The organism is Brachybacterium sp. P6-10-X1 (assembly GCF_001969445.1).
Lineage (GTDB): Bacteria > Actinomycetota > Actinomycetes > Actinomycetales > Dermabacteraceae > Brachybacterium.
The window spans coordinates 2,974,905-3,087,869 of sequence record NZ_CP017297.1 but is presented as its reverse complement, the minus strand read 5'-3'; the positions used below and the strand labels follow the sequence as shown (position 1 = coordinate 3,087,869).

Annotated in this window: 106 protein-coding genes and 2 tRNA genes (2 of these 108 running past the window's edge); 54 read left to right on the top strand and 54 right to left on the bottom strand. The window is 71.3% G+C overall.

Translation table 11 applies throughout. The annotated features are described in order from the left end of the window. The 3 genes in view from BH708_RS13950 to BH708_RS13940 are tightly spaced (at most 16 nt apart) and all read left to right on the top strand, a layout consistent with a single transcriptional unit that may run on beyond the window. On the top strand, window positions 1-858 hold the 3' portion of the coding sequence (locus BH708_RS13950) for a TIM barrel protein (protein WP_172805761.1). 75 nt of this gene lie to the left of the window's left edge; the window shows 858 of its 933 coding nt (coding positions 76-933); the start codon falls outside the window, past its left edge; it ends in the stop codon at window positions 856-858. A gap of 16 nt (window positions 859-874) precedes the next feature. Beyond that, a complete protein-coding gene (locus tag BH708_RS13945) occupies window positions 875-1,744 on the top strand; it encodes a sugar phosphate isomerase/epimerase (protein WP_076809582.1) in 870 nt (289 codons plus the stop codon). Window positions 1,745-1,746: 2 nt separating this feature from the next. Further along, window positions 1,747-2,907: a Gfo/Idh/MocA family protein gene (locus BH708_RS13940; RefSeq protein WP_076809580.1), complete on the top strand. Its 1,161-nt coding sequence runs from the start codon at window positions 1,747-1,749 to the stop codon at window positions 2,905-2,907. A gap of 102 nt (window positions 2,908-3,009) precedes the next feature. Here BH708_RS13940 and BH708_RS13935 read toward each other — a convergent pair whose 3' ends face one another. Continuing rightward, entirely contained in the window at window positions 3,010-6,093 is a 3,084-nt protein-coding gene (locus BH708_RS13935) for an alpha-mannosidase (protein WP_076809579.1), read from the bottom strand. 24 nt (window positions 6,094-6,117) lie between these two features. Beyond that, window positions 6,118-7,398 (bottom strand): glycosyl hydrolase, encoded by a 1,281-nt coding sequence (locus BH708_RS13930; protein ID WP_216639472.1) that lies wholly within the window; start codon window positions 7,396-7,398, stop codon window positions 6,118-6,120. A gap of 360 nt (window positions 7,399-7,758) precedes the next feature. Here BH708_RS13930 and BH708_RS13925 point away from each other — a divergent pair, with 360 nt between their 5' ends. From BH708_RS13925 to BH708_RS13915, 3 genes are read left to right on the top strand one after another with little or no spacing between them, the layout of a single operon-like run. Continuing rightward, window positions 7,759-9,063 carry an extracellular solute-binding protein gene (locus BH708_RS13925; protein WP_076809575.1) on the top strand — a complete coding sequence of 435 codons (1,305 nt, stop codon included), beginning with the start codon at window positions 7,759-7,761 and terminating at the stop codon, window positions 9,061-9,063. After that, window positions 9,060-10,025 (top strand): carbohydrate ABC transporter permease, encoded by a 966-nt coding sequence (locus BH708_RS13920; RefSeq protein WP_076809573.1) that lies wholly within the window; start codon window positions 9,060-9,062, stop codon window positions 10,023-10,025. The genes BH708_RS13925 and BH708_RS13920 overlap by 4 nt, the downstream gene beginning before the upstream one ends. A 1-nt stretch (window position 10,026) precedes the next feature. Further along, window positions 10,027-10,944: a carbohydrate ABC transporter permease gene (locus BH708_RS13915; protein WP_076809571.1), complete on the top strand. Its 918-nt coding sequence runs from the start codon at window positions 10,027-10,029 to the stop codon at window positions 10,942-10,944. A gap of 31 nt (window positions 10,945-10,975) precedes the next feature. Here the strand turns inward: BH708_RS13915 and BH708_RS13910 are convergent, their stop codons facing one another. The 4 genes from BH708_RS13910 to BH708_RS13895 form a co-directional block, all read right to left on the bottom strand. Next, entirely contained in the window at window positions 10,976-11,881 is a 906-nt protein-coding gene (locus tag BH708_RS13910; RefSeq protein ID WP_076809569.1) for an NAD(P)-dependent oxidoreductase, read from the bottom strand. Between the two features lie 49 nt (window positions 11,882-11,930). Further along, window positions 11,931-13,286: a four-carbon acid sugar kinase family protein gene (locus BH708_RS13905; RefSeq protein ID WP_076809568.1), complete on the bottom strand. Its 1,356-nt coding sequence runs from the start codon at window positions 13,284-13,286 to the stop codon at window positions 11,931-11,933. Window positions 13,287-13,422: 136 nt separating this feature from the next. Continuing rightward, window positions 13,423-14,823 carry a GntP family permease gene (locus BH708_RS13900; RefSeq protein WP_076809565.1) on the bottom strand — a complete coding sequence of 467 codons (1,401 nt, stop codon included), beginning with the start codon at window positions 14,821-14,823 and terminating at the stop codon, window positions 13,423-13,425. 151 nt (window positions 14,824-14,974) lie between these two features. Next, window positions 14,975-15,946, bottom strand: a complete 972-nt coding sequence (locus BH708_RS13895; protein ID WP_076809563.1) for a 3-hydroxyacyl-CoA dehydrogenase family protein — start codon at window positions 15,944-15,946, stop codon at window positions 14,975-14,977. A 605-nt stretch (window positions 15,947-16,551) separates the two neighbouring features. Here BH708_RS13895 and BH708_RS13890 point away from each other — a divergent pair. Together BH708_RS13890 and BH708_RS13885 are read left to right on the top strand one after the other, a co-directional pair. Beyond that, a complete protein-coding gene (locus BH708_RS13890; protein WP_076809561.1) occupies window positions 16,552-18,036 on the top strand; it encodes an Nramp family divalent metal transporter in 1,485 nt (494 codons plus the stop codon). Between the two features lie 41 nt (window positions 18,037-18,077). Continuing rightward, complete coding sequence (locus tag BH708_RS13885; RefSeq protein ID WP_076809560.1) at window positions 18,078-18,512, top strand: hypothetical protein; 435 nt, start codon at window positions 18,078-18,080, stop codon at window positions 18,510-18,512. A 101-nt stretch (window positions 18,513-18,613) separates the two neighbouring features. Here BH708_RS13885 and BH708_RS13880 read toward each other — a convergent pair whose 3' ends face one another. The 3 genes from BH708_RS13880 to BH708_RS13870 all read right to left on the bottom strand — a co-directional run bounded on the left by BH708_RS13880 (window position 18,614) and on the right by BH708_RS13870 (window position 21,866). Further along, window positions 18,614-19,465 carry a fumarylacetoacetate hydrolase family protein gene (locus tag BH708_RS13880; protein ID WP_076809558.1) on the bottom strand — a complete coding sequence of 284 codons (852 nt, stop codon included), beginning with the start codon at window positions 19,463-19,465 and terminating at the stop codon, window positions 18,614-18,616. A gap of 146 nt (window positions 19,466-19,611) precedes the next feature. Then, entirely contained in the window at window positions 19,612-20,796 is a 1,185-nt protein-coding gene (rhmD, locus tag BH708_RS13875) for an L-rhamnonate dehydratase (protein WP_076809556.1), read from the bottom strand. Next, window positions 20,793-21,866 carry a zinc-binding dehydrogenase gene (locus BH708_RS13870; RefSeq protein ID WP_076809554.1) on the bottom strand — a complete coding sequence of 358 codons (1,074 nt, stop codon included), beginning with the start codon at window positions 21,864-21,866 and terminating at the stop codon, window positions 20,793-20,795. The genes rhmD and BH708_RS13870 overlap by 4 nt, the downstream gene beginning before the upstream one ends. A 413-nt stretch (window positions 21,867-22,279) precedes the next feature. Here BH708_RS13870 and BH708_RS13865 point away from each other — a divergent pair, with 413 nt between their 5' ends. Further along, window positions 22,280-23,041 (top strand): SDR family NAD(P)-dependent oxidoreductase, encoded by a 762-nt coding sequence (locus BH708_RS13865; protein ID WP_076809552.1) that lies wholly within the window; start codon window positions 22,280-22,282, stop codon window positions 23,039-23,041. A gap of 86 nt (window positions 23,042-23,127) precedes the next feature. Here BH708_RS13865 and BH708_RS13860 read toward each other — a convergent pair whose 3' ends face one another. From BH708_RS13860 to BH708_RS13850, 3 genes are read right to left on the bottom strand one after another with little or no spacing between them, the layout of a single operon-like run. Then, entirely contained in the window at window positions 23,128-24,678 is a 1,551-nt protein-coding gene (locus BH708_RS13860; protein WP_076809550.1) for a tripartite tricarboxylate transporter permease, read from the bottom strand. A 1-nt stretch (window position 24,679) separates the two neighbouring features. Continuing rightward, window positions 24,680-25,291, bottom strand: coding sequence for a tripartite tricarboxylate transporter TctB family protein (locus BH708_RS13855; protein ID WP_076809548.1), 612 nt, complete (start codon window positions 25,289-25,291; stop codon window positions 24,680-24,682). After that, a complete protein-coding gene (locus BH708_RS13850; RefSeq protein ID WP_076809546.1) occupies window positions 25,288-26,334 on the bottom strand; it encodes a tripartite tricarboxylate transporter substrate binding protein in 1,047 nt (348 codons plus the stop codon). The genes BH708_RS13855 and BH708_RS13850 overlap by 4 nt, the downstream gene beginning before the upstream one ends. A gap of 303 nt (window positions 26,335-26,637) precedes the next feature. Between BH708_RS13850 and BH708_RS13845 the strand changes: the two genes are divergently transcribed. The 3 genes from BH708_RS13845 to BH708_RS13835 all read left to right on the top strand — a co-directional run bounded on the left by BH708_RS13845 (window position 26,638) and on the right by BH708_RS13835 (window position 30,090). After that, window positions 26,638-27,624 carry a LysR family transcriptional regulator gene (locus BH708_RS13845; protein ID WP_076809544.1) on the top strand — a complete coding sequence of 329 codons (987 nt, stop codon included), beginning with the start codon at window positions 26,638-26,640 and terminating at the stop codon, window positions 27,622-27,624. Between the two features lie 139 nt (window positions 27,625-27,763). Then, a complete protein-coding gene (locus tag BH708_RS13840; RefSeq protein ID WP_076809542.1) occupies window positions 27,764-28,831 on the top strand; it encodes a 2-keto-3-deoxygluconate permease in 1,068 nt (355 codons plus the stop codon). 11 nt (window positions 28,832-28,842) lie between these two features. Next, window positions 28,843-30,090: a nitrate/nitrite transporter gene (locus tag BH708_RS13835; RefSeq protein WP_076811317.1), complete on the top strand. Its 1,248-nt coding sequence runs from the start codon at window positions 28,843-28,845 to the stop codon at window positions 30,088-30,090. A 20-nt stretch (window positions 30,091-30,110) separates the two neighbouring features. Here BH708_RS13835 and BH708_RS13830 read toward each other — a convergent pair whose 3' ends face one another. From BH708_RS13830 to BH708_RS13800, 7 genes are all read right to left on the bottom strand, one after another. Then, window positions 30,111-30,941: an SDR family NAD(P)-dependent oxidoreductase gene (locus tag BH708_RS13830; RefSeq protein ID WP_253705335.1), complete on the bottom strand. Its 831-nt coding sequence runs from the start codon at window positions 30,939-30,941 to the stop codon at window positions 30,111-30,113. After that, a complete protein-coding gene (locus BH708_RS13825) occupies window positions 30,938-31,942 on the bottom strand; it encodes a D-isomer specific 2-hydroxyacid dehydrogenase family protein (RefSeq protein WP_076809540.1) in 1,005 nt (334 codons plus the stop codon). The genes BH708_RS13830 and BH708_RS13825 overlap by 4 nt, the downstream gene beginning before the upstream one ends. Further along, a complete protein-coding gene (locus BH708_RS13820) occupies window positions 31,939-33,252 on the bottom strand; it encodes an alpha-hydroxy acid oxidase (protein ID WP_076809538.1) in 1,314 nt (437 codons plus the stop codon). The genes BH708_RS13825 and BH708_RS13820 overlap by 4 nt, the downstream gene beginning before the upstream one ends. Window positions 33,253-33,342: 90 nt before the next feature. Further along, a complete protein-coding gene (locus tag BH708_RS13815) occupies window positions 33,343-34,146 on the bottom strand; it encodes an SDR family NAD(P)-dependent oxidoreductase (protein WP_076809536.1) in 804 nt (267 codons plus the stop codon). Window positions 34,147-34,227: 81 nt separating this feature from the next. Further along, the gene (locus BH708_RS13810; protein ID WP_076809534.1) at window positions 34,228-35,712 is read right to left on the bottom strand and encodes a GntP family permease; all 1,485 of its coding nucleotides are present in this window, start codon (window positions 35,710-35,712) and stop codon (window positions 34,228-34,230) included. A gap of 49 nt (window positions 35,713-35,761) precedes the next feature. Continuing rightward, entirely contained in the window at window positions 35,762-36,682 is a 921-nt protein-coding gene (locus tag BH708_RS13805; RefSeq protein WP_076809531.1) for a sugar phosphate isomerase/epimerase, read from the bottom strand. Between the two features lie 94 nt (window positions 36,683-36,776). Next, window positions 36,777-37,541 (bottom strand): FadR/GntR family transcriptional regulator, encoded by a 765-nt coding sequence (locus BH708_RS13800; RefSeq protein WP_083713601.1) that lies wholly within the window; start codon window positions 37,539-37,541, stop codon window positions 36,777-36,779. Window positions 37,542-37,721: 180 nt separating this feature from the next. On the opposite strand from BH708_RS13800, the gene BH708_RS13795 reads away from it, so the two are divergent. The 6 genes from BH708_RS13795 to BH708_RS13770 all read left to right on the top strand — a co-directional run bounded on the left by BH708_RS13795 (window position 37,722) and on the right by BH708_RS13770 (window position 45,232). Further along, window positions 37,722-38,609: a sugar phosphate isomerase/epimerase gene (locus BH708_RS13795; protein WP_076809529.1), complete on the top strand. Its 888-nt coding sequence runs from the start codon at window positions 37,722-37,724 to the stop codon at window positions 38,607-38,609. A 135-nt stretch (window positions 38,610-38,744) separates the two neighbouring features. Next, window positions 38,745-39,647, top strand: a complete 903-nt coding sequence (locus BH708_RS13790) for a phosphogluconate dehydrogenase C-terminal domain-containing protein (RefSeq protein ID WP_083713599.1) — start codon at window positions 38,745-38,747, stop codon at window positions 39,645-39,647. A 65-nt stretch (window positions 39,648-39,712) separates the two neighbouring features. Next, on the top strand, window positions 39,713-41,140 hold the full coding sequence (locus BH708_RS13785) for a gluconate:H+ symporter (RefSeq protein WP_076809527.1): 1,428 nt from the start codon (window positions 39,713-39,715) through the stop codon (window positions 41,138-41,140). A 194-nt stretch (window positions 41,141-41,334) separates the two neighbouring features. Further along, on the top strand, window positions 41,335-43,050 hold the full coding sequence (locus BH708_RS13780) for a dihydroxyacetone kinase family protein (RefSeq protein WP_076809525.1): 1,716 nt from the start codon (window positions 41,335-41,337) through the stop codon (window positions 43,048-43,050). A 224-nt stretch (window positions 43,051-43,274) separates the two neighbouring features. Further along, window positions 43,275-44,111 (top strand): triose-phosphate isomerase, encoded by an 837-nt coding sequence (locus tag BH708_RS13775; RefSeq protein ID WP_076809524.1) that lies wholly within the window; start codon window positions 43,275-43,277, stop codon window positions 44,109-44,111. A gap of 401 nt (window positions 44,112-44,512) precedes the next feature. Continuing rightward, entirely contained in the window at window positions 44,513-45,232 is a 720-nt protein-coding gene (locus BH708_RS13770; RefSeq protein ID WP_076809522.1) for a hypothetical protein, read from the top strand. Window positions 45,233-45,247: 15 nt separating this feature from the next. Here BH708_RS13770 and BH708_RS13765 read toward each other — a convergent pair whose 3' ends face one another. The 9 genes from BH708_RS13765 to BH708_RS13725 all read right to left on the bottom strand — a co-directional run bounded on the left by BH708_RS13765 (window position 45,248) and on the right by BH708_RS13725 (window position 55,854). Further along, window positions 45,248-45,958: a GntR family transcriptional regulator gene (locus BH708_RS13765; RefSeq protein WP_076809520.1), complete on the bottom strand. Its 711-nt coding sequence runs from the start codon at window positions 45,956-45,958 to the stop codon at window positions 45,248-45,250. A gap of 131 nt (window positions 45,959-46,089) precedes the next feature. Continuing rightward, window positions 46,090-47,295: an acyl-CoA dehydrogenase family protein gene (locus BH708_RS13760; RefSeq protein ID WP_076809518.1), complete on the bottom strand. Its 1,206-nt coding sequence runs from the start codon at window positions 47,293-47,295 to the stop codon at window positions 46,090-46,092. Window positions 47,296-47,388: 93 nt separating this feature from the next. Further along, window positions 47,389-48,279, bottom strand: coding sequence for a CoA ester lyase (locus tag BH708_RS13755; protein ID WP_076809516.1), 891 nt, complete (start codon window positions 48,277-48,279; stop codon window positions 47,389-47,391). After that, window positions 48,276-48,773 (bottom strand): MaoC family dehydratase, encoded by a 498-nt coding sequence (locus BH708_RS13750; protein ID WP_076809514.1) that lies wholly within the window; start codon window positions 48,771-48,773, stop codon window positions 48,276-48,278. Before BH708_RS13750 ends, BH708_RS13755 begins: the two co-directional genes overlap by 4 nt. Further along, complete coding sequence (locus BH708_RS13745; protein ID WP_076809512.1) at window positions 48,763-50,778, bottom strand: biotin carboxylase N-terminal domain-containing protein; 2,016 nt, start codon at window positions 50,776-50,778, stop codon at window positions 48,763-48,765. Before BH708_RS13745 ends, BH708_RS13750 begins: the two co-directional genes overlap by 11 nt. A gap of 8 nt (window positions 50,779-50,786) precedes the next feature. Then, entirely contained in the window at window positions 50,787-52,385 is a 1,599-nt protein-coding gene (locus BH708_RS13740; RefSeq protein ID WP_076809510.1) for a carboxyl transferase domain-containing protein, read from the bottom strand. Window positions 52,386-52,388: 3 nt separating this feature from the next. Then, a complete protein-coding gene (locus tag BH708_RS13735) occupies window positions 52,389-53,711 on the bottom strand; it encodes a dihydrolipoamide acetyltransferase family protein (protein ID WP_076809508.1) in 1,323 nt (440 codons plus the stop codon). Then, complete coding sequence (locus tag BH708_RS13730) at window positions 53,711-54,706, bottom strand: alpha-ketoacid dehydrogenase subunit beta (protein WP_076809506.1); 996 nt, start codon at window positions 54,704-54,706, stop codon at window positions 53,711-53,713. Before BH708_RS13730 ends, BH708_RS13735 begins: the two co-directional genes overlap by 1 nt. After that, window positions 54,703-55,854, bottom strand: a complete 1,152-nt coding sequence (locus tag BH708_RS13725; RefSeq protein ID WP_076809504.1) for a thiamine pyrophosphate-dependent enzyme — start codon at window positions 55,852-55,854, stop codon at window positions 54,703-54,705. The genes BH708_RS13730 and BH708_RS13725 overlap by 4 nt, the downstream gene beginning before the upstream one ends. 179 nt (window positions 55,855-56,033) lie before the next feature. Here BH708_RS13725 and BH708_RS13720 point away from each other — a divergent pair, with 179 nt between their 5' ends. Beyond that, window positions 56,034-56,504 (top strand): Lrp/AsnC family transcriptional regulator, encoded by a 471-nt coding sequence (locus BH708_RS13720; protein WP_076809501.1) that lies wholly within the window; start codon window positions 56,034-56,036, stop codon window positions 56,502-56,504. A 2-nt stretch (window positions 56,505-56,506) separates the two neighbouring features. On the opposite strand, the gene BH708_RS13715 is transcribed toward BH708_RS13720, so the two are convergent. Together BH708_RS13715 and BH708_RS13710 are read right to left on the bottom strand one after the other, a co-directional pair. Then, complete coding sequence (locus tag BH708_RS13715; RefSeq protein WP_076811312.1) at window positions 56,507-57,463, bottom strand: Gfo/Idh/MocA family protein; 957 nt, start codon at window positions 57,461-57,463, stop codon at window positions 56,507-56,509. Window positions 57,464-57,498: 35 nt separating this feature from the next. Beyond that, a complete protein-coding gene (locus tag BH708_RS13710) occupies window positions 57,499-58,494 on the bottom strand; it encodes a Gfo/Idh/MocA family protein (RefSeq protein WP_076809499.1) in 996 nt (331 codons plus the stop codon). A 216-nt stretch (window positions 58,495-58,710) separates the two neighbouring features. On the opposite strand from BH708_RS13710, the gene BH708_RS13705 reads away from it, so the two are divergent. Beyond that, window positions 58,711-59,022 carry a monooxygenase gene (locus BH708_RS13705; protein WP_076809497.1) on the top strand — a complete coding sequence of 104 codons (312 nt, stop codon included), beginning with the start codon at window positions 58,711-58,713 and terminating at the stop codon, window positions 59,020-59,022. 7 nt (window positions 59,023-59,029) lie between these two features. Here the strand turns inward: BH708_RS13705 and BH708_RS13700 are convergent, their stop codons facing one another. Beyond that, window positions 59,030-60,091 carry a LacI family DNA-binding transcriptional regulator gene (locus BH708_RS13700; protein WP_076809495.1) on the bottom strand — a complete coding sequence of 354 codons (1,062 nt, stop codon included), beginning with the start codon at window positions 60,089-60,091 and terminating at the stop codon, window positions 59,030-59,032. A 237-nt stretch (window positions 60,092-60,328) separates the two neighbouring features. On the opposite strand from BH708_RS13700, the gene BH708_RS19870 reads away from it, so the two are divergent. Both BH708_RS19870 and BH708_RS13695 read left to right on the top strand, forming a co-directional pair. Continuing rightward, window positions 60,329-60,478: a hypothetical protein gene (locus BH708_RS19870; protein WP_157235971.1), complete on the top strand. Its 150-nt coding sequence runs from the start codon at window positions 60,329-60,331 to the stop codon at window positions 60,476-60,478. Next, the gene (locus BH708_RS13695; RefSeq protein ID WP_076809493.1) at window positions 60,475-61,674 is read left to right on the top strand and encodes a sialidase family protein; all 1,200 of its coding nucleotides are present in this window, start codon (window positions 60,475-60,477) and stop codon (window positions 61,672-61,674) included. The genes BH708_RS19870 and BH708_RS13695 overlap by 4 nt, the downstream gene beginning before the upstream one ends. A 20-nt stretch (window positions 61,675-61,694) precedes the next feature. On the opposite strand, the gene BH708_RS13690 is transcribed toward BH708_RS13695, so the two are convergent. Both BH708_RS13690 and BH708_RS13685 read right to left on the bottom strand, forming a co-directional pair. Then, entirely contained in the window at window positions 61,695-62,456 is a 762-nt protein-coding gene (locus BH708_RS13690) for a sulfite exporter TauE/SafE family protein (RefSeq protein ID WP_076809491.1), read from the bottom strand. Beyond that, entirely contained in the window at window positions 62,456-63,691 is a 1,236-nt protein-coding gene (locus BH708_RS13685) for an MFS transporter (protein WP_253705333.1), read from the bottom strand. The genes BH708_RS13690 and BH708_RS13685 overlap by 1 nt, the downstream gene beginning before the upstream one ends. A 66-nt stretch (window positions 63,692-63,757) precedes the next feature. Here BH708_RS13685 and BH708_RS13680 point away from each other — a divergent pair, with 66 nt between their 5' ends. Continuing rightward, complete coding sequence (locus tag BH708_RS13680; protein ID WP_076809487.1) at window positions 63,758-64,336, top strand: sugar O-acetyltransferase; 579 nt, start codon at window positions 63,758-63,760, stop codon at window positions 64,334-64,336. 37 nt (window positions 64,337-64,373) lie between these two features. On the opposite strand, the gene BH708_RS13675 is transcribed toward BH708_RS13680, so the two are convergent. Then, complete coding sequence (locus tag BH708_RS13675) at window positions 64,374-65,708, bottom strand: aminotransferase class I/II-fold pyridoxal phosphate-dependent enzyme (protein WP_172805810.1); 1,335 nt, start codon at window positions 65,706-65,708, stop codon at window positions 64,374-64,376. Window positions 65,709-65,905: 197 nt separating this feature from the next. On the opposite strand from BH708_RS13675, the gene pdxS reads away from it, so the two are divergent. Continuing rightward, window positions 65,906-66,796: a pyridoxal 5'-phosphate synthase lyase subunit PdxS gene (gene pdxS, locus BH708_RS13670; protein WP_076809485.1), complete on the top strand. Its 891-nt coding sequence runs from the start codon at window positions 65,906-65,908 to the stop codon at window positions 66,794-66,796. Beyond that, complete coding sequence (pdxT, locus tag BH708_RS13665) at window positions 66,793-67,419, top strand: pyridoxal 5'-phosphate synthase glutaminase subunit PdxT (RefSeq protein ID WP_076809483.1); 627 nt, start codon at window positions 66,793-66,795, stop codon at window positions 67,417-67,419. Before pdxS ends, pdxT begins: the two co-directional genes overlap by 4 nt. On the opposite strand, the gene BH708_RS13660 is transcribed toward pdxT, so the two are convergent. Continuing rightward, window positions 67,420-67,914 (bottom strand): flavodoxin domain-containing protein, encoded by a 495-nt coding sequence (locus BH708_RS13660; RefSeq protein ID WP_076809481.1) that lies wholly within the window; start codon window positions 67,912-67,914, stop codon window positions 67,420-67,422. An 821-nt stretch (window positions 67,915-68,735) separates the two neighbouring features. Here BH708_RS13660 and BH708_RS20515 point away from each other — a divergent pair. Further along, complete coding sequence (locus tag BH708_RS20515; protein ID WP_157235968.1) at window positions 68,736-70,610, top strand: DUF222 domain-containing protein; 1,875 nt, start codon at window positions 68,736-68,738, stop codon at window positions 70,608-70,610. A gap of 106 nt (window positions 70,611-70,716) precedes the next feature. Here BH708_RS20515 and BH708_RS13650 read toward each other — a convergent pair whose 3' ends face one another. The 4 genes from BH708_RS13650 to soxR all read right to left on the bottom strand — a co-directional run bounded on the left by BH708_RS13650 (window position 70,717) and on the right by soxR (window position 73,701). Then, entirely contained in the window at window positions 70,717-71,607 is an 891-nt protein-coding gene (locus tag BH708_RS13650) for an SRPBCC family protein (RefSeq protein WP_076809477.1), read from the bottom strand. Next, a complete protein-coding gene (locus BH708_RS13645; protein ID WP_076811310.1) occupies window positions 71,604-71,924 on the bottom strand; it encodes a helix-turn-helix transcriptional regulator in 321 nt (106 codons plus the stop codon). Before BH708_RS13645 ends, BH708_RS13650 begins: the two co-directional genes overlap by 4 nt. Before the next feature lie 576 nt (window positions 71,925-72,500). Then, the gene (locus tag BH708_RS13640; RefSeq protein ID WP_076807342.1) at window positions 72,501-73,130 is read right to left on the bottom strand and encodes a superoxide dismutase; all 630 of its coding nucleotides are present in this window, start codon (window positions 73,128-73,130) and stop codon (window positions 72,501-72,503) included. 79 nt (window positions 73,131-73,209) lie between these two features. Further along, window positions 73,210-73,701, bottom strand: a complete 492-nt coding sequence (gene soxR, locus BH708_RS13635) for a redox-sensitive transcriptional activator SoxR (protein ID WP_256386287.1) — start codon at window positions 73,699-73,701, stop codon at window positions 73,210-73,212. Window positions 73,702-73,772: 71 nt separating this feature from the next. On the opposite strand from soxR, the gene fdxA reads away from it, so the two are divergent. Continuing rightward, window positions 73,773-74,102 (top strand): ferredoxin, encoded by a 330-nt coding sequence (gene fdxA / locus BH708_RS13630; RefSeq protein WP_076809475.1) that lies wholly within the window; start codon window positions 73,773-73,775, stop codon window positions 74,100-74,102. Window positions 74,103-74,106: 4 nt separating this feature from the next. On the opposite strand, the gene BH708_RS13625 is transcribed toward fdxA, so the two are convergent. After that, window positions 74,107-75,591 (bottom strand): FAD-binding oxidoreductase, encoded by a 1,485-nt coding sequence (locus tag BH708_RS13625; protein ID WP_076809473.1) that lies wholly within the window; start codon window positions 75,589-75,591, stop codon window positions 74,107-74,109. 316 nt (window positions 75,592-75,907) lie between these two features. On the opposite strand from BH708_RS13625, the gene BH708_RS13620 reads away from it, so the two are divergent. Genes BH708_RS13620 through BH708_RS13610 form a run of 3 tightly spaced genes read left to right on the top strand, consistent with a single transcriptional unit; the run spans window position 75,908 to window position 77,548 of the window. After that, window positions 75,908-76,297: a MerR family transcriptional regulator gene (locus BH708_RS13620; protein WP_083713598.1), complete on the top strand. Its 390-nt coding sequence runs from the start codon at window positions 75,908-75,910 to the stop codon at window positions 76,295-76,297. A gap of 7 nt (window positions 76,298-76,304) precedes the next feature. Then, window positions 76,305-76,571 (top strand): hypothetical protein, encoded by a 267-nt coding sequence (locus tag BH708_RS13615; protein ID WP_083713596.1) that lies wholly within the window; start codon window positions 76,305-76,307, stop codon window positions 76,569-76,571. 59 nt (window positions 76,572-76,630) lie between these two features. Further along, a complete protein-coding gene (locus tag BH708_RS13610; protein WP_076809469.1) occupies window positions 76,631-77,548 on the top strand; it encodes a PD40 domain-containing protein in 918 nt (305 codons plus the stop codon). Here the strand turns inward: BH708_RS13610 and BH708_RS13605 are convergent. Continuing rightward, the gene (locus BH708_RS13605) at window positions 77,509-78,666 is read right to left on the bottom strand and encodes a sensor histidine kinase (protein ID WP_157235965.1); all 1,158 of its coding nucleotides are present in this window, start codon (window positions 78,664-78,666) and stop codon (window positions 77,509-77,511) included. The two genes, BH708_RS13610 and BH708_RS13605, sit on opposite strands and share 40 nt — an antisense overlap. Beyond that, complete coding sequence (locus BH708_RS13600) at window positions 78,654-79,343, bottom strand: response regulator transcription factor (RefSeq protein WP_076809465.1); 690 nt, start codon at window positions 79,341-79,343, stop codon at window positions 78,654-78,656. Before BH708_RS13600 ends, BH708_RS13605 begins: the two co-directional genes overlap by 13 nt. A 156-nt stretch (window positions 79,344-79,499) precedes the next feature. Here BH708_RS13600 and BH708_RS13595 point away from each other — a divergent pair, with 156 nt between their 5' ends. The 7 genes from BH708_RS13595 to BH708_RS13565 all read left to right on the top strand — a co-directional run bounded on the left by BH708_RS13595 (window position 79,500) and on the right by BH708_RS13565 (window position 84,215). Continuing rightward, window positions 79,500-80,123 (top strand): SipW-dependent-type signal peptide-containing protein, encoded by a 624-nt coding sequence (locus BH708_RS13595; RefSeq protein WP_076809463.1) that lies wholly within the window; start codon window positions 79,500-79,502, stop codon window positions 80,121-80,123. Further along, entirely contained in the window at window positions 80,123-80,788 is a 666-nt protein-coding gene (locus BH708_RS13590; RefSeq protein ID WP_076809461.1) for a SipW-dependent-type signal peptide-containing protein, read from the top strand. The genes BH708_RS13595 and BH708_RS13590 overlap by 1 nt, the downstream gene beginning before the upstream one ends. Window positions 80,789-80,832: 44 nt before the next feature. Beyond that, window positions 80,833-81,408 carry a signal peptidase I gene (locus tag BH708_RS13585; protein ID WP_076809459.1) on the top strand — a complete coding sequence of 192 codons (576 nt, stop codon included), beginning with the start codon at window positions 80,833-80,835 and terminating at the stop codon, window positions 81,406-81,408. Continuing rightward, window positions 81,405-82,238, top strand: coding sequence for a hypothetical protein (locus tag BH708_RS13580; protein WP_157235962.1), 834 nt, complete (start codon window positions 81,405-81,407; stop codon window positions 82,236-82,238). The genes BH708_RS13585 and BH708_RS13580 overlap by 4 nt, the downstream gene beginning before the upstream one ends. Next, window positions 82,235-82,789: a hypothetical protein gene (locus tag BH708_RS13575; protein WP_076809455.1), complete on the top strand. Its 555-nt coding sequence runs from the start codon at window positions 82,235-82,237 to the stop codon at window positions 82,787-82,789. The genes BH708_RS13580 and BH708_RS13575 overlap by 4 nt, the downstream gene beginning before the upstream one ends. A gap of 78 nt (window positions 82,790-82,867) precedes the next feature. Then, the gene (locus BH708_RS13570) at window positions 82,868-83,197 is read left to right on the top strand and encodes a nuclear transport factor 2 family protein (protein WP_076809453.1); all 330 of its coding nucleotides are present in this window, start codon (window positions 82,868-82,870) and stop codon (window positions 83,195-83,197) included. Window positions 83,198-83,336: 139 nt separating this feature from the next. Further along, window positions 83,337-84,215: a trans-aconitate 2-methyltransferase gene (locus BH708_RS13565; RefSeq protein ID WP_076809451.1), complete on the top strand. Its 879-nt coding sequence runs from the start codon at window positions 83,337-83,339 to the stop codon at window positions 84,213-84,215. A gap of 27 nt (window positions 84,216-84,242) precedes the next feature. Here the strand turns inward: BH708_RS13565 and BH708_RS13560 are convergent, their stop codons facing one another. From BH708_RS13560 to BH708_RS13540, 5 genes are all read right to left on the bottom strand, one after another. After that, window positions 84,243-84,776 (bottom strand): HAD family hydrolase, encoded by a 534-nt coding sequence (locus BH708_RS13560; RefSeq protein ID WP_076809449.1) that lies wholly within the window; start codon window positions 84,774-84,776, stop codon window positions 84,243-84,245. A gap of 65 nt (window positions 84,777-84,841) precedes the next feature. Next, window positions 84,842-86,290, bottom strand: coding sequence for a PepSY domain-containing protein (locus BH708_RS13555; RefSeq protein WP_076809447.1), 1,449 nt, complete (start codon window positions 86,288-86,290; stop codon window positions 84,842-84,844). A 10-nt stretch (window positions 86,291-86,300) separates the two neighbouring features. After that, entirely contained in the window at window positions 86,301-87,053 is a 753-nt protein-coding gene (locus tag BH708_RS13550) for a class F sortase (RefSeq protein WP_076809445.1), read from the bottom strand. Window position 87,054: 1 nt separating this feature from the next. Continuing rightward, on the bottom strand, window positions 87,055-87,825 hold the full coding sequence (locus BH708_RS13545; RefSeq protein ID WP_083713595.1) for a CHRD domain-containing protein: 771 nt from the start codon (window positions 87,823-87,825) through the stop codon (window positions 87,055-87,057). 175 nt (window positions 87,826-88,000) lie between these two features. Beyond that, a complete protein-coding gene (locus BH708_RS13540) occupies window positions 88,001-88,537 on the bottom strand; it encodes a MarR family winged helix-turn-helix transcriptional regulator (RefSeq protein ID WP_253705331.1) in 537 nt (178 codons plus the stop codon). Between the two features lie 75 nt (window positions 88,538-88,612). Between BH708_RS13540 and BH708_RS13535 the strand changes: the two genes are divergently transcribed. The 12 genes from BH708_RS13535 (at window position 88,613) to BH708_RS13480 (ending at window position 102,538) form a co-directional block, all read left to right on the top strand. Beyond that, window positions 88,613-89,704 carry a polyprenyl synthetase family protein gene (locus BH708_RS13535; protein ID WP_253705330.1) on the top strand — a complete coding sequence of 364 codons (1,092 nt, stop codon included), beginning with the start codon at window positions 88,613-88,615 and terminating at the stop codon, window positions 89,702-89,704. Continuing rightward, window positions 89,701-90,510, top strand: a complete 810-nt coding sequence (locus BH708_RS13530; RefSeq protein WP_076809442.1) for a tryptophan-rich sensory protein — start codon at window positions 89,701-89,703, stop codon at window positions 90,508-90,510. The genes BH708_RS13535 and BH708_RS13530 overlap by 4 nt, the downstream gene beginning before the upstream one ends. Continuing rightward, on the top strand, window positions 90,507-91,373 hold the full coding sequence (locus tag BH708_RS13525) for a squalene/phytoene synthase family protein (protein WP_076809440.1): 867 nt from the start codon (window positions 90,507-90,509) through the stop codon (window positions 91,371-91,373). Before BH708_RS13530 ends, BH708_RS13525 begins: the two co-directional genes overlap by 4 nt. Further along, complete coding sequence (gene crtI, locus BH708_RS13520) at window positions 91,370-92,995, top strand: phytoene desaturase family protein (RefSeq protein ID WP_076809438.1); 1,626 nt, start codon at window positions 91,370-91,372, stop codon at window positions 92,993-92,995. The genes BH708_RS13525 and crtI overlap by 4 nt, the downstream gene beginning before the upstream one ends. Further along, complete coding sequence (locus BH708_RS13515) at window positions 92,992-93,336, top strand: lycopene cyclase domain-containing protein (RefSeq protein WP_076809436.1); 345 nt, start codon at window positions 92,992-92,994, stop codon at window positions 93,334-93,336. The genes crtI and BH708_RS13515 overlap by 4 nt, the downstream gene beginning before the upstream one ends. Continuing rightward, window positions 93,336-93,668, top strand: a complete 333-nt coding sequence (locus BH708_RS13510) for a lycopene cyclase domain-containing protein (protein ID WP_076809434.1) — start codon at window positions 93,336-93,338, stop codon at window positions 93,666-93,668. Before BH708_RS13515 ends, BH708_RS13510 begins: the two co-directional genes overlap by 1 nt. Further along, on the top strand, window positions 93,655-94,401 hold the full coding sequence (locus BH708_RS13505; RefSeq protein ID WP_076809432.1) for a methyltransferase domain-containing protein: 747 nt from the start codon (window positions 93,655-93,657) through the stop codon (window positions 94,399-94,401). The genes BH708_RS13510 and BH708_RS13505 overlap by 14 nt, the downstream gene beginning before the upstream one ends. Beyond that, the gene (locus BH708_RS13500) at window positions 94,391-96,202 is read left to right on the top strand and encodes an FAD-dependent oxidoreductase (protein WP_253705329.1); all 1,812 of its coding nucleotides are present in this window, start codon (window positions 94,391-94,393) and stop codon (window positions 96,200-96,202) included. The genes BH708_RS13505 and BH708_RS13500 overlap by 11 nt, the downstream gene beginning before the upstream one ends. 67 nt (window positions 96,203-96,269) lie before the next feature. Next, a complete protein-coding gene (locus BH708_RS13495) occupies window positions 96,270-97,181 on the top strand; it encodes a cytochrome P450 (RefSeq protein ID WP_253705328.1) in 912 nt (303 codons plus the stop codon). A gap of 109 nt (window positions 97,182-97,290) precedes the next feature. Further along, window positions 97,291-98,565, top strand: coding sequence for a ferrochelatase (locus tag BH708_RS13490; protein WP_076809428.1), 1,275 nt, complete (start codon window positions 97,291-97,293; stop codon window positions 98,563-98,565). After that, window positions 98,562-100,103, top strand: coding sequence for an SDR family oxidoreductase (locus tag BH708_RS13485; protein WP_076809426.1), 1,542 nt, complete (start codon window positions 98,562-98,564; stop codon window positions 100,101-100,103). The genes BH708_RS13490 and BH708_RS13485 overlap by 4 nt, the downstream gene beginning before the upstream one ends. A 239-nt stretch (window positions 100,104-100,342) precedes the next feature. After that, on the top strand, window positions 100,343-102,538 hold the full coding sequence (locus tag BH708_RS13480) for a GMC oxidoreductase (RefSeq protein ID WP_076809424.1): 2,196 nt from the start codon (window positions 100,343-100,345) through the stop codon (window positions 102,536-102,538). A gap of 76 nt (window positions 102,539-102,614) precedes the next feature. Here the strand turns inward: BH708_RS13480 and BH708_RS13475 are convergent. From BH708_RS13475 to BH708_RS13470, 3 genes are all read right to left on the bottom strand, one after another. After that, window positions 102,615-102,687 (bottom strand) — tRNA-Ala (locus BH708_RS13475). A gap of 34 nt (window positions 102,688-102,721) precedes the next feature. Next, window positions 102,722-102,880: a DLW-39 family protein gene (locus BH708_RS19865; RefSeq protein ID WP_157235959.1), complete on the bottom strand. Its 159-nt coding sequence runs from the start codon at window positions 102,878-102,880 to the stop codon at window positions 102,722-102,724. Window positions 102,881-102,900: 20 nt separating this feature from the next. Beyond that, a tRNA-Ile gene (locus BH708_RS13470) sits at window positions 102,901-102,974 on the bottom strand. Window positions 102,975-103,181: 207 nt separating this feature from the next. On the opposite strand from BH708_RS13470, the gene BH708_RS13465 reads away from it, so the two are divergent. From BH708_RS13465 to BH708_RS13450, 4 genes are all read left to right on the top strand, one after another. Beyond that, window positions 103,182-103,865, top strand: a complete 684-nt coding sequence (locus tag BH708_RS13465) for a fasciclin domain-containing protein (protein ID WP_076809422.1) — start codon at window positions 103,182-103,184, stop codon at window positions 103,863-103,865. A 92-nt stretch (window positions 103,866-103,957) separates the two neighbouring features. Further along, a complete protein-coding gene (gene sigK, locus BH708_RS13460; protein WP_083713590.1) occupies window positions 103,958-104,590 on the top strand; it encodes an ECF RNA polymerase sigma factor SigK in 633 nt (210 codons plus the stop codon). A gap of 17 nt (window positions 104,591-104,607) precedes the next feature. Then, window positions 104,608-105,453, top strand: coding sequence for an anti-sigma factor domain-containing protein (locus BH708_RS13455; RefSeq protein ID WP_157235957.1), 846 nt, complete (start codon window positions 104,608-104,610; stop codon window positions 105,451-105,453). Beyond that, complete coding sequence (locus tag BH708_RS13450; RefSeq protein ID WP_076809418.1) at window positions 105,453-106,988, top strand: molybdopterin-dependent oxidoreductase; 1,536 nt, start codon at window positions 105,453-105,455, stop codon at window positions 106,986-106,988. The genes BH708_RS13455 and BH708_RS13450 overlap by 1 nt, the downstream gene beginning before the upstream one ends. A 31-nt stretch (window positions 106,989-107,019) precedes the next feature. Here BH708_RS13450 and BH708_RS13445 read toward each other — a convergent pair whose 3' ends face one another. Then, the gene (locus BH708_RS13445) at window positions 107,020-107,835 is read right to left on the bottom strand and encodes a hypothetical protein (RefSeq protein WP_076809416.1); all 816 of its coding nucleotides are present in this window, start codon (window positions 107,833-107,835) and stop codon (window positions 107,020-107,022) included. A gap of 97 nt (window positions 107,836-107,932) precedes the next feature. On the opposite strand from BH708_RS13445, the gene BH708_RS13440 reads away from it, so the two are divergent. Next, window positions 107,933-108,409: an aminoacyl-tRNA deacylase gene (locus BH708_RS13440; protein WP_076809414.1), complete on the top strand. Its 477-nt coding sequence runs from the start codon at window positions 107,933-107,935 to the stop codon at window positions 108,407-108,409. Window positions 108,410-108,604: 195 nt separating this feature from the next. On the opposite strand, the gene BH708_RS13435 is transcribed toward BH708_RS13440, so the two are convergent. The 3 genes from BH708_RS13435 to gyrB all read right to left on the bottom strand — a co-directional run. Continuing rightward, window positions 108,605-109,168: a DUF3566 domain-containing protein gene (locus BH708_RS13435; RefSeq protein WP_076809412.1), complete on the bottom strand. Its 564-nt coding sequence runs from the start codon at window positions 109,166-109,168 to the stop codon at window positions 108,605-108,607. A 3-nt stretch (window positions 109,169-109,171) separates the two neighbouring features. Further along, window positions 109,172-111,982 (bottom strand): DNA gyrase subunit A, encoded by a 2,811-nt coding sequence (gene gyrA / locus BH708_RS13430; RefSeq protein ID WP_076809410.1) that lies wholly within the window; start codon window positions 111,980-111,982, stop codon window positions 109,172-109,174. A gap of 90 nt (window positions 111,983-112,072) precedes the next feature. Further along, window positions 112,073-112,965, bottom strand: partial view of a DNA topoisomerase (ATP-hydrolyzing) subunit B gene (gene gyrB, locus BH708_RS13425; RefSeq protein WP_076809407.1) — the final stretch only. Its footprint extends 1,225 nt past the window's final position; the window shows 893 of its 2,118 coding nt (coding positions 1,226-2,118); its start codon lies beyond the right edge, outside the window; it ends in the stop codon at window positions 112,073-112,075.

Sequence of the window (112,965 nt, the reverse complement as noted above, 5' to 3'; positions counted from 1 at the left end):
GGCGTGTGGTTCCCCGAGGACGAGAAGCAGATCCCGTGGCGCACGGCGCTCGGGGAGATGGCCGAGGCCGGCTTCTCCGTCATGGAGACCGGGCCCTGGGGCTACTTCCCCCAGGACGCGAAGCAGCTGCAGTCCGTGATGGACGAGCACGGCTTCCAGGTGGTCGCCGGCACCGGCTGGGGGATCCTGCACCAGGAGGAGGCCTGGGCGGAGACGGAGCGGACCTTCCGGGCGATCGCCGAGACCCATGCGGCCGTCGGCGCGGAGTACATGGTCCACCTCCCCCCGCTGTACCGCGACGACAAGACCTGGGAGTTCACCGACGATCGGAAGCTCACCGGCGAGGCCTGGAAGCGGTACGTCACCAACGCCAACCGCCTGGGCAAGCTGCTCACGGAGGACTACGGGCTGACGATGGTGCTGCACCCCCACGGGGACAGCCACATCGAGACCCCGGAGGAGATCGCCGCGATCTTCGAGGCCACCGATCCGGAGCTGGTGAGCTTCTGCCTGGACACCGGGCACATCGTCTACGGCGGAGGGGATCCGATCGCGATGATCGACGAGTACCCCGAGCGCATCGGCTACGTGCACATCAAGGCCTTCGACCCAGATCTGACCCGGGAGGCCCACGAGAAGGACTGGCCCTTCGGAGAGGCCGTCGCCAAGGGCGCCTCGGTATGCCCGCCGAAGGGCCTGCCGGACATGAAGGACCTGGTCGCGAAGCTCACCGCCCTGGACAAGGAGCTCTACGTGATCTGCGAGCAGGACCTCTACCCCTGCGACCCCGGCCTGCCGCTGCCGAACGCGATCGCCACCCGCGAGTTCCTGGCCGAGTGCGGCCTCGGCGTACGGTGAGAAGGAGAGCGACCCGATGGTGAAGATCCTGCTGGACCCGTCCATGTACCACCCCCAGCTCTCGGTCGCCGGCGAGCTGCACAAGGCCCGTGAGCTGGGCTTCAACTACCTCGAGCTGTCTCCGCGCGCCGACTTCCACCAGTGGCACCACTATCCCAAGGTGGACCGGCACCAGATCGCCGAGGTGAAGCAGGCCATGGCGGACACCGGCGTGAAGATCTGGTCGTTCAACCCGGTCTTCGACTGGGCCGCGCCGGACGAGCAGGAACGCCAGGCGCAGGTGCGCAACTGGAGGCGGATGCTCGAGATCGCCGACGCCCTCGAGGTGCCGCTGATCGCCACCGAGTTCTCCGGGGACCCGCATCGGGCGCTCACCTCCGAGCACCAGTTCTACAAGTCCATGGAGGAGCTGGTCCCCGTCTTCGAGAAGTACGGTCTGGAGTGCACCATCGAGGCGCATCCCTACGACTTCGTCGAGGAGAACGACCAGGCCGTCCAGATCATCCGCGGTGTGGACCGCGACTGGCTGAACTACGAGTTCTGCTTCCCGCACGCGTACCACCTGGGCCGAGGCGCCCGGGACCCGCGCGAGATGATGGACCACGCCGGGGATCGCCTGCGGCACCTGCACATCGCGGACGTCTTCGACCACACCGCGAACGTCGGCAACCGCTACATCATGAACCCGCCCGGGGCCGACGCCCGCATCCACCAGCACAACGAGATCGGTCGCGGCGAGATCGACTGGGACGCCGCCTTCACCTACCTGCGCGAGCGCGAGTACGACGGGCCGATGTCCGTGTGCGTGTTCGGCTGGGAGGAGGAGGCCGACGCGATCAACGTGCGAATGCGCGAGCGCCTGCTCGCGGAGTTCGACGGGGAGTGAGCATGCGAGACATCGGCATCGGCGTCGTCAGCCTCGGCTGGATGGGACGTCTGCACGCCACCTCCTACCAGCGGATCCCGTCCCGCTTCCCCGAGCTCGGCGTGCGCCCTCGCCTGGTGGTCGCGGCGGACCCGCTGGAGACGAACCAGCACGCCGCCACCGAGCAGTTCGGGTTCGAGAAGGCGGTGGCGAGCATCGACGAGGTGCTCGCCGATCCCGAGGTCGAGGCCGTCTCGATCTGCTCGCCGAACTTCCTGCACCGCGACTTCGCGGTCACAGCGGCCGAGGCCGGCAAGCCGTTCTGGATCGAGAAGCCGATGGGGGTCTCCGCCGCGCAGTCCCGCCAGATCCACGACGCCGCGGCCGCCGCCGGCGTCGCCACCGCCGTGGGTTTCAACTACCGTCACGCCCCGGCCGTGCAGCATCTGCGCTCCCTGGTGGCCGACGGGCGCCTGGGGCGGATCACGAACGTGCGCTGCTGGCTGGACGCCGACTACGCCTCCTCCCCCGACGGCCCGCTGACCTGGCGCTACGACCGCGACAAGGCCGGCAGCGGCGTGATCGGCGATCTGCTCTCCCACGGCGCGGACCTGGTCTCCTACGTCACCGGCCAGCGGATCGCCGAGCTCACCGCCACCTCCGACGTGTTCATCCCCGAGCGGCCGATCCCGACCTCCGCCGGGGTGGGCCATGGCGGCATCGAGGTGGGCAGCGAGCGCGGTCCGGTGCAGAACGAGGACTGGGTCGCCGCGCTCGCGCACCTGAGCGACGGGGCCCATGCGACGCTCGAGTCCTCCCGCGTGGCCCGCGGTCATCGCAGCGACTACGCCTTGGAGCTGTTCGGCACCGAGGGCTCCGCCCGCTGGTCCTTCACGCGGATGAACGAGTTCGAGGTGATGCTCGGCGAGGGCGGCAGCGAGCACGGCTACACGACGGTGCCGGCGGGCCCCGGCCACGGCGACTACTCCCGCTTCCAGCCCGGGCCCGGCATCCCCATGAGCTTCGACGACCTCAAGACCATCGAGGCGGCGGAGTTCCTCTCCGACCTCGCCCACGGCACGCAGCTCGCGCCGAGCGCGGCCGACGGGCTCGCGGCCGCCGAGGTCTGCGAGGCCGTGGTGCGGTCCGCGGCGAGCCGGGCATGGGAGGCCGTGCCGCGCTGACCTGCGGCGAGGACCACACCGCGCACGAGAATCAGCGGACCGCGCGGCTCGTCGGCCCCGGTGCGGGACCGACGAGCCGGCCACCGCACCGGGGCCGCGAGGTCAGAAGGTCGCGCGCACCGTCGCGATCTCGAAGGGGTTCAGCGTCAGCGGGATCCGCTCCCCCTGGGCCTGCGCCGCTCGCGCGGCGAGCGGGGACTGCTCGTCCAGCGGGCGTTCGAGCAGGTCCACGACGGTGAGCGAGCGGGCACCCGGCACGGTGAGCGAGGTGACGGCTCGGCGGCCCTCCGACTCGTACAGCCGCACCAGCAGGTCGCCGGAGCGGTCCTCAGCACTCTTGACGGTCTGGATGCGTGCGCTGCCGGTCTCGAGGCTCGCCACCGGATCCAGCGGCTCCCGGCGGCGAACGGTGCGCTCGGCCTGGTTCAGTCCCTCTCCCAGGTCGATCGCATCCGCGATCTCGGCCTGGGGCCGGATGGCGTAGCGCAGGGCGTAGCTGCCCTCCTCGGCGAGAGGATCCGGGAACTCGGCCGCGCGCAGCACGGTCGCGCGCACCACGGTGGTGGTGCCGCTCCCCTTCTCCCGCAGCACGCGGCGCACGTCGTGTCCGTAGGAGGAGTCGTTCGCCAGCGCGACGCCGAAGTCCGGCTCGGCGACGCGGACCCATCGGTGCGCACAGGTCTCGAACCGACCGAAGTCCTCGTTGGTGTTGACCGGGATCGGTCGGTCGATGTGGCCGAACTGGATCTCGCTGGACATGGTGGCCGCCCGGACGTCCAAGGGGAAGGCGAGCTTGAGGACCTTCTTGCGCTCGTGCCAGTCCACGTCGAGGTCGATGCCCAGCTCCGTCGCGCCGGGAGCGACGGCGTAGGTGAGCACGATCCGCGACCCCGTGCCGACGGAGGGAGCCCCCTTGTACGGACGCGGGCGTGCGTCCTCGGGACGGGTGCGGTAGGCGACAGCCACCCGCACGGTGCCGTCCTCGTCGGTCGTGACCTCCGGGGAGGACTCCGCCTCCAGGTCCCGGTGCACGTGGCGGTAGAACTCGTCGATGTCCCAGGAGTCCCAGGCGTTGGGGGCGTCGCGGTGCAGCTGCAGCTGCGCACCGGCGGCCCCCGGAGCGATCGCCTCGCGGCCGCCGCGGCCCGCCCGGAGCGAGGTGAGCAGCCCGGACTCGTCGATCTCGACGTGCAGGGACGGGGTGTCGACGACGAGGCACGCCCCGTCGCGGGAGAGCACCGCAGCGTCGGCGGCCGCCCCCGTGGGACCGGCCCCGAGCGCTGCGACGCCCTGCACGGCCCGGGAACGGGAGTTCACCCGCTGCACGCTGCCGTCCTCGTCGCCGAGGGCTTCGAGCGCCGCGGCGACCAGCGCCTCGCCCCGCTCGGTGATGTACTCGTAGGACTGCTCCGCCTCGCGGTGCACCCAGGCGATCGAGGAACCGGGCAGGATGTCGTGGAACTGCAGCAGCAGCAGCTTGTCCCACAGGGAGTCGATCTCCTCGTAGGGGTACTCGAACGCGTCGACGAGATGGGTCGCGGTCGCGCTCCACAGCTCGACGTCGTGCATCAGCGCCTCGGTGCGGCGGTTGCCCTGCTTGCCGTGGATCTGCGAGGAGTAGGTGCCGCGGTGCAGCTCGAGATACAGCTCGCCGTTCCAGACCGGCGCGTCGGGATGCTCCCGCTGGGCGCGGGTGAAGAAATCCATGGACGTGGACCACTCCACCTTCGGGGCGCCGTCGAGGTCCGCGAATCGCTCCTGGGAGGCGATCATCTCCCGGGTGGGCCCACCACCGCCGTCGCCCCAGCCCGTCGGGGTCAGACCGATGTGGCTGGCTCCCTTGTCCTTGAAGTTCTTCTCGAAGTAGGCGAGCTCGGCAGCCGTCAGCTGACCGTTGTAGGCATCGATCGGCGGGAAGTGGGTGAACTGCGTGGTGCCGTCGATCCCTTCCCAGCGGAAGGTGTGGTGAGGGAAGGTCGAGTACTGATTCCAGGAGACCTTCTGGGTCAGGAAGAAGTCGTTCCCGGCGAGCGCGCAGATCTGCGGCAAGGAGGCCGAATAGCCGAAGGAGTCCGGCAGCCAGGTCTCCTTGGTCTCGATCTCGAACTCCTCCAGGAAGAACTTCTTGCCGTGCAGGAGCTGGCGGGCCAGCGCCTCGGATCCCGGCATGTTGGTGTCGGACTCGACCCACATGCCGCCTACCGGCACGAAGCGACCCTCGCCGACATGCCGGCTGATGCGCTTCCACAGCCCGGGGTACTCGTCCCGGATCCACTGGTACTGCTGGGCGGAGGAGCAGGAGAACGTCAGCTGCTCGTAGTGCTCCAGCAGCCAGCACACGTTGGAGAAGGTCCGGGCGCACTTGCGGCGGGTCTCCCGCAGCGGCCACAGCCACGCGGAGTCGATGTGCGCGTGGCCGGTCGCGATCACGGTCAGGGCCGACGCGTTCGCGGGGGCCTCGAGCGCGGGTCGCAGCGCGTCCCGGGCGTCGCGGGCGCTGGCGTGCAGATCATCCGGATCCGCGGCATCGAGGCCGGCCGTCAGGGCGTGGAGGATGTCGAAGCGGCGTGGTGACTGCTCGGGCAGAGTGTGCATGAGGCCGTTCAGGGCCACGACGTCCTGCTCCAGCTCCCAGATCGTCCTGCTGCGCCAGGCCAGGCGCAGCTGGGTGAGGTCGTAGATCGGGTCGTCGCCCGCGGTGTCCTTGTCGCCCAGGGCCGTCGGCGCGAAGGTCCAGTCACCCGGGACGTTCGGGTTCGCGGCGCACTCGAGGTAGTAGTCGACCTGCTGGCCCGGCTCAAGGGTGAGGTACTGGTTGAAGGGGTTGATCGCCTTGACGGTCTCGCCCTGCGGGGTCCAGATGAGGGCCTCGGCCTGGAAACCGGGCATGTCGGTGAAACACAGGTCGAGCTGCAGCTCGATGTCGCTCTCCGCGTCATCGGTCCAGTGCTCGGGGACCGTCCCGGTCACGTGCAGCCAGAGGGTCGACCAGGGTCGGCCCCAGCGGTCGCCGACGGAGATCGGGGTGTACTCCTGCTCGCGGGCGACCTCGAAGGGCACCGGCTCGTCCGGCACCTCCCAGGCCTCGATGTGCAAGGGGGCGGTGTCCAGGTGCCTCCGGGCGGGCAGGAGCTCGCGGAGGAAGCGGCGGACTCGGTCCTCGCTGGTGGGTCGGTTGTCGTGCACGATGTCTCCTTCGTGGCGGACGGGTCAGCACCGCGCCGCGCGGCGCTCGTTGATCGGTGCCGAGGGGCTGGAACTGTGGTCGGTGCTGCCGGCGGCGAGAGCCCCGACGTCGGCGGTGGCGAGGGGGCGCGGCCTTCCCTCGAGCGCCTCGGCCGCCCAGGTCGCGAAGACCTCTCCCCGGGGTCCCAGGACGGAGCGGTCGGAGCCGTCCCGGGCGAGGGCGGGAACGGGCAGGGGGGCGAGGGGCTGCTCGGGAGGACCGCCGACGTCGACGTGCTCCGCGCGGAGCTCCGCGATGAGAGAGCCGATCGCCTCGCCGATCGGTTTGGTGCGACCGTGCTCGTCGAACAGGCCCAGGCTGTACTCGACCTCGGGGAAGTCGCCGAGGCCGCGGCTGACGTCGTGGGAGCACCACCAGGTGACCGCCTCGACGGCGGGGTGGGCCACGGCCGCGCGGATGCTCGTGTCCGCGAACTGCGGTGCGTGCTCGGCGTCGACCCAGGGCGTGGGCGCACCGATCTCCTGCAGCCAGATCCGCCGGTCCTCCGGGGCGCCGAGCTCCCGTCGCCACAGATCGGCGACCTCGACGAGGTAGCGGCCGTAGAGCGCGAGCGCGGGGTGCCCCTCGCCGAAGGTCTGGCCGGCGCCGGTGAACACCCAGGAGTGGACGGTGGTCGAGGCTCCGAGAGTGACCGCGTCGGCCGGGGTGAAGGGGTGATCGTCCTTGAACCACAGCGTGTCGTCGAAGCTGTGGTGGTGACGGCGGTCGGGGAGGTGGTGGTCGACCGTCTCCAGCAGCGCACGGGTCCACTCGGTGGCCTGCTCGCTCGTGGTCGGGTGCCGATCGGGGTGGTACGACACGGCGAACTGGCCGATCTCGTTGCCGAGCGTCATGCCCGTGACGTGGGGGCGACGAGCCAGCTCGGTGCCGAGCACCCGGGCCAGCTCGTGCTGGGCTGCCACGACGTCCGGATCCGTGAACAGATTGCGACGGTGCCAGGTCGAGATCCACGCGGGCAGGAAGTCGAAGCTGGACAGGTGACCCTGCAGCAGATCCACCGAGATGTCCAGGCCCTCCTCCCCCGCCAGGTCCACGACCCGGAGGACGTCGTCCACCGCGGTGGGCGAGATCAGGGTCCGGGACGGCTGCAGCACCGGCCAGAGCGGGAAGATCCGCACATGGTCCAGTCCCAGCTGCGCGATCTGGGCGAGGTCCTCCTGCACCGGGGACGGCTCGAACGAGCCCCAGGAGTGGAACCACCCCTGTCGGGGGGTGTAGTTGGCTCCGAGCATGGGCTTCGGCACGGAAGATCACCTTCGCAACGTGTCGACTAAAGCGATTAAGCAATCCTAGCACCGACATCTCGCCCGGCGAGCCGCGGGCGCCGGAACGATCCCGACCACCTGGTGGTCGGGCCCCCGGGCCGGCTTCCCCGCCGCCGCCGCGATCGCGAGACCCGGCTCCTCGCGATGGGGGAGCTTCCCGCGATGTGCCAAGTCGGCGCTTAAGCGCTACAGTGGTCCGCGACTTAAGCGCTATAGCGCGGTGTTCGGTCTGCGCGGAGCACCCGACGCCGGGCGAATCCCGGCGCAGGCGCTCGGCTCGCCGAGGCAGGCCGCGTGCCCTGACCACTCTTTTCCGATGGCGGGAGAAAGAAGGAGCACATGCTCACACGTCGAGGACTCGTAGCAGGTGGTGCGCTGGGCGGCCTGCTGCTCCTGTCCGGCTGCGGACTGCGAGCCACCGGAGGGCCGACGGTGCCGCCCGGCCCCATCACCGCCGAGGGAGGCCTGGAAGGGAGCATCCGCTTCCAGACCTGGAACCTGCGCAGCGGGTACCTCGACTACTTCCAGGGCCTGATCGACGAGTTCGTCGCCGCTCACCCGGGAACCTCGATCGACTGGATCGACCAGCCCGCCGACGGCTACGCCGACAGCCTCCAGGTCGACGCCGCCAATCTGGACCTGCCCGACGTCGTCAACGTCTCCCCCGATCTCGCGCTGCCCCTGGCGCGGGCGGGGCTGCTCCTGGACATCTCCGAGGCCCGGCCGCACGCAGCGGAGGCCTATCTCGACGGCGCCTGGCAGGACTACACCTACGAGGCCGCCGACGGCTCCTTCGCCTACCCCTGGTATCTCAACACCGGTCCGACGTACTACAACCGCGCCCTGTTCGCCGATGCCGGCCTCGACCCCGATGCTCCGCCGACGACCTGGGGCGAGCTGCTGGATCAGGCTCTGGTCATGGGCGATGCGGCGCAGGGCGAGTACTACATGATCGGCCAACTGCCCGTGATCGCCGACTTCGGGCTGTACGGAGTCGCCGTGATGGACGACGCGGAGGAGCGCTTCACCTTCGACAGCGATCTCGCCGTCAGCTTCGTCGAGCGTTTCCGAGAGGCGTACGAGCGCCGCGGCCTGCTGCCCGATGCCACCGTGCTCACCGCGACCACCGCCGGCGAGCGGTTCCAGAGCGGCCAGGTCGCCTTGTCCCCCGGCTCGGCCTATGACCTGGAGAACTTCAGGGAGAACGCCCCGCGGCTGTACGAGAACCTCGGCATCACCTCGGCGATCACGAACACCGGGCACGCCAACATGACCTCGCAGGGCATCGCGGTCAGCTCCCGCACCGCGCACCCCGAGGTCGCCCTCGCCTTCGCGGAGTTCGTCACGGGGGCCGAGAAGCAGACCGAGTTCTCCCGCCTGGTGAACGTCTTCCCCTCGACCGTCGGCGCGCTCGAGGACCCCTACTTCACCGAGGAGGACGGCGCCGACGGCACCCACGTGCGCGTCATCTCGGCCGCTCAGATCGAGGACGCCCGCAATCACCAGCCCGTGGTCTGGACCGAGGAGATGCGGGTCGAACTGCAGCGCCAGATCTCGGATGCCGTCGTCGGCCGGACCAGCGCCCGGGACGCGCTCGAGGCATCCGTCAGCCAGGCGAACCGACTGATCGGAGCCAGCTCATGACCGCATCGTCCACGACCATCGCCCCCGCGGTGGAGGACCGCCCGGCGACCGATCGCGCCGTACCTCGACCGGAGCGCCGTCGCGGGCTGCGCACCCACTCCCCGCTCTCGCCCTGGCTGCTCATGGCGCCGGCTCTGCTGGCGGCGATCGCCTTCGTGCTCTTCCCCTTCCTGAACACGATCGTGCTCTCCTTCACCGATGCCCAGCCGCTCGTCGGCGGCTCGTTCATCGGCCTGCAGAACTACCGCGACCTGCTGGCCGATCCCATGTTCTGGGTCGCTCTGCGCAACTGCCTGCTCTATGTCGTCGGGGCGGTCCCGCCCCTGGTGGTCCTGCCGCTGCTCCTGGCCATGCTGGTGCGCAAGGCAGTACCGGGCATCGGAGCGATCCGGACAGCCGTCTACACCCCCGTGATCGCCTCCGTCGTGGTGACCGGTCTGATCTGGACCTGGATCCTGGACTCCCGCGGGCTGGTCAACTCCGTCATGTCCTCCCTGGGGGTGATCAGCAGCCCGATCCCGTTCCTGACCGACGAGTACCTGCTGCTGGTCTCCTCGGTCATCGTGACCGTCTGGCAGGGCCTGGGCTACTACATGGTCGTCTACCTCGCCGTGCTCGCGAACGTGCCGACCTCGCTGCACGAGGCCGCGATGATGGACGGCGCCTCGCCCGTGCGGCGGTTCTTCACCGTCACGCTTCCCGCCATGCGCACGACCATGCTCCTGATCGGCGTGATCTCCTCCTTGGCCGCGTTCCGCGTGTTCTCCGAGATCTTCGTGCTCTCCGGGGGCACCGGCGGGCCAGGAGGCCGCTCCAGCTCTCTGGTGATGCTGATCCGGGAGTCGGGCACCGGGCTCTCCGGTCGCCTGGGCTATTCCTCGGCCATCTCCATCGTCCTGTTCCTGCTGACCGTCCTGCTGATGATCGCGAACCTGCGCCTGTCCTCCCGGAAGGAGAGCTGAGATGGCCACCGGTACCGTCACCGACGCCCCTGCGAGCGCCGGCCTGCCCCCGAGGCGCCGTCGTCCGCGCCAGCACCTCCTGTCCGACGGCGCGACGGCACGGACGCCCGAGCTGGTCATGCGCTATCTGCTGCTGCTCTGCGTGGTGGTCATCTCGATCGGGCCGTTCCTCTGGCAGCTCTCGACCTCCTTGAAGGGCGTCGGCGAGAACCCGTACTCCTCCCCGCCCCAGTTCCTGCCCTCGGACCCCACCCTCGCCAACTACACGGCGGTCACCGACGTGATCCCGGTCTGGTCCTACATCGGCAACTCGCTGTTCGTCGCGTTCTTCAACGTCTCGCTCAGCGTCGTCGGATGTGCGATGGCCGGGTACGCCCTCGCACGACTGCGTTTCCGCGGTCGGCTCATCGCGCTGGGGATCTTCGGAGCCACGTTGCTCATCCCCCAGGAGAGCTCGATGATCGCCCTCACCCAGGTCGTGAACGCCATGGGGCTGGGGAACACCCTCGTCGCCGTCTTCCTGCCCACGATGATGAGCGCGATCAGCGTCCTACTGATGTGGAACGCCTTCCTGGCGATCCCCCGGGAGATCGACGAGGCCGCCCTGATGGATGGGGCCACGGTCTGGCAGCGTTTCCTGCGCCTCGGGCTGCCGGCCGTCAAGGGCACCGTCGCCGTCGTCGCCCTGCTGGCGTTCATGGGCAGCTGGAACGACTTCCTGTGGCCGCTGCTGATCCTCTCGGACCCGGACAAGTACACCCTCACCGTCGGGCTGAACTACCTCCAGGGCACCTTCGCGGACAACCCCCAGGTGGTGGCCGCCGGGACCATCATCGCCGTGCTCCCTCTGGTCGTGCTGTTCCTGGCACTGCAGCGCGTCTTCTTCCGGGGCGTCGCCGAGGGCGGCGTCAAGGAGTGACGGCGGCCCGGAGGACATGTGCCCCTCCGGTTCACTCCCCGCGCAGCACCCGGTACACGATCGAGTCGTCCTTGCGCTCGAGACCGAGCTCCCTGCCGCGCTGGTAGATCGCCTCGGCCGAGGTCGCGAGCGGAACGTCCTGTCCCACCTCGCGGGCGGCCTCGCCGACCAGGTCCATGTCCTTGACGAAGATGCTGAGCGCCGAGCGGACGTCGTCGACGTCGCCGTCGACCATCCGCCGGCCCCGGTCGGCGAACATGAACGAGGCGGCGGCGCCGGTGCCGAGCACCTCGTGGACCTGCTCCAGGTCCAGGCCCATGGAGTCGGCGAGCGCGAGGGCCTCCCCCGCCGCGGCGATGTGGACGCCGCACAGCAGCTGGTTGACGACCTTGAAGCGCTGACCGTCGCCCGGCCGGGCCCCGACGACGGGAGCGTTCGCGGCGAGGGCATCCAGCAGCGGCCGCACGGCGGCGACGTCGGCCTCGGCGCCCCCGACCATGATCAGCAGGTCACCGGTGCAGGCCCGGGCCACGCCGCCGGAGACGGGGGCGTCGACCACGTGCGCGGTGACGCCGTCGAGCGCGGCCAGGGTCGCCTCGATCGCGGCGGGGCCGACCGTGGACATGATCAGCAGGGTGGTCTCGGCGGTCAGCGCCGCCGCGATGCCTCCGTCGCTGCCGCCCTCCCCGAACAGCACCGACTCGAGCTGGGCCGGGGTGGCGACCATGACCACGACGACGTCGGCGCCGGTGGCGGCGTCGATCGCCGTCCCGACGGGCGTCGCGACGTCGGCCACGGCCTCACGGGCGCTCGGGCTGAGGTCGAAGGCGCGCACGGGGAAGCCCGCGTCGCCGGCGGTGCGGACCATGGGCGCGCCCATGGCGCCCAGGCCGATCCAGCCGATGGTGGCGGGCGCAGGGGCGGTCGGTGTCGTCATGAGCTTCTCCTGAACAGGTGGCGGGCGGGTCTGCGCTGCGGAGCCGGTGTCAGCGTTCGGCGACGGCGGCGGTGAGACGGTCGACGACGTCGGCCAGCGCCTGCTCGCCGCCCACGTTGCCGGGGAACACGACGTACGGCGTGCCCGTGACCTCTTCGGGGGCTTCCTGCGCAGAGAACAGGGAGACCTGGCCGGGCCAGAACTGGCCCTCGACCCGGGCGCGGCGGATCCCGAGCCCGTGAGCGGCCACCTCGTGCGAGGTGATCCCGCCCTTGGCCACGACCCACGCCGGCCGGGCCGAACGCACCCGCTGCACCACCTCGACCACGGCGTCGGAGACGCTGCGGGCGATCGCGAGGGACTCGTCCGGGTCCTCCGTGCGCACCAGGTCACGGCTGGTGTAGAGCACGCAGTCGTCCCCGCCCAGCGCCTCCCGCACGCGCTCGGCGACCGCGCCGAGATGCCGCTCGCGCCGATCATCGAGCAGGGAGGGCACGTCGAGCTCGACCTCGACGAGGGCGCCGCGGGCCTGGACGGCGCGCAGCTGCGTGGTGGTGAGCCCCACGTGGGAGCCGACGACGACGAGGCCGTGGTCCAGGCGCCCCTCGGGGATCGAGACGGAGCCCGCTTCGACGACCCGCGCCCCGCTCTGCCCGGCCAGCGGGCGGACGAAGGAGGGTCCGCAGCGGGTGATCAGCGTGCGGCCGGCCTGTTCCCGTCGGGCGACGGCTTCCGCGACGATCTCCATGTCGGAGTACTCGGTGGCGTTGACGACCACCCAGCGCCGGTCGCGCGCACCGCGGAGGATCTCCTCCACCCGCTCGATGCCGCCGGTGCGGATGTCCTCGAGTCCGATGCTCAGCACGTCGGTCGCCGCGATCGCTCCCCCGGAGCGCTCCTGCAGGAAATCCCGCAGGTCGGAGTGGGAGTAGCCGAAGGTGGCGTCGCGGGCGAAGTCGGTGTCCTCGACGCGCCGGGCCTCGCCGCCGACGACGGCGTAGTGGACGTCGCCCTCGGTGAAGCGCCCGGCCTCGAGCATGGCGGGGACCAGCAGGATCGCGTCGACCTCCCGTCCGTGAGCGGCGAGCTCCTCGGCGATCGCGGTCGGCTCGGCGATCACGTGGCCGCGCAATGTGGAGTCGGAGCGGGAGACGACGTGCAGGCCATCCGGAGCGCCGGGCTCGGCGAGGACGCCGGAGAGGATCCGACCGCTCAGGGCGACGGCCTCCTCCTCGTCCAGCGCCCGGGTGTTGGTGAGCACGAAGCAGATCGACCCGGGCTCGGCGAGGACGCCGCGGGGAATCGCCGGATCCAGGTCGAACGCCACGTCGACGTCGGCGACGCACTGCGAGCCGGTGGGGTCGTCGTCGAGGACCAGCAGGCGGCGATCAGCGTTCTCGGGCACGGGGACCTTCTTCCAGGATCGAGGGGTCGACGTCGGGGCGTGCCCCCATCCTCGCGCAGAAGCGAGGGAGGACCTCCCCGACGTCCGGGGGCGGACGCCGCTCCCGATGCCCCGGGGGCGGGCGGTGCGCCGCGGGTCAGGCCGCGAGGACGAACACCACCGCGGACAGGGCGAAGCCGACCAGCGAGATCGTGGTGCCGACGACGGACCAGGTCTTGAAGGTGGTCACGGTGTCGAAGCCGCAGAACTTGCCGATCAGCCAGAAGCCGGAGTCGTTCACGTGCGACCAGCCGATGGAGGCGGCTCCGATCGCGACCACCACGGCGGCGACGGCGATGGTGCCGAAGTCGCCGGCCACGATCGCCGGGGCCATGATCGAGGCGCCGGTGGTGGCGGCCACGGTCGCCGAACCCTGCGCGATGCGCATCGCCATGGTCACGAGGTAGGCGGCGACGATGAGCGGCAGCCCGAGCGCATCGAGCCCGTCGGCCACCTCGTTGCCGATGCCGGTCTCGGTGAGGATGGCGCCGAAGGCACCGCCGGCGCCGGTGATCAGGATGATCGAGCAGACGGGGGCGAGGGCGTCGTCGACGAGCTCCTCGAGCAGTCCGCCGACCTTCTCGCCGCGGCGGCGGCGTGGGATCACGTAGAGCAGGATCATCGCCAGCAGCGCCGAGAGCGCCAGTGCCACAGGGGTCGCGCCGATCAGCCGGGAGACCTGGAAGGCGATGTTGTCGGCGCTCACGGTGCCCTGGGCCTCCAGGGTGGAGAAGCCGGTGTTGAAGAAGATCAGCACCAGCGGGAGCAGCAGCACCAGGATGATGGCGCCGAAGCCGGGCCGTTCCTCCTCGGGGACATCGCGGGGGTCGCCGAGCAGGGCGGGCACCGGGGTGTCCGGGAAGCGCCGGGCGATGACGCGAGCGACCAGGTAGCCGCCGACGTACCAAGTGGGCAGGCCGATGAGCAGTCCGATCAGCACGACCAGGCCGATGTCGGCGCCCATCACGGTCGCCGCGGCCGTGGGGCCGGGGTGCGGAGGCAGCAGCGCATGCATCGTCATGAACGAGGCGATCGAGGGCAGCACGTAGAGCATGAACGAGCCGCCGAGGCGCCGGGCCACCGTGTAGATGACCGGCAGCATCACGATGAACCCGGCGTCGAGGAAGATCGGGAACGCGTAGAACAGCGAGGCCACGGCGAGGGCCAGCGGCGCCCGCTTCTCGCCGAAGGTGTCGAGCATCTTGTCGGCCAGCACCTGGGCGCCGCCGGTGACCTCGACCAGTCTGCCGAGCACGGCGCCGAAGCCGACCAGCAGGGCGACGGTCCCGACGGTGCTGCTGAAGCCGTCGATCACCACGTCGATGACGTCGCCGACGCCGATGCCGGCGGCGAGACCGGTGGCGACCGCGATGATGAGCAGGGAGAAGAAGGCGTGCAGGCGCGCCTTGATGATGAGGACGAGCAGGAGGGCGATCGCGACGACGGCGATCGTCAGGAGCAGCCAGACGGGCCGCTCCGCGAGGACGAGGTCTTCCACGGGGTGGTTCTCCAGTGAACGGGTGGCGGCCCCTCAGTCGGTGGGGGCGACGGGCGGACGGGGTCGGAGCCCGGCGCGGGGTGCGCGGGGCCCTGGATCATCGGGGGCCGACGGGGCGGGCGAGCCCGGTGCGGGCCCGCCCGGTCGCGGGTCAGTCGGCGGAGGGGGCGGCCTTCGGGGCCGGGCCGAGCTCGGCGAGCAGCTGCGACATCTTCGCGTAGGCCTTGTTGCGGTAGGCGACCAGCTCGGCGGCGGTGGCTTCGTCGTAGTCGCCCAGCAGGCCCTTGCCGTTCTTGACGCCCTTGCGGTCCTCGGCCACGGCGTCGGTGAGGATCTGCGGGGTGGCCAGCCGCTCCCCGAAGGCGCCCTCGAAGGTCACGAAGGAGCTCGCGTAGACGTCCAGGCCCGCCTGGTCGACGATGGCGAACGGACCGAAGAACCCCAGGCGGAAGCCGAAGGTGGTGCGCACGATGGTGTCGACGTCCTCGGCGGTCGCCACGCCCTCCTCGACCACAGCGGTGGCCTCTTTCAGCAGGGCGTACTGGAGGCGGTTCAGCACCATGCCGGGGGTGTCGGCGACCTGGGCGCCCTGGTTCCCGGACCTCTCCAGCAGCTCCTTGACCGCCGCGACGGCCTCGTCGGTGGTGGCCTCCCCGGCCACGAGCTCGACGCCGGGGATGAAGGGGGCGGGGTTGGAGAAGTGGACGGTGAGGAATCGCTCGGGGTTCTTCACCGCGCTGACGAGCTCGCGGACCGGGATGGTCGAGGTGTTGGTGCCGATGATCGCGTCGGGCCGGGCGTGCTCGGAGATCTTCGCCAGCACGTCGCGCTTGATGTCGACGCGCTCGAAGACGGCTTCCTCGATGAAGTCGACGTCGGAGACGGCCTCTTCGATGCTCTTGCCCGCGGAGATGTTCTTCGCGACGAGGTCGGCGCTGCCCGGCGAGTACAGGCCCTGCTGCTCGAAGTCGCGGGCCTCCTGCTGCAGCCGTTCGAGGGAGGCGTCGGCATTCTCGACGCTGACGTCGGCGATGGTCACGTCGAACCCGGCGATGGCGAGGACCTGGGCGATGCCGCCGCCCATGTAGCCGGCGCCGACGATGGTCACGGTGGAGATGGTCATGGAGAACTCCTTCGTCCGAGCTGTGCGCCGCCACGGGGAAGGCGCCTGTGCCGCGGCTGCCGCACCGGGACTCTCCGGAGCGAACACACGGCCTGCTGTTACTGCCGCAATCCTATTGGATATTGTCCGAGGATGCGAGAGGGGGCGCCCTCGGCAGGTCGTCCCAGGCTCCCTCTCGGCCCCTGGGGGCGACGGCGTCGTGCGACGCAGCCGTCAGCCGCTCGTGCACCTCCGGTCACAGCCAGGTCACGGCCGGGTCGCCGCCCATTATCCCACCACTCCCCCTGCCCCGGCCCGGGACGCCCGCGCCGCCGCGGGGCGCAGCCACCACGGCTCGCCCGCCCCGGGGCGCGGCCTGCCATCCTTCCGGAGGGACAGGTCGTTCTCGACGACCATCGATCCACGATCCTGTAGGAACTGGTTGACACGGGCGGTCCCACGGCCTAGGTTCAGGGCGAATGTGACCCAGGTTCCATCCTGGACCTCACGCGGGAGCTCCCGCCCGAGACCGGCAACCCACCGCGAGGACTGCGGCGCGCCCCGGGCGACGGCAACGTTCTCCCCCGGAGACATCCGACGACTGGCCCAAAGGAGGACCAGCTGACATGACTACAGGACAGCCTGAGAAGCTCGGGCTCGGGGAGCTCCGCTTCCCCGAGGCGGATCCCCGACTGAAGAAATGGAGCTTCGGGAACCTGCTGGCCTTCACCGGGCCCGGCATGATCCTCGCCTCCGTCACCATCGGCAACGGCGAGGTGTTCTCCGCCTCCCGCGGCGGCGCCGTCTTCGGCGTCGCCATCCTCTGGACCTTCGTGTTCTGCGCGATCATGAAGGCCGCGATCGTCTATTCCGGCGCCCGCTACATCACCCTCACCGGCGAGCACCCCTTCCAGCGCTGGGCCCAGATCATCCCCGGGCCCCGGAACTGGCTGGCCCTGCTGCTGGGCATCCTGGCCGTCGCCTGCTTCCCCTCCTGGGCGGTCGCCTACTTCCAGGGCCTGGGGCAGTGGTCGAACTGGACGTTCCACACCGACATCAACCCCATGATCTGGGGCATGATCTGGGGTGTCATCGGTTTCGCGACCGTGTTCATCCGCAGCTTCAAGATCGTGGAGAACTTCCAGACGGTCGTCGTCGGCCTCATGATCATCTTCGCCTTCATCGCCGTCTTCGTCTCGAACCCGCCGTGGGTCGAGGCCCTGCGCGGCCTCATCCCGGGAGCCCCTGCCGACTACCCCCAATGGGTGAAGGACGGCTTCCCCGACGTCGCCGCGCGGCCGATCCCGCTGGAGATCATCGCCTACCTCGGCGCCCTCGGCGGCGGCAGCTACGACTACATCGGCTACGTGGGCTCCCTGCGCGCCAAGCGCTGGGGCATGCTCGGTGTGCCGAACCCCGCCGAGCTCGAGGCGAAGCTCGACCGCCTGGACACCGACGTGGCCCGCATCCCGCTGGCCGAGGACGGCGAGAACCTCGAGAACGGCCGAGCCTGGCTGCGTGCCGCGCAGCTGGACGTGGTCGCGTCCTTCGTCTCCGTGACGATCCTGGCACTGACCTTCCTGATCCTGGGCGACGTGGTGCTGGGCACCGGCGCGGCGGAATCCGTGCCGAACAACGACAACATCCTCAGCGACCAGGCGGCGTTCTTCTCCGTCATCTCCCCGGTGCTGGTGTACCTGTACCAGATCGCGATCTGGGCGGCCTTCTTCGGCTCGCTGCAGGCTCTGTTCTCGACGATCTACCCGTACACGGTCCGTGAGGCCTTCGCCCCCTCGTTCACGTTCCTGCGCAATCCCGAGCACTGGCACAAGATCCGCGTCGCCGTGGCCGCGTACACCTTCCTCGGCGCGACGTTCCTGCTGTTCAGCGGCGTCAGCTACACCGCGGTGATCTCCTTCGCCGGCATCCTCGGCGGCGTGCTGTCCCTGGGCGTGTGGGGCTTCGCCCAGCTGTGGACGGAGCACAAGGTGCTCCCGAAGGCGTTCCAGATGCACCCGGCGCTGCGGGTGGTCGTGCTGATCAGCTCGATCTTCCTGTTCATCGCCGGGGCGATCGCGCTGGTCCAGTTCTTCGTGAACTTCCTCGGATGAGCACGACGACCGCCCCTGCCCCCGTGAGAGGATCCGGGACCATGCGCACCCCCGTGTACCTGATCGCGATCGCGTCGTGCCTGGTGCTGTCCTGGCTCTTCGCCTCGCGGGAGAACTGGCTGGGCATGGGCCTGGTGCTGGTCGCCGCCGTGGTCTACGGCGTGCGGCTGGTCATCACCTCACGGGCGGACCGCACGGCCTCTGCCGAGGCCGCCCGGGGACCGAAGGCCGCGACCTCCGCGGAGCAGGAGCAGCTGAAAGCCGAGCTGGGTGAGATGCGCGAGGCCTACGAGCGCAGCCGCCGGGTGATGCTCCTGCTGACCGTCATCATCGCGGGCCTGGCCGCCGTGGCCTGGCCGTGGAACCCGGCCCTGGCCCTGGCGCTGCTGATCTTCTCGATCCCCACGCTGGTGCTGGCCTGGCGCAGGACGACGGCCATCCGCAAGATCGACGCAGGGCTCTCCGCGGCCCGCTGAGCGCCGCATCGCGCCCGACGGCACGAGAACGCCCCGGCCGCTCCTGGAGACGATCCAGGAGCGGCCGGGGCGCGTGCGCGCAGGTGCGAGCGGAAGCGGTCTCAGCGGCGCTGGACGAACCTCTGGCGCTGCTCCCCCAGGCCCTCGATGCCCATCTCCACGACGTCGCCGTCGCTGAGGTACGGGAAGCGACCGGACAGGGCCACGCCCTGCGGGGTGCCGGTGTTGATGAGGTCGCCGGGCGAGAGCACCATGTACTGCGACAGGTGGTGGACCAGCTGGGCGACGGTGAAGATCATGTCCGCCGTGGTCGAGTCCTGGCGGGCCTCGCCGTTCACGCTCGACCACAGGCGCAGGTCCCGCTGCTGGACCTCGTTCGACGGCACCAGGCCGGGGCCGACGGGGTTGAAGTTCTCGGCGCACTTGCCCTTGGACCACTGCCCGCCCGACTCGGCGAGCTGGTAGTCCCGCTCCGAGACGTCATGGCTGGTCACGAAGCCGGCGATGACGTCGAGCGCCGCCTGCTCGTCCTCCAGGTAGGAGGCGCGCTTCCCGATCACCACGCCCAGCTCGACCTCCCAGTCGACCTTGGTGGCCCCGGGCGGGATCGGGACGTCGTCGTGCGGGCCCACCACGGTGTTGGGGTGCTTGAAGAACACGATCGGGGTGCTGGGCGGCTCGGCCCCGGACTCGGCGGCGTGGGCCGCATAGTTCTGACCGATGCAGATGACGGCCTCCGGGCGGGCGATGGGTGCGCCGATGCGCTCGTTCTCGGCCCCGTCCCATACCGGCAGCTCGCCGGTGTCGAGGGCGGCCGAGGCCCTCTCGAGCCCGCCGTCGACCAGGAAGGCCCCGGTGATGTCGTCGGTGAGGGCGTCGAGGCGATAGGTGACGCCGTCGCGGACGAGGGCGGGCTTCTCCTGTCCGAGGGGGCCGAGTCGTCGCAGATGCATGGGTCTCTCCTTCGAAGGGGTGGTGGCTCGGACGTCGTGGCGGCCACCGGTCTGGTCTCGTGCCCACGATGCCAGGCCCGGGCTCCGTCCGTCGCGCCGCCCGAGGGATGATACGTCCGATGTCTCGGGGTCCGGTCCGTCGGCCGTCAGTGCGTGTAGGGCCGACGGGTCGGGATCTCGGGGTTGAACTCGACCCCGAAGCCGGGGGTGTCCGGCACCCGGATCTTCCCGTCCACGGGGACGGGTTCGCCGAGCAGCATCGGGGAGAACATCGGAACGATCTCCTCGGCGCTCGGGTGCATCATCAGGAACTCGCTGAAGGGGCTGTTCGTCCGGGTGATCACGAAGTGGTAGGAGTACACCGAGGAGCCGTGCGGGACCACCATCGCGCCGTGGGCGTCGGCGAGCGCGGAGATCTTCAGCAGCTCGGTGATGCCGCCGCACCAGCCGACGTCGGGCTGGATGATGTCGGCCGCGCCCATCTCCAGCAGCTGGCGGAAGCCCCAGCGGGTGGCCTCGTGCTCGCCGGTGGTGATCAGCATCCCCGGCGGCGCGTTCTTCCTCAGCTGCTGGTAGCCCCAGTAGTCGTCGGGGATCAGCGCCTCCTCGAGCCAGCGCAGTCCGTGCTCGTGGGCCCGGTGCGCCAGGCGGGTGGCGTAGTCGAGGTCGAGCGACATCCAGCAGTCGTACATCAGCCAGAAGTCCTCGCCCACCCGCTCGCGCATGTCGGCGAGCAGGGCGATGTTCTGCTCCATCCCGTCCTCGCCGTCGGCCGGGCCGTGGTGCAGCGGCATCTTGCCGCCGAGGAAGCCGAGGTCCCTCGCGATGTCGGGCCGGGCGCCCGTGGCGTACATGCTCAGCTCCTCGCGCACCGGGCCGCCCAGCACCGCGTACACCGGCTCCTGCCGCAGTCGGCCCAGCAGGTCGTAGAGCGCGAGGTCGATGGCGCTGATCGTGTTCAGCACGATGCCGCGACGGCCGTAGAACAGCGTGGAGCGGTACATCTGGTCCCAGATCCGCTCGAGGTCGGTGACCGGTGCGCCCTCGAGGAAGCGCACCAGGTGCTTCTCGACGATCCAGGCCCCGAGCTCGCCGCCGGTGGAGACGGCGAACCCGACGGTGCCGTCATCGGCCTCGATCTCGACCATGAGGGTGCCCAGCACGTTGATGCCGAAGGATTGGCGGGAGTCGGCGTAGCCGGGGTAGACCGACATGGGGGTGGCGATATGGTCGTCGATCCAGTGGTCGCTGCCCTGATCGTGGTAATCGGCGCCGCCGCCGGTGACGGTGTGGGCGCGGACATGGGCGATGGTGCGCTGGTGGGTGCTCATGCGGGCCGTTCCTCCTGGTCGAGCCGGTCGGACGGGTCGTGCTCGTCGAAGCGGACGAGGATCTTGCCGGCCGGGCCCCGTCCGGCCGCGAGCGCGGTGAAGGACTCCTGGGCCTGCTCGGGGCCGACGATGCTGCTGACCAACGGGGTCACCTGGTGGACGTGCTCGCCGATCCAGGTGGCGGCGTCGGCGAAGTCCCGGGCGGAGTAGGTGAAGGAGCCGATGACCGAGCGCTCCTCGGTGCTGATCGCGAAGGCGTCCAGCTCGAGTCGCGGCGACCCCATGCCCACGAGCACCACGCGGCCGCCGAGCGCGGTCGCGGCGAGCGCGTCGGTCAGGGTGGCGCTGAGGCCGACGGCGTCGACGGCGAGGTCGGCCGGCGCCCCCAGCACGGCGCCGACCTGCTCGGCCAGGGGCGCGGCCGACGGGTCGAGCGCGGTGACGCCGAGAGCGGCGACCAGCTCCCGGCGACGGGGGTCGCGTTCGGAGACCGCGATGTCCCGCGCGCCCGCACGCTGCAGCGCGAGCACGACGCTCTGACCGATCGGGCCGCCGCCGACCACCAGTGCCGTCTCCCCGGGTCGGGGCCCGCCCAGGCCGACGGCGTGCACGGCGACCGCCAGCGGCTCGATGAGGGCTCCCAGGTGCAGCGGCATCGCGGGATCCAGCAGCAGGACGTTGCGCTCGGGCACGACGAGGTAGTCCGCGAAGGAGGCCTGGACCTCCTGGGCGACGCCGATGACCTGCTTGCCGGGGGCGTGCTGCTCCCGGTCCCGGTACTGCTCGACCAGCTCGTCGGGGACCACGACCGGGTTGAAGGTGGCCGGCGCCCCCACCGGCAGCGCCGCGGCGTCGACCCCCGCGCCGAGGGCGGCGATCGTGCCGGAGGATTCGTGGCCCATGATCTGACCGGGCCCTCGGCGACCGTTGTCCCCGGTGAAACCGTGGAAGTCGGAGCCACAGATGCCGGTGGCGCAGATGCGCAGCAGCACCTCGCCCGGACCGGGCTCCGGCCGCGCGGTCTCGACCAGGTCGAGCTGATGGAAGTCGGTCAGGACGAGTGCTCGCACGGGGGTTCCTCACGGGAGGGCGGTCGGCGGTGGCGGCGGTGACCCGTGGGCGGCGCGGGGCGACCGGCCTCGCTGCGGATGACGACCGGCCGAGACCCCGCCGAGACATCGGACGTCGACGCCTCCGATGCGGTCGGAGCACGCCGGCTGGATCACCTCCTGGGGACGCTATCAGCGACGGAGAGCGCGGAACCGGTCCGCGCGATCCGCGTTCCGGGAACCCCGTATCCGAATTCGACAATCTGTCGTGTTCGCGCCTCCCACCGGTACGGACGTCCCATGGACGGGTCGTTGGCGGCGGTCCGCGGCGACGGCATCGCCCCCTCGACCGTCCGCGCCCCACGGCGGAACAGCACGACCCGGGCCGCTTCCCATATCCTGCAGGGAAGACGACTCGATGAGGAGAACACCCCATGACTGCAGCGACGGATCCCGAATTCGCCGGGCTCACTGCCCTGGTGACCGGTGGTGGCGCCGGGATCGGCGCGGCCACGATCGACGCCCTCCAGGCCCGTGGAGCGGCGACCGCCGCCCTCGATCTCGACCCGTCGGGCGCTCCGGACGGCGCGGTGCGGATCGAGGTCGATGTCACCGACTCCGCCGCCGTGCGGGCCGCCGTGGACCGCGCCGCCGCCGAGCTCGGCGGTCTGGACATCGTCATCAACAACGCCGGTATCGGCGCCCAGGGCGGGGTCGAGGCCAACGATGACGCCGAGTGGACGCGCGTGCTGGACGTCAACGTGATCTCCGTGGCGCGCGTGACGACGGCGGCCCTCCCCCATCTGCGCAGGTCCGACGCCGCCGCGGTGGTCAACACCGCCTCGATCGCCTCGATGCTGGGCCTTCCCGAGCGCGTGCTCTACTCCGCCTCCAAGGGAGCGGTGCAGGCGATGACCCTGGCCATGGCCGCGGACTGGGTCGCCGAGGGCATCCGGGTGAACGCCGTGGTGCCGGGCACCGCGAACACCCCGTGGATCGGCCGCCTGCTGGAGAAGGCCGAGGATCCCGAGGCCGAGCGGGCCGCGCTGAACGCTCGGCAGCCGCACGGCCGGCTGGTCGAGCCCGAGGAGGTCGCCGAGGCGCACTGCTACCTCGCCTCCCCCCGCAACCGCTCCACCACCGGCGTGCTGCTGCCGATCGACGGCGGGATGACGAACCTGCGCACCCGCTCCTGAGCCCGCGGCGCGGAGCCCCGCGCAGCCGCGCGGAGCCCCCGGCGGAGAGCGGATCTCCGTCGGGGGCTCCGTCGTCGTCCAGCAGGTCAGGAGCTGACCGAGGAGCCCTCCTCGTCCTGCACCGCCTTCATCGACGCCGACCGCTCGGCGCGCTTGCCCAGCCAGCTCATCATCGGCGAGGCCGCGATCGCCAGGATCACCAGGACGATCAGGACCGCGCTGATGGGACGGGTGAAGAACTGCGTCAGGTCCCAGTCGGTCTTGATCACCGACTGCATGAAGTTGCTCTCGACGATCGGGCCCAGCACGATCCCCAGCACCACCGGCGCCAGCGGGATGCCGCCCTTCTCGAAGAGGTATCCCAGCACTCCGAAGATCACCATCAGGCCCACCTCGAGGTAGCCGTTGTTGATGGCGAAGGCCCCGCAGATCGAGATCGACACGATCAGCCCCATCAGCACCGTCCGCGGGATCCGGAGCACGAACCCGGAGGCCCGGATCAGCAGGAAACCCAGCGGCAGCAGGAGCAGATTGGCGACGATGAAGATGAGGTAGAGCGCGTACAGGGTGTCGGTCTGGTACAGGAACAGGTCCGGACCAGGGGTGATGCCCTTGACCAGCAGCACGCCGACCAGGATCGCCGTGATGGTGTCCCCGGGGATGCCGAAGGCCAGAGTCGGCACGTAGGCCGAGGCGATGCCCGCGTTGTTGGCGCTGGAGGCACCGGCGATCGCCTCCAGGCGCTTGTCGTCGGCCGTGTCGCCGGGCTTCTTCCGGCTGGTGGATCGGGTGAACGCGTAGGAGATCCAGGCCGCGATGTCGGCGCCCGCGCCGGGCAGGGCGCCGACCACGCCTCCGATGGTCGAGCCGGAGGCCACGCGGGTCTTGTTCCGTCCGATCGCCGCGAGGGCGGAGCGCAGAGCGCCTCTGCCCTCGACCCGCGGGATCGGCATCGACTGACCCTTGCGGGCGGTGACCGCGCGCAGCACCTCCGAGAGCCCGAACAGGCCGATCATCGCGGCGATGAAGTCGACGCCCCGGTACAGCTCCTCGTTGCCGAAGGTGAAGCGCGGGTGCCCGAGCGTGACGTCGAGGCCGACGGTCGAGACCAGCAGACCGATCATCAGGGCGATCGCGCCCTTCAGCTGCGCTCCCTTCGAGACGATCACCGCCGCGGTCAGGCCCAGCACCGCCACCCAGAAGTACTCGAAGCTGGTGAAGCGCAGCGCGAACTCGCCCAGGATCGGGGAGACGAAGATCAGCACCACCGCCCCGAACAGCCCGCCGAGCACGGAGGCCATCAGGGAGACACCGAGGCCGAGCGATCCCTTGCCGTTGCGAGTCAGGGCGAAGGCGTCCTCCGTGTACGCCGCTGACGAGGGGGTGCCAGGGATGCGCAGCAGGGCGCTGGGGATGTCGCCGGCGAAGATCGCCATGGCCGACATGGTGATGATCGCGGCGATCGCCGGCACCGGATCCAGGAAGAAGGTGAACGGCACCAGCAAGGCCGCCGCGAGAGTGGCGGTCATGCCCGGCAGAGACCCGATGACCAGGCCGAACAGGGCAGCGAGCACCATGACCAGGATCGTCGTGGGATCGGCGACCAGGGCCAGGGCGCCTTCGAAGTTCCCGATCATGTCAGAACCCCTGGATGATGCCGTCGGGCAGCTGGACCATCAGGCCCAGCTCGAACATGGCCCACAGGCCGACGGACGAGAGCACGGCGGTCAGGAGCGCGACCCACCACCTCGCCCGCAGCGAGAACACGATGGCGAACACGAGGATCGCCATGGTCAGCGGGAACCCGAGCGGCTCGGCGGCGAGCACGAAGAAGACGATGCCGCCCATCAGGATCGCGCCGTTGATCCAGCGGCGGGGTCCGTCGGACCCGATGTCCGTGTCCATCACCGCCCGGGTCTCCGGGGCGGCGGCGGGGTCCTCCCCGTCGGTCGCCGCGACCGCGACCGGCCCGGCCTCCGCCGCCGGGGCGGAAGCGGCCTGCCTCCGTCGCGCCGCGCGCAGGCTCATGATGATCACGAGCGCCCCGAACAGGACCAGGAAGCCGCCGATCATCATCGGGAACAGGCCCGGACCGGGAATGCCCTCGCGGATGTACGGCATCGACGCCCCGTAGGGGATCACCACGGCGCCGAGGAGGACGCTCGCGGCGCCGATCACCAGGTTCACGCGCAGCGAGCTGTCCACAGGGTTCGCGCCCTCCCGCGAGCTGTCCGTCTCCGCGGAGGTCACTTCGCGAGCCCCGCTTCCTCCATGACCTCGCCCTTGGCCGCGTCGTCCTCCGCCATGAGCTGCTGGAACTCCTCGGCGCCGCGGTACTTCACGCCCAGCCCGGAGTCGGCCATGAACTCGTTGAACTCCTCGGACTCCGCGATCAGGCCCAGGTGGCACTCGAGCTCCTCGACCACTGTGGGCTCCATGTCCTTCGGGCCGGCGATGCCGCGCCAGACGGTCATGCTGTAGTCCGAGCCGGTCTGCTCCTCGAGGGTGGGGACGTCGGGGAAGTTCGGGTCGCGTTCGGTGCCCATCACGGCCAGCGCCTTGGCGCGGTCGGAGTCGAGCATGGTCTGGGACTCGCCGAGGGAGTTCGTGGTCATGTCGATGCCGCCGGCGACCATCTCCTGCAGCGCCGGGGCCGCCCCCTCGGAGGGCACGAAGTTCACCGAGTCCACCGGCAGACCGTTGTCCATCAGCATGCCCAGCAGGGCGAGGTGCCAGATGCCGCCCTGGCCGGTGCCGGAGGAGGTGACCTCCCCGGGGTTCTGCTCGATGTAGGTCAGCAGCTCCTCGGCGCTGTCCCACTCGGCGTCGGCGGCCACGGTGATCCCGGCGCCGTCCTCGTTCATCTGCGAGATCGCGGTGAGGTCCTCGCCGGTGAGGTCGGTCAGGCCCTGCCAGTGCATCATCCCGATCTCGACGGTGACCAGGCCGATGGTCTGGCCGTCCGGATCCGCGTCGGCCATGGCCTGATGGCCGACGACGCCGGAGCCGCCGGTGCGGTTGACGACGTTGATGTTGCTGCCCATCTGGGTCGAGAGCTGGTCGCCGATGAGGCGTGCGACGCCGTCGGTGCCGCCGCCGGCGGCCCAGGGGACGATCAGTTCGACGGGGCCGTCGGGGTACTCGGCGTTGATGTCGTTGCAGGCCTGGACGGCCTCCCGGTCGGCGCCGCCCCCGCCGCCGGCGCCGCCGGAGCATCCGGTGGCCACGAGTGCGAGTGCTGCGGCGCCGGCGAGGGAGGAGAGCAGGGGGCGGGATCGGGGCGTGTGCGTCATGGCGGACTCCACTTCATCGTGCGGGTCGGGATGGATGCACATCGCGGGGGCGGCGTCTGCACAGCAGTGTGCTCGGGACCGTGACCAGGCATTGCCCCCTGCGAGGTGCCCTGAAAACTACCAACGCCGGGAGCCGCGGCGATCGATGACGCGATCCGCGATCCGGAAATCCTATATGCGATATTGATAAGGTAGGTCACACTCCGGGGCAGACCTGCGGGGATGCCGGGCCCCGGAGGACCACCGACATCGGATCGTGACCCTCGCGCTGCGCGCGAGGAACCCGGGAGGACGGCGGACGCGATGGCGCGCATCGACCAGACGGACTGGCTGGAGACCTTCGTGGCGGTCATCGACCACGGCAGCTTCTCCGCGGCGGCGCGGGCACTGCATCGGGCGCAGTCCCGGGTCAGCACGCACGTCGCCGCGCTCGAGCGCACCCTGGGCGGGACCCTGGTGGACCGCAGCCACCGTCCGATCGGGCCGACGGAGCTCGGCACCGCCTTCCTCCCCCACGCCCGGGCCGTGCTCGAGGCGCTTCAGAAGGGTGCGGAGGCCGTCGACGCCCACACCGGCACACCGCGGGGGCGGGTGGTGATCGGATGCCACCCCAGCGTCAGCGCGGGCTTCCTGCCCGGGGTGCTGGCCGCGATCCACGCCGCGCACCCCTTCGTCCGCGTCGAGCTGACCGAGCACACCACCCCGGATCTGGTCTCCGGGATCGTCTCCGGGCGCTTCCACATCGCGATCCACTCCCTGGCGGCAGATCCTCCGTCCGAGGACCTCCGCAGCGTCCACCTGTGGACCGAGCGCTACGTCGCGATCATCCCGCCGGGACACCCGCTGCTGAGGGAGGGCGAGGCCGCGAGGGGCGGGCTGTCCCCGCAGTCGCTCGAGGCGCATCCGTTGATCGCCATCGCGCAGCCGGGGGCCGCGGTCGACCCCGACACCGGCAGCGCCCTGCGGGCCTGGGAGCTCGAGATCCCGCTGGCCTGGCAGTCCGAGCAGCCGCAGACGGTGGTGAACCTGGCCCGGGCGGGGCTGGGCATCGGAGTGCTGAACGCCCTGGCGGCCAGCATCTGCGAGACCTCCGGGACCGTGGTGGTGCCGGTGGGCACCGCGGCGGACGGCCGGCAGGTCGCGGCCACCCGGGACCGCCGCACGACCTCGCCCAGCGTGGACGTGGTGTTCCGGGCGATCCTGGCGGCAGCGCCGCCGGCGGGGGTGCAGCCTGCCCGGCCGGGACGGGCCGACGCTCCCGAGGCGTGGGACGACACGGCCGATTCTTGACCCCTTCGCGCAAGGCGTAGATCCTATAGGGCAAGCCCTGATGGTCACCTCGGGGTCCTGGCGCATCAGCCCGCCGGGACGATCTCCTCGACCCGGGCGATGCCCCCTTCTCGTGACGAGGCCAGAAGGAAGCCCCTCCATGCCTGACCCCTCCGCTGACTCGACGACACTGCGGTCCCCGCTCTACGGCACCATGGACAGGATCCCCGGCGGGACCATGGTGATCCCGCTGGTCCTCGGCGCGGTGGTGGCCACCACCGTCCCGGACGTCCTCGAGCTCGGGAGCTTCACCACCGCGCTGTTCGCCACCCCGATGCCTCTGATGGCCCTGGTCATCTTCGCCACCGGCATGCAGATCACCCCACGCAGCATCGGACCGGTCGCCGGCACCACCGGTGCGCTCCTGCTGGGCAAGACCGTCGTCCCGGGTCTGCTCGTGGTCGCCCTCGGCTTCGCCGTGGGCCTGGACGGCATCCTCGGGATCTCGATCCTGGCTCTGCTGGCCACCTTCGACAACTCCAACGGCGGCATCTGGCTGGCCTTCACCGGGAAATACGGCACCCGGACCGATCGCGGCGCCTACGTCGCCTCCGCGGTCAACGACGGACCGTTCTTCACCATGCTCTTCATCGGCGCCGCCGGTCTCGGGTCGATCCCGCTGGACGCCTTCGCCGCCGCGATCATCCCGCTGGTCCTGGGCATCGTCGTGGGCAACGTCGACCACCGCTGGACCGAGATCATGCGTCCGGTCCCGAACATCGTGATCCCCTTCTTCGCCTTCGGGCTGGGCACCGGCATCGACCTCAGCGCGATCCTCACCGGCGGCCTGACCGGCATCGTCCTCGGACTGGTCGTCACACCGTTCACGGGCGGCACGACGTACCTGGCCTATCGATTCCTGCTGCGACGGGGCAGACGATCGGGCATCGGCTTCGCCGCCGGCGCCACCGCCGGGAACTCGATCGTCACCCCCGCGATCATCGCGTCGGCCGATCCGCGCTTCGAGCAGTACGTCGACGTCGCCACCGTGCAGGTGGCCACAGCGGTGCTGATCTCGGCGATCACCGCGCCGCTCGTCGCGTCCTGGTTCCTGGGCCGGAACGGGACTCTGAGCGATCCCGACACGGATGGGCTCGACGATCGTGGCGAGCCCCTGCCCACCTCGAATACCGTCCCTGACGAATCCACCTCCTCGATCCCCCGGTGATCCCCGCCCTCATGTCCTCTGCCGCCTCCCGCGTCTCCCGCGCCCATCTGGTCTGGGCGGTGGGGGTCTTCGCCTACCTGTGCGCGGTCTCCGGGCGGGCCTCCTTCGGGGTGGCGAGCGTGGAGGCGTCCGAGCGATTCGGGGTCGACGGGGCGGTGCTGAGCCTGTTCGGGGTGGTGCAGCTGGGCACCTACGCGGCCGCGCAGATCCCGGCCGGTCTGCTGCTGGACCGTGTGGGACCGCGCCGCATGATGGTCCTCGGCGCGGTGACCATGGCCGCGGGCCAGCTGCTGCTCGCCCTGGCCACCGACGTGCCCACGGCGCTGGTGGCGCGGATGCTCACCGGCGTCGGCGACGCGGCCACCCTGATCAGCGTGGTGCGGTTGATCGCGACCTGGTTCCCCACGGGTCAGGTCCCGGTGTTCACCCAGCTCGCGACGATGATCGGCCAATTCGGCCAAGCCGTGGCGGCGGTGCCGTTCCTGGCGGTGCTGGTGGGCTACGGCTGGACGGCGGCGTGGTCGTCCCTGGCGTTCCTGCTGGTCTTCAGCGTCCTGCTGGTGCTGGCCGTGGTGCGCGACGAACCACCGGGGGACGAGGGTGCCGTCGCCCTGGCACGGCCGCGCGCCGGACAGGTGCTGCGTGACGTGTTCACCTCCCGGGCGGCCTGGTCGGGGTTCTTCCTGCACTCCCTGACCCTGGCGAGTGTCAACACCTTCCTGTTCCTGTGGGGCGTGCCGTACCTGACCACCGGGCACGGGCTCGACCCGGCCCAGGTGGGCGTGCTGCTCACCGTCAATGTGGTGGTGATGGTCATGATCGGTCCGCTGGTCGGGGTCGCCACGGGTCGCTTCCCCCGCCATCGCGCCCGGCTGGGCTGGATCGCGGGCGGCGTGCTCGCCGTCGTCTGGACCGCCACCCTGCTGATCCCCGGTCCGCTCACCGCCTGGCAGCTGCTGCCGCTGATCGTCGCCCTCTCGGTCGGCTCGGCGACCTGCTCGGTGGGCTTCGACCTCGCCCGCACCGGGGTTCCCCGGCGCGCGATCGGCACCGCCACCGGCATGGTGAACATCGGCGGCTACACCACCTCGCTGCTGGCGGTGCTTCTGATCGGTGTGCTGCTGGACGTGCTCGCGCCCGACGGCCGCGCGGGGCTCGACGACTACCGTCTCGCCTTCTCCTCGATGGGGCTGCTGATGGCCGGGGCGGCGCTCGGACTGTTCCTCACCACGAGGCAGCGCGGCGGCCGGCCCGCCTGACGCTGCGGTCGCGCGGCTCGTCAGCCCACCCGGAGACCGCCGTTGAGGTTGTAGGTGGCGCCGGTGGTGAACCCGCCGTGGGGACCGACGAGGAAGGCGACCAGCTCGCCGAGCTCGCGCGTGGTGCCCAGGCGTCCCACCGGGGTGCGGGCGACGAACCGCTCGCGCCGCTCCCCCTCGAGCCGGCCGCCCATGATGTCGGTGTCGATGTTGGCCGGGGCGATCGCGGCGGTGGTCACGCCGGTGCCGGCGACCTCCTTCGCGAGCCCCCGGATCAACCCCTCGACCCCGGCCTTGGAGGCGGCGTAGGCAGAGGTCGAGAAGTTCCCGCCGCCGTCCTGCGCGGCCGTGGAGCTCATCGCGACGATCCGCCCCAGGCCCTGCTCGAGCATGCCCGGCAGCACGCGCTGGGCCAGGTGGAACAGGCCCAGCGTGTTGACCGCCAGGGTGCGCTGGAAGCCCGCACTGGTCATCTCCAGGAACGGGGTCGGATCAGCGATGCCCGCGCAGTGGACCAGCGCCCCGATCGGCGGCAGCGTCCCGGCACCTGCGGCGCTCGCGGCCTCGAGGGCCGTGATCGCCGCGTCGACGCTCGCGGCGTCGGCCACGTCCACCTCGGCGGTGACCACGACGGGCGCGCCCGCCTCCCGGGCGGCCTCGGCGGCGGCGTCTAGACCGGTGCCGTCGCGGTCCAGCAGGGCGAGCGGGCGACCCTGGGCGGCGAGGGCCAGCGCGACCCCGCGGCCGATGCCGCGCTCGGAGGCGGCGCCGGTGACGAGGCAGGTCAGCTCCGACAGACGGGCCTCGTCGGCGACGGAGCGCTCACCGCCGGCCGCAGAGCTCCCGCTCACGGGCCGGCCGATCCGGCCGGGTGGTTCACGACGTGGCGGGGACCGTCCCCGTTCGCCACGGCGATCACCTCGTCCAGCACCTCGGCGCCGGTCGCCTCGGCGAAGTCCTTCGTCCAGCACAGCGCGTGCGGGGACAGCACCACGTTCTCCAGCGCGATCAACGGGCTGTCGGCCGGCAACGGCTCGACCTCGAACACGTCCAGGCCGGCCCCCGCGATGGTGCCGTCCTGCAGGGCGGCGACCAGAGCGGGCTCGTCCACGACGGCGCCGCGGGCGATGTTGATGAGGAACGCGGAGTCCTTCATCGCCGCGAGCTGCTCCGCCCCGATCAGGTGGCGGGTGCCGGCCGTGGCGGCGACGGTGACGACGAGGAAGTCGCTGCGGGCGATCACCGCATCGAACTCGACCTGCTCGATGCCGGCCTCCGCGCAGAACTCGGGGCGCGGGGAGCGGTTCCAGGCGATGACGTCCAGGTTCAGGGCGCGCAGCTGGCGCACGGTCTCCTGGCCGATGCCGCCGAGCCCGATCATGCCGATCGTGGCGGTGGCGAGGCCCGGGCCGCGGTGGGTGGCCTTGCGGTCCCAGGCGGCCTCGCGGACCAGCCGGTCCTTGGGCAGCAGGGAGTGGGCGAGGGCGAACAGGAAGGTCAGCGCCGTGTGCGCCATCGGGACCCGCAGCCCGGTGGGGGCGTTGGTCACGGTGATGCCCCGCTCGTCGCAGGCGGCGAGGTCCACGGAGTCGAAGCCGGCGCCGAAGCGGGCGACGTGCCGCAGGGTGGTGACGCCCTCGAGCTGGGCGCGGCCGAAGGGGGTGCCGCTGAGCAGGAGGAGCGCATCGAAGCCCTCGAGCTCCTCGCCGCGCAGGTCACGGCCGGACTCGCCGACCAAGGACCATTCGATGCCGTGGGCGGCCAGCGAGCCGAGCCCGATGTCCCCGTAGATGGTCGAGCCGTCGGCCTCGGCGTAGTCCGCGGTGACGGCGAGTTTCCACGGAGTGCTCATGAGACGGACTCCTCGGTGGGGCCCGCGCTGAATCCGGCAGCCCGGGCAGCTGCGGATCGTTCCGGGTCGCGGTGCAGGCCGACGCCGTGCCAGGCCTCGGGGTAGTCCACGAAGCCGCGGTCCAGCGCGTCGATGCTGGTCGCGCCGAGCTGACCCATGGCCAGTTCCAGCTCCTCGTCGAGGATCTCGAGCACGCGCAGCACGCCGCGCTCGCCCGCGGCCGCGTTGCCGTAGCCCCAGGCACGTCCGATGGAGACCAGGTCCGCGCCGACGGCGAGGGCCTTGGCGATGTCGTCGCCGGTGCGCACGCCGCCGTCGAAGACGACGGTCATGTCGTCCCCGACCGCGTCGACGATCGAGGGCAGCACGCTGATGGAGCTGGGCGAGGAGTCGAGCTGTCGGCCGCCGTGGTTGGAGACGTAGATGCCCTGGGCGCCGACGCTCCTCGCGCGCTGGGCGTCCTCCGGGGTGAGGATGCCCTTGAGATAGATCGGCCCGTCCCACTGTCGCCGCACGTCCTTGATGTTCTCCCAGGTCAAGGTGAGGTTCGCGAGGTACTTGGCGACGAACTCCTGATGCGAGACGGCATTGTCGCCCTGGATCTCGCCGGCGAGGTTGCGGAAGCCGATCGTCGGCGGCCGCATGATGGCGCGGGTCCAGTCGAGGTGGCGGATCGCCTGGACGGCGTTGCGCGGGGTGATCTTGGGCGGGATCGACATGCCGTTGCGGTGGTCGCGGTAGCGCTTGCCGTTCAGCGGCACGTCGACGGTGACCACGAGCGCCTCGGCCCCGATGGCCCGTGCGCGGTTCAGGAGGTTGGAGACGATCGTGTCGCTCTTGTACATGTACAGCTGGTACCACAGCGGCCCGGTCGCCTCGTCGGCGAGCTCCTCCATCGACCAGTTCGAGGCGGTGGAGACCGTGAAGGGGATGTTCGCCGTCCCGGCGGCCCGCACCGCGCCCAGCTCGCCCTCGCCGCCGATCATGCGCTGCAGGCCGAGCGGCCCGAGCACGTACGGGCGCTGCAGGTCCATCCCGTCGACGGCGGTGGCGGTGTCGATCGCGGAGATGTCGGTGAGCCAGCGGGGTCGGAAGCGCACCTCGCGCAGGTCCCGCGTGTTCGCGTCGAGGGTGATCTCGTGGTTCGAGGCGCCGTCGATGATGTCGAAGGCCATCGTGGGCAGGCGCTTCTTCGCCAGGAGCCGGAGGTCCTCGATGGACGGGGCGGAGGCCACCGGGTCCAGGCGGAAGCCGCCCGCGGCGAGCATCTTCGCGAATTCCAGGGCACCAGAGAGTGTCGAGTCGGCCATGGGGTCTCTCCTTCGAGTCGGTGTGGCGGGTGCTGCGGTGCGACGGTGCACGGCGCGGGGTCCCGGGGGGGCGCCCGGGACCGAGGCGCCTCAGTGCATGTGCTTGCCGCCGTCGACGCTGATCGAGGTGCCGTTGACGTAGCTGGAGTCCTCGCCGACCAGGAAGTTGATCAGGCCGGCGACCTCCTCGGGCTGTCCCACGCGCTGCAGCGGGATGTTCTCGCTCATGCCGGTCTTGCGGTCATCGGTCAGGGTGCCGCCCATGATGTCGGTGTCGATCGGGCCGGGCAGGATCACGTTGGCGGTGATGCCGTACGGGCCGAGCTCGCGGGCGCTGCCGCGGGTGAGGCCCTGGATGGCGGCCTTGGCGGCGGCGTAGCCGGTCTTGGAGAAGGTGCCGCCGCCGTCGAGGGCGGTGATCGACGCGGTGTTCACGATGCGCCCGCCGAAGCCGCCGTCGATCATGCGCCGCGCGGCGGCCTGGGTCATCAGCAGGGTGCCCTTGGCGTTGACATCCATGACCTTGTCCCAGATCTCCGCGGTGATCTCGAAGATCGAATGAGGGCTGGGGATCCCGGCGAGGTTCACCAGCGCCGCGACCGGGGGCATCTCGGCGTCGATCCGGACGAAGGCGGCGTCGACGGCGGACTGGTCGCTGACGTCGACCGCGAGGCCGAGGGCCTTCTGGCCCGAGTCCGCGGGCAGCTGGCCGGCCAGCTCCGTCGCGAAGGCCTCGGCGGCGGCTCCGTCGAGGTCGGCGGCGACGATGCTCCAGCCCTCGGCGGCGAGCTTGCGGGCGACCTTGCGGCCGATGCCGCGCTCGGCGCCGGCGCCGGTGACGATGGCGGTGCGCTGGTCGGGGAAGGGCTGGATGCGGGTGATCTCGAGGGTCATGGGTTCTCCGTTCGTCGTGGGTTGCAGGATGCCGTGCAGAGAGGCACCCGACGGGATGCCCCCGTCGGGCGGTACGAGGGGTCAGCCGGACGCGCCGAGCACGAGGCTCAGGACGAACAGCATCGGGATGGACGCCGCCCACATGACGGTGGTCATCCCGGAGTGGGCCTTCAGGGCCGCGGTGCCTTCGAGGCCCATGAAGCGGGTGACGACCCAGAAGTAGGAGTCGTTGAAGTAGCTGCAGACCATCGCGCCGGCCACACAGGCCATCACGGCGACCAGCGGGTCGAGTCCGATGGTCGCCATGACCGGGGCGGTGACGGACGCCGCCGTGATCATGGAGACGGTGCCGGAGCCTTGCGCGATGCGCACGATCGAGGCGATGAGGAACGGCAGCAGGAACGAGGGCAGCGGAAGCCCTCCGATCGCCTGGGCGAGCTCGTCGCCGATCCCGGTGTCGCGCAGCACCTGCCCGAGACCTCCGCCGGCGCCGGTGATCAGCAGGATCAGGCCGGCGTCCGCCGCGGCGTCGCCGAGCCACCTGTGGCTCCGCGTGCGCGGCGTCCAGCGGGGCAGCAGCAGGTAGACCGCCAGCACCAGACCGATCAGCAGCGCGATCACGGGGTCGCCGATGAACACGAACGGTCCGGCCCAGGCCGAGGGCTCGTAGTCCGCCGGCAGCATGCCCCGGTTCTCCATGTCGATCGCGGAGACGACCGTGTTCACCACGATCAGGACGATCGGCACCACCAGCGGCAGCAGGCCGATCACCGGCCCCACCCGGTGGGGTGTCGCTCCTTCGGGCCGTTCGCCCAGCTGGGCGTTCTCGGAGGTGAGGTTCTCGAGGTCGACGGCGACGTCCCCGCTGTCGGAGCCGGCGCCGACGGTCACCGGGGTGCGCTCGGCGCGCACGTCGCCGTAGACGGTCTCCTGGATCTCCGCGGAGACGAGGTGCTCGACCCGGGGGCCGATCCACTTCGCATACATGGTGACCACGGGGATCATGAACACGGTGAAGACGAGTCCGGTGATGATCACGGAGCCGACGCTCACGCCGAGGATGCCTGCCACACCGAGCGGGCCCGGGGTGGGCGGCACGAAGTGGTGGGTGATGACCATGCCTCCGGCGAGCGCGATGCCGAGGGTGGCGTAGCCGTACTTCTTGACCTTCGCGATGGCCCGGGCCAGCGGGTTCATGATCACGTACCCCGAGTCGCAGAAGACCGGGATCGAGATCAGGGCACCGATGCTGGTCATCGCCCAGGGCTCGCGGCCCTTCCCGAACAGGCGCAGGAACGCCACGGCGATCGCCTGGGCGGCCCCGGAGACCTCGAGGATCTTGCCGATGGCCACGCCCAGGCCGATCACGATGCCGATCGAGGCGAGGGTGCTGCCGAATCCCTCCTTGATCGATCCGACGATGGCCGGCAGGTCCTGTCCGGCGATCAGCCCGATCACCACGGAGGCGATCAACAGTCCGGAGAAGGCGTCCAGACGCGTTCTCAGCACGATGACCACGATGAGCGCGATACCGACGAGCAGCGCGATGAGCAGGATCGGATCCATCAGAACTCCTTCGTTCTCAGGGGCTCCACGCGGGAGTGCGGCGGGCGACTCAGGCGAGGGCCGAGGCCAGCACCTGGCGGATGTAGTGGACGTTCTCGGCGACGACGCCGAGGGAGTCGGAGCCGTAGTGCTCGCAGCAGAACGGGCCGGAGTAGCCGAGCTCGAGAGCGCGGCGGATGACGGTGCGGTAGTTGACGTACCCGTACTTCAGCGGCATCGGCGCGGTGGCGTAGGCCCCGGTCGCAGGGTCGTGGTCGCGGGAGTAGTTCTTGATGTGCCAGAAGTTCGAGTGCGGCAGGACCTTCTCGAACATGTCCGGCCAGGGCTCGACCTCGCGGTGCAGGCGCACCAGGTTGCCGAGGTCGGGGTTCAGGCCGACGGACTCGTGGTCGACATCCTTCAGGAAGGCGACGGCGTCGTCGGCGGTGCCGATGTAGGTGTCCTCGTACATCTCGAGGCTGACCTCGATGCCGTGGCCCCGGGCGGCGTCGCCCAGAGTGCGCACGCGCTCGATCGCGAGGTCGCGCAGGGCGGGGTCGTCGACGTGCCCGTCGGCCAGCCAGAACCAGATCGCCTTCTGCTGGGCCGGGGTGATGGCCTGCATGAAGCCGGTGTTGACCACGCCCACGCCGAAGCTGGGGGCGATCTCGAGGAAGCGCAGGGCGTCGGCGAGGTTCTGCTCGCCGGAGTCGACGTCGACGACGGAGCTGCGGGTCATGGAGATCGAGGAGAGCGTCATGCCCTCGCCGTCGAGCACCCGACGGAACTCCTCGACGCGCTCGTCGCTCAGCTGCGCCAGCGGCAGCCAGGCATCGGTGGGGTCGATCTGGTCGACGCCGAGCTCCTTGACCTGCCGCAGCTGGGAGGCCCAGACGGCGGAGGAGGCCTCCACGGTGGGGGTGCCGTCCGGGGTCCTGCTCCCGAAGGAGAGCATGTTGGCTCCGATGGGCCAGGTCTCCGCTGTGAACATCGCTGTCCTTCCGTGGTGATGACGCGTCCCATCGATCCTATAGGATCATTCGGCGTCGAGGGAAGCGCTTCGCGCAGATCGATGTCGCCGACGGTCAGTCGGACCGCGGATCCTCCCGCTGGATGCGCTCAGCGGCGGTCTCCATGTGCTGCTCCATCGCCTCCCCCGCGGCGACCGCGTCGCCGGCGGCCACGGCCCGGGCGATCTCCTCGTGCTCACGGATCGCCCGATCGATGTCCTCACGGTTGTCCACGGCCCGGTCGAACCACACGCGCAGAAGCGTCCTGGTGGTGGCCAGGAGCTCTCCGACCAGGCCGTTCCCGCCGATCTCCGCGAGCACGCGATGGAAGGCGACGTCCGCGGCGACATAGCTCTCGCGGTCATCCGCCGCGGCTCGCTGCGCCGCCACGAGGCGGCGGAGCTCGTCCTTCTGCTCCGCGGTCGCGGTGAGCGCGGCCAGCTGCGCGGCCGATCGTTCGAGCGCGCCGCGCACGACGTTCAGCTCGATGGTGCGGTCCTGATCCATGAGCAGGGACCAGCTCAGCGTGCTGGGCAGCAGCTCGGAGGTGCTCGAGCGCAGATACGTGCCCGATCCGGCACGGGTCTCGACGACGCCGAGCACCTCGAGGGCGGAGATCCCCTCGCGCACCGCGCTGCGGCCCACGCCGAGCTCCTCGGCCAGCGCCCTCTCTCCCGGGAGGCGGTCGCCGAGGCGCATGGACTCCCCCAGCAGCAGGTCGAGCAGACGGTAGGTCACGGCACTGCTCGGCGAACGGCTCAGGCCGTCGCGGACCACGCGACCGGGACCGAAGCGCGGTGCGGTCGCATCGTCGACCGGGGGCTGCTCGGAAGTGCTCACAGCGCCTCAGGCTACCGGGAGCGCGACGCTCGACGGCGCTGAGTCGAACTGGCCAACCGGTTGACCAATTGCGGTCGAGGCGTCTAAGGTCCGAGCATCGACCCGGACCGCGGGCGTCCGGTGACCCACGACGGTGACCCACGACCGCGACCCGCGACCCCACGACGGAGTGACACGCGTATGAAGATCGGCATCGGCAGCTATGCCCTGTTCTGGGAGTTCCAGGACGCGAACCCCAGCCCGCTGAGTCCGGAGGGGATGATCGACCGCGCCGCCCACCTGGGCTGTGAGGTGTTCCAGTTCTGCGACGACCCCCGGATCGAGCAGTGCGACGAGGTCGCGCTGCAGAGGCTCCGCGAGCGCGCCGAGATCCTCGGCCTGGAGCTGGAACTCGGCACCCGCGGCATCGACCCCGAGCACCTCGGACGCCATCTCGACATCGCCGAGGCTCTCGGGACCCGCCTCCTGCGCTCGATGATCCCCGCCGAGGGGATCACCGACGGCCCCGATGCGGCCGCCGAGATGCTGCGCGGCCTCCTCCCTCGCCTCGAGGCCGCCGGCATCACGCTCGCGCTCGAGACCTACGAACAGGTCCCGACCTCGACGCTGCTGCAGATCATCGACGCGGTCGGCTCCCCGCGGGTGGGGGTCTGCCTGGACCCGGCGAACTGCGTGGCCGGCCTCGAGCATCCCCAGCAGGTGATCACCTCCTGCGCCCCGCGCACGGTGAACCTCCACGTGAAGGACTTCGCCTTCGCCCGACAGGCCGGCTGGGTCGGCTTCGTCTACTCCGGGGCCCCGCTCGGGGAGGGCCTGCTGGATCTCGATCTCGAGCTGGGAGCCGTCTACGGGGCCGGCGCCCCGTCGGCCGGGAAGCGCTCGGCGGACCCCGGCCGAGCCACCACTGGCACCGCTCGCCGCACCCCCCGCGCCATCGTCGAGCACTGGCTGCCCTGGCAGGGCGATCTGGAGACCACCCTGGCCACCGAGCGCGCCTGGACCGACCGCACACTGACCGCCCTGCGCGCCTGGCGCGCCGAGCACCTCCCGCCCTCCGACCTCGGCTGATCCGTCCCCGGCCTGCGCGGCCTTCTCCCGCGACCCGTCCGGTCGCCCTGCTCCGCGACCTCGGTCGCACCCTGCGCGGCTTCGGCCGCACCCATCCCGCGGCCCCGTGTCGCACCGTCCCGAAGGAGACCCCTCATGACCAGCAGCAAAGAGCTGAATCCCCTGTTCGGCAAGACCGTCGAGCTCGACCCCGCCATCTCCGTCGCCGTCGTCGGCGCCGCCGGGAAGATGGGCACCCGCGTCTCGAACAACCTCAACCTCACCGACGCCCCCGTCCACTACGTCGAAGCGTCCGAGGCCGGCCGGCAGCGCCTGGCCGAGCTGGGACGAGAGGTCACGGGGATCGAGGAGGCCGCCGCGGCGGCCGACGTCGTCATCCTCGCCATCCCCGATACGGCCCTCGGGACCGTCTCCGCACAGGTCGTGCCGCTGATGAAGGCAGATTCGGTGCTGCTGACCCTCGATCCGGCCGCTGCCTATGCCGGGCTGCTCACCGAGCGTGAGGACGTCCACCAGGCCTGCGCGCACCCCGCCCATCCGTCGGTCTTCCTCGAGCGCACCACGAAGGAGGAGTGGGCCGACACGTTCGGCGGCATCGCCGCGCCGCAGGAGGTCGTCGCGGCCTACGAGGGCGATGACGAGGCGATCCGCGAGCGCACCGCCGCCGTGATCCGCGCGATCTACGCCCCCGTGATCGACGTGCACTGGGTGAGCGTCAAGCAGCTCGCCCAGCTCGAGCCGACCCTGGTCGAGACCACCGGATGCATGATCGGACAGTTCCTCAAGGACGCCATGGACCACGCGATCGACGAGGTCGGGATCCCCGAGGACGCGGTCAAGGCGCTGTTCCACGGGCACATCTTCATCTCCCTGACCAACGCCCTGCGCGGCTCGAACCCGTTCTCCGACGCCTGCCTGCGGGCCATGGACTACGGCCGCGAGTCGATCATCAAGTCCGACTGGACGAAGGTCTGGGACGACGACGAGCTCGACAAGGTCCTCGCCCGCATGCTCGAGATCGACTCCATCGAGCGCTGACCCGAAGACCCTCCTGCCGGGGCGGCCGCCGACGGCCGCCCCGGACCCGTACGAAAGGCCCGAAGATGGACCCGTTGCTCCCGGTCGGGATCGCCGCCGTCGCGATCGCGATCCTCCTGTTCACCGTCATCAAGCTCAAGTGGCCCGCCTATGTCGCGCTGCTGGTCGTCTCGGTCCTGACAGCCCTGGCCGGCGGCATCGCGATCCAGGACGTCGTGCCGCTGATGATCGAGGGGATGGGCGGCACCCTCGGCTCCGTCGCCCTGCTGGTGGGGCTCGGCGCCATGCTCGGCGGGATCATCGAGAAGACCGGCGGTGCCGAGATCATCGCGCACCGCGCGGCCGAGGTCCTCGGTCCCAAGCGGCTCGAGTCCGCGCTGCTGATCGCCTCCGGCCTCGTCGCCGTCCCGATCTTCTTCGACGTCGCCTTCATCATCCTGGTGCCGATCATCTTCGCCTTCGCCAAGGCCGCCGGCCACCGCGGCCCGGTCGCGATCGGCATGCCGATCGCCGTCTTCATGGTGTTCATCCACAACACCGTCCCGCCCCACCCCGGCGTCGTCGGCTCCACCACGCTGCTCGGCCCCGATCTCATGGGGCTGGTGACGATCCTGGGCGTGGCCCTCGCGATCCCGATGGGCTTCCTGGTCCACCTGGTCGGCAGGCGCGTGCTCCGCCGCAGCTTCGCCCTGACCACCGAGGTCGAGGCCCAGTACGCCGCCGCCGGCGCCGCGCACCTCGGTTCCGGGGCGACCGGATCCGGCACGGCGGGCACCGACCCCGGCGCCGACGATGCCGCCGACGGCTCCTCCGACCGGCGACCCCCGGCGAGCCTGGTGGTCGGGCTCATCCTGCTGCCCATCCTGATGATCGCCTGCGGCACGGTCGGCACCCTCGTCACCACCGAGGGCTCCCTGGCCGCGAACGTGCTGTCGTTCATCGGGGCTCCGGCCCTCGCCCTCCTGGTCGCGACCCTCGCCGCCATGTACCTGCTGGGCATCATGCACGGCTGGGGCCGTGAGCAGATCAGCCAGGTCATGGACGGCGCCCTCGGCCCCGCCGCGATCGTCATCCTGGTCACCGGCGCCGGCGGCGTGTTCGCCGAGGTGCTCACGGAGACCGGCGTGGGCGATGCCGTCTCGGGCCTGCTGCTCGACGCCGGCGTGCCGATCCTGCTGCTGGCCTTCCTGATCGCCCTGGCCTTCAAGGTCGCCCAGGGCTCCGGGACCGTCGCCACCCTCTCCGCGGCCGGGATCGTCCAGGGGACCGTCGCGGCAGGAGACTTCTCGAGCCTCCAGGTCGCGCTGATCATCCTGGCCATCGGACTGGGCTCGGTGTCGCTCTCGCACATCAACGACTCAGGATTCTGGATCGCCACGAAGTTCCTCGGGCTCTCCGTGGCCGACGGTCTGCGCACCTGGTCGGTGCTGACCACCATCCTGGGCTTCAGCGCGATGGTGATCGTGAGCCTGACCTGGGTGATCGTCTCCTGACGCACCGGCTCCGGGCGAGGCGGCGCACCAGCCCGTCGACGCCTCGTCGGCGGCCCGTCGACGCCCTTCGGCCACCCGTCGGCCCCACCTCACATTTCCTATAGGATTACGGATGACGCGAGGCATGCGCCTCGCCGTGTCCGGCAACGACCAGTGCGCCGCCGCTCCCGGACGGACGCCGTGGAGGTACCTCGATGACTTACCTGCTGAACGACCCGGCCGACTTCGCGACCGACGCAGTCCGCGGCCTGGCCCTGTCCCATCCCGATCATGTGGCCGTCGTGCACGGCGGCGTGGTGCGGGCCACCGAGACCCCGGCCGGCCGACCGGCCCTGGTGATCGGCGGCGGCTCCGGCCACTACCCCGCCTTCGCCGGCTGGGTGGGCCCGGGCATGGGCCACGGAGCCCCCTGCGGCAACGTGTTCGCCTCCCCGTCGGCCTCCCAGGTCCACTCGGTGGCGCGCAACGCCGAGAACGGCGGCGGCGTGATCCTCGGCTTCGGCAACTACGCCGGCGACGTCCTGCATTTCGGGGCGGCCGCCGAGAAGCTGCGCGCCGAGGGCATCGACGTGCGGATCGTGAAGGTCAGCGACGACATCGCCTCCAACTCCCCCGAGAACCACCGCGACCGCCGCGGCATCGCCGGTGATCTGCCGGTGTTCAAGATCGCCGGAGCCGCGATCGAGGCCGGCGCGGACCTCGAGGAGGCCGAGCGGATCGCCTGGGCGGCGAACGACGCCACCCGCTCCTTCGGCGTCGCCGTCGACGGCTGCACCCTGCCCGGTGCGGACGAGCCGCTGTTCCATGTGGCCGAGGGCCAGATGGGCGTGGGCCTGGGCATCCACGGCGAGCCCGGGGTGCGCGACGAGCCCCTCGGTTCGGCCGACGAGATCGCGACGCTGCTGGTCGAGGGCATCCTCGCCGAGCAGCCGGCTCGGACGGAGGGCGGTTATCAGGGTCGTGCCGCGGTGATCCTCAACGGTCTGGGCACGGTGAAGTACGAGGAGCTGTTCATCGTCTACGCGAAGGTCGGCGAGCTGCTCGAGGCCGCCGGCATCACCCCGGTGCGCCCGGAGGTCGGCGAGTTCGTCACCAGCTTGGACATGGCCGGGCTCTCCCTGACCCTCGTGTTCCTCGACGAGGAGCTCGAGGCTCACTGGCTGGCTCCGGTCGACACCCCCGCCTACCACCGCGGCGCGATGCCCGACGTCGAGCGCCCGCTGCGCACGTCCTTCTGGGAGCCCGGGGCCGACCGGACCCCCGCCTCCACGGACGAGTCCCGCGAGGTCGCGGCGACGATCGCCGGTGTGCTCGACCTGTTCGAGGCGGTCTGCGCCCGTGAGGAGGCCGAACTGGGCCGCATCGACGCGATCGCGGGCGACGGCGACCACGGTCAGGGCATGGCCTACGGGTCGCGAGGCGCCGCGGCGGCGGCGCGCGCCGCTCTCGAGGACGGGGCCGGGGCGCGCACCGTCCTGGTCCGCGCCGGCGAGGCCTGGGCGGAGTCGGCCGGGGGCACCTCCGGCGCGCTGTGGGGCGGAGCGCTGACGGCCGCGGGCGGCGTCTTCACCGACGACGACGGCTGTTCGCCGCGCACGATCGTCGAGGCGCTCGATGCCGGCATCGACGCGGTCCAGCGCCTGGGCGGGGCCCGGGTGGGCGACAAGACCATGATCGACGCCGCCGTTCCCTTCCGTGCCGCCCTCGCCGACGCCTTCACCGGCGAGAACGCCGCCCCGGCGATCCGGTCGGCGGCGAGCTCCGCGCGGCGGGCCGCCGACGCCACCGCCGACATCACCGCGGTCCTCGGCCGTGCCCGGGTCCTCGGTGACCGATCGCTGGGCGCCCCCGACCCCGGCGCGATCTCGTTCTCGATCCTCATGACCGAGCTCGGCGCGCATCTCTCCTGATCACCCGCCCTTCGCGCCACCGCCCACCGAACAGCACGTCCCGGAGAGCTGATCATCGTCGGCAGCAGCGACCACGCCGGCTGCGGCGAGACAGAGGATCGTTCGCTCGGGTCTCATCAGCAGTTCCGGGACGTGAGCGGCACGCGGCGAGCCAGAGCGTCGCCCCGTGCCGCTCACGTCCCGTTCCTGCTGCGATCATCATCTCGACACGACGAAGGAGACCCATGAGCACCCTCTGGATCGGTACCAGCTGGAAAATGACCAAGACCCTCGCCGAGGCCCGGGCCTGGGCCACCGGCCTGCGCGATCACCTCGGCGACACGGCGGGCGGCGGCACGGCGAGCGACAGCGCGGGCGACACGGCGAGCGACGGCGCGCGCGGAGCCACGGCCCCGTCCGGTGTGCAGCCGTTCGTGATCCCCTCCTTCACCGCCACCACCACGGTGTCCGAGGTGCTCGGCGAGGACTCCCCCGTGCTGCTCGGGGTGCAGAACGCCCACTGGGAGGACGCCGGCGCCTGGACCGGGGAGGTCTCCGTCCCGCAGGCGAAGGATGCCGGGGCGCAGATCGTCGAGATCGGCCATTCCGAGCGTCGTGAGCACTTCGGGGAGACCGTGGAGACCACGCGACGGAAGGTCGCCGCGGCGCTGCGCCACGGGCTGACGCCTCTGCTGTGCATCGGCGAGAGCGCCGAGGTCAAGGAGCGGGGAGGCTCGAGCGCGTTCATCCTCGAGCAGGCCGCCGGCGCGCTGCAGGGTCTGGACGCCGGGGAGCTCGCCCGCGTCGTCATCGCCTACGAGCCGATCTGGGCGATCGGCGAGGCGGGCCGTCCGGCCACCGCCGAGGAGCTCGTCGCGCCCTTCGCCGCGCTCGGTGCGGCCTACTCCGGGAAGGTCTCGGGGCTGCTGTACGGAGGCTCCGTGAACCTCGACAACGCCGCCGACCTGCTCGGGATCGAGCACGTCAGCGGCCTGTTCGTCGGCCGCACCGCGTGGCGGCTGGAGGGCTACCTCGAGCTGCTGCGGATCGCGGAGGCCCACGCCGCGGGCCGACGGACCTGACCTCGGCGCCCCGCGTCACCGGGCCACCCGTCCTCCGGATGCCCCCCGGGCCCGACGGGGCACCTGCACCCAGGCCGGTCCCGGGTGTGCGCGATACCCTGGGGAGGGTCGATGGCGTGGAGCGCTGCCGGGTCGACCCGTGCGGCCGGCGGGCACCGCGCCCCTGACCTCAGCCCCGTCCTACGAGAGGTCCGCCGGTAGTCATGAACGCCCAGAGCCGACCAGCGAGCGCGCAGCAGGACCGGAGGGGTCGCAGCCCCTTCCGGCGCAGCACGCCGCGGCGCACGGGCCGACCGTGGACGGGGGCGCCACCGGTGCCGGGGACGGCGGATCGCGGCGCCCCCGCCCCTCCTCCGCCGCACCCCCTGGTGGGACAGGTCCACGCGCCGAGCTCGCGACGGATGACGGTGCCGCGTCAGCGCGGCCGCTGGCTCACCGTCGGCGTGCCCACCGTCCTGGGCGGCAGCGTCGGGATCGGCAGCTTCCTCCTGCTCGGGGTGAGCAGTCTGATCGGGGGCGCCGGACTGCTCGCTCCGCTGGTGGCCGGCCTCGGGATCGGCATCGTCGTCGGCGGAGGCGCCGGTCTCCTGCTGCGCAACCGGAAGCCGGGGCCGGTCCGCCTGACCAGGGCCGCCGGGGAGATGCCCGGAGGCACCCGCCCCGTGCTGGAGAAGGTCGTGCGGTCCACGAAGCAGGAGCGTCGACGTCTGGCCCGGATGCGACGGAGGGCATCCGGGCCGGTCGTCACGCCGGTGCTGAACCGCGCCGAGACGCTGCTGCACCGTGTCGACGCCCTGGTGGGGTCCGCGGCGCTGCAGACGCGCCGTCCCTCCGACAGCGACCTGCTGATGCTGGAGGGCATGGCCGACCGCTACGTCCCGGATCTGATGGGCGCCCTGGAGGACACCGTCGGCTTCCTCACCCCTCGGCCGAGCGAGGCCCGCGAGCAGGCGCTGACGAATCTGGGCAGCATCGACCGGCAACTCGTGGCCCTCGGCGCGGAGGTGGACCGCATCGAGGGGGAGATCATCACCGGCGTCAGCCGGTCCCTCGACGTGCATTCCGAGTTCCTGCGGCGGCACCTTCCCGACCAGTATCGGGACCCGCTGGCGGACCGCTGACGTTGCGGGGCCCGGTCAGCCGTCCGCGTCTGCCGCCCCCACGACGACGTCCTCCTCCACCGGCAGGGAACGCCCCAGCACCGCATCGAGGTGGGCCGAGAGCGCCAGCAGCGCGCCGTCGTGATGATGCTGGCGCACCTTCTGGAGGATCAGGCCGTGCTCCTCGTGCGCGGTGTGGCCGTCGAAGGTCCCCGGCCCGCCGGACCAGGTCTGCCGCATGCGGTGGGAGTACGTGCTGAGGTTCTCCACCATGGTGCGCAGGTAGCGGTTGTCGGCATGGGCGAAGAACACCCGGTGGAAGGCCCAGTCGGCCCGGAAGTGCTCGTCCAGCAGGGCGTAGTCCTCCGGGCCCGCCGCATCGATGCGCTCGAGGACCTCGGCGTGATGACGGTGGGCCTCCTCGAGGTCGGCGACCAGCGCGTCCCACTCGGTGAAGGCGCGGCCGAGCGCGGCGGTTTCGACGACCTTGCGCGCGTCCAGCAGTTCCCGCATGTGCGCGGCGTCCAGCGGCGGCGCGACCACGTAGCCGCGCAGGGCGACGTACTCGACCAGTCCCGAACGCTCGAGCGACACCATCGCCTCACGCACAGGTGTCGGGGAGACCTCCAGGTCACGGGCCAGTCCGTCGATGCTGAGGCGGGATCCGGGCGCCCAGCGCGATTCGAGCAGCCGCTGCAGGATGAGCTCCTCGACCTCGTCGCGCAGGACCTGTCGTCGGATGGCCATCGCGGCGCTCCCTTCATCTCCGGGAGAGGGGACCACGTCGGCCCGACCCCCCGGGCTCGGTGATCATTCTTCCAATAGGGTACTGGCCTCGCCGCGCCGGACCGAGCGGTTTCCTCCGCCCCGCGCGCACCTCAGCCGGTCAGCGCCTTGGGGAAGCCCAGATGCTTGGCGATGATGGACAGCTGCACCTCGGTCGAGCCCTCGCCCACCTCCAGCACCCGGGAGTCGCGGTGATGACGGGCGACGACGTTCTCGTTGAGGAACCCGTTGCCGCCCCAGATCTGGCAGGCGGAGCGGGCATTGTCGACCGCGGCCTCGCTGGCCACGAGCTTGGCCAGCGAGGCCTCCTGGCTGAAGGGCATCCCGGCATCGAGCCGGTGCGCAGCTTCGTGCATCAGCGCGCGGGCGGCCGCCACCCGGGCCTGCATCCGGGCGAGGGTGAAGGCGATGTGCTGGTTGTCGCCGAGCAGGCGATCGAAGACGATCCGGCGCTTCGCGTACTCGGTCGCCTGCTCCAGGCAGCCCTGGGCCGCGCCGACGCAGAGCGCGGCGAGCGCCACCCGCCCCTGGTCGAGGATCGCGAGGAAGTTGGCGAAGCCGCGGCCCCGCTCCCCCAGCAGGTTCTCCTCGGGCACGCGGACGTCCTCGAGCAGCAGCGGATGGGTGTCGGAGGTGTGCCAGCCGACCTTGTCGTATCCCGGCAGGGCCGTGAACCCCGGAGTGTCGGTGGGAACGATGATGCTGGTCAGCTCGGGGGACGAGCGTCCGTCCGGGCGCCGACGCTGCCCGGTGACGGCGGTGACGGTCACCAGGGAGGTGATGGGTGTGCCGGAGTTGGTGATGAACTGCTTGGTCCCGTCGATCACCCACTGCCCGTCGACGAGCTCGGCCGTGGTGCGGGTGGCCCCGGCGTCGGAACCGGCATCCGCCTCGGTCAGCCCGAAGGCCGCCAGCTCCTCGCCGCGGGCCAGGGCCGGGAGGAACCGTTCCTGCTGCGCGCGGGTGCCGACGCTGAGGATCGGCATCGCTCCCAGCCCGAGCCCGGCCTCCAGGGTGACGGCGATGGACTGGTCCACCCGGGCCAGCTGCTCGACCGCGACGCAGAGCGAGAGGTAGTCCTTGCCCTGCCCGTCGAACTCGCGGGGGATCGGCAGCCCGAACAGCCCCATCCGTCCCATCTCGGCGATGATCTCCATCGGCAGCCGGCGCTCGGTGTCATAGGTGTAGCTGGCCGGCGCCACCACCTCGTCGGCGAATTCGCGGACCTGCGCGGCGAGCCGCTGGTGCTCCTCGCTCAGCAGCTCGGTGCCGGGGACGGGGGTGGAGGTGGTGCTCACGGGGGCTCCTTCTCGGGACGTCTTTGGTCGGTGGCGGCTCGGTGGCGGCTCGGTGGCGGTTCGGTGGTTTCGTGGGAGGTGCGGCGCGGGGGCTCAGGCGTCGGGCGGGGGCGGTGGGGACGGCGCAGGCGAGGATCGCTCCGCCAGCAGGTGGGCGTGGCGCAGGATCGGCCCGTCGACCATGCGGCCGTCGTGCTCGAACGCCCCCGACCCGGCCGCCTCCGCGGCGGCCAGGAGATCGCGGGCCCAGGCGGCCTGGGCGGGGGTGGGGGCGTAGGCGGCACGGATGACGGGGACCTGGGCGGGGTGGATGCAGGCCGTGGCGGTGAAGCCGCTGGCGGCGGCGTCCTCGGCCTCGGCGCGCCAGCCGTCGGCGTCGGCGAGGTCGGTGTGGATCGCGTCGAGGGCGCTGCGTCCGTGGGCGCGGGCGGCCAGGAGCACGGCGGATCGGGCATGGCGGACGACGTCCCGGTAGCTGCCGTCGGCGTGCCGCGAGGAGGTGCCGGACAGCGAGGAGATCAGGTCCTCCCCGCCCCACATGAGCGCCACCACGGCGGGGTGGGCGGCGATCTCACCGGCGGCGAGCACCCCGCGGGCCGTCTCGCACAGCGCCAGCACTCCGGCTCCGGGCAGCGCGGCGGCGATGCGGTCGACGTCCTCGCAGCTCTCCGCCTTGGGGATCATCACGTACCGGGGGCGCAGGGGTTCGAGGGCGGCGAGATCCGCGGCCAGCTGGGGGCTGCCGGCAGCGTTGACCCGGACCACCGTGCGAGCCGGGTCGAGCCCGTGGGCGCCGACGGCCTCCCGCGCAGCGGCCTTGTGCGCGGGGCCGACGCCGTCCTCGAGGTCCAACAGGACGGCGTCGGCCCGGGCAGCGGCCTTGCCGAAGCGGTCCGGTCGGTCCCCGGGGCAGAACATCAGCGCCGGTCCCAGCGGGAGCCTCTCCCGCTCGTCGGCCTCGCGCGGTGCCTCCGGCGCGCTCATGAGACCGGTCCCTGCGACTGATGCATCAGCGTGGCTCGCGCCGCCCGGACGACGACCTCGCCGTGCTGGTCGCGCCCGGTGTGGACGAGGGAGACGACGGCCTGGCCGGGGCGGGACCGCGAGGGGCGGACCGCGGTCACCTCCGTCTCGCTGTACAGGGTGTCGCCGAGGTGCAGCGGATGCGGGAAGGTGATCTCGGAGAAGCCGAGATTGGCCACCAGGGTGCCCTGGGTGAGCTGGGCGACGGAGGCCCCGACCACGGTGGCGAGGGTGAACATCGAGTTGACCAGGCGCTGTCCGAACTCGGTGGACTCGCTCCAGGCGGCGTCGAGGTGCAGGGCCTGCGGGTTCATCGTCATGGTGGAGAACAGGACGTTGTCGGCCTCGGTGACCGTGCGGCCCGGGCGGTGCGCGTAGATCGCTCCCACCTGCAGCTCGTCGGCGTACAGACCGCGCTGCACGATCCGGGGGACGTGCTCGGGGTCAGGGCTCATCGTCGGGCCTCCTGGTCCGGTCGGGAACGGTCTCGTCCGGGAGGCTCTCGTCGGGGACGGTCTGCTCGGTGATCACCTGGGCGAGCTCCGCGCCGCGGGCCACCCGGTCCCCGACCGCCACGCGCAGGCGCACCGTCCCGGCGCTCGGCGCAGACAGGGTGTGCTCCATCTTCATCGCCTCCACCACCAGCACCGGGTCCCCGGCAGCGACCTCGGCCCCCTCGGCGGCCAGCACGGCGGTCACCGTCCCGGGCATCGGGGACTCCAGGGCGGGGGCCGCATCGCGCACGCCGACGCTGCGGCGCGGGGAGTGCAGGATCAGTTCCCGGTCCTCGCCGGGCAGACCGATCCACACCGCCGTCTCGGTGCCGTGCCGGATCAGGGGCAGGCGGATCCCGTCGACGGTGACGGCCCCGGGATGCAGGGTCAGGGCGATCTCCTCCCCGTCGATCCGTGCCCGGGCCGCGGCGGGCGAGCCGGTCAGCTCGACCGTCCGCGGGACCGCACCGGGCTCACCGGCGCCGTCGGCTGCGTCGAAGCGGACCGTGAACGGGGCCTGCGCCCCCAACCGCCACCCCGTCGGGGCGTGCCAGAGGTCGTCGGGGCGGCTGCGGGCGATCCGGTCCCAGCGCACCAGGGCCGCGACGGCCAGCGTCCGCGGGCCGGGTGGAGGGCGGGTGAGCTCGTCGAGGCGGCGCTGGACGAGCCCGGTGTCGACGGTTCCGGCCACCACCTCGTCCAGCGCGAGCAGGGCCCGCAGGAACGCGGTGTTGGTGACCACGCCGAGCACGTGGGTGGAGGCCAGGGCGCGATCCAGGGACGCCACCGCCTGCTCGCGCGTGGGGGCGTGGGCGATCACCTTCGCGAGCATCGGATCGTAGCTGCTGGAGACGGTCGTGCCGACGGCGAGCGCGTGGTCCACCCGCACGCCCTCCGGCAGGGCGAGGTCCAGCACCGTGCCGCCGGTGGGCAGGAACCCGGCGTCGGGGTCCTCGGCGTACACGCGGGCCTCGATCGCGTGGCCGCTCGCTCGGACCTCGTCCTGACGGATCGACAGCGGCTGCCCGTCGGCGATCCGGATCTGCTCGGCCACCAGGTCGTATCCGGTCACGGCTTCGGTGACGGCGTGCTCGACCTGCAACCGGGTGTTCATCTCGAGGAAGAACGGCTGCTCGGGCGCGGCGGCGTCCACGATGAACTCGACGGTCCCGGCGCCGCGGTAGCGGACGGCCCGGGCGGCGGCGATCGCGGCCTGCCCGAACCGCTCGCGCTGCGCGGGGGTCAGGGACGGGCTGGGGGCCTCCTCGATCACCTTCTGGTGGCGTCGCTGCAGGGAGCACTCGCGCTCGCCCAGATGCACCACGGTGCCGTGGGCGTCGGCGAGGATCTGCACCTCGATGTGCCGCGGGGAGGTGATCCACCGCTCCAGGAACAGGGTGTCGTCGCCGAAGGCGCCGGCGGCCTCGCGTCGCGCCGTGTCCAGCGCGGACGGCAGCTGGTCGGGATCGGCGACCCGGTGCATCCCCTTGCCCCCGCCGCCGGCCGCGGGCTTGACCAGCAGCGGGAACCCGACATCGGCGGCGCCGGCGATCAGCGCGGCATCGTCCAGGCCCGGCTCCGCCAGGCCCGGCACGGTGGCCACCCCGCGGGCCGCCACCGCGGCGCGGGCGGAGATCTTGTCGCCCATGGTCCCGATCGCCGCGGCGTCGGGGCCGATGAACACGAGCCCTGCCCGGGCGCAGGCGCGCGCGAAGTCGGCGCGCTCGGAGAGGAAGCCGTACCCGGGGTGGACCGCCTCGGCACCGGAAGCGGTCGCGGCGGCGATGATCTGCTCCCCGTCGAGATAGGAGCCGATCCGGATCGCCGCATCGGCCGCGGCGACGTGGACGGCGCCGGAGTCCTCGTCGGTGTGCACGGCGATCGCCGTGAGGCCGAGGTCGTGGACGGTGCGGAGGATCCGCATCGCGATCTCGCCGCGATGGGCGATCAGGACGGAGCTGAGCATCGTGCGCCTCACATCCGAAAGACGCCGCGGACGGGCTCGGCCAGCGGCGCCCGGGAGACGACGTCGAGGGCCAGGCCGAGCACGGTGCGGGTCTCGGCGGGTTCGATGATGCCGTCGTCCCACAGCCGGGCGGTGGAGTAGTAGGGGCTGCCCTGCGCCTCGTACTCCTCGATGACCGGCCGACGGAACTCCGCCTCCTCCTGTTCGCTCCAGGTGCCGCCGCCTGCCTCGATCCGATCGCGCCGGACGGTCGAGAGCACCGCGGCGGCCTGGGCGCCGCCCATCACCGAGACCCGGGCGTTCGGCCACAGCCACAGGAACCGCGGGGAGTAGGCGCGCCCGCACATCGAGTAGGTCCCGGCCCCGAAGGACCCGCCGATGACGACGGTGAGCTTGGGGACACGGGCGCAGGCGACGGCGGTGACCATCTTCGCGCCGTCCTTGGCGATCCCGCCGCGCTCGTACTCGGCGCCGACCATGAACCCGGCGATGTTCTGGAGGAAGACCAGGGGGATGCCGCGCTGGTCACAGAGCTCGACGAAGTGGGCGCCCTTGAGCGCGGACTCGCGGAACAGGATCCCGTTGTTGGCGACGATGCCGACCCGGTGGCCGTGGATCCGGGCGAACCCGGTGACCAGGGTCGATCCGTAGCTCGGCTTGAACTCGGAGAACTCCCCGGCGTCGATGACCCGGGCGATGACCTCGTGCACGTCGTAGGGGGTGGACAGATCCGTCGGCACCGCGGCGCCCATGGTCGCCGGGTCGACGGCGGGCTCCCGGGTCCCGCTGCGCGACCAGATCGGCTCGGGGTCGGGGAGAGTGTCCACGATGTCGCGGAGGATCGCCAGGGCGTGCTCGTCGTCCTCGGCGAGGTGGTCGGCCACCCCGGAGATCTCGGTGTGCAGCTGCCCGCCCCCCAGCTCCTCGGCGGTGACCTCCTCCCCGGTGGCGGCCTTCACCAGCGGCGGTCCGCCGAGGAAGATGGTGCCCTGCTCGCGGACGATGACGGTCTGGTCGCTCATCGCGGGCACGTAGGCGCCGCCCGCGGTCGAGGAGCCCATCACGGCGGCGATCTGGGCGATCCCGGCCCCGCTCATCCGGGCCTGGTGATAGAAGATCCGGCCGAAGTGGTCTCGGTCGGGGAAGACCTCGTCCTGCATCGGCAGGTAGGCGCCCCCGGAGTCGACCAGGTAGAGGCAGGGCAGGCGGTTCTGCTCCGCCACCTCCTGGGCGCGCAGGTGCTTCTTGACCGTCATCGGGAAGTAGGTCCCGCCCTTGACGGTGGCGTCATTGGCCAGGATCAGGCAGCGACGGCCGTGGACCATCCCGATGCCGGCGATGACTCCGGCCGACGGGGCCGCGTCCTCGTACATCCCGTCGGCGGCCAGCGGCGCCAGCTCGAGGAAGGCGGTGCCCTCGTCGATCAGGTGGTCGATGCGCTCGCGCGCCAGCAGCTTACCGCGGGCACGGTGCTTCTCGCGGGAGGCTTCGGGGCCGCCGACCGCGGTGGCGGCGAGCCGGGTGCGCAGATCGCTCACGAGCGCGGCCATCCCCTCGGCGCGCCCGTTTGCCGCGGAGGGGTCGATCGTGCTGGTCAAGACGTCCATGGGCTACCTCGTCAGCAGGATCGCGGGATCGGACAGGACGTCGGTGACGTCGGTGAGGAACGCAGAGGCCTCTGCCCCGTCGAGCACCCGATGGTCGAAGGAGACCGTCAGCGTCACCACCTTTCGCAGCGCCACCTCGCCGCGGTACTCCCAGGGCTGGGTGCGGATCGCCCCGACGGCCAGGATCATGGACTGCCCGGGGTTGAGGATCGGGACGCCGCCGTCGACCCCGAACACCCCGACGTTGGTGACGGTCAGGGTGGAGCCGGTGAGCTCCGCCGGGGTCAGGCTGCCGTCCCGGGCGCGGGCGGCCTGCTCGGCGATCCGCTCGGTGAGGGTCGCGCCGTCGACCTCCGAGGCGTCCGGGACGGTCGCGACCACCAGGCCGCGCTCGGTGGCCACGGCGATGCCGAGCACGACGTCGGCGAACTGTTCGATCTCCCCGGCCTCCGCGTCGAAGCGGGCATTGGCCGACGGGGTCCGCGCGGCGGCTGGAAGGATCGCCCTGCACACGGTGGCCAGGAACGACGTCCTCCGGCCGTCCCGGCCCGGGCGGTGCAGGTGCTCGAGCGCGTCGGTGACGTCGATGGTGGTGTGCACCGACGCGTGCGGGGCGGTGAAGGCGGAATCGGTCATCGCCCGAGCGGTCTCACGGCGCAGACCGGTGACCGGCACACGGGTGGAGGCACGGACGGATCTCGTGCCCTGCGGACCGGTCCCACCGGGTGCGCAGGCATCGACGTCGGCGCGCAGGATCCGACCCCCGGGTCCGGATCCCCGGACCGCGCCGAGGTCCACGCCCAGGTCACGGGCGTGGCGGCGCACCGGGGGCATCGCCGAGGGCCTCTCGCGCCCCGCCTCCGCCGCGCTGCGGCCGACGAAGGGGACCGTCTCGAAGGAGCGCGGTCGACGGCGGGGCCGTCCGGCGTCGGGCAGGACCGGTCCGTACCCGACCAGCACCTGCTGGCGCTGTGGAGCGGCGGACGCGGTCGGCGCGGAGGGCGCGTCGGAGGGATCGGTCGGGGACCCTGTGCCGGATGCTGTCGCCTCCTCGTCAGCCGGAGCTCCTCCCGTCGTCGGCGCCTGCGCCCCCGCCTCCTCGAATCCGATCAGGGGTGCCCCGACGGCGAGGGTCTCGCCCTCGGCGGCGTGCAGGGCGGCGATCCGGCCCGCGTGGGGGCTGGGCAGTTCGACGAGGGCCTTGGCGGTCTCCACCTCGGCGAGCGCCTGGTTCCGCAGGACCTCGTCGCCCACGGCGACGAGCCAGGACACGATGGTGGCCTCGGTCAGCCCTTCCCCCAGATCGGGGAGTCGGAAGTCGCTCATCACGCAGCCTCCCTCGAGTTGCGCCGGCCCAGCGTGCGGTCCACGGCGTCGAGGATCCGGTCGATGCCGGGCAGGTAGTGGTCCTCCACCGCGGCCGGTGGATAGGGGGTGTCGTAGCCGGTGACCCGTTCGGGGGCGGCCTCCAGGTGGTCGAAGCAGTCCTCGACCGCCGAGGTGATCACCTCGGAGGACACCGAGACCGTCCCCGGGGCCTCGTGGGTGACCACCAGGTGGCCGGTGCGGCGCACGCTGGCGGCGACGGTGTCGCGGTCCAGCGGCGCGAGCGTGCGCAGGTCGATGACCTCGAGGCTGATGCCGTCGTCCTCGGCGGCGACCGCTGCCTCCAGCGCCGTGACCACCAGCGGGCCGTAGGCGACGAGGGTCGCGTCGGCGCCCCGCCGCAGGACGCGCGCGGAGGAGAGGTCCGTCGTCACAGAGGTGTCCACCTCGCCCTTGGCCCAGTAGCGGCGCTTGGGCTCGAGCACCATCACGGGGTCGTCGCACTCGATCGCGGCACGCATCGTGGAATACGCGTCCTGGGGGTCGGCGACGGTCACCACCCGCAGACCGGGAGTATGCGCGAAGTACGCCTCGGGCGACTCCGAGTGGTGCTCGACGGCACCGATGCCGCCGCCGAAGGGCACCCGGATCGTCAGCGGCATCCGCACCCGCCCATCGGTGCGGAAGTGCAGGCGGGAGGCCTGGGCGACGATCTGGTCGAAGGCCGGGTAGATGAAGCCGTCGAACTGGATCTCGCTCACGGGTCGCATACCGCGGTAGGCCATGCCGACGGAGGTGCCGAGGATTCCGGCCTCCGCCAGCGGGGAGTCGATGACCCGGGCGGCGCCGAACCGGTCCTGCAGCCCGTCGGTGATGCGGAAGACGCCGCCGAGGGTGCCGATGTCCTCCCCGATCAGCAGCACGTCGGGGTCGGCCTCCAGAGCATCGCGCAGAGCGGCGTTCAGGGCCGCGGCCATGGTCATGGTGGTGGTCATGACGAGGATCCCTCCGTCTGCGCCGCCTCCGCGTCCTCGGGGGCCAGCGAGGCGGTCAGCGCCCGGAACTGCTCCCGCTGTCGGAGCAGGCCCGGATGCTCGGTGGACAGCACGTGGTCGAACAGGCTCTCCGGGGCCGGCGCGGGCAGTGCGGCCACCGCCTCCCGCAGGGCGCCGGTGGCCTCCTGGCTGCGGCGCTCGGCCTCGGCGCGGAGATCCTCGGGCGAGGCGCCGAGCCGGTCGAGGTGGCGCTCCAGGCGCCCGAGCGGGCAGCGGCGCCGCCAGGTCTCCAGCTCCTCCTCGTCGCGGTAGCGGGTGGGGTCGTCGCTGGTGGTGTGCGGGCCGAGACGATAGGTCACCGCTTCGACGAACATCGGCCCCTTCCCGGAGCGGATGTGCCGCGCCGCCACCAGGCTCGCCGCCCGCGTCGCGAGCACGTCGTTGCCGTCCACGCGCAGGGCGGGGATGCCGAAGCCGGTGGGGCGCAGCGCGATCGGAACGGTGGCCTGCACCGCGACCGGCTCGGAGATCGCGTACTGATTGTTCTGGCAGAAGAAGAGCACGGGCGCCGCGAAGGAGGCGGCGAAGGCCATGGCCTCGTTGAGGTCGCCCTGGCTGAGGGCGCCGTCCCCGAAGCAGGTCACGGCGATGTCGTCCTTGCCCTGGGCCCGGGTGGCCATCGCATAGCCGACGGCGTGGTGCGCCTGCGCCCCGATGATGACCTGCGGGGTGGCCATGTGGTGAGCGAAGGGGTCCCAGCCGGACAGGGTGGTTCCGCGCCAGACGGCGAGCATCTCCACCGGGCTCACGCCCCGGCACCAGGCCAGGCCGTTCTCCCGGTAGGAGGTGAACAGGAAGTCCGTCTCCGGCAGGGCACGGGCCAGGCCGATCTGGGCGGCCTCCTGACCGCGCAGCGGGGGCCACAGTCCCAGTTCACCCTGCCTCTGCAGGGCGACGGCTTCGTCGTCGATCGCGCGGATCACGGCCATGTCGAGGTACAGGCCGGTCAGCAGCGCCTCGTCCACGTCATGGATGACGGGGTCGAGCGTGCCGTCGGGATGTCGGGTGCCGTCCTCGCCGAGGACGAACAGAGGTTGTGCGAGTCCATCGACCAGGTCCTGGTCGGGAGCTGACGTGGTCGTCAACATTCGGACCTCCGGGTTCCGCAGCGCCGGGTGGGCGCATGGGACGTCTGCACCGGGTGGGTGCGGGGGACGTCGTCGTCCCTGGCCACGCTACGCCGAGGGTGCATGACGTACAACGCGAACGCTCCATTTTCAGCAGAATGCGCAGTCTGCGAGGCTACGGCCCCGTAGGATCACGCAGTATGCGCACCGTGGATGACACCGACCGACACCTGCTGCTGGCCATGACGGAGAACCCCCGCTCGACGATCGTCGCGCTCGCAGAGCGTCTCGGGCTCTCCCGCAACACCGTCCAGTCCCGCCTGGCCGCCCTCGAATCCGGTCAGGCGCTGCAGGGCTATGACCGGCGCCTGCACGCGGCCTCGCTGGGGTACCCGCTGACCGTCTTCATGATCACCCAGGTCGATCAGCCGCGCCTGGAGCACGTGATCGCGCAGCTGCGGGAGATCCCCGAGGTGGTCCAGGTGCACGGTCTCAGCGGGCAGGGGGACATCCTGGTGCGCTGCGTGTGCCGCGACGCGGAGGACCTCTATCGGATCAACAAGCTGGTGCTGGCCTGCGACGGCGTGCTCCGCGCCGACACCTCGCTGGCGATGGGCGAGCTCATCCCCTTCCGCCTCGCCCCGGTGCTCGAGCGCGATCTGGAGCGCTGAGGTCAGAGGCTCGCGAGCGTCACCGGCTGCCCGCTGCGCACCGACTCCTGGGCGGCGGCGACCACCCGCACGGTGCGCAGGCCGACGTCGCCCGACGGCTCGACGCCCTCCCCGGCGCGGACCGCGTCGAGGAAGGCGGCCAGCAGCGCGGTGTCGGGATCGGCCCCGTAGGGCAACCACTTCCCGGGCCCGCCGACATGCTCGGCGAAGGCGTCGATCTGCATCTGACCGCCGGTGCCGACGGCCTGCAGTCGCAGCCCGCCCCAGGTGGGGGCCTCGGCCGGCTGCGACCAGGAGCAGTCGATGGTGGCGACGAGACCGCTCGCGTAGGTCAGGGTGACCAGCCCTCCGGTCTCCGCGCCCTCGCCGGCCCGGTCGGCCCACAGGATGCGGTTGGTGGTGGCGTGGACGGACTCCGGGGCACCGAACAGCGAGTCGAGGATCTCGGCGAGGTGCACGGTGTGGTCCACCAGGGAGCCGCCGCCGGCGAGCTCCACGTCGGTGAACCAGGCGCGGGTGTCGGGCAGCTTGCCGTTGTTGGTGCCGGTCAGGCCGATGACCTCGCCGAGGGTGCCGTCGGAGACGGCGGCGCGCAATCTCTGCACGGCCGGGGCGAAGTGGACCGGGAAGGCGGTCATGAGCACCACGCCGGCCTCGCGGCAGGCGGCGACCATGGTCTCGGCATCGGCGACGGAGGTGGCCAGGGGCTTCTCGCACAGCACGTGCACGCCGCGGCGGGCGGCCTCGAGCACGAGGTCCCTGTGGTGGGCGTTGGCGCTGGTGACGACGATGGCGTCGGGCCCTTCGGGCCAGGCTTCCCAGGCCTCCTGGTAGGAGCCGACGAGGCGCTCGGCGGGGACGTCCCCGTATCCGTCGGGGTCGGCGACCACGAGGTCGACGTCGGCGCGGGGGTCGAGCCGCGCGGTGTAGGCGCCGGCGTGGGTGTGCGCGCAGCTCATCAGCGCGATCCGCAGGGGCGGCGTGGGGTTCTCGGTCAGCACGTGATGCTCCGTCCGGTGCGCAGGGACTCGAGGGCGGCTCGGGAGATCTCCACGGCGTAGGCGCCGTCGGCCGCGACGACCCGGGTGGGACCGCCGGTGCGCAGGGCGGCCGCGAACTCGACGATCTCCTCGGCATAGGGGCTGCGCAGTCCGTCGAGGTCGGGCAGGAACCCGTCCCCGCTCTCCTGGCGCGCGGCCGCGACGTCGTCGAGGACGACGCCGGGATCGCCGGCGGAGTCGTACTGCAGGCGGCCGCTGTCCCCGGCGAGGTCGAAGGTGTAGCGGAACTGGGTTCCGGGTGGGCCCCACAGCCCGCGGCAGTGGCTGATGGCGCCGCCGGTGTGGGTGAGGACGGCGTGGGCGGTGCGCACGGTGTCGCTCGCGGCGGAGGTCGACTGCTGGGCGTAGACCCGCTGGACGGGCCCGGCCAGCCAGATCGCCTGGTCGATGTCGTGGATCATCTGGTCCATGACGATGCCGCCGGAGAGCTCCTCGTCGGCGAACCAGGGCTGGGTGGGGAAGGAGCCGGTGCGCTCGAAGCGGAGCACGGCGAGGCGGCCGACGGTGCCGGCCTCCACGGCGCGCTGGGCGGCGGCGTACTGGGGGAAGTACCGCACCACGTGCGCAGGGAGGAGCACGCGGCCGGCGCGCTCGGCATGCTCCACCACGGCACGAGCATCCTCGCTGGTCAGCGCGAGCGGCTTCTCGCACACGACGTCCTTGCCCGCGTCCAGGGCCCGGTGGACGATCTCCGCGTGCACGGCGGTGGGGGTGCAGACGTCCACCACGTCGACGGCGGCCAGGAGATCCTCGAGGCTCCCGTGGATCGTGGCGCCGAAGGTCGCGGCGAACTCCTCCGCGCCCTCGAGGCTGAAGCAGTGCAGCTCGGCACCGACCTCGAGCCACCCCGGAGCGTGGGCGCGGGAGATCCCGCCGGTACCGATGACGCCGATGCGCAACGGCTCGGCGGGGGGTGACGACGATGTCATGGTCAACCTTTCGGGCCGGACGGGCGCTCTTTTCGAAAGCGGCTTGCGTAAGCCTTCCCGGAGTGGTCGGCGGTGTCAAGGGTGTCGGCCGACCCGGAGCGCAACGAGTTCTGCGTGGTGTGACGGCGCTCGTGGCAACCGGTGGCCGGGACTCCGCCGGGGACCGGGAACCGTGGTCCGCTGGGTGCACATCCACCGGACCTCAGGAGTGATCCCATGCCCCGTCTCGTCTCCATCGAGTTCTCCTCCGACGGCCCCTTCGGCGAGGAGGCCGCCGCCGCGTACGCCGAACTGGCCGCCGACATCGCCGCGGAGGACGGCCTGATCTGGAAGGTCTGGACGGAGGATCCTGAGACCGCCGTCGCCGGCGGCGCATACCTCTTCGCCGACGAGGACTCCGCCGCCCGCTACGTCGCCAAGCACACCGCGCGACTCGGTTCCTTCGGCATCACCGACGCGCGGATCTCGAACCTCGGCGTCAACGAACAGCTCTCGAGCACCACCGGCGCCGCCTTGACCCGGGACTGATCCGGCGTCAGCCGCGGGGCGCGGTGCTCCCCCGTTCGACGAGACGGTACGGCGCCTCGACCACGCGAGGTGGGCCGTCGTACCCGTCGATCCGCTCACGAAGCAGGTCCAGCACCGTCGCGGCGAGGGTGCCCTTGTCCGGATCGATGGTGGTCAGCGACGGGGTGTTGAACGACGCCTCGTGGATGTCGTCGTGCCCGATCACCGCGATCTCACCCGGCACCGCGATCCCTGCGGCATGCAGCCCGAGCAGCGCGCCGCGGGCGAGGTCGTCATTGCCGCAGACGATCCCGTCGACCTCCGGATGTTCGGCCAGCAGCGTGCGCACCGCAGCGAGGCCGCCCTCCAGGCTCCAGGTCCCCACCGGCTGGACGATCGCCCTGGCCCCGCCCGTGCCCTGGAGCGCGCGGTGGAACCCATCCAGACGCAGCCGGCTGGTGGAATGCTCCTGCCGGGCCACAGGTGATTCGAGCGCGCCGAGAAATGCGAGGTGCTCGCGCCCCTGGCGCAGCAGGTGCGAGGTGGCGTCGTAGGCCGCGCCGCGGTTGTCGGTGCGCACGTAGTCGCTGCCCGCAGGAAGGTCCGCCTCCTCGACGTGCTCGCCGATGAACACGGTGGGCTGGATGGTGCGTCCCAGATCGGCGAGGACGTCCTCGCCGATCTGCAAGGGGTTGAAGACGACGCCGTCACCGAGCACGCGGGTGAAGCCGACCAGCACGCTCTGCTCCTCCTCCCGGCCCGCTGAGGTGCTGTGGAGCATGATGCTGCGCCGTCGTCGCTGCGCCTCGTCGGCGAAGGCCTGGGCGAGCTCGGAGAAGTAGGTGCCGGCCAGCGAGGGGATGGCGAGGGTGATCAGCCCGCTGGTGCCGGTGCGCATCTGCTGGGCGCCGGCCTGGGGGCGGTAATTGAGCTCGCGGATCGCGTCCTGGACCCGCTCCCGGGTGCCGGGCCCCACGTTGGGCCGGTCGTTGACCACGTTGGAGACGGTCTTGATCGACACCCCGAGCCGGTCGGCGATGTCCCGCATCCTCACAGTGCGCGCCCGGGGTCGGGGCGTCGGTGTCGTCATCGCCCGTCACCCGCCGTGACGGCGTCGAGCCGGGACTGCCCGGGGCGCACGAGGACGAAGGTGGTCACGGCCATCAGGATCCCACGTCCGCGAGCCGCCGCTCCCAGCCGGAGGACCACCGGGATCACCGCGGCCGCCGCGAGGGTGTGGCGCGAAGTACATCGTTGAACTACGCTGACCCCGCATCCCACCGCGGGCCTCTTCCCCTCCTGAATCCCGCGGGCGAAGGGGTCACCGATGACCCTGCACGCCACGTCCGCCCTGCACCCCGCCCCGCGCACCGACCCCGACGGCTGCGGTGGCGTCACCACCATCGCCGGTGGTGCCGACATCTCAGCGGACGGCGACCCGCCCCCACCCCACCAGGAAGTGACGGCACGACCATGAGACGACGCACCCTGACCACTGCTCTGACCGCAGCCCTGACCGGCACCGCTGCCGTCGGCGCCGCCGGCTCTGCCCTCGCCGGAGGCCCTGCCGGTCCCCCCGACGGGACCGGTCCGGGCCGGACCCCCGAGGGCCGACCCCCGAAGCTGCTGCTGGACGGCACCGGCCTCTATCCCCGGGTGGTGCGCCTCGCCCATCAGGGCGCGGCGAACGATCGCCTGCTCGCATCCGTGGTCTCCTTCGACGGCCCCTCCGGCTACGGCGGGATCTGGGAGTCGACCGACGGCGGCGCCACCTTCGCGCAGGTCGCCGCCGTCTCCGACGAGGCGACCGGGACCGGGGAGGGTCTGTGCTGCGCCACGCTGTACGAGCTGCCCCGAGCAGTGGGCGACCTTCCCGAGGGAACCCTGCTGTGGAGCGCGTCGGTCGGCCAGGACATCGCGGACCGCCGGATGTCGATCCGCATCTGGGCGAGCACGGACGTCGGCCGAACCTGGGAGCGGATCGCGATCACCGCGGTCGCCGCGAACGAGGGCGGCCTGTGGGAGCCGGAGTTCGCCGTCGCCGACGACGGCGAACTCGTGCTCTGGTACTGCGACGAGACCGATGGGGACAACCACTCCCAGAAGATCGTCCAGCAGACCTCGACCGACGGCCTGACCTGGACCGATCCAGAACCGATCATCGAGCTGGAGGACCCGACGGCCCGGCCGGGCATGCCCAACGTCCGGCGCCTGCGCAGCGGGCACTGGGCCATGAGCTACGAGGTCTGCGGGCCGGAGGATCACTGCCGCACCTACGTGCGCACCTCGCACGACCCCCGCGAGTGGGGATCCGTCACCGCCCGGGACCCGCTGATCCGGGCGAGCGACGGCACCGAGCCCCGCCACACCCCGACCCTCACCATCGACGAGGACGGCTCCGTGCTCCTCGGCTCCCAGATGCACTACCTGCCGGACGGGCGGCTCTCGGAGCACAACGGACAGGTCGTGCTGCGCACCCGGAACCGCGCCCTGCACGGAGACATCCGCTGGGTGGTCGAGCCGGCCCCGGTGCCGGTCGAGGACCCCTGGAACAACTACTGCCCCAACTACTCCCCGACCTTCGTCCGCACCGATACCGGGCACCTGTTGGAGATCACCACGGCCCCCACCGAGGAGGGCGTCTGCCGCCCCTGGTACGGGTCTCTCACCTGACCGGAGCGGCCCCGAGAAGTTCACGGGACCGGGGCGCCGAGGACCTGGCCGAGACCGCGCACGAGGGTCGCGGTCGCTCCCAGCAGCACGACCACCACCGCCACCCGACGGGCCGCCCTCGCCGGGACCCGGCGGGCGACGGCTCCGCCGAGCAGCACGCCCAGCGGCACGGAGCCGATGGCGGCGAGGATCAGCGGCCATGGCGGGGGCTGCCCCTGGCCGGCCGCGCCCACCAGCACCTTCGTCGCCACGGAGGTCAGTCCCATGGTGAGGAAGATCGGCTGCAGGGTGGCGGCGAAGGCCTTCTGCTCCCAGCGGGTCACCTGCGCGTAGGCGAGCATCGCGGCGGCGGCCACGCCGACCGCGGTGTTCAGGAAGCCGCCCAGCAGACCCGCGACCAACCCGGCGGGCAGGACCGGCACCTCCCCCAGCCGATGCAGCAGCGGGGTGGCCGCCAGGGAGGCCAGCAGGACCGAGCCGATGATGACCTCGAGCCACCCGGATCCGACCGAGTGCACCAGCAGGGCCGCCGGCACCGACCCCAGGACGACGGCGGGCGCGATCCGGGCGTAGCGACCCCAGTCGATGTCGGCCCGGACGGCGAAGGTCAGGAAGACCGCCGAGACCACGGTGGTCATGTTCGTCAGCAGGATCCCCGCCACGGGGCCGATCGCCAGCACCAGCGTCGGGGAGAGCACGAGGCCGGTGCCCATCCCGCTGGTGCGCTGCAGGGTGACGCCGAGCAGCACCGCGCCGACGACCACGAGCAGGGCGAGCTCCATCAGCGCCGTCCCGTCTCCAGCGACCGGGTGCGCCGCAGCAGCAGCGCCAGCACCACCACGATCGCGGTGAGCGTCAGGGTGAGCGCCATGACCCCGGACCACCCGCCGGCGGACCAGACCAGGCCGGCGAGGCCGCCGAACACCGAGGAACCCAGGTAGTAGGCGAAGAGGTAGAGCGAGGCCGCGGGCCCGGGGGCGAGGCCCGCGGCGTGGGCGCGCACGGGCACCCATCCGCTGGCGACACCGTGGACGGCGAAGAACCCGCCGGTCATCACGGCCACGCCCAGCACCAGGACGGCCAGCTGCGCGGGGATCGTCAGCAGCAGCCCCGCGGCCAGCACCGCGCTGGCGATCGGCACCACGAGGCGGCGTGAGTGCACGTCGGCGAGGCGGCCGGCGAGGATCGAGCCGACGGTCCCGACGGGGTAGACCAGGAACACCAGCCCGGCGACGCCGAGGCTGAGCGCGAAGGGCTCGGAGACCAGGCGGAAGCTCAGGGCGTTGTAGGCGGCGACGAAGGCACCCATCGAGCAGCCGCCGATCGCATACAGCGCCAGCAGCGCGGGGTCCCGCAGCGCCCCGGCCATCATGCGCGCGAGCCGACGAGGCCGGGCGGGGACGGGCACGAAGTTCCGGGAGGCGGGCAGCAGGAGCCGGACGGCCAGGGCGCAGACGAGGCCCACCACCGCGATCGCGCCGAGAGCCCAGTGCCACCCCAGGGTCCCGCCGATCCCTGCGGTGACCAGGCGTCCGGTCATCCCGCCGAGGGCGGTGCCGCCGATGTAGAGACCGGCCGCGCGGGCCGTGACCCGGGCGTGGATCTCCTCGCGCAGGTAGGCGGTCGCGACCGCCGGCAGCCCCGCCAGCGCGATGCCCTGCAGCAGACGCAGCCCCAGCAGCGCCTCCCAGCTCGGGGCGAGGGCGCAGGCGAGGCCGATCAGGGCCGAGACGGTCAGGGAGAGGTGGATCAGCCGGGTGCGTCCGACGGCCTCGGACAGGGCGCCCGCCACCAGCAGGGCGGCCCCGAGGCCGATGGTCGCGACCGACAGGGAGAGGGTGGCCTGGCCGGGGGTGACGTCGAAGGCGGTGGCGAGCTCCGGCAGCAGCGCCTGGGTGCTGTACAGGGTCGCGAAGGTCGCGATCCCCGCGAAGAACAGCGCGATCGTGATGCGACGGTACTCGGGATCGCTGGTGCGGTAGCCCGGGAACGGGCTCGGGTCCGAGGGCGTGCTCACCCCTTCAGTCTGCACCTCGTCGGCCGACATCTCGGGGCGTCGGCTCGGCCCGCTACCCTCGATCCCATGACCAGCGTCCCGGATCCTGCCGACGACCGCAGCCAGCGCGAGCGGATGATCGCGGGCGACTGGTACGTCTCCGATGACGAGCTCGGCGAGGCTCAGCACCGGGCGGCGGTTCTGGCCGATCGCTACCACCGGGCGTGGCTCGCGGACGCGCCCGAGGCTCAGGACCTGCTCGCCGAGCTGCTGGGAGGGCTGGGGGCGGAGACCGTGGTGCGGCCCCCGGTGTCGGTGGACTACGGCAGCCACGTGGTGCTCGGGGAGCGCACCTTCGTGAACTACTTCCTCACGGCGGCCGACGTCGCGACCATCACCATCGGCGATGACTGCCTGATCGGTCCGAACGTCCAGCTGCTCACGCCGATCCATCCCTCGGAGCCGGGCCCGCGCCGCGCGAAGTGGGAGCGTGCCGAACCGATCTCGATCGGGGACAACGTGTGGCTGGGCGGGGGCGTCACCGTGCTGCCGGGCGTCACCATCGGCGAGAACTCCGTGATCGGGGCGGCCGCCGTGGTCACCCGGGACGTGCCGGCGAACGTGGTCGCCGTCGGGAATCCGGCGCGAGTGATCCGGGAGCTCTGACCGCGCCCTCCGACCGCGCGCTGCCGGGCCCGCGGCCTCAACGGGCTTCGCGCGCCGCGGCGGCGAGATCGGCGGCGAGGGTCGCTGTCTCCTGTTCGTCCAGGTCGTGCACGGTCAGCCGCACGTGATGGGACGGCTCGCCCGTCGGCTCGAGCCGGAACTCGTCCCCGGTGCGAGCCAGCCAGCCGCGCCGCATGAGGCGCTCGGCGATGTCCCGGGCGGGCGCGGGCACGCGCACCCAGAGGCTCAGCCCGTCGCCTGCCCGGGCCGGGAGTCCGTGGGCGGTGAGCAGCTCGGCGAAGGCGGCGTTGCGCTCGGCGTAGTGGGCACCGGCGCGCTCGATGAGGTCCAGTGCGTCGCCGTCGGTCATCACCGCATGCGCGAGCCGCTGCAGCAGGTGGCTCACCCAGGTGGTGCCCGGGCTCAGGCGCATCGCCAGTCGGGCGGCGGTCCCCGGGTCGGAGGCGGTCACGGCCAGGCACATGTCGGGCCCGGCGAACTTGGAGACGGAGCGGATCAGCGCCCAGCGCTCGTGCTCGGGGCCGATGATCGAGTGGAACGGCCGACGGGACAGGTAGGAGTAGTAGTCGTCCTGGATCACCAGCACGTAGGGGTGCTCGGCGAGGACCTCGCGCAGCTGCGCGGCCCGCTCGGCGCTGAGCGAGGCACCGGTGGGGTTCTGGGCCCGAGGGGTGCTCACCACGGCGCGAACGCCCTGGTCCAGAGCACGGCGGAGCCCGTCGACGGTCATGCCCTCGGCGTCCACCGGAACGGGGACGGCTCGGTAGCCGCCGAGCCGGGAGAGGTGGATGCTGGCCAGGAAGCACGGGTCCTCGAGGGCCACCGCGTCATCGCGGAGCAGGGCCTGGGCCAGCAGCCGCTCGACCGCGTCGACGGCACCGCTGGTCAGGGTGAGACGGAACGCATCGGTGACGACGTCGGGCGCGGTGGGCGCACCGGGCAGGTCAGGCGCGATCCAGTCCCGCGCCCAGCTCTCCAGGTCGCGATCGATGACCGGTTCGCCGTAGAGCACGGGGCGCCCGACGGCTGCGGCCAGCGCGGGCCGCAGATCCGGGATCAGCACCGGATCGGGGTTGCCCGTGCCGATGTCGCGCAGCGAACCGGCGGCGGCGAAGCCCTCCTGGGGGACGCGGGGGTGCTGGGCGACACGGGTGCCGGCTCGGCCTTGGGAGACGACGACTCCGGAGCGGGCCAAGGTGCGATACGCGGCCACGGCAGTATTGCGGTTGATGCCGAGCTGTTCCGCGAGAGCCCGCACGGAGGGCAGGGGGTGGCCCGGGGCCAGGGCACCGCGCTCGACCAGGCCGCGCACGCTGTCGGCGATCTCGGCGGCGGTGCTGCCGCTGATCATGGGCGCGTCCACCTGCTCTCTGCCGGGCTTTCTGCCGTGCTGCGCGTCGGTGCTCACGGACCCGAGTCTATGGGCCCCCACGGGCCTCGATTCTTGGCATGCGCCATGATACTTTTTGGCATAGGCCTATGTGGTGCAGGGAGGGTCGGCGCAGCGGACGCGCTCGGCCCGCGCCGCGCGAGCGACGGGAGAAGCCCATGAGCACATCCACCACCGGCACCGGCACGGTCAAGCGCGGACTCGCCGAGATGCTGAAGGGCGGCGTCATCATGGACGTCGTCACGGCCGAGCAGGCACGGATCGCCGAGGACGCCGGCGCGGTCGCCGTCATGGCTCTGGAGCGCGTCCCCGCGGACATCCGCTCCCAGGGCGGCGTGGCCCGCATGAGCGACCCGGACCTCATCGACGCGATCACCGCCGAGGTGTCGATCCCGGTCATGGCCAAGGCTCGGATCGGCCACTTCGTCGAGGCGCAGGTGCTGCAACAGCTCGGCGTCGACTACGTCGACGAATCCGAGGTGCTCTCCCCCGCCGACTACGTGAATCACATCGACAAGCACCCCTTCACCGTGCCCTTCGTCTGCGGCGCGACGAATCTCGGCGAGGCCCTGCGTCGGATCACCGAGGGCGCCGCGATGATCCGCTCCAAGGGTGAGGCCGGCACCGGCGACGTCTCCGAGGCCACCAAGCACATCCGCACCATCACAGCGGAGATCCGGGCGCTGGCGGCCAAGAGCGAGGACGAGCTCTATGTCGCGGCCAAGGAGCTGCAGTCGCCGTACTCCCTGGTCAAGGAGATCGCCGAGACCGGCTCGCTGCCGGTGGTGCTGTTCACCGCGGGCGGGATCGCCACCCCGTCGGACGCCGCGATGATGATGCAGCTGGGGGCCGACGGGGTCTTCGTCGGATCCGGCATCTTCACGTCCGGCGATCCCGCCGCGCGGGCCGCCGCCATCGTCAAGGCCACCACCTTCTACGACGACCCCTCCGTGATCGCCGAGGTCTCGCGCGGGCTCGGCGAGGCGATGGTCGGGATCAACGTCGCCGACGTCCCCGCCCCGCACCGCCTGTCCGAGCGCGGTTGGTGAGTCCCGGCGGACCGTGCTCGGGGCCAGGACCAGGCTCGGGCTCGCGGATCGGGATCCTCGCCCTCCAGGGCGACGTCCGCGAGCATGCGCGGATGCTCGCGGGTCTCGACGCCGAGGTCGTGCTGGTGCGTCGGCCCGAGGATCTGACGAGGATCGGCGGCCTGGTGCTGCCCGGGGGTGAATCCAGCGTGATCGACCGACTGACCAGGACGTTCGGTCTCCGTGAGCCGTTGCGTACAGCGATCGCGGGGGGTCTGCCGGTGTACGGGACCTGCGCCGGGATGATCCTGCTGGCGGATCGGGTGGACGACGCGATCGTGGGTCAGCAGACGCTCGGGGGCCTCGACATGACCGTCCGACGCAATGCCTTCGGCCGCCAGAACGAGTCCTTCGAGACGGACCTCGCGGTGCCCGCGCTCGGATCACGCCCCGTCGCGGCGACCTTCATCCGCGCCCCGGAGGTGACCGAGGTCGGGCCGACGGTGGAGGTGCTCGCCGGCCTCGACGACGGCCGGATCGTCGCCGTCGAGCAGGGGAACCTGCTGGCCACGTCCTTCCATCCGGAGGTCTCCGGGGAGGACCGCTTCCACCGTCGTCTGCTGGAGCGGGTCGTCGGTCGCTGATCAGCGAGGCAGCAGCGGCGCGATCTCCCGGGCCCAGGCCGCGACCGCCGTCAGGTCCCGGAAGTCGCCGGTGGGAGTGCGCATGGACTTCAGCAGCAGCTGTTCATGGACCGGGATCCGGTCCATGAGCACCCAGCCGGGGAGGTTCTTCACCGCGACAGGGTCCAGGCCAGTGCGCTCGAGGAAGGTGTCGGTCGCCTTCTGCCGGCCGCCCCGGGCGGGATCGGCGGCCGAGCCGGAGCAGGAGAACAGCGCCAGGGGCAGCTCATCGATCTGTGCGCGATGCCTGTCCACCCAGCTCACGAACGATTTCTCGAACGACTCGACGCGCACGGCGGACCCGATGATCGCCGCCTCATGGTCGCCCGGATCCGGGTCCTCGGCGATATCGGCGAGCACAGGACTCAGCCCCTCCTCGCGCAAGGTCTCGACGAGGGTCTCGGCCAGGGTGCGGGTGGCGCCGGAGTGGGTCGCGTAGGCGACGAGCACGGTCATGGTGCTCATCCTTGCAGACGCGCTGTCCCGGCTTTCGGGACCGAGGTCACGCCGGGGGCGTCCATGGGGGCCGCACACATGGATCGACTGGCTCGGGAGTCGGGACGTCTTCCCCGGCGATGTCCCCGTGAACGCCCCAGCGGGTCCGGTGAGGCCCGGAACACGGTGCTCGAGAGCGACGTTCAGAACAGCCCGCGGGCGTGCACGTGTTTCGAACGACGTGCCCCATGGCAGATTTCACCTGCCAGGAGGGGGTTCTTCATGATCATCGACGGGCACGCCGCAGTCGCGATCTTTCCTCCACAATGGGTGGTTATCCACACCGCGCAGGTCGCGAGGTGAAGCGCAGGCCGTTGCGGTGGTGAGTCCAGGCCGTCGAGGGGTTGAGTGCACTCCGGGACCTGGCTGAACAGCTCGGTCAGGTCGGGCCGGACCGAGCTGGTTCGGATCGGTCTGTCACGGCCTCGGGGTTCGGTCTCGGGGTCGTGGGGTGGGGGTTGGTTCTGGTGTTCTCCGGGGTTGCCTTTCCTCCACATGGGGTGGTTATCCACATTTTCTGTGGGGTCGGGGTCGTGGGTTTCGATTGTCGGGGCTGGGTCGTAGTGTGGGAACACGTCGACATCGAGGTCGATGGTGTTGTCCGCAGTGGTGCGGGCGATGATTGTTCGGGATGGGAGGTGAGGGTCGTGGGTGAGGAGTTCGAGTCCGATCACGGGCCCGGCGACGGTCCCCCGGTGCCGTCCCGTCCCGTCTCCCGCGGCCCGTCCGGTCCCGATGCCGAGGATCGCCCCGCGCGGTCCTCTGCGAGTGCGTTCGGTCCGGTGGTTGATCGACACAAGCAGCGGGCCGAGGACCAGGCCACCGACGCCTCCGCACCCGATGGCCCGGCCTCCGATCCCTCGACCACCGCCGGGGACACGGTCTCTGCGGCCACGGCGTCTGGTGCTGCCGCTGATGGCCCTGCGGCCGCTGGTGATGCCGGGGCTGTGCTTCCGGTGCGGGCGTGGGCGGTGGATGCGCGGGTGCCGCTGACCGGTGAGCGGATGGTGAAACTCGCGGGCGTCGAGCCCGCCAGTGACCAGGCCTACCGCGTCCTTCACCTGCATGCGACGGTGCGTGAACGCACCATCCTCTACGCCCGCCAGCAGGAACTGCTGGTGGAGTTCTTCACCGACGACCCCGATACCGACGGGCTGATCGATGAGGCCGACATCTCCGCGATGAAGATCGCCACCGGCATGCGCCTCACCACCCGGCAGGCCGAACGACTCATCCGCGACGCCCACCGATCCGTGGACCTGCTCCCCGCCACGTTCACCCATCTCGCTGCCGGGGACATGCCCGAGGGGTTCCACCAATACCTGGTCCGTCACGTCCGCTCCCTCACCGACGAGCAAGTGGTGATGGTCGATGGGCACGTCGCTGGGTGGGATCTGAGAAACATCTCCCGGCACACGTTCGAGACCCACCTCAAGACGCTGATCGTCCGCATCACCGCCGGCACCCTCCCCACAGCACCGCAGACACAGCGGCGCGTCGATCTCGACGTCACCGACCCGGCGTGCGGGCTGGCCACGTTGATGGTGACGGGGCCGATCCCGGAGATCACAGACCTCGCCCACCGCCTGGACGTGACCGCCCTGGTGGTGCAGAAAGCCCAACGCGCCGCCCTGCACGACACAGACACCGGTGAGATCCCCTTCGACATCGACGAGACCCTCCGCGACCGCGGCAGACCCCTGTCGTTAGCGGCGCTGCGGTACGCGATCTTGACCCACTCGATGCTTGATACCGGCCCGGTGCCCGAACCCGCCAGCGTCTACAAGCTCCTGGTGACCGTCCCGGCCATGACGCTGCTCGGTATCGAGGACGCGCCGGGGTTGATCGAGGGCCTCACCCCGATCCCGGCCGAACAGGCCCGCGCCCTGGCCGCGGGGATGAACACCTGGCAGCGGATCCTCACCGACCCCACCACCGGGGCCTACCTCCCGGCCACCGCCGATACCTACACCCCCACTGCGGCGATGCGACTCCAACTCCGGCTGCGTCACCCCGTCTGCGCCGCTCCCGGCTGCACCCGCCCCACCGCGCTGGCGGCCGAGGATGACCACATTGAGGAGTTCAACCACCATGACCCCACCCAGGGTGGGGCGACGGACCTGGCGAACCTCCACCGCCTGTGCTGGCTGCACCACACGATCAAAACCGCCCGCCACATCGACCCCCACCGCGACAGTGCCGGGAACGGGGCGAACAGTCCCCCGGCAACGACCAGGCCTCCGGGCCCGCCACCGGAACTGCTCGACTTCCCGCCCGGGTCCCTGCACCTGGATCCTCTGCCGTTGGATCCTCTGCCGGGCCCCACTGCCCCGCGCGAGCATGCCCACGCGGTGGTGGAACCGACCGTGACCTGGTGGGACATCGACGACACCGTCCACACCACCACCCGAGACGACGTCGACCTCCTCACCCCCACCCTCGCCCGAGCACTCGATACCGCCTGGGCCGCCCACCACCGCGCCCGTGAGATCGCCCTCCACCACCGCGAGATCGAAGCCCGCCGCCCCCACCGCGACCGCGTCACCGAACAACGAACAGCAGAAGCCACGCGCTTCACCCAACGCCACCACGGCAGCTCCCACCCCGACCCCAACACCCCGCCCGACCACCGCCCCGACGACCCCCCCCCGTTCTAGGGAACGACGAGAGATCCCGGGCAGGCCGACACCGTGGCCCGGGAACCGCGCCGGGCTGATGCAGGGATCGGTCAAGGGGTGATCCGCGCCGCGACCTGAGACGACCTCAGGCGGTCGAGCTCGCCTCCAGCGCTGCCTGGGCGATGGCCTCGACGACCCCCAGCCCCCACTGCTCCAGCGCGGCGTCCTTCTCCGCCGGATCGGACCCGCCCACGGTGAGCAGCAGGCGGGCGCCGTGCCCGGTCCCGTCGATCAGCTCGAGGCGCACATGATCCCCCGGCTCGCCAGGCCCGGTATCGAAGGCGAGCAGCCTCGGCGCTCGGACCTCCGTCACGATGCCGAGCACGACCTCAGGCGCCTGCGGTGCCCGGAGCTCCTTGCCGATCTCCGGGACGGGATGCTCGATCTCGGGCTCCGCTGCACCGCCGAGGAAGAGTTCCCACGCGATCCCGGCAGAGCAGACGAGCTGGCGCTCGAAGCGGGCGGCCCAGCCCTGCGCGGTCGGCGTCACGACGGGCCGACCGAGCTCGAAGCGTCGGGCGAGCTCCTCGTGGCGCTCGCGGCGGGGGCCCGGATCGGGGACGTCCTCCTCGGCGATGACCGCGGTGAGTCCGGCGAGGCAGGCCTCCCACCCCGTTGCGAAGCTCGCGGCTCCGGCGGCGTCGTCGAAGGCGTGGGTGAGCACGAGCCGGGTTCCATCGCCGTCCTGGGACAGCTCGAACAGCAGTTCATCGGTGTCCCAGGAGAATCGGAGCCGGTACGGGATCACGCACTCGAGGACGGTGCCGGACTCCGCCTCGGTCCCGGCGAAGTCGGGGAAGCGGACCGTGCCGCCCTCGCGCAGCTCGAACTCCGGGGCGCCGGGGAACCATTGCGCGAGGTGCTCCGGCAGCGTGACGGCCCGCCAGACGCGATCGACCGGGTGCGGGTAGTGGCGCTGCACGACGACGGCCGAGCGTCCGTCGGCGTGGGTGAGCGTGGGGTCGGGGGTGGTCATGTCCGCTCCTCGTCCTGCATCTGATCCAACCGCTCACCAAGTCGGTCGAGCCGGTCCTCCCACAGCCAGCGGTACGGCTCCAGCCAGTCTGCGACCTCGGCGAACGCCTCGGGCCGCAGGGTGTACCAGCGGCGCTGGGCCTCGGCCTCGACCCGCACGAAACCGGCTTCGCGAAGCACTCGGAGCTGCTTGGAGACGATGGCCTGAGGCACGTCGAGTCGCTCCGCGAGGGCGCCGACGGTCGAGCGGCCGGCCCGCAGGGCATCGAGGAGGTCGCGGCGCAGAGGCAGCGCGAGCGCGGTGTAGGCAGTGGGCACGACCACTGTCTACCATCATCGGTATATACTCGTCAAGATATATTCCGGAGTCAGCGATGTTCACGGGAGTCTCGGCGAGGAGCGGCATCGCGCCGGGAGAACCAGGGCCCGGGCAGGGACCGGGATCCCGAGAGTCGGGCTCGCCGCCGCCCACGCGGCGCCGCGGCAGACCATGTCCTTGTCCCACTCCTTGTCCCAGGCGCCGAGGCGGCCGTCAGCGTCATGTCGATCGGGGTGTCGTCGGGACGCACCAGCTGGATCCACTCGTCCCGTCGGCCGAGGCCGATGCAGGGGATGGCGCAGGCCAGCGGGAACCTCGCCGCGCACTTCCCACGCAGATCGCCGAGCAGACCCTCGGCGACCTGCCGGCCCATCGCCGGGCCCGGGGGCGCAGGACATCCGCAACGGTCTGCCGCCGCTCCCGATCGCGCGGTGCGCGTCGTCCGACCCCGTAGTCCTCGCGGCCCCCAGTCCTCGCGACGAGGTCCGTCGATGGAACCGTCACGTCCCGAGCACAGCGAACGGCCGGTCCCGCTGCTCGGGACCGGCCGTCGCGATGGCTCAGCGCATCGCGTCTCAGGCCTGGGGGGCCACCAGCGAGGCGCCGACGGTGCGGGCGTTCTCGAACCGCTTCTGGACATCGGCCCAGTTCACGATGTTCCAGATCGCCTTGACGTAATCCGCCTTCACGTTCTGGTAGTCCAGGTAGAACGCGTGCTCCCACATGTCCAGCTGGAACAACGGGATCGTCGCCACCGGCACACCGTTCTGCTGATCATAGAACTGCTCGATCACCAGGTTCCCACCGACCGGCTCATAGGCCAGGATCGCCCAACCCGACCCCTGGATCCCCAGCGCCGCCGCCGTGAAATGAGCACGGAACGCGTCGAAGGACCCGAAGAACTCATCGATCGCGGCCGCCAGCTCACCGGTGGGCTTGTCGCCACCCTCCGGCGAGAGGTTCTTCCAGAAGATCGAGTGATTCGTGTGCCCACCGAGGTTGAACGCCAGATCCTTCGAGAACTGATTGATCGCCCCGAAGTCCTCCGACTCCCGAGCCGCCGCCAGCTTCTCCAACGCCGTGTTCGCACCCTTGACATAGGTCGCATGGTGCTTGGAGTGATGCAGCTCCATGATCCTGCCCGAGATCGAGGGATCCAGCGCCCCGTAGTCGTAGTCGAGATCCGGAAGCGTGTAGTCCGCCATGATCGGTCCTTTCGTCGAGGGGAGACCGTGGATACCTCGACCCTAAGACCTCAAGTGCACTTGAGGCCAAACCGTCCGGTCATTCGTCGTCATCCCGGTCCTCCTCCGCGCGAATGTCCGCGAGGCGGCGCGGACCGGCCCCGGTCGCGGCGAGGGCGTCGTCGGGATTCAGCAGCGCACAGGCCTTCAGCGACAGGCAGCCGCAGCCGATGCAGCCGGTGAGCTCGGCCTCGAGCCGCTCGAGCCCGCGCCGCCTCTCCTCCAGCTGCGCCTTCCAGCGCCGCGAAGCGCGCTGCCAGTCGGCATGCGACGGCGTGGTGTCCATCGGGACGTCCGCGAAAGCCACCTGCACATCGGCCAGCGGCACGCCCAAGCGCTTCGCGACGGAGATCAGCGAGACCCGACGCAGCATGTGGCGGGCGTAGCGGCGCTGGTTGCCGCTGGTGCGCACCGCGGCGATGAGATGGAGGTCCTCGTAGTAGCGCAGCGCCGAGGCGGCCACGCCGGTGCGCCGGCGCATCTCGCCGATGGTCAACAGCTCCTCGGGCTCGTGCGGCACGGACACCCTCACCCTCCTCCGCTTGACCTCAAGTGCACTTGAGATCTTACGGTCCTGGCAGCCGGAACGGGAAGGAGACCCTCATGACCTATGTGATCGCACAGCCCTGTGTGGACGTCAAGGACCGCGCCTGCATCGACGAGTGCCCCGTCGACTGCATCTACGAGGGCAACCGCTCCCTGTACATCCAGCCCGACGAATGCGTGGACTGCGGGGCCTGCGAGCCGGTGTGCCCCGTCGAGGCCATCTACTACGAGGACGACACCCCGGACCAGTGGGCCGAGTACTACAAGGCCAACGTCGAGTTCTTCGACGACCTGGGCTCGCCCGGCGGCGCCGCCAAGATGGGCGTGATCGACAAGGACCACCCGATCATCGAGGCGCTGCCCCCGCAGCCGAACCCGCTGGAATGATCTCTCAGTCGTCGGCGGGCGGGATGTTGTGGGTCAGACGGAACATGTTCTCGCCGTCCACCTCGGTCTTCACCTCGACGAGACGGTCGTAGATCTCCGGGATGTAGGCAGTGCGCACGTCCTCGGGGTCCGACTCGTCGCGGGAGAGGAAATTGATGTAGGCACCGCCGTCGCTCCAGGCCACCATCGACCCGATCAGTCGCTCCCCGTAGGCACGCACCACGTCGACCTGCTCCGGCGGCGCGACCCCGATCGTGAAGAAGGTGAAGGCGGCGCTCCGGCGGCCGACGGCGTTGCCGACCTCGGGTTCCCGGGCCAGAGCCCCGCCGAGCTGGCGCACCTCGACCAGGCTCATCGGTGACTCGGACTCGGCGCCGGCCAGCGAGATCATCGCCGAGATCGCCTCATCGGGCAGTTCTCCCAGCAGCGTGGTCCGCTCGTACGCCGGGATCGGACCGGCCGGATCGCTGTGGATCTGCTCCCAGTCGGTGAACGGGATCTCGGCGATCGAGTCGGTCAGCACCGGGGCCGCCGCGCGCAGCGGGGCGACCAACCGCTCGCCCTCGGAGGTCACACCGTCGTAGGAGACCCGCACGCTCACCACGAGTCTGCCGCGCACCGGCTCGGGCAGCGGTGCATCCGGCGGCACCCGCACGAAGGCGGCCGAGGTGGTGATCTCCTCCGGAGCCTGAGCGGCCCAGTCCCTCCATGCCGGCAGGACGTCCTCCGCGAACTCGGCGGCGAACAGGAGCGCGCCGGCGTACAGCGTCGGGACAGGGAAGAGTCCGACGTCCATCGAGGTCACGATGCCGAAGTTCCCCTTCCCGCCGCGCGCCGCCCAGAAGAGGTCCTCCTCGCACTCGGGACTCGCCTCGCGCAGCTCCCCGTCGGCCGTGACGATCTCCAGACGGGAGACGTGGTCGGCCGCGTAGCCGTGCCGGCGGCCGATCGCGGGGCTCAGGCCGCCGCCGAGGGTGTACCCCACGACGCCGACGCTGCCGGAGGACCCGGCGAGACCGGCCAGACCGTGGTCCGCCGCGCGTTCGGCGAGCTCGCCCCAGCGCACCCCGGGGCCGAGGGTCGCGGCCGAGCGGTGCTCGTCGATCCGGATGCGATCCATCGCTGCGGTGTTGACCACGATCCCGCCGTCGAAGGGGACCGAGGCCTGGTGACCGGTCGCCATCACGGCGACCGGCAGGTCCTGGCGCCCCGCATAGCGCACGGCCTCCTGGACGTGGTGGGAGTGATGGGCGAGGACGACGGCCTCGGGATGGTGGTCGATCGAGATGTTGAACCGGGCCAGGGACTCCTCGTAGCCCGGGTCACCGGGCCGGAGCCACGGGGCGGGAGGGCCCTCGCCATGGGCGGGTGCGGGGTGGAACGCGGCGGCTCCGGTCACGCCGGCTGCGCCGAGGACCCCGCCCGCGCGGAGCAGGGCGCGACGTTCCAGGGGCGTGGTGGTGAGATGGTGCGGATCGTTCCTGGGCATGGGGAGAACCTCGTCCTCGTCATGGCACGCTGCGCGGACTCCGTCCGGGCGGTGCCGGGATGATCTGAGGCGCGCATCAGGGATCCGGCCGGCGCGCGGGGCCGGTGGCGCTCGACATCGAGCGCGGGTCCTGCCCGGAGCCGAGCCCCGGGTCCATGCACATCACTCCTCGTGACGATGATCCGTGGATCCGGGCGACGGTACAAGGTGGCGTCGGCGGTGCCAAGGGAATTTGGTGGCGGATTCCCGACGGTCTCGATCTGACACGCGTGGAAAGGTCTCGTGATCCGTCCCCGGCGCTCTCTACACTGCAGGTATGTCGATATCTGCCACGGATGTGAGACCCCAGGCCGAGGCGCCGCTGAGCATCGGGGGCCTCACGGCTCTCACCGGTGTCACCCCCCGCTCCCTGCGGTACTACGAGGAGAAGGGGTTGCTGTCGGCACGGCGCACCCCGGCAGGACACCGCCGCTACGACCACGAGGCGGTGGATCGCGTGGTGCTGATCCAGCGCCTGTTCGCCGCGGGGCTCACGAGCTCCGAGATCCGACCGGTCCTGCCCGGCATGATCGCCGAGGAGCACCGCACCGGGGCCCTGGTGTCCGCCCTGCGCGGCTATCGCGACCGGCTGCGGCAGGAGGTCGCCCGGCAGGTGGACACGATCGACATCCTCGATGAGGTGATCGATGAGCAGGACCGGGCATGATGGGGCGATGCGTGAGCCCAAGCGATACTCCGCCGGGGACTGGTCCCTGACCTTCGGCCTGGCCGCGGTCGGGTGCCTGGTGATCCCGGCCGTCGGGGACATGATCTCCGCCCCGGTCGCGGTGACCGCGGTCGTTCTCGGGCTGATCGGCATCGGTCGCCACGACACGGGGGCGGCCCCGAAGGTGCTCCCGGCCGCCATCGGGACCGCGCTCGGTGCTCTGGCGCTGTTCCTCGTCGTCCTGATGCTGGTCGTCATGGGGCCGGGGGGATGACGGCGGCGCCGCCGGAGAACCGACGCCGGGGAGATCTCCGTCGTGCCAGACTTCCGCCTATGAGCGAGAGCATCTCCTGGCGGACCCTCCTTCCCGGCCAGCGCGCGAGGATCCGCGTCTGGGACCGCGCGAGCGGTGCCGTGCGCACGGTGCACGAGTCCGGCCAGCGCCTCTACGAGGCGCCGAACTGGACCGACGACGGGCGCCTGCTGGTCAACGGGGACGGGAGGCTGTGGTTCCTGCCGGCCGACGGGTCCGCCGCGCCCGAGCCGTTCGACGCGCCGGGGCTGCCGCCGGTGAACAACGACCACGTGCTCGCACCCGACGGCTCCGGAGTCTTCGCGTCGGCCGGCGACCACCACATCTGGCACGTGCCCTTCGGCGGCGGCCCGATCCGTCGGGTGACCCACGAGGACGGTCCCCTGCACTTCCTGCACGGGGTGAGCCCGGACGGCACGCAGCTCGCCTACGTGCGCCTGGAGCCGCAGGGCGGGGACCTCCCGGCCTCCGCCCGGATCCACCTGATCGGAGTGGACGGCCGCGGGGACCGCGCGGTGACGACCGATCCCGGTCCGGCCGACGGCTGCGTCTTCACCCCCGACGGGCGATGGATCCTCTTCAACACCGAGCAGTTCTCCACCTCGCCGGGCCATGCCCAGCTGGCACGGATCCGGCCCGACGGCACCAGGCTCGAGCAGCTCACGGCCGATGAGCGGGTCAACTGGTTCCCGCAGGTCGCCCCCACCGGGGACGTCGCCTGCTACGTGAGCTTCCCGCCCGGCACCATCGGCCATCCCGAGAACCGGCCCGTGCAGCTGCGGCTGGTGCGGGTCGGGGCGTGGCAGGAGCCGACGACGCTGGTCTCGCTGCACGGCGGCCAGGGGACGATGAACGTCCCCAGCTGGGCGCCGGACGGCTCGGCCTTCGCCTTCGTCGACTACCCGGTGCCGGGAGAGGCCGGCGCGACGGCGGGCTGACCGGTCTCGGGGACGAACGGCAGCACGAGGTGGAGCCGGGCACCACCGACGGGCGACCGCGTGAGCTCGAGCGATCCGCCGCGGGCCTCCGCGCGGGAGCGGTGCCGGGCGAGGCCGGAGAGGACCGTCGGCCCGGCCGGCGGGCCCGAGCCGTCGTCGTCGACGGTCACGTCGAGCATCCAGAGGGCCTCGGTGTCCTGCGCGATCTCGATGGTGACCGTGACCGCCTCCGCCCTGCCGTGCTTGAGCGCGTTGGTGACGGCCTCCTCGACCGCATACACGGCCACCAGGCGGTCCACCAGCGGCAGCGGGGACCCGTGTTCGTGCACGATATCGCGCATCCGCGGGCCCAGGACCACCGTGGTGGCCACGCTCGTGGGCAGGCGGTCCAGCAGGGCGCAGATCGCCTCGTAGGTGCCGAGGTCGGCACCGGAGGGGAACAGGCTGTGGCTGAGGGAGCGCACCTGCTCCTCGCGCAGCTCGTCGAGGTCCGCGGCCCATTCGCGCAGCGTCGGGACCCACCTCCCGGAGCCCGAGCCCTCGAGGTCGGCGGCCGCGTGGTCCAGACCGCTCGCGATGACCACCAGGCGATGCTGCACGGTGCCGTGCAGGCGATCGGCGACCATCCGGCGCACGCGCAGCTCCTCTCCCTCCAGCTCCGCGATCGCCTGCCGTGCCCGGCCCTCCTCCGCCTCCCGTCGCTCCCGCTCCCGGTCCTCACGCACCAGCAGCGCACCCACCAGGAGACCGGCACCGAGCGCCACCGAATAGCCGGTCATCCCCGTGGCCCACACGACGGCTGCCGGCGGGCCGCCGTCGGCCGCGATGGCGGGAAGCAGTAGCAGGGTCCGCACCAGGGCCTGGACCACGACGAGGCCCACGCCCACACCGAGCCGGAGCCACCAGAGCCGGACCAGCACCGCGAGGAGCAGGATCGCGGCCACCAGCACCAGCCCGATCACCAGGGTCACCCCTCCGACCCACCAGATCAGCGGGGCCGCCGGGCCCCCCGCGCTCCACTCGATGGCCTGTTCAGCGACCAGCACGGCGAAGCCCACCATGTTCAGCACGCCGACGGAGGCCACGACCCCCAGGCGCCGGCCCCTCATCGCTGCCATGTGCGGCCCGTCTGCTCGAGAAAGATCAGCACGGCGCGGACGCGCCTGTTCGCTCCCTCGCCGTCGACCCCGAGGCGGCGGTAGATGGCCAGCAGATGGCTCTCCACCGAGCGCTCGGAGAGGTGCAGCCGCCCGGCGACCGCCTCGTTCGACAGACCTTCGGCGACAAGCCGCAGCACATCGAACTGTGCGGCGGTGAGCCCCGCGACCGGTGTCCCGGCACGGGGGCGCGAGCGCTGCACGAGGCTGGGATCGATGACCGTCTCGCCGTCGGCGGTCGCCTCGATCGCGCCGAGCAGCACGTCCCGGGTGAAGGAGGAGCGCTTGGAGAGGTAGCTCCAGGGCTCGCTGACCTCGTCCTGGACCGACAGGAACAGGCCCATCACGTCGAGACTGGACAGCAGCATGATGGCGATCCGGGGGTCGGCCCTCTGCAGGTCGAGGCCGAGCTTCACGCCGTTGCCGTCGCCGAGGTTCACGTCGAGCAGGGCGATGTCCGTGCTGCGCGGTGAGATCGCGAGCCGCGCGGCCGCCGCGCTGTCGAGCTCGTGGACGACACGCATCCCGTCGGCTGCGTCGATCGTCCGGGCCAGCATCGAGCGCATCAGCGCCTCGTCCTCGACGACGCTCACGCGCAGCGGACGAGCGCGCCGTCCGGCAGCACCTCCGCTGCGCATGGCCACTCCTCCCCGATCCCGCCCGGTGCGCGGGAGCTGGCACCACAGTATCTGCGTGTTTCCACGCACGGTCGCCGACGACTCTGCCGTTCCTGACGCCTACTGGTCTCACCAGCATAAAGGGCCGGTACGGACCGGCAGGACGGAGCAGGGGCCATGACCACCGAGAACACCCGGAACACGCAGACCATCACCGAGGAGCGCGAGCCCTCCCAGCGTCGTCGCAAGCTGCTGGCGATCACCGCCGGCGGGCTCGTGCTCGGGCTCGGGGGAGTCCTGACGCTCGCGTCGTGGACGGATACCGAGTCCGCCCAGGGCAGCTTCGCCGCCGGTTCCTTCGCCCTCGAGAGCAGCTCCGACGGCGAGACCTTCGCGGCCACCGCCCCGGAGTCTCCCCTGACGCTGGACTTCGACGGGCTGGCGGACAACCTCTCCCCCTCGGACTCGGCCACCGCGGTGTACGCGGTGCGTCTGGAACAGTCCTCGGACTACGCGGCGACCGTGGACGGTGCCGTGACGGCGACCGGCACCGCCGCGGACAACCTGACCTTCACGATCCAGCAGGTCAACGACATCGACGCCACGGAGACGATCGGCACGATGATCAGCTCGGAGTCCGTCACCGGGGGGACCACCCACGACGACATCTTCGATCTCACCTCCCTCGAGGAAGTGGTGTACCTGAAGGTCACCGTCACCGCGGACTCGGAGCTCGCGCAGAACGAGACGGCCGACGTCACCTGGACGCTGACCGGCACCTCGGGCAGCTCGCTGGCCTGATGTCCGCGCGCCAGGAGACCCGGGAGGGCACGGCCCGTCCCGCCAGGGTGCTCGGCCTCCTGGCGGGCGGGCTCGCCCTCGGCATGGCGAGCGCCGTGACCGTGGCGGCCTGGCACGACCCGCAGGCGGCCTCGGCCACGTTCACCGCCGGCACCTTCGAAACCCAGTCGCAGACAGCCGGCAGCGACTGGGCCCACCACGGCCCCGGGGATCCCGCGATCCTCGCGACGGACCTCACCGGGCTCGCGCCGGGCGGGACCTATGTGGCCCCGACCGCAGGCGATTCCCACTACGGCTGGCTCAACCTCCGCACCGCCTCGGGATCCACCCGGGGCGGGACGGTGCAGCTCGACGAGGTCTCCGCCGAGGGTGCTCTGGCCCAGGCGCTCGAGTACCGGGTGGTCGTCCGGGAGGCCTCGATCGCCCAGTGCACCGCGTCGGACTTCAGCGCCGGGGCGACCTACCTCGCCGGCGGCCCGGACTCCTATCAGGTGTTCGGCACCGGGATGGACGGGACGAGCGCCGAGATCGGCGCGGACGCCCAGGACTCCCTCGGCCTCTGCCTGGACCTGCGGGTGGCCGCTCCCCGTGACGGCGACGCCGGCGGGGACGTGCAGGGCACGAGCTCGCCCGTGGGCCTGTCCGTCACGATCTCCCAGCTCTGACCGATCATCCCCGACCACCTGGACCCGCACGGAGGGGACTCCCCATGACCCAGACCACCGCGACCTCCGATACCCCCGTCCTCCGGCGCACTCGCCCGCGCACCCGCAACCGCACCCGCGGTGCGCTGCGCGTCCTCGGCGATGTGCTCCTGTGGGCCGCCGCGGCGCTCGGACTGCTGTGCGCCGTCCTCGCCGTGCTCACCTCGTTCCTCGGGTTCCAGGTGATGCTGTTCAGCTCGGGGTCGATGGAGCCGACGATCCCGGTGGGCTCCGCCGCCCTGGTGAGATCGATCGAGGCGGCCGACGTGGAGGAGGGAGACATCGTCACGGTGGATCGCGGGGCCGGCGAGCTCCCGGTCACCCACCGCGTGGTCGCGATCGACGATGCCGACCGGGCGGACGCCCGTCTCCTCACCCTGCGTGGCGATGCCAACGAGCAGGATGATCCTGCTCCGTACGAGGTCACCGAGGTCTCCCGCGTGGTCTTCTCCGTCCCCGGCATCGCCCCGCTGGTCGCGCAGCTGGGAACCTCCAGGATGCTCGCGCCGCTGGGCATGATCGCCGCCGCGTTCGTCATCTGGGGCCTGTGGCCCCGGTCGCCGGCGAGGAGCCGGGGATGACCGCGACCCGACGGATCGCCACCGCCGTCGCCGCCTTCGTCCTCCTGCTCGCCCTGTCCCCGCTCGCGCGGGCCGAGGGGACCGAGCAGCTCGTGCAAGGTCGCTCCCTGGAGCTGGTCTCGGTGACCTCCGGCGGGGCGGAGACCCTCGCCCCCGGTGACACCATGGCATGGGCCGTGAAGATCTCGGCTCCGGGGGTCGAGGACGGAGCCATCTCGCGGACCCTGGTGGTCGGCGGTGACCTCGCCGAGCACGTCGAGGTGAGCGTCGAGGCCTGCGCCGCTCGGCCGGCCTCCACGACGTGCCCCGGTGGGACGAGCCTGCTCGAGGGCCGCGGGACCCCCTCCGGCGGGTCCTACGACCTCGGCTCCCAGGCGGCCACCGACCATCAGTGGCTGCTGGTCCGGGTGGGCCTTCCCGACGGGACGGCGGAGGACGTCCAGTCCCTGGCGGGCACGCTGAGCCTGCGGGCGCGGGGAGTCGGCGACGATCTCTCCGTCTCGCCGGGTGGGGGCACCGGCGACGAATCCGGCGGAGCCTCCGTCGACGGGTCCGGAGGGTCCGGGGACTCCACCGGGGGAACCCGTCCGTCCCACGGCACATCCGACGATGCCGCGTCGGGATCCGGCGGCTTCGACACGGGGAGCACCGGGTCCTCGGGGAACGCACCGGCCGATCAGGTGCCGCTCGGGTTCCTCGCCGCCACCGGCATGGCCGTGGCCGTCTGGCTGCTCGCTGCGGCAGCCATTCTGCTGCTCGGGGCCTCGCTGCACCGGGGACGGCGCGCACTGACCAGGAACGACGAGCAGGACGAGGACGGCACACCATGACGACCACCGACTCCCGACGGACCGGACGCCGACGCCTCGCGCTGACCGCCGGACTGGTGCTCACCACGGCGACGGGCTTCGGTCTCGCCGCCGGCCCGCTCGACGCCACGGCGCCCCAGCTGACCGATGCCGCCTGGGTGTCCGAGGAGACGGCCGGCCTGACGGCGAGCGCGGCGTCGGTCTCCCCGGCCGTGACCACGTGCGAAGGACGCAACGGGGCCCCGAACCTGCTGCATCTGGACACCTCCGCGGACGGCCTGCCGGTCTCGGGGTACCTGGTGACGATCACCGTCGACGGCGGCGCACCCGACGGCTGGAACAGCGGCCAGACGTCCGAGGGCTACCCCCTCGTCCCGGCCGACAGTCCGACGTACGTGCCGGCGACGACCTCCACGGTCGCCTGGGGCATCACCGGGGGCTGGAACCAGGCCTGGGCGGGCGACGTGAGCGTCGAAGCGGTCGGCCCCGGCGGATGGTCCTCACCGCCCGTCAGCCACGAATGGGCCATCGGCTTCGACTTTCTCGGTGGGGGCTACGGGTCCTGCACCTGAGGTCGGAGCCTGGCGCCGATGTCGGCCGACGTGCCATGCTCGGGCCACGGACGATCGCGAGCCACGAGGAGTTCTGACATGACCCGGACCGACATTCCCGAACCCGTCGACTCCTTCGTCGAGGCCGTCAACCGGCACGACGAGCAGGCCTTCCTCGACGCCTTCACCGGCGACGGCGTGGTCGACGACTGGGGGCGGGTGTTCCCCGACCGTGATGCCATCAAGACCTGGAGCGACACGGAGTTCCTCGGCGCCCGAGGGGTGCTCACCCCGGAGGAGGTCGCCGTCGACGGCAACCGCATCACCGTGATCGGCGACTGGCGCAGCAATCACGCCAACGGCCGCAGCTCCTTCACCTTCGACATCGACGGAGGTCGCATCGCGCGGATGACGATCCGCGAGGGGTGAGGGCCCCGGGCGCCCGGACGACCGGCGGCCTGTGGTCCGCGCCGCTCCACCGTGCGCCGCGGGCCGCGTCGACGGTCACCTCGTTGCGCGGACAGCAAACCGAGGTGCTGGTGACGCATGGCGACCCTACGGTGAGGGGGTGAACCTCTCGCCTCCGCACACCCATGCCCACCCCTCGTCCCACGATCACGGTCCCGGCCCCACCGACGCGGACCAGGCGGAGATCCTCGACCTGGACGCCGAGGTGCTCGCCGAGCACATCGCATCGATCACGGCCTCGCTGCCCCTGTGGAGCGACCCGCAGCACGTCGTGGATCTGGGGAGCGGCACAGGAACGGGGACCTTCGCCCTCCTCGACCGCTTCCCGACGGCGCAGGTGACGGCGGTCGACGTCTCCGGTGACCACCTGGAGCGCCTGCGCGCGACGGCGCTCGCCCGCGGCGTCCAGGATCGGGTGCGGACGGTCCAGGCCGACCTCGACGGGGACCGGTGGCCGGAGCTCGGGTCTCCGGAACTGGTGTGGGCGTCGGCCTCGATGCACCACCTGACCGATCCCGCCCGCGCCCTGCGCGCCGTCCACGACGCCCTCGCCCCGGGCGCCCTCCTGGCCGTCGTGGAGCTGGCCGGGCACCCGCGCTTCCTGCCCGAGAACGCCCCCGCGGACCGACCCGGCCTGGAGGAGCGCGTCCACCGCGCGGCCGACCGCCTCCAGCAGGAGCTGATGCCCCACCGCGGGGCCGACTGGGGCCCGTCGCTGACGGCAGCCGGGTTCACCGTCGAGGTCGAGCGCACGCTCGACGTCGACATCGACGGCTCCGGCGACGAGGTGATCGGCCGGTACGCCCACGGCGTCCTGCAGCGTCTCCGCGGCGCCGTCGCCGACCACCTGCCCGTCGAGGACCTCGCCGCGCTCGATGACCTGGTGGATGCCGACGGTCCCCGCAGCATCCTGCGCCGGGACGACCTCAGGGTGCGGACCGAACGCACCGTCTGGGCCGCCCGCCGCGACGGGCGCTGACCGCCGCTGCCGGCCCGCCCGGGCCGGTCAGGGTCGTTGCTCGTCCTCGAGCCCCCGCAGCAGCGGCAGCAGCTCGGCGGGAGTGCTGATCGTGTGATCAGGGATCTCATCAGGGTCGGCGGGCGTCTTCGGGTACCGATCCGTCCAGGCCAGGTGGATGCTCCTGATCCCCATCCGGTTGGCGCCGGCGATGTCGCGAGCGAGATTGTTGCCGACCATCACGCAGCGCGAGGCGTCGGACTCCGCGAGGTCCAGCGATCCGAGGGCCGCCTTGAACATCCGGGGGCTGGGCTTCTCGTGCCGGATGGCCTCCGAGCAGGTCAGCGTCTCGAACAGGTCGAAGAGACCGTGCTGGGACAAGAGGTTCTCGAAGGAGGCGTGGCGCCCGTCGGCCACCAGCGCGAGGCGGAACCCGTCGGCGACGAGGTCCCGGACCATCCGATCGGCGCCGGGCACCAGGTCACCCGAGAGGACGACGCCGGGGTCCTGGTGGATCTCGGTCCCTTCATCGATGAGCGTGTCGCCGCAGTCCAGCAGGACGATCAGGTCTTTCGGAGTCATCGGGGTCCCGTTCTGCGTGCATCGGCGTGTCGACCGGAACACTACCCGGCTCGGCAGGGGCGCCGTCACCTCTCCCGGCGCGCGGTGAGGCGTCCGTGAGCGGTGTCGAGCACCACGAAGGCGGTGAGGCTCGCACCCATCAGCGGCAGCATCAGAGCGATGCCGACGGCTCCGACCAGGACCAGGGCCACGCCCCACCAGGGGGCGCGGGTCAGAGCTCCGCGTTGCGGCGGTCTGCCCACCCTGCGCCCGCCCCGGGTGGGCCGGCGCTGCCACCACATGCGATAGCCCCAGAGGATCATCGCGACCAGCGCCGAGGCGATCACGACCAGGACGATCTGGTTCGCCAGACCGAACAGGGTGCCCATGTGCAGGTCGATCCCCCATCGGGTCAGCTTCGCGGCGAGGTCCTGGTCGGCGAAGTCGGTGCGGTCGACGACCTCGAAGGTGGCGCCGTCGACGGCGACGGCATCCACCTCGGTCGGGTAGCTGCGCTGGATCTCCTGCACCACCCAGGCGGACTCCACATCGTCGGGCGGCAGGATCTCGACCTGACCGGTGTCGATGTTGACGGCCCGGCCGGCGGCGAGGACGCCGTCGATCACGGTCGGGTCCGTCCCCGGCTGCTTCCTCGAGTCGTGACCGCCGGACCCATGGGCCACGTGCTCGGCAGCGCCCCCGCCCTCGTGCCCGCCATCGCCGTGACCCGCATGCTCACCGCCGTGGTCGCCGCCCGTCGTGCCGGAACTCGTCGGCAGCTGGGTGCTCACCGTCGCGGTGGTGAACCCGAAGGCCTCGCGGATCGTGCCGATGTTCCCGCCGCCGTACTGCGACCAGGTGATGCCGGTGGCCGAGAGGAAGAGCGCACCCAGCAGCACCCAGACCCCCGCCGAGGTGTGCAGCGACAGGGTCCGACGGTAACCGCGCGCCCGGAAGTCCGGTCTCATCAGGTCCCGGGCCCGGTGGGCGCGCCGGGCCCGTCGGATCCACAGCCCGAGACCCGCTGCGGCGATCACGCCGAGCCAGGAGGCGGAGAGCTCGCTGTACAACCGGCCCACGTCGCCCAGATGCAGGCTGCGATGCAGCTGGTCGACCCAGGTGCGCAGCGGCAGGGAGCCGTTGGTGCCGTAGACGGTGAGGTCGCCGCGGATCTCGGCGGACACGGGATCGACGAAGATCGCGCGCGTCTCGCTCTCCCCGAGCGAGTCCTCCGCGAACATCACGCGCGTCGTCTCCCCCGGCTCCGGTGCCGGACGGACCGCGGCGAGCTCCGCGCTCCGGCCCATGTGCGCAGTCGCCGCCTCGACCTGCTCGGCGAGAGGCAGTGCGGGCCCGTCGGACTCGGCGGTGAGCTCCTCGGCATGGACGATCTGCTCCAGCTGCGGGGTCATCGCGTAGAGCGCGCCGCTGGCCGCGGAGACCAGGATGAAGGGGCCGATGAAGATCGCGGCATAGAAGTGCAGGCGCAGAAGCAGCTGCCCGAACCATCCCTGGCGGGACCGGGTGGTGGTCATGGCGGAATCCTCAGCTGTCGACCAAACGGGCGAAGACGACGGTGTTGTCGAGGTGGTGGCCGTCCGCTCCGAGGTCGCCGCCGCAGGTGATCAATCGCAGTTCCGGACCCTCCGTGCGCCCGTAGACGGCGAGGGTGGGGAAATCGTCCTTCGGATAGCGGGCCGCGTCGTAGACCTCGAAGGTCGCGACCGTGCCGTCCTCGCGCTCGACCTCGACGCGATCGCCGGTGCTCAGAGACCCGAGATCGAAGAAGATCGACGGATCACCGTGCCAGGTCACGTGCCCCTCGATGACCGACGGGCCGTTCTCACCGGGCGTGGGGGATCCCTCGAACCACGCCGGCCGGTTCGCGCGGTCGCCGCGGGGAGCCAGCAGCTGGCCGTTCTCGCCCAGGCCGATGGGGAAGAGCTGCTCGTCGACGTCGATCGACGGGATCCGCAGGCTCGTGGGTTCGGAGGGCTCCAGCGGCGCCGCGACCGCGGAGGTCGTCTCGTCCTCGGTGCTGGGCTGCTCGGTGGGTTCCGATGCCTCGGTGCTGGGGGTCGGCGACGGCTCCGCGGCAGTGGTGGCGTCCTCGGAGTCAGTGCCGCCGCCATCCGAGGCGGAGGGGGCTGACGAGCGCAGCTCGGGCTCCGGGGGTGCGCCGACCTGACTGGTCAGCGAGAACACCAGCAGCGCCGCGCCGACCAGGGCGAGGACCGCCAGGGCGGCGGCCGTCCTCCGACGACCGCCGCCCCGGCGGGATGATCCCCGAGGGGTCATATCACTTCTGGCTCTGGCGACGACGCAGCGCGAACGCGCCGGCCGCCGCAGCGGTCAGCAGGCCTCCGCCGGCGAGCATCGCGCCGGAGTTCTCGATGCCGGCGGTGGTGCCGTCACCGGTCTCGGCGCCGCCCTCGGGCATGGCGTCCATCTGGCTCATCTCGAGCGCGCCGCAGGCAGCCGGATCGGTCGCCTCGGAGGGCAGGGACTCGTCCAGATCGGACATCTGATCACCGTCATAGGTGCCGTTGCCGTTGTGGTCGACGCCGTGGAGGACCACCGAGCCGTCCCCGTTGCGCAGGTTCTCGGCGACCTCGTCGCTCACCTCGAAGGTGCGCTCATAGGACGCATCTCCGGTGGGGAACCGCTCGACGGCCAGGGCGCTGTCCGGGCTGGTGTCGCCCTCCTTGGTCAGGGAGACCTGGACGCCGCCGTAGTCGCCCGCGGCGTCGGTGGTGCGGATCGCGCCATCGACCCCGGTGCCCTCCATGGTCGGATCGGGGCACTGGTTCTTGCCGCCGATGTGGATGTGCTGGGCGTGCGGGGCCTCGGCGAGCATTCCCGTGCTGTCGAGCTTGACGTGGACCTCGTTGCCCTCGACCGTGACCCACGCGGTGCCGGAGGCGCCGGAATCGTTCAGCTGGGTCAGGTTCGCCTCCAGCGAGGTGCTGTCGGGACCCTCGGCCATCGCGGCGCCGGACATCCCGAACGTGCCGAGCATGGCCGTGGCCGCGAGGAGGGGGAGCATTCGCTTCGTCGTCGTGCGCATCATGACTCCTTCGTTGAGCACCGGACGGTCGAGCGGCCGTCGGGGACGGTGACACCACGTGGTTCGGAGCACACGGCCGATCGGATGGGAATGGATCCGAACTTTCTGGGAACGCTCGCCCTGAGGGCTCACGATCGCCTGTCCCCATCTCCGTGACGCCCCCCGTCGCGGGAGCGCACTAGCGCGGTGCGGGCTCCGCTCTCAGGCATTCCGCCATCGCCTGCAGGAACTCGGCGGTGTCCGCCCGGGAGTCCTCCGGCACGGACCGGGCGACGGTCAGCATGCGGTCGTGCATGTCCGACAATCGCTCGCGCACCTGGTCGTGGGCGTGATCCGTGGCCAACACGACGACGGAACGACGGTCCCGAGGATGGTCGGCCCGGACCAGATGACCCGAGAGGGTGAGGCGGTCGATGAGCTTCGACGTCGAGGCGCCGGAGATGCCGAGGTGCCGGGAGAGGGCCTTGGGCGTCAGCGGGTCACCGGCTCGCTCGTGGGCGATGGCATGGCGGACGGCCTCCAGGTCGGTCGTGTTCATCGACATGCCGGTGCTCATCCGACGACGCATCTCGCGGCCCGCCTCCTGCACCTCACGCACGGCCTGCAGCACGGTCACGGCCGTGTCGCGCTCGTCGAACCAGTACGACGTGCTCGAGGGGTCGCACTGTGCCGCGCTGCGCTCAGGCGAGGGCGGAGATGCCGTGTCATCAGCCATGTGCACATGGTACGGTTCGTGTACGTAGCCAGGCTAACTAGTTTGTGGCTCTGCCCATCCTTCGAGGGAGGCGACGTGGGAGACGAGACGCTCGCTGCGGTCGAGCGCGAGCTGGACGCGCAGATCCGTACCGGCTCTGCACGATTCGGAGAACTGGGTGCTGATCACCGTCGACTGTGGACCGCGGTGAGCGAGGCGCTGAGGGGCGGGAAGCGACTGCGACCACACCTCCTTCTCGTCACCCACGAGGGCCTCGGCGGCACGCGGACCGCGGCCGCCGCCCGGACCGCGGCCGCGGTCGAACTGCTGCACACCGCGTTCGTGATCCACGACGACGTCATCGACGGGGACCACCTGCGTCGGGGCCGCCTGAACGTCTCCGGTGCCTTCGCGGGGGAAGCCCGCGAGGGTCACCTCCCCGAGCCCTCCGTGCAGCGCTACGCCGACGCGGCAGGGATCCTCGCCGGCGATCTCGCGCTGATGACGGCCACCCGCATGATCGCCACCTGCGGCGTGGAGCAGGAGATCATCGGTCGCCTGCTGGACCTCCTCGACGAGGCCGTGCACACCTCGGCGACCGGCGAGCTCGCCGACGTCCGTTTCGGGCTCGGCCTCGAACTCGAGCCCGTCGTCGGCGCCACGGTGCGCGTCGCCGCGCTGAAGACGGCCTCGTACTCGTTCGAGCTTCCCCTGCGCGTGGCCGCCGTGCTGGCCGACGCGCCGCCGGCGACCGTTGCCGCCCTGGGGGAGATCGGGCATTGCCTCGGGGTCGGCTTCCAGCTGCTGGACGACCTGCTGGGGGTGTTCGGGGACGAGAGTCGAACGGGCAAGAGCGCGCTCTCGGACCTTCGCGAGGGGAAGGCCACCGCTCTCATCGCCCACGCGCGGTCCACGCCGTCCTGGACCGCCTTGGACGGCTTGGTCGGTGACCGTCGACTCGACCGCAGCGGCGCCGCGCGAGCGCGGGCGGCGCTCACCGAGTGCGGGGCACGCGACGCGGTCCAGGATCTCGCCGACCATTACCTCGACCGGGCGCTGCGGATCGCGCTGCGCAGCAGGTTGTCGACGACCCTGGCCGACGCCCTCACGGACCTCGTCGACGACATCCGCACGACCGCGACGGACGCGCTCGTGCCGGTACCAGACGTGGGGGAGGAAGCATCATGACACGTGCCGAACCGTCCTCGCCGCCACCCCGCACGCTCGCCCGACGTCTTGCGGTGACCGCGAGCTTCGTCGTCGCGATCGTAGGGTCCGCCATCGGCGCCGGAGCCCTCGGGGGCGTGTCGATCTCCGAGGCCGCCGACGGGCTCCTGGCCAGCGATGCCACCCTGATCGCTCCTGCCGGCCCCGCCTTCTCGATCTGGACCGTCATCTATGCGGCGCTGGGAGCGTACACGCTGTGGCAGTGGTGGGACCGAGCCGACGAGCGGCGCGTGGCCGGGCCCGCCATCGCCTCCCTGCTGCTCAATGCCGCGTGGATCCTGCTGGTCCAGGCGGGTCGGGTCGGCCTCACCGTGCCGATGATCGTCCTGCTGGTGGTCGTCCTCGCCGTGCTCTTCCAGCGCGCCTCGAAGGCCCCCGCCCGCGGACCGCTGGAGCTGCTCGTGGTCGACGGCACCTTCGGCCTCTACCTCGGCTGGGTCAGCGTGGCGACGTGTGCGAACATCACCGCCGCTCTGGTCGGAGCCGGGGCGCCGGACCTCGGTCACCCGGAGTGGTTGGCGGTGCTCGTGCTCGCCGTCGCCGGAGGGGTCGGAATCGCTCTCGCCTCCTCCGGGCGGGGGGCGATCGCGGCCCCCGTCGCCATCTCGTGGGGGATCGGGTGGATCGCGGTCGCTCGCAGTGCCGGTGAGCCGCACTCACCGATCACCGCGACAGCGGCCACCATCGTCGCGGTTGTCGTCGGCGCGGCCACGGTCGTCGCGGCTGTGCGGCAGTTGCGCAGGTCCCGGAGCACGGTGGCCGGATGAGTGCGCGCCGCAGCCCCTTCCCCGCTCTCACGCGGTACGACCGGGTCGCCCAGGAGGCGTCGGGGCGAGTCATCGCCGGGTACTCGACCTCCTTCGGCTGGGCGTCGAGACTCTTGGACGAACCGGTCCGGACGCACGTGCGCAGCACTTACGCGCTGGTCCGCGTGGCGGACGAGATCGTCGACGACCCCGATCCGCGACTCACGCCGTCGCTGCGTGCCGAGCTGCTGGACGGGTTCGAGCAGGAGACCGGGCGTGCGCTGACGCAGGGACGGAGCGCGAATCTGGTGGTCCATGCGTTCGCGCTGACGGCACGACGGTGCGGGATCGGCGACGAGCTGGTCTCGCCGTTCTTCACCTCGATGCGACGGGACCTGTCTCCGCGCCCGCACACCGCGGAGAGCCTGTCGGAGTACATCTACGGATCCGCCGAGGTCGTCGGCCTCATGTGTCTGTGCGCCTTCGTCGAGGGCGATCCGCAGGCTTACGAGCACCTGCGACCCGGCGCCCGTCGGCTCGGAGCGGCCTTCCAGAAGGTCAACTTCCTGCGCGATCTCGCCGACGACGAGGAGCTGCTCGGGCGCGCATACTTCCCCGGGATCGACCGGAGCACCTTCACGGACGCCGACCGTGACGTCCTGCTGGAGGACATCGACGCCGATCTGGCGGCCGCGGACGCCGCCATCGGGGAGCTTCCCCTCAGCAGCCGGCGGGCGGTCAGCGCCGCGCACGGCCTGTACTGCGCCCTCGCGGACCGCTTGCGCGCCACTCCTGCCGCGGAGATCGGACGTCGCCGCATCCGGGTGCCCGACACCCAGAAGGCCTGGATCCTCGCCCGCGCCCTGACCAGGAGAACCGGATGAGTCGTGATTCCGGACGCTCGGTCGTGATCATCGGGGGTGGCGTCTCCGGGCTCGCCTCCGCGGCGCTCCTGGCCCGTGAGGGCTACGACGTCGACCTGGTCGAGGCCCGCGACGAGTTCGGCGGCCGGGCAGGGCGCTGGCAGCGGGATGGTTTCCGGTTCGACACCGGCCCCTCCTGGTACCTGATGCCCGAGGTGTTCGACCACTTCTTCCACCTGCTGGGCACGTCCGCCGCCGAGCAGCTCGACCTCGAGCGGCTCGACCCCGGATATCGCGTCTTCTTCGAGGGGCACCCCGATCCGATCGACATCAGCGCATCGGCGACCGAGAACATGGAGCGCTTCGAGGCGATCGAGCCGGGTGCCGGTCAGCAGTTGGAGCGCTACCTCGACTCCGCTCGGCGCACCTACGACATCGCTGTCGAACGCTTCCTCTACACCTCGTTCGACTCCGTGCGGCCCTTCCTGTCGACCGAGGTCGTCCGCCAGGCGCCGCGCCTCCTGCAGCTGTTGCTGGAGCCGCTCGAGTCGCTCGTCGCGCGGCGCTTCCACGATCCCCGCCTCCGACAGATCCTCGGCTATCCCGCGGTGTTCCTCGGCTCCTCACCGGACCGGACGCCGAGCCTCTACCACCTCATGAGCTCCCTGGACCTGACCGGCGGGGTGCAGTACCCGCACGGCGGGTTCGCCACTCTCATCGACGCCATGGTCGACCTGGCCCGCGCCTCCGGGGCGCGCCTGCATGCGGGCACCGCGGCCACACGCATCGTCACCGCGACCGGGCGGCGCGGCCGGGCCCGCGCGACGGCCCGCGGTGTGCAGGTGCGCGATCCCGAGGGTGAGACCCGGACGCTGGACGCCGACGTCGTCGTCGCGACCGCCGATCTGCACCACGTCGAGACCACCCTGCTGCCGCGCCGCCTGCAGACGTACCCCGAGTCGTGGTGGCGGCGGCGCACCAGCAGCCCGGGCGGCGTCCTGGTGATGCTCGGCATCCGCGGGGAGCTGCCGCAGCTGCCCCACCACACCCTCCTGTTCACTCGGGACTGGGCCGCGAACTTCGGGGCGATCGCCGACGGTCGCGTCCCCTCGCCGGCATCGACGTACGTGTGCAAGCCGTCGGCCACGGACTCCTCGGTCGCTCCACCCGGTCACGAGAATCTGTTCCTGCTGGTACCGGCGCCGGCGGACCCAGCGCTGGGGCACGGCGGGGTGGACGGCGCGGGGGCCGGCGCTGTGGAGCGCCTCGCCGATGAGGCGATCGAGCAGCTCGGACGGTGGGCCGGCGTCGGTGATCTCCCCGACCGCGTGGTGGTGCGCCGCACCGTCGGGCCGGCCGACTTCCGCGACGATCTCGGTGCCTGGCGCGGCGGCATCCTGGGCCCGGCCCATACTCTCCGCCAGAGCGCCTTCTTCCGCGCCGGGAACGTCTCCCGCCGCGTGGACGCGCTCTACTACGCCGGGTCGTCCACGATCCCGGGCATCGGACTGCCCATGTGCCTGATCAGCGCCGAGGTACTCGTCGAACGCCTGCGGGGGGATGACTCACCCTCCCCGTCGCGCACGCCCATGCCTCGACGTCCCTCCCACCGTCCCTCGTCGGAGGGCACCATACGGTCATGACCGAGTTCCAGTACCTGCTCCTGATGGGTGCGTGCGTCGCGATCACGCTGCCCCTCGAGTTCGTCCTCCGCGCCCGGGTCTACCGGCGATGGCGTCTGCTCCTGCCGACGATCCTCGTCGTCGTGCTCGTCTTCGGTCTCTGGGACGTCCTCGGGATCGTCCGTGAGCATTGGACGTACGACAGCGCGTACATGACCGGGGTGATGATCGGCCCGCTGCCGCTCGAGGAGCTGGTCTTCTTCGTGGTCATCCCCCTCGCCGCCCTCCTGAGCTACGAGGGCGTCGAGACCGTCCTGCGGATCGCACGCCGCCGCCTCGCGGATCGACGGAGGACGCAGTGATGGACATTCCTGAATACACCGTGCTCACGGTCCTCGGGATCCTCCTGGTCGTCCTGCTCGAGCTGCTCGTGCTCCGCACCGGCATCTTCCGCCGGCCCGCCTACTGGCTCGCCATGGCGATCTGCCTGGCCTTCCAGATCCCCGTCGACGGGTGGCTCACGAAGCTCTCCGCACCCATCGTCATCTACCATCCGGACGAGTTCCTCGGTATCCGTTTCCCCTGGGAGATCCCGATCGAGGACTTCGGATTCGGGTTCGCCATGATGACTCTGACGATCATGGTCTGGCAGCACCTGAAGAACCGGCGAGGGGCTGACGATGACGCTGAGTGACGCCTTCACCCGCAGTGCCCGACGGTACGACCTCCTGACCGGGCTGAACCCCGGCTACCGGCGCGAGCTGCGCGAAGCGGCCGAGGATCTCGCCGCCGGGATCGGACGCGGGCGGGACCACGATGCGGGCCCTCCGCCCCGGATCTGGGACCTCGGCTGCGGCTCTGGGCTCAGCACCCGCGCCCTGCTGCGCGCGATGCCGACGGCGCGCGTGACGGGCCTGGATGCCTCTGCGGGCATGCTCGCGCGGGCTCGCATCAAGTCCTGGCCGTCGACCACGCACTTCGTGACCGGCGATGTGGAAGAGCTCTCGACGCATCCCGAACCTGCTCTCCAGGAGCAGCCGAACGGGATCTTCGCCGCGTACCTCTTCCGGAACCTCGCTCCCGATGCTCGCGATGCAGCCCTGGCGCATATCTCCACCCGCCTGCGACCGGGCGGACGTCTGGTCGTGCACGACTACTCGGTCCGCGAGTCCCTGCGCGCCCGGGTCGTGTGGAGCCTCGTCTGCTGGCTGATCGTCATCCCTCTCAGCCGGATCGTCGGCGCCGATCCCGGTCTCTACCGGTACCTGTGGCACTCCGTCCGCGACAACGACTCGACCGCCCGGTTCCGGCGCCGGCTCCTCGAGGCGGGCTTCGAGGAGGTCGCTGTCCGCACCGGTCGTGGTTGGCACCGAGGGATCCTGCACACCTACACAGCCCGTGCACCAGGAGGCCCCGATGAGGACTGAGGATGCCGTCCCCGGGCCGCGGGACCCCCACGTCGTCCGCATCCCCCCGCGGCCCGGGCTGTCCGCTCCGGCGCGCCCACGATCGGTCGCCGTGATCGGCGGCGGCATCGCCGGACTCACCGCCGCGACCGCCCTCGCCGAACGAGGTGTCGAGGTCACCGTCCAGGAGGCGACCGACCGGCTCGGCGGACGCGTCGCCGCCTGGCCCCTCGACGACGGCCGCACCATGAGCCGCGGCTTCCACGCCTTCTTCCGCCAGTACTACAACCTGCGGTCCCTGCTCCGCCGCGTCGACCCGGAGCTCTCCCGTCTCGTGCCGATCGTCGATTACCCCCTGCAGCGCGCCGACGGGCTCGTCGACTCCTTCGCGGCGATCCCGCGCACGCCGCCGTGGAACCTCGCCGGCTTCGTCCTGCGCAGCCCCAGCTTCCCGCTGCGTGCGCTGGCCGACATCGACCTCCGCACCGCGCTCGAGCTGATCGACGTGGACTTCCCGTCGAGCCATTCCCGCTTCGACGGCGTCTCGGCCGCGCAGTTCCTCGACCGGCTCCGCTTCCCTCGCGGCGCACGGCACCTGGCCCTGGAGGTGTTCGCCCGCTCCTTCTTCGCGCATCCCGAGGACTTCGCCGCCGGAGAACTCGTGGCGATGTTCCACACCTACTTCGTCGGATCCCGCGAAGGACTCCTCTTCGACGTTCCCGCCGACGATTACGACACCACGCTGTGGGCGCCTCTGGGCGAGCACCTCGCGCACCTCGGGGTGTCCATCCGGACCTCGGCGCGAGTCACCTCCGTGACGCAACGGCCCGCCGGCTGGTGCGTCGCGTCCGAGGACGGCGACCTCGACGCCGACGCCGTGGTCCTCGCCACGGACCCGCGCACCACCCGCGATCTGGTCGCACAGCTCGATCCCGACTCCGCGGCGTCCGCCCCGGATGCAGACGCTGTGCGGACATGGCAGCGCGACATCGCCCATCAGCGCAACGCGCCGCCGTTCGCCGTGCTGCGCCTGTGGCTCGACGGCCACGTCGATCCCTCCCGCCAGGCCTTCTGCGGCACCAGCGGGTACACGGTGCTCGACAACGTCACCGTCCTGGAGCGCTACGAGCAGGGCGCCCGCCGGTGGAGCGAGGACCACAGCGGCTCCGTCCTCGAGCTGCATGCCTACGCCCTCGATGCCGACCACGACCCGCGAACGGCGGACCCGGCCCGGATCCGCCGCCTGCTGCTCGCGGATCTGCGCGCCGTGTATCCGGAGACCACCGGCCTCGCCATCATCGCCGAGGAGCTCCGGGTCGATGACGACTGCGCCCTGGTCGATCCCGAACCCCGCAGACGGCAACCGGGCGTCGTCACGCCGCTGACGGGCCTGGTGCTCGCCGGGGACCGCATCGTGTGCGATTACCCGGTAGCCCTCATGGAACGCGCCGCCACCACCGGATTCCTCGCAGCCAACGAGCTCCTGCACGCCTGGGGGTCACCGGGCACGAGATCATCTCTCCCCCGATGCGCGGCCTACTGCGGCGGGGCGTGCTGGGGCGGATCCGTCGACCACGACCATCGGAGGAGCCGCGACCATGATGGGCCACCCCGGGCGCCGCAAAGCGGTGCGGCCCGACGAGCCGGACGGCCCACGGGTCGAGCGCGACGGACCGATCTGGCGGATCCGATCGCTCGAGGCAGCTCGCCAGGTCCTGCGTGCGCGCGACCGGACGACCCAGGCCGGGTTCACGGCCGAACAGATTCCCCGGGGGTTCTTCCGACGCCACCCCATCCTCATCTCCGACGGCGCCCTCCATGACGAGCAGCGCAGGTCTCTCGCCCGCCTCTTCGCCCCGAACGTGGTGTCCGAACGCTACGCGGCGCTCATGGAGTCGACCGCGGAGGACATGATCGCGGAGGCCGTCCGGGCCGGTCGATGCCGTCTGGACGACCTCGCCCTGCACTATGCGGTCGCCGTGACCGCCGAGGTCGTCGGGCTCACCTCCTCACCCGTGCCGGCGATGTCCCGGCGGCTGACCCGCTTCTTCCGCCAGCCCCCGTTCGACCTCGCCCGGCCGCGCCTGGGACGCACGAAGCGGCAGCTGATGGGTGCGGCGTACAACGGACTGTCCCCGGTGCTGCGCTTCTACCTCGCAGACGTGCTCCCCGCTGTGCGCGACCACCGCCGGCGCCCGCGGAACGACGTGATCAGCCAGCTGCTGGACCAGGGCGCCGGACGGGCCGACATCCTGGTCGAATGCGTGACCTACGGGACCGCCGGCATGGTCACCACCCGCGAGTTCATCTCCATGGCCTGCTGGCACCTGCTGGAGGACGATCCGCTGCGAGCGCGCTACCTCGCAGCCGGCCAGGACGAGCGCCTCGGCATCCTGCACGAGATCATCCGACTCGAGCCGGTCGTCGGCCACCTGTATCGACGCGTCCGCGACCACATCACCGTCAGCGACGAGGGCCGCGAGCACCACCTGGCACCCGGCGATCTCGTCGACATCGACGTGCGCGGCGCGAACGCGGACCCAGCGAGCGTCGGCACCGCACCGCTGGAACTCTGCCCGGGTCGGACGCTGCCACGCGGTATCGGCGCATCAGGACTGAGCTTCGGGGACGGAGCACATCGCTGCCCGGGGCGCTCCCTCGCCCTCCTCGAGACCGACGCGCTCCTGACCCGTCTGCTCGCACAGGAGCCGACGATCCTCGCCGAGCCGTCCCTGGGATGGGACGAGCTCTTCGCGGGATATCGGCTGCGCGGCTCCGAGTTGCGTCTTGGATCCGCCTGACGCATCGGGCCTCAGCCTCATGCCCTACCAGGCACGCTCACATATCATTAGCTAGACTATCGAAAGTGTCGCGGAGTCGACGACGTGTACCGGAACTCAGGAGGTCTGCATGACGCACCACCTTTCCACCACAGATCTGCGGGCGGAGGTCACCGTCGACACGTTCTCCGAGCCGCGGGAACGCCGGGCCGCGGCGCGCGACTACGACGCGATCCTGCTGGCGTCGTTCGGCGGACCGGAGGCCCACGAGGATGTGCTGCCCTTCCTGCGCAACGTCACGCGGGGCCGCGGGATACCGGACGAACGCCTGGTCGAGGTCGGTGAGCACTACACGGCGCTGGGCGGACGTTCCCCGATCAACGACCAGAACCGGGTGCTGATCGATGCGCTGCGCGCGGAACTCGACGCGCGGGGTATCGACCTCCCCGTCTACTGGGGCAACCGCAACTGGGAGCCCTCCATGTCCCGGACCGTGCGCGCTCTGCACGAGGACGGCCACCGCGAGATCCTCGCCCTCGCCACCAGCGCGTATTCCTCGTACTCCTCGTGCCGTCAGTACCGGGAGGACTTCGGCCGCGCTCTCGAGGAGACAGGACTGATGGGGTCGCTGCGCATCGACAAGGCGCGGCCCTACTTCAACCATCCGGGATTCCTGTCGCCGATGGCCGACGGTATCGGCGCCGCCCTGGAGGATCTGGAGGCCGAGGGCCACGACCGCTCCCGCATCCGGATCCTGTTCTCGACGCATTCGATCCCGGAGGTCATGGCCGACGCCTCCGGCCCGGAGGAGGAGCGGACTGCGGGCCCGGCGCGCTGGTACGTCGCCCAGCACGAAGCGGTGTGCCGATACCTGGTGGACGCCGTGGTCGGCGGCGAGAGGCGTGAGAGCGTCTCGGGCGGGGCTCCCGCGGTTTCCTCCTGGGAGCTCGTGTACCAGTCCCGCTCAGGCCCGCCGCAGGTTCCCTGGCTGGAGCCCGACATCAATGACGTCATCGCGCGCATCGCGCGGTCGAGGTCCCACGAGGCCGTGATCGTGGTTCCCGTGGGGTTCGTCAGCGACCATGTGGAGGTCATCTGGGATCTGGACACGGAGGCGCGTCAGAGTGCCGAGGAGCACGGCCTGGCGTTCCGCCGCGTGCCGACATCCGGCACCGATCCGCGGTTCGTGGCCGCGCTGGCGGATCTCGTCGAGGAGAGGATGACCGACGGGGCGCCTCGTCAGGCGGTCACTGACTTCGGGGAGACGCCCGACGTCTGCGGAACGGCCTGCTGTCTGTCCGGATCCTCCCGCGGGAGGATCGTCCCGACCACCTCCGCGCTCGACTCCGACCAGGACCTCCGAGAGTTCCGGACCCATGCTCGCACGGACGGGGAGCAGCGGTGACGAGCCAGGGCGGCGGCGACCGGGCCCGCGTCCTCGTCACGGGCGCGACGGGATACATCGGCAGTCGTCTCGTGCCGGCGCTCGACGATCGCGGGGCCCGGGTGCGGGTCTGCGGACGGCACATGAACCGGTTGGACGCCCAGCCCTGGAGGGACCGGGTGGAGGCTGTCGAAGCCGATCTCGTCGACCGTCGGTCCGTGCGGCGCGCGGTCTCCGGAGTCGACGTCGTGGTCTTTCTCGTGCATTCGATGTCAGGCGGGAGTGGTTTCGCCGAGCGCGAGGCGCGCATGGCGCACATCATGGCCGACGAGGCCGAGCGCGCCGGAGTCAGCAGGATCGTCTATCTCTCCGGCCTGCATCCCGACTCCGATCGGCTCAGCGAGCACATGGCCTCGCGCCGCCGGGTCGGTCGCATCCTGTGCGACGGCACCGTGCCGACGACCGTGCTGGAGGCCGCCACGGTCATCGGCGCCGGCTCCGCCGGCTTCGAGATCATCCGCCACCTCTCCGAGCGGCTGCCCGTCATGCCCGCTCCGCGCTGGGTGCGCAACAGGATCGAGCCGGTCGCCGTCACCGACGTCCTCCACTACCTCGTCGAGGCCGTGATCGCTGCGGGAGACGTCTCCGGGACCTACGGGGTGGGCAGCGGCGAAACGGACCTGCGATTCGCCGATCTCCTGACCGTGTACGCGGAGGTCGCGGGGCTCCGGCGCCGGCGCGTGTTCTCGCTGCCGCTGCCGGCTCCGCTGCTGTCGGGGGGCTGGATCGGCCTGGTGACGCCTGTGCCGCTGTCGATCGCCGTGCCGCTCGCCCAATCGATGCAGCACGAAGCCGTCACCAGCGGGCCTCTGGCCGACGAGGTCCTGCCTCCACCAGTCGGCGGGCCGATGCCGTACAGGACAGCCGTCCGCACGGCCCTGGAGGCCGAGCGCTTCGGGGACCTGGCCTCGCGCTGGGACGCCGACCTGGGGCACGAGAGGGTCCCCGAGTCGTCGTTGCCCTCGGATCCGGAGTGGGCGGGCAACACGGTGTTCACCGACGAGCGGCAGCGCGAACGAGCCGACGTCGACCCGTCCTCGGTGTGGCGTGTCATCGAGGGGATCGGGGGCGCATCCGGCTGGTACTCGACGCCCGTGCTGTGGGCCCTGCGCGGTCTCGCGGACCGGCTCCTCGGGGGGCCTGGCCTTCGACGTGGCCGTCGCGACCCCCGGCGCCTGCGGGTCGGAGACGCCGTGGACTGGTGGCGGGTCGAGAGGATCGAACCCGGGCGATGCCTCACCCTGCGCGCCGAGATGAGGATGAGCGGCCGCGCATGGCTGCAGCTGTCCGTCGAGCCCTGCGACGGAGGTACCCGCTATCGCCAGCGCGCCATCTACTTCCCCGACGGCCTCCTGGGTCGTCTGTACTGGTGGGGGATCTCCCCCTTCCACGCGCTCGTCTTCCCCGCGATGGCCCGCAACATCATGTCGGCGGCCCGGGCCACCTCGGGACGCATGGCGGACGGCGCGGATCGTGACGGGGACCTTGACGGGCTCTGACCGGCGATCTCCGCCGGCACGGCGACCCCTGGTGCTGGCCGGCGGCCTTCCGCTCTGCGGGACGACGGGCCGCGGTCCGCATGATGCTCGTCGTGCGGACGGTCCGGCGCGCCGACCCTTCCATCGGCCCCGCTGCTCCACGGCCCTGAGTGCGTGTGGACAACGCTGGACCCTGACGTTAGCGTCGAGCTCACCGCCTCGCGCCCGGGAACGGACACGACCTGCCGGAGAGGACCGTCATGGACGATCGACCCACCGCCGACGCGATCGTGGTGGGCAGCGGGTTCGGTGGTGCCGTGGCTGCCGCCCGCCTCGCACAGGCAGGGTTCTCCGTCGTGATCCTCGAACGGGGCCGACGATGGAACCCCGGGGACTTCCCCCGTCGGCCCCACCTCGAGGACGGCTGGCTGTGGGAGGTCGACCGCGGTCTGTACGACATCCGCTGGCTCGACACCATGGGCAGCGTCCAGGCCTCGGGCTGGGGCGGTGGTTCGCTCGTCTACGCCAATGTGTTCGCCCGGCCCTTCGAAGGAGCGATGGACGAGCGGTGGCCCGCCCATCTGCGTCGCCGGACCCTCGACCCCTACTACGACCTGGCGGCGCACATGACGGGCGTGGCGCCGACCGGCTCCGATCCGGCCACCGGCAGGGCCGCTCCCCGCACCGCCCTCATCGAGCAGATGATGGAAGGGATGGGGGCCCCGGAGCGCACCATCCGACCCACGCTCGCCGTCACCTTCGGCGACTCCGAGACGTGGCGCCCCAACGCCCAGGGCGTCCCGCGGCGAGGATGCGCCTTCGTCGGCGAGTGCGTGATCGGCTGCAACCACGGCGCCAAGAACACCCTGGACACCACCTACCTCGCGCTCGCGGAGCGCCATGGCGCGCAGGCCGTCCCCGACGCCGAGGTCCGACGGATCGAGCTCCTCCCCACCGCGTCGAACGGTCGCGAGTACACGGTGGTCACCTCGACACCCTCCGATCCCTCCGCACCTCCTCGCGAATGGGTCGCGCCGAGGGTGATCCTCGCCGCCGGAGCCGTGGCCACCACGGAGCTGCTGCTGCGCGCCCGGGATCGGCACGGCACGCTGCCGGATCTGTCCGCACACCTGGGACGCGGATTCTCCGGCAACGGCGACTTCCTGACCCTGGCCGAGCTGCGCGGCGACCGGACGGACATGACGACCGGGCCCACGATCACCACCACGACGGTGCTGTCCGTCCCGGAGGGCCGACGATCGGTGTGGTACCAGGTCCAGGATGGTGCGATCCCTCCGCCGCTGCAGGCCCTCATCGATGCGCTGCTGCCCGCCGGCGGCCTACGGCACCGGTGGCAGCGGCTCCGTCGCTCGGACCCGCGTCGAACCTTCGCCGTGCTCTCCATGGGAAAAGACTCCGGCCGCGGCACGCTGCGCCTGGACACCTCCGGGACGGCGGAGCTGGCCTGGAGCAATCGGTGGCAGTCCCAGCTCTACAGGTCCCAGCGCCGTGTGGGGCCCCTGATCAGCCGCCTGCTGGGTGCCCGCCAGTACAATCCCCCGACCTGGTCCCTGCTGCGCAGGACCATCACCGTCCACCCGCTGGGCGGGGTGCGGCCCGGCCCCGATGCCGACAGCGGGGTCGTCGACGGGGCGGGCGAGGTGCACGGATACCCCGGGCTCTTCGTCATGGACGGCTCGACCCTGCCGGCCGCCACGGGCGTGAATCCCTCGGCGACGATCCTGGCCGCCACGGAACGCGCCATCGAGACCGTCATCCGTGCCGCCGGTCGCCCCGGATGGCGCGCTCCGGAATGGGAGGACCTCTCGCCGGCGCCGGTGCCCGAGGACTCCGCGTTCGCGGCCGCCGCGGCCCTGCACGAGGCGACCCGGGGCGACGGCGTGCTGTTCACCGAGCGGATGGCCACGTGCGGTCGCCGCCGTCCCCGTCTCGAGATGCGACTGAGCGCCGAGGTGCGCAGCATCGACCGCTTCCTCACCGACCCGGCCCACATCGTGTCGATCCAGGGAGCGATCGACGTCGACGGCCTCGTCTCGGCGGCGCCCGTCTCCGGCACCCTGTCCCTGTTCCCCCGCGGCATCGACGAGGCGATGCGCTATTCCCTGCGGTTCGAGGACGACTCCGGGCGCGCGTGGCAGCTGACCGGTGTCAAGACGACCCGCTCCCGGCTGCCTCTGGCCCTGCTGTCCGGGCTGACCACGCTTCCCACCGAGATCGCCCCCGTCGATGACTCGGGCACGCAGCCGCTCCGGACACTGCTGACGATCAACCTCGCGAACGTGGCGCGGCTGGGAATCTCCTTGCGCGGCCAGGCCTTCACCCGAGCCCGCCGCCTCCGGGCGGCGGCTCGTTTCCTCGCCTTCTTCACGCGCTCCGCCCTGAGCGGTCCCCGCGTCGGACGTCCCGGGAGCGGTCCCGGGGCGGGGCAGGTGTAGGCCCGCCCCGGCGGCCTCCGCGCATCGCACGAGGCCCTCCCTCGTGACGAGGAAGGGCCTCTGACCTGCAAATCTGTGGAGGCTAGGGGATTCGAACCCCTGACTTCGACCTTGCAAAGGTCGCACTCTACCAACTGAGTTAAGCCCCCTGGGCGCCGTGGGCGCGGGAAGAACGCCGGTGGATCAGTCGCGGACCTCGGCGGCGTCCTGCGCAGCGGAGACCCGCTCTGCCTCGGACCACAGCTCGTCGCGGTGGCGATCCGATTCGACCTTGCGCCACACGAGGAGTCCGGCGACGGTCGAGCCGATCAGGACGGCGGTGCAGCTGATGAGCTTCTTCACGAGTCCTCCGATCCTCGAAGTGGGCCTAACTGGACTTGAACCAGTGACCTCTGTCTTATCAGGACAGCGCTCTAACCGACTGAGCTATAGGCCCATGGAGGCTGACGTACGACGTGCATCGGTGTCAGCCACCGACGGGCAACACTACAGCGCTCCGACCCGCGACGTCCAACCGTCCCGGGCCGTTGTACGGGAGGTCACAGCACGTCCGGGGATCCGCACCGATCCGGATCACGGTCCGCTCCGAACTTCTTGCATGGCGCCGCTGGGGTGTCAGCACAGGATCACGAAGGAGACTGTCATGCGCACTTCCACGATGCTTCCGAAGCTGGGGGCGCTCGCGGCCACGGTCGTCCTGATGAGCGCCTGCTCGGGCGGCATGAGCGATGAGCCGTCCATGGACGAGGGCCATCAGGCGTCCGACGGCGGAGGTTCGATGGCGTCCGACGGCGGCGGCGACATGGCCATGGATCCGGCTGCGCACCTCGTGGGCCCGGGCTGCGCCGATTACGCGGAGATGGTTCCGGACGGTGCCGGGTCCGTGGAGGGCATGGCCCAGGACCCCTTGAGCGTCGCGGCCTCGAACAACCCGATGCTGACCACGCTGACCTCAGCCGTCTCGGGAGAGCTGAATCCTGACGTGAACCTCACCGACACCCTCGACGGGGACGAGTTCACGGTGTTCGCCCCGGTCGACGACGCCTTCGCGGCCATCCCCGAGGACGACCTGAACGCGCTGGCCGCGGACGCCGACGGCCTGACGGACGTCCTCACGTACCACGTGGTCGCCGGCCAGCTCAGCCCCGACGAGATCACCGGCACCCACACCACGGTGCAGGGCGAGGACGTCGAGGTCACCGGCAGCGGTGACGACCTGATGGTGGGCGATGCGGCCGTGATCTGCGGCGGCGTGCAGACCCAGAACGCTACCGTCTACCTGGTCGATACCGTCCTGATGCCGCCGTCGATGGCGGACGCCGCCTGAACAGCGCACACTGTGAGGACGCAATGAGTGGGTGGGCGGCATCTTCCACGGTTCTCCCCCACCCGCTCACGCCGTCGTCGAAGGAGCTGTGCATGGCGCTCGATCCCCCCGAGGAAGAATCGGAGCGACCACGGTCGCGAGGGCCGGACGGGAGAGCACCTGGTGACCACGAGATCACCGAACCTCCGCTGTCCGAGCTGCTGCGCCGCGTCGCCCAGGGGGACGAGGACGCCTTCTCCGGTCTCTACGACGAGACCGCGTCCCTGCTGTTCGCGCTCATCAAGCGCGTGGTGCGGGATGTGTCGATCAGCGAAGAAGTGCTGCAGGAAGTGTTCGTGGAGATCTGGAAGCATGCCACCCGGTTCGACAGCAACCGCGGCTCCGCCCACGGATGGATGTGCACCATCGCCCATCGGCGCGCCGTCGACACCGTCCGGTCCACCGACGCCGCACGGCGTCGGGACTCCGAGGAAGGTGTCCGAGCCATCGAGGAGGAGGTCGTGGATGTGCAGGAGGAAGGAATCCTGAGAATCGAGTCCCAGCGGGTCGTCACGGCGATGCGTGCTCTGACCTCGCCGCAGTCCGAGGCGATCCGCCTCGCGTACTTCGGTGGCTACAGTCACCGCGAGGTGGCGGCCCTGCTCGGCATCCCGGTCGGGACGGCGAAGACACGAATACGGGACGGCATGATCGTCCTGCGGGAGAGCCTGGGGGTGACCTCGTGAACGAGCAGGAGCACGACATGACCGGTGCCTGGGCCCTGAACGCCCTGGACGCCGACGAACGCGCCCGGGTCGAGGAGCAGCTCGCCCAGGACCCCGAGGTCGCCGCCGAGGCCCGCTCCTTCGAGGAGACCGCCGGCGAGCTCGCCCGCGGCCTGGAGCCGGTTCCGCCGCGCCCCGAGCTCAAGGACTCGGTGATGGCGCGGATCGCGCGGACACGCCAACTGCCGCCGCCCGACGCCCAGGACGCCGACGAGACCGCGACGGCGTCCGCCCCCGCCGAGAACACGCATCGGGCCGAGACAGGGGCTTCCGACGCCTCCGCCGGCTCGCCGGACGCCGAGGTCGTCCCCCTGGACCGCTACCGATCCGCCGTGCGGCGCACCCGATGGTTCGCCGTCGCGGCGACGGCTCTGCTGGTCACCAGTGTCGCCGGGGTCGGACTGTGGAGCACGGAGCGCGCCGCGCAGCAGGAGTCGGAGGCCACGATCGAGGCCCTGCGATCGGCGCAGGAGGACGCCGAGCAGGAGCAGCAGATGGTCTCGACCATCATGGCCTCCGACGACGCGACGCAGCTGACGGTGCCGGCCGAGTCCGGCGGTGCACTGCACCTGATGTACTCGCGGGACCAGGAGGCGATGATCGTCCAGGCCGCCGATCTGGCGGAGCTCCCCAGCGAGAGCACCTATCAGCTGTGGCTCATCGATGAGGACGGCGCCCACGGTGCCGGGCTGATCACCTCCCCGGACCAGACCGTGGTGATGCACGACGAGATGCCTCCTGGAGCGCAGCTCGGCCTCACCGTCGAGCCGGCGGGGGGCTCCGAACAACCGACCACAGACCCCATCGCGGCGGGAGCGCTGTGATGAGTGCCCGCGACCGGCCCGTGCCGTGGTGGTCCGCCATCGCGGGCGTGGTCGCGGGCCTCGCCCTGGTGGCCATCGCGCAACTCCTCTCGTTGATCTTCAGCTCTTCCTCGGCCCCCTTCGTGGCCGTCGGCGGGGGGTTCATCGACATCATCCCGCCGTGGGTGAAGGACCTGGCCATCGGCCTGTTCGGAACCCACGACAAGCTCGTGCTGTTCGCCTCCATGATCGCGGTGTACGTCGTGCTCACAGGCCTCATCGGTGCCTTCGGCGCCGGTCGCCCGCGGCTCGCCGCCGCCGCGCTCGCCGGGCTCGGACTGTTCGCGACGATCATCGTGCTGACCCGGGCGGGCACCGGTGCCGCCGATGCGATCCCCACCGTGGTCGGGACCGTGGCCGCGGTGCCGCTGCTGGTGATCATGCTCCGTGCCGTGGACCCCGCAGCCATCGGGACGGCGTGGGAACGACGACGCGCGCTCGTCGGCATCGGAGCGCTCGGGGTCGGCGCGGTCGTCGCCGCCGCCATCGCACGCGGCGTGACGGCGAGCCGTGAGCTGGCCCATCGGGCCGCGCAGTACGTGCTGCCGGAACCCGTCGAGCCCGCCCAGCCGATCCCCGAGGACGCCCAGGTGACGGTGAAGGGCATGCCCCCCTACGTCACCCCGAATGCGGATTTCTACCGGATCGACACCGCCCTCGCCGTGCCGCGCGTGGACCCCACCTCCTGGCAGTTGAGGATCCACGGCCTGGTCGACCGCGAGCTCACTCTGAGCTTCGAGGAGCTGCTGGCCGAGCCCATGATCGCCAAGCACGTGACGCTGGCCTGCGTCTCCAACCCCGTCGGCGGGGATCTCGCCGGGAACGCGACCTGGCTGGGCGTGCCCGTGCGCGACCTGCTCGAACGGGTCGGCGTGCAGGACGGGGCGGACATGGTCCTCTCCCGCTCCATCGACGGGTTCACCGCCTCCACCCCGCTCGAGGCCCTCACCGATGCACGGGACTCGCTGATCGCCGTCGGCATGAACGGCGAGCCGCTGCCGCAGCAGCACGGCTACCCGGTGCGCATGGTCGTTCCCGGACTCTACGGATACGTCTCCGCGACGAAATGGCTCACGGAGCTGAAGGTCACGCGCTTCGCCGACGACCTCGCCTACTGGTCCACGCGGGGCTGGTCCGAGCGGGGCCCGATCAAGATCGCCTCGCGGGTGGACGTGCCGCGCTCCTTCGCCGAGCTCGCGCCCGACGCCGACGGCGCCGTCATGCTGGGAGGCACGGCCTGGGCACAGCAGCGCGGGATCGCGGCGGTCGAGGTGCGGATCGACGACGGGGACTGGCGGGAGGCCGATCTCGGGGCCGAGGTCACCGAGGACACCTGGGTGCAGTGGTCGCTGCGCTGGGAGGATCCCGCTCCGGGCGATCACACGGCGACGGTGCGGGCCACCGACGGCGAGGGAGAGCTGCAGACCGAGGAGCGCGCGAACCCCGCCCCGAACGGGGCGAGCGGCTGGCACCGGGTCGACTTCACGGTGGCGTGAGTCGCGGCGGACTGCCCGCCCTCCCGATGGCTCACCCCCGGGGCAGGCCGTCCTCGGCCACCAGGGAGTGCTCGCGCGCCAGGTTCTGCAGAGCGTCGGGAGCGGCTTCGAGCCGCGCGCAGATCTCCGCCGCGTCCCCGCGGACCAGCGCGGCGCCGGTGAGGGCCACGAGCTCGTCGAAGATCTCCTGCTGCAGGTGGCGCAGCGGGATCGGCTGCTCATGGGCGAGGACGCCCCACACCGAGGCGTAGACGTCGATGTGCTGCGGCCGCTCGCCCGTCGCCAGCGTCACCGGGAAGCTCTCCTGCTCGAGCCGGATGCGCTCGTAGTTCGGTTCGGTCTCGTCCACCACGGCGAGCTGCTCGTCGTCGAACCAGGTGGCCACGAGCTCCATCCGCTCCCCCTCGGCGCGGTACGGGGCGGCGGGGATGTAGCCCCGCGCGGAGATGTGGGCGCAATGGCCGACGGCGAGATGGTGGATCGTGCAGCGCAGGAACGGTGTGGCCGGGTGCAGATCACGTCCGGAGCGGGCGTACTTGCGAGCGATGGTCTCGGGCGTCTGGTTGGAGCCGACGGCCACCACCAGCGTGCGCTCGGCCAGCGGGGCGGCCCCGTCCGCGGCGAGGCCGGCCTCGATCGCGGCCACGTCCACCAGCGGGTGGCCCTGCTGCTCGGTGGGAGCCTCCACCCCGCTGTCCGGATCGAGCTCCGCGATCCCGGTGCTGAGCAACAACGCGGAGCGCACCGACTGCCCCGTCCAGGGGTAGTCCTCCGGGGCGTCGGGGACGGTCGGGACATCCGAGGCGGACGGGGCGGTCGGCACCGGCAGAGTCGAGGAGCAGGACATCCTTCGACCTTAGCGAAGCTCCCGCTCTCGCCCCAGGTTCCGGTGGTGACCGCCACGGGCCCCCTCCCCGCCCGCCGTCGGCCTCTATCGTGGGTCCATGAGCGACACTCCTGCGATCACGGCCCTGGCGGCTTCCGGCCTCGATCACGAGATCACGCGGCACGGGCGGGTCGGCTCGCTCGCGGAGGCGGCGGCCGCCCGCGGCGTCGAGCCCCGCGACATCGTCAAGACCCTGGTGGTGCGGCGCGGTGACGGCGACTTCCTGTTCGTGCTGGTCCCGGGCGACCGGGAGATCTCCTGGCCTCTCCTGCGTGCGCTGCTCGGGGTGAACCGGCTGTCGATGCCGGACAAGGAGGTGGCCCGGGACGTCACCGGGTACGAGCGCGGCACGATCACCCCGTTCGGCTCCACCACGGCCTGGCCCGTGATCGCCGATGCCTCCCTGATCGGGGACCCGGCCCGGCGGATCTCGATCGGTGCCGGGGCCCACGGTGTCGCGGCCTCGGTGAACGCCGAGGCCGCCTTGACGTACCTGGACGCCCAGGTCGCGGAGGTCACCGAGCTGCAGCAATGAACCCGAGGCTCACCAGCACCCCCACCCCCACCAGCAATCACCCCAGCACCACAGCGCCGAGCTCTGCAAAGGCGTTCCCATAACGCGCTGTGGGAACGAAAGCGCAGAACTCGGCGGGTGAATGGGTGATGGGGTATTGGGTGGGGTGGGGTCAGGTGCCCGCCCGGCGGCTCGGGCGGCTGCCCGGTCCGCGGATCATTCGTCGGTGAAGGTCATCTTCAATCCGCCCAGCAGCGCCGCCACCAGGTTGTAGAGGAAGGCCAGAAGCGTGCCCAACGCGGTGATGATCACGACGTTCACCACCGCGACGATGGTGCCGTAGCTGACCATCTTGGAGAACTGGAAGAACTCCATGAACGGCAGCGGCTCACCGCCGTTGAGGTCACGGCCGAGCTGGTCGATCTGGGTCCACAGACCGATCGCGTCGACCAGGTTCCACAGCAGCACCACGGCCACCACGGTCGCGATGCCGATCGCGATGGCGACCAGGAACGACAGCTTCATCACCGAGAACGGGTCGAGCCGGGCGAGGGTCAGGCGCACCCGGCGCGGTCCGCGCTTCTCGGCCTCGACCGGGCTCGCCGCCGACGGGGACTTCTTCGGGCTGCGGCTCGCCCCCTTGGCGGCCGAGCCCTTGCCGGAACCGATCGTCTGCTCGTCCGCGGTCGGCTTCTTCTCGTCCTGGAACGACGGGAGCTGGGTGGTCGATTCCGGAGACGCGGACGGGCCGGGGGCCGTCCTCGAATCACTCGTGCTCACGGATCACTCCTCGATCGGGTCGTCGTCGCCGGACGGCGACGGGGCGGACGCTTCCGAGCCTAGATCATCCGACGGGGAGGACCCTGCCACCGACCCGTCCTCGGCACCGATCTCCACAGCATCTGCGTCCCCGCCCGCTTCGGCCGTGGGCAGATCCGAGTTCTCGTCGCCCTCGGCCGCATCCTCCTCGTCCTCGTCGATCTCGGACTCGGGGCTGGTGGTGACCAGCAGGATGCGGTCGCTCTTGCCGGGCTTGGCGAAGACGACGCCCATGGTGGTGCGGCCCTTCGAGGGGACCTCCGCCACGCTGGAGCGGACCACGCGACCCTTCTCCATCACGACCAGCAGCTCGTCGGACTCGTCGACGGCGGCGGCGCCGACCAGGTGGCCGCGGTCGTCGGGCAGCTTCGCGACCCGGATGCCCAGGCCGCCGCGGCCCTGGACGCGGTACTCGTCGATGCTGGTGCGCTTGGCGTAGCCGCCGTCCGTCACCGTGACCACGAACTGCTCGGGGCGGACCACGTCCATCGCCAGCAGCTCGTCGTCGTGGCGGAACTTCATGCCGGTCACGCCGCTGGTGGCGCGGCCCGTCGGGCGCAGCACGTCGTCCGCGGCCGGGAACCGCACGGACTGGCCGTTGCGGGAGACGAGGATCAGATGGTCGTCGGCGTCCACGGCGCGGGCGGCGATCACGCGGTCCGGCTGCGTCCCGTCGACCCCGTCGATGTCGCGCAGGTTGATCGCGATGATGCCACCGGTGCGGTTGGAGTCGAAGGCCGTCATCGGGGTCTTCTTGACCAGGCCGGACTGGGTGGCGAGCACCAGGTACTGGGCGTCCTCGTACCTGTCGATCGCGAGCACCGAGGCGATGTGCTCATCGGGCTGGAAGGCCATCAGGTTCGCCACGTGCTGGCCCTTGGCGTCCCGTGGGGCCTCCGGCAGTTCGTAGCCCTTGGCGCGGTAGACCCGGCCCTGGTTGGTGAAGAACAGCAGCCAGCGGTGCGTGGTCGTGGTGAAGAAGTGCTCGACCACGTCGTCCGCCCGCAGCGAGGCGCCGCGCACGCCCTTGCCGCCGCGCTTCTGGGCGCGGTACTGATCGGCCCGGGTGCGCTTGACGTAGCCGCCGCGGGTGATGGTGACGATCACGTCCTGCTCGGGGATGAGGTCCTCCATCGACATGTCACCGTCGAAGGGATCGATCCGCGTGCGGCGGTCGTCGCCGTACTTGTCGACGAGCTCGGCCAGCTCCTCGGAGACGATCTGCCGCTGACGCTCCGGCGAGGCCAGGATCGCGGTGTACTCCTCGATGAGGGCCTGCAGACGATCGTGCTCGTCGGTGATCTTCTGCCGTTCCAAGGCGGCGAGGCGGCGCAGCTGCATCGCCAGGATCGCGCCGGCCTGGATCTCATCGATCTCCAGCAGCTCCATCAGCCCGTCGCGAGCCCCGTCGGCATCCGGCGAGCGGCGGATCAGCGCGATGACCTCGTCCAGCGCATCCAGCGCCTTGAGGTAGCCGCGGTAGATGTGGATCTGCTCCTCGGCCTTGCGCAGGCGGTACCGGGTGCGGCGGACGATGACGTCGATCTGGTGCTTGGTCCACTCGCGCACGAAGGAGTCGATCGACAGGGTGCGCGGCACCCCGCCGGCGAGCGCCAGCATGTTGGCCGAGAAGTTCTCCTGCAGCTGGGTGTGCTTGTAGAGGTTGTTCAGCACGACCTTCGCGACGGCGTCGCGCTTGAGCGTGATGACCAGGCGCTGACCGGTCCGGCCGGAGGTCTCGTCGGTGATGTCGGCGATCCCCTGGATCTTGCCGAGCTTGACCATCTCGGCGATCTTGCGCGCGAGGGTGTCGGGGTTGACCTGGTACGGCAGCTCCGTGACCACGAGCGACATCCGCCCGTTGATCTCCTCGGTGGAGACCACGGCGCGCTGGGTGATGGAGCCGCGGCCGGTGCGGTACGCGTCCTCGATGCCCCGGGTGCCGGAGATGGTGGCGCCGCTGGGGAAGTCGGGGCCCTTGATGAACTGCAGGCAGGCCTCGAGCAGCTCCGGCTTGGTGGCCTCGTGGTTCGTCAGCAGCCACTGGACGGCGTCGGCCACCTCGCGCAGGTTGTGCGGCGGGATGTTGGTGGCCATGCCCACGGCGATCCCGGAGGAACCGTTGACCAGCAGATTCGGGAAGCGAGCGGGCAGCACGACGGGCTCGTCGACCGTGTTGTCGTAGTTGCCCTGCATATCGACCGTCTCCTGGTCGATGTCGCGCACGAGCTCGAGGGCCAGCGGGGCCATCTTGCACTCGGTGTACCGCGGGGCGGCGGCGCCGTCGTCGCCGGGCGAGCCGAAGTTCCCCTGTCCCAGGATCAGCGGGTAGCGCATAGACCACGGCTGCACCAGGCGCACCATGGCGTCGTAGATCGCGCTGTCGCCGTGGGGGTGGTAGTTGCCCATCACCTCGCCGACGACCTTCGCGCACTTGGAGAAGGAGCGGTCGGGACGGTAGCCCCCGTCGTACATCGCGTAGACGATGCGGCGGTGGACGGGCTTGAGTCCGTCGCGGACGTCGGGCAGCGCGCGGGAGACGATCACGCTCATCGCGTAGTCGAGATAGGAGCGCTGCATCTCCTGGTTCAGGTCGACCTGGGTGATGCGGTCGACCTCGCCCTCGTCGAGCGGATCGACGAGGGTGACGGTGCGGTCGGCGGCCTCGGAGCCGGAGACCTCGTGGGCGCCCTCGGGGGTGGCCTGTCCGGCCACGGAGGCGGGCAGTTCCGGGGTCTCGTCGGGGTTCGTGGGGTCCTGCGGGGTGTCGCTCATGATGCGGAAGGCCTTTCAGGTAGGGCCGATGGTCGTGGCGCTCCCCGGGGGCGCTCGGGCTCTCGCCGGCGCCGGCCCGGGGGGTCGGACTCAGATGTCGAGGAAGCGGACGTCCTTGGCGTTCTCCTGGATGAAGTGGCGACGGGACTCGACGTCATCGCCCATCAGGACGGAGAAGATGGTGTCGGCGTCGGCGGCCTCATCGACCGTGACCTGCTTCAGCGTGCGCGAGGCGCTGTCCATGGTGGTGGCCTGGAGCTCCTTCCAGTCCATCTCGCCCAGACCCTTGTAGCGCTGGATGCCGTTGTCCTTGGGGATGCGGCGCCCGGCCGCCCGGCCGGCCTCCATCCGCTCATCGCGCTCGTCGTCGCTGAACACGTACTCGTGCGGGGCGTTGGACCACTTCAGGCGGTACAGCGGCGGCATCGCGATGAACACGTGGCCGAGCTCGATCAGCGGGCGCATGTAGCGGAACAGCAGCGTCAGCAGCAGGGTGCAGATGTGCTGGCCGTCGACGTCCGCGTCGGCCATCAGGACGATCTTGTGGTACCGCAGCTTGGTGGCGTCGAAGTCGTCCCCGATGCCGGTGCCGAAGGCGGTGATCAGCGAGCGGACCTCCTGGTTGTCCAGGGCCCGGTCCAGCCGCGCCTTCTCCACGTTCAGGATCTTGCCGCGGATGGGCAGGATGGCCTGGGTGCGCGGGTCGCGGCCCTGCACGGCGGAGCCGCCGGCGGAGTCGCCCTCGACGATGAAGATCTCGCACTCGGAGGGGTTGCGGGAGGAGCAGTCGCGCAGCTTTCCGGGCATTCCCCCGGTCTCCAGCGGCGACTTGCGACGGGTGGCGTCGCGGGCCTTGCGGGCGGCCTCGCGGGCGGCCGCCGCGGCCTGGCCCTTCATGACGATGGACTTGGCCTCGGCCGGATGGGACTCGAACCAGTCCTGCAGCTGATCGGTCATCACCTTGACCATGAAGGTGCGGGCGA

Coding starts and splice junctions, on each gene's coding strand:
- BH708_RS13885 (WP_076809560.1), top strand. CDS start 18,078: ATGCGCACCCCCGTGTACCTGATCGCGATCGCGTCGTGCCTGGTGCTG.
- BH708_RS13775 (WP_076809524.1), top strand. CDS start 43,275: ATGAGCACCCTCTGGATCGGTACCAGCTGGAAAATGACCAAGACCCTC.
- BH708_RS13720 (WP_076809501.1), top strand. CDS start 56,034: ATGCGCACCGTGGATGACACCGACCGACACCTGCTGCTGGCCATGACG.
- BH708_RS13545 (WP_083713595.1), bottom strand. CDS start 87,825: ATGATGCGCACGACGACGAAGCGAATGCTCCCCCTCCTCGCGGCCACG.
- BH708_RS13600 (WP_076809465.1), bottom strand. CDS start 79,343: ATGCGCAGCGGAGGTGCTGCCGGACGGCGCGCTCGTCCGCTGCGCGTG.
- crtI (WP_076809438.1), top strand. CDS start 91,370: ATGAGTCGTGATTCCGGACGCTCGGTCGTGATCATCGGGGGTGGCGTC.
- rhmD (WP_076809556.1), bottom strand. CDS start 20,796: ATGAGCACCCACCAGCGCACCATCGCCCATGTCCGCGCCCACACCGTC.
- BH708_RS13550 (WP_076809445.1), bottom strand. CDS start 87,053: ATGACCCCTCGGGGATCATCCCGCCGGGGCGGCGGTCGTCGGAGGACG.
- BH708_RS13815 (WP_076809536.1), bottom strand. CDS start 34,146: ATGACCCTCGAGATCACCCGCATCCAGCCCTTCCCCGACCAGCGCACC.
- BH708_RS13530 (WP_076809442.1), top strand. CDS start 89,701: ATGACACGTGCCGAACCGTCCTCGCCGCCACCCCGCACGCTCGCCCGA.
- BH708_RS13865 (WP_076809552.1), top strand. CDS start 22,280: ATGACTGCAGCGACGGATCCCGAATTCGCCGGGCTCACTGCCCTGGTG.
- BH708_RS13745 (WP_076809512.1), bottom strand. CDS start 50,778: ATGCTCAGCTCCGTCCTGATCGCCCATCGCGGCGAGATCGCGATGCGG.
- BH708_RS13515 (WP_076809436.1), top strand. CDS start 92,992: ATGACCGAGTTCCAGTACCTGCTCCTGATGGGTGCGTGCGTCGCGATC.
- BH708_RS13615 (WP_083713596.1), top strand. CDS start 76,305: ATGCGTGAGCCCAAGCGATACTCCGCCGGGGACTGGTCCCTGACCTTC.
- BH708_RS13680 (WP_076809487.1), top strand. CDS start 63,758: ATGACCAGCGTCCCGGATCCTGCCGACGACCGCAGCCAGCGCGAGCGG.
- BH708_RS13690 (WP_076809491.1), bottom strand. CDS start 62,456: ATGGAGCTCGCCCTGCTCGTGGTCGTCGGCGCGGTGCTGCTCGGCGTC.
- BH708_RS13750 (WP_076809514.1), bottom strand. CDS start 48,773: ATGAGCCCTGACCCCGAGCACGTCCCCCGGATCGTGCAGCGCGGTCTG.
- BH708_RS13755 (WP_076809516.1), bottom strand. CDS start 48,279: ATGAGCGCGCCGGAGGCACCGCGCGAGGCCGACGAGCGGGAGAGGCTC.
- BH708_RS13835 (WP_076811317.1), top strand. CDS start 28,843: ATGTCCTCTGCCGCCTCCCGCGTCTCCCGCGCCCATCTGGTCTGGGCG.
- BH708_RS13910 (WP_076809569.1), bottom strand. CDS start 11,881: ATGACGACACCGACCGCCCCTGCGCCCGCCACCATCGGCTGGATCGGC.
- BH708_RS13480 (WP_076809424.1), top strand. CDS start 100,343: ATGGACGATCGACCCACCGCCGACGCGATCGTGGTGGGCAGCGGGTTC.
- BH708_RS13790 (WP_083713599.1), top strand. CDS start 38,745: ATGACCAGCAGCAAAGAGCTGAATCCCCTGTTCGGCAAGACCGTCGAG.
- BH708_RS13770 (WP_076809522.1), top strand. CDS start 44,513: ATGACGGTGCCGCGTCAGCGCGGCCGCTGGCTCACCGTCGGCGTGCCC.
- BH708_RS13780 (WP_076809525.1), top strand. CDS start 41,335: ATGACTTACCTGCTGAACGACCCGGCCGACTTCGCGACCGACGCAGTC.
- BH708_RS13590 (WP_076809461.1), top strand. CDS start 80,123: ATGTCCGCGCGCCAGGAGACCCGGGAGGGCACGGCCCGTCCCGCCAGG.
- BH708_RS13620 (WP_083713598.1), top strand. CDS start 75,908: ATGTCGATATCTGCCACGGATGTGAGACCCCAGGCCGAGGCGCCGCTG.
- BH708_RS13890 (WP_076809561.1), top strand. CDS start 16,552: ATGACTACAGGACAGCCTGAGAAGCTCGGGCTCGGGGAGCTCCGCTTC.
- BH708_RS13795 (WP_076809529.1), top strand. CDS start 37,722: ATGAAGATCGGCATCGGCAGCTATGCCCTGTTCTGGGAGTTCCAGGAC.
- BH708_RS13820 (WP_076809538.1), bottom strand. CDS start 33,252: ATGGCCGACTCGACACTCTCTGGTGCCCTGGAATTCGCGAAGATGCTC.
- BH708_RS13440 (WP_076809414.1), top strand. CDS start 107,933: ATGAGCGACACTCCTGCGATCACGGCCCTGGCGGCTTCCGGCCTCGAT.
- BH708_RS13555 (WP_076809447.1), bottom strand. CDS start 86,290: ATGACCACCACCCGGTCCCGCCAGGGATGGTTCGGGCAGCTGCTTCTG.
- BH708_RS13765 (WP_076809520.1), bottom strand. CDS start 45,958: ATGGCCATCCGACGACAGGTCCTGCGCGACGAGGTCGAGGAGCTCATC.
- BH708_RS13570 (WP_076809453.1), top strand. CDS start 82,868: ATGACCCGGACCGACATTCCCGAACCCGTCGACTCCTTCGTCGAGGCC.
- BH708_RS13640 (WP_076807342.1), bottom strand. CDS start 73,130: ATGGCGGACTACACGCTTCCGGATCTCGACTACGACTACGGGGCGCTG.
- BH708_RS13540 (WP_253705331.1), bottom strand. CDS start 88,537: ATGGCTGATGACACGGCATCTCCGCCCTCGCCTGAGCGCAGCGCGGCA.
- BH708_RS13465 (WP_076809422.1), top strand. CDS start 103,182: ATGCGCACTTCCACGATGCTTCCGAAGCTGGGGGCGCTCGCGGCCACG.
- BH708_RS13920 (WP_076809573.1), top strand. CDS start 9,060: ATGACCGCATCGTCCACGACCATCGCCCCCGCGGTGGAGGACCGCCCG.
- BH708_RS13850 (WP_076809546.1), bottom strand. CDS start 26,334: ATGACGCACACGCCCCGATCCCGCCCCCTGCTCTCCTCCCTCGCCGGC.
- BH708_RS13705 (WP_076809497.1), top strand. CDS start 58,711: ATGCCCCGTCTCGTCTCCATCGAGTTCTCCTCCGACGGCCCCTTCGGC.
- BH708_RS13840 (WP_076809542.1), top strand. CDS start 27,764: ATGCCTGACCCCTCCGCTGACTCGACGACACTGCGGTCCCCGCTCTAC.
- fdxA (WP_076809475.1), top strand. CDS start 73,773: ATGACCTATGTGATCGCACAGCCCTGTGTGGACGTCAAGGACCGCGCC.
- BH708_RS13695 (WP_076809493.1), top strand. CDS start 60,475: ATGAGACGACGCACCCTGACCACTGCTCTGACCGCAGCCCTGACCGGC.
- BH708_RS13495 (WP_253705328.1), top strand. CDS start 96,270: ATGGAGTCGACCGCGGAGGACATGATCGCGGAGGCCGTCCGGGCCGGT.
- BH708_RS13700 (WP_076809495.1), bottom strand. CDS start 60,091: ATGACGACACCGACGCCCCGACCCCGGGCGCGCACTGTGAGGATGCGG.
- BH708_RS13810 (WP_076809534.1), bottom strand. CDS start 35,712: ATGGATCCGATCCTGCTCATCGCGCTGCTCGTCGGTATCGCGCTCATC.
- BH708_RS13660 (WP_076809481.1), bottom strand. CDS start 67,914: ATGACCGTGCTCGTCGCCTACGCGACCCACTCCGGCGCCACCCGCACC.
- BH708_RS13575 (WP_076809455.1), top strand. CDS start 82,235: ATGACGACCACCGACTCCCGACGGACCGGACGCCGACGCCTCGCGCTG.
- BH708_RS13610 (WP_076809469.1), top strand. CDS start 76,631: ATGAGCGAGAGCATCTCCTGGCGGACCCTCCTTCCCGGCCAGCGCGCG.
- BH708_RS13735 (WP_076809508.1), bottom strand. CDS start 53,711: ATGAGCGACTTCCGACTCCCCGATCTGGGGGAAGGGCTGACCGAGGCC.
- sigK (WP_083713590.1), top strand. CDS start 103,958: ATGGCGCTCGATCCCCCCGAGGAAGAATCGGAGCGACCACGGTCGCGA.
- BH708_RS13945 (WP_076809582.1), top strand. CDS start 875: ATGGTGAAGATCCTGCTGGACCCGTCCATGTACCACCCCCAGCTCTCG.
- BH708_RS13525 (WP_076809440.1), top strand. CDS start 90,507: ATGAGTGCGCGCCGCAGCCCCTTCCCCGCTCTCACGCGGTACGACCGG.
- BH708_RS13845 (WP_076809544.1), top strand. CDS start 26,638: ATGGCGCGCATCGACCAGACGGACTGGCTGGAGACCTTCGTGGCGGTC.
- BH708_RS13895 (WP_076809563.1), bottom strand. CDS start 15,946: ATGACCATCTCCACCGTGACCATCGTCGGCGCCGGCTACATGGGCGGC.
- BH708_RS13880 (WP_076809558.1), bottom strand. CDS start 19,465: ATGCATCTGCGACGACTCGGCCCCCTCGGACAGGAGAAGCCCGCCCTC.
- BH708_RS13580 (WP_157235962.1), top strand. CDS start 81,405: ATGACCGCGACCCGACGGATCGCCACCGCCGTCGCCGCCTTCGTCCTC.
- BH708_RS13805 (WP_076809531.1), bottom strand. CDS start 36,682: ATGTTCACAGCGGAGACCTGGCCCATCGGAGCCAACATGCTCTCCTTC.
- BH708_RS13605 (WP_157235965.1), bottom strand. CDS start 78,666: ATGGCAGCGATGAGGGGCCGGCGCCTGGGGGTCGTGGCCTCCGTCGGC.
- BH708_RS13505 (WP_076809432.1), top strand. CDS start 93,655: ATGACGCTGAGTGACGCCTTCACCCGCAGTGCCCGACGGTACGACCTC.
- BH708_RS13675 (WP_172805810.1), bottom strand. CDS start 65,708: ATGATCAGCGGCAGCACCGCCGCCGAGATCGCCGACAGCGTGCGCGGC.
- BH708_RS13510 (WP_076809434.1), top strand. CDS start 93,336: ATGGACATTCCTGAATACACCGTGCTCACGGTCCTCGGGATCCTCCTG.
- BH708_RS13730 (WP_076809506.1), bottom strand. CDS start 54,706: ATGACCACCACCATGACCATGGCCGCGGCCCTGAACGCCGCTCTGCGC.
- BH708_RS13490 (WP_076809428.1), top strand. CDS start 97,291: ATGACGCACCACCTTTCCACCACAGATCTGCGGGCGGAGGTCACCGTC.
- BH708_RS13455 (WP_157235957.1), top strand. CDS start 104,608: ATGACCGGTGCCTGGGCCCTGAACGCCCTGGACGCCGACGAACGCGCC.
- BH708_RS13710 (WP_076809499.1), bottom strand. CDS start 58,494: ATGACATCGTCGTCACCCCCCGCCGAGCCGTTGCGCATCGGCGTCATC.
- BH708_RS13625 (WP_076809473.1), bottom strand. CDS start 75,591: ATGCCCAGGAACGATCCGCACCATCTCACCACCACGCCCCTGGAACGT.
- BH708_RS13915 (WP_076809571.1), top strand. CDS start 10,027: ATGGCCACCGGTACCGTCACCGACGCCCCTGCGAGCGCCGGCCTGCCC.
- BH708_RS13925 (WP_076809575.1), top strand. CDS start 7,759: ATGCTCACACGTCGAGGACTCGTAGCAGGTGGTGCGCTGGGCGGCCTG.
- BH708_RS13825 (WP_076809540.1), bottom strand. CDS start 31,942: ATGAGCACTCCGTGGAAACTCGCCGTCACCGCGGACTACGCCGAGGCC.
- BH708_RS13650 (WP_076809477.1), bottom strand. CDS start 71,607: ATGACCACCCCCGACCCCACGCTCACCCACGCCGACGGACGCTCGGCC.
- BH708_RS13450 (WP_076809418.1), top strand. CDS start 105,453: ATGAGTGCCCGCGACCGGCCCGTGCCGTGGTGGTCCGCCATCGCGGGC.
- BH708_RS13445 (WP_076809416.1), bottom strand. CDS start 107,835: ATGTCCTGCTCCTCGACTCTGCCGGTGCCGACCGCCCCGTCCGCCTCG.
- BH708_RS19870 (WP_157235971.1), top strand. CDS start 60,329: ATGACCCTGCACGCCACGTCCGCCCTGCACCCCGCCCCGCGCACCGAC.
- BH708_RS13785 (WP_076809527.1), top strand. CDS start 39,713: ATGGACCCGTTGCTCCCGGTCGGGATCGCCGCCGTCGCGATCGCGATC.
- BH708_RS13595 (WP_076809463.1), top strand. CDS start 79,500: ATGACCACCGAGAACACCCGGAACACGCAGACCATCACCGAGGAGCGC.
- BH708_RS13500 (WP_253705329.1), top strand. CDS start 94,391: ATGAGGACTGAGGATGCCGTCCCCGGGCCGCGGGACCCCCACGTCGTC.
- BH708_RS13740 (WP_076809510.1), bottom strand. CDS start 52,385: ATGGACGTCTTGACCAGCACGATCGACCCCTCCGCGGCAAACGGGCGC.
- BH708_RS13725 (WP_076809504.1), bottom strand. CDS start 55,854: ATGTTGACGACCACGTCAGCTCCCGACCAGGACCTGGTCGATGGACTC.
- pdxS (WP_076809485.1), top strand. CDS start 65,906: ATGAGCACATCCACCACCGGCACCGGCACGGTCAAGCGCGGACTCGCC.
- gyrA (WP_076809410.1), bottom strand. CDS start 111,982: ATGAGCGACACCCCGCAGGACCCCACGAACCCCGACGAGACCCCGGAA.
- BH708_RS13585 (WP_076809459.1), top strand. CDS start 80,833: ATGACCCAGACCACCGCGACCTCCGATACCCCCGTCCTCCGGCGCACT.
- BH708_RS13560 (WP_076809449.1), bottom strand. CDS start 84,776: ATGACTCCGAAAGACCTGATCGTCCTGCTGGACTGCGGCGACACGCTC.
- BH708_RS13940 (WP_076809580.1), top strand. CDS start 1,747: ATGCGAGACATCGGCATCGGCGTCGTCAGCCTCGGCTGGATGGGACGT.
- BH708_RS13860 (WP_076809550.1), bottom strand. CDS start 24,678: ATGATCGGGAACTTCGAAGGCGCCCTGGCCCTGGTCGCCGATCCCACG.
- BH708_RS13715 (WP_076811312.1), bottom strand. CDS start 57,463: ATGAGCTGCGCGCACACCCACGCCGGCGCCTACACCGCGCGGCTCGAC.